General features: G+C 47.1%; 98 protein-coding genes (1 of these 98 running past the window's edge). 45 read left to right on the top strand and 53 right to left on the bottom strand.

The window, feature by feature from the left end:
- The 4 genes from LQ567_RS19925 to LQ567_RS19910 form a co-directional block, all read right to left on the bottom strand.
- On the bottom strand, positions 1-1,373 hold the 5' portion of the coding sequence (locus tag LQ567_RS19925) for a RagB/SusD family nutrient uptake outer membrane protein (RefSeq protein WP_231007475.1). Its footprint begins 400 nt before the window's first position; the window shows 1,373 of its 1,773 coding nt (coding positions 1-1,373); it begins with the start codon at positions 1,371-1,373; its stop codon lies off the left edge, out of view.
- A gap of 108 nt (positions 1,374-1,481) precedes the next feature.
- The gene (locus LQ567_RS19920) at positions 1,482-4,592 is read right to left on the bottom strand and encodes a SusC/RagA family TonB-linked outer membrane protein (RefSeq protein WP_231007474.1); all 3,111 of its coding nucleotides are present in this window, start codon (positions 4,590-4,592) and stop codon (positions 1,482-1,484) included.
- A gap of 36 nt (positions 4,593-4,628) precedes the next feature.
- The gene (locus LQ567_RS19915; protein WP_231007473.1) at positions 4,629-6,548 is read right to left on the bottom strand and encodes a RagB/SusD family nutrient uptake outer membrane protein; all 1,920 of its coding nucleotides are present in this window, start codon (positions 6,546-6,548) and stop codon (positions 4,629-4,631) included.
- A gap of 55 nt (positions 6,549-6,603) precedes the next feature.
- On the bottom strand, positions 6,604-9,753 hold the full coding sequence (locus tag LQ567_RS19910) for a SusC/RagA family TonB-linked outer membrane protein (protein ID WP_231007472.1): 3,150 nt from the start codon (positions 9,751-9,753) through the stop codon (positions 6,604-6,606).
- A gap of 506 nt (positions 9,754-10,259) precedes the next feature.
- On the opposite strand from LQ567_RS19910, the gene LQ567_RS19905 reads away from it, so the two are divergent.
- The 5 genes from LQ567_RS19905 (at position 10,260) to LQ567_RS19885 (ending at position 16,249) form a co-directional block, all read left to right on the top strand.
- Positions 10,260-10,691: a hypothetical protein gene (locus LQ567_RS19905; protein ID WP_231007471.1), complete on the top strand. Its 432-nt coding sequence runs from the start codon at positions 10,260-10,262 to the stop codon at positions 10,689-10,691.
- Positions 10,692-10,799: 108 nt separating this feature from the next.
- Positions 10,800-12,206, top strand: a complete 1,407-nt coding sequence (locus LQ567_RS19900) for a TolC family protein (RefSeq protein WP_231007470.1) — start codon at positions 10,800-10,802, stop codon at positions 12,204-12,206.
- 107 nt (positions 12,207-12,313) lie between these two features.
- Positions 12,314-13,270 carry an HlyD family secretion protein gene (locus LQ567_RS19895; RefSeq protein WP_231007468.1) on the top strand — a complete coding sequence of 319 codons (957 nt, stop codon included), beginning with the start codon at positions 12,314-12,316 and terminating at the stop codon, positions 13,268-13,270.
- A 7-nt stretch (positions 13,271-13,277) separates the two neighbouring features.
- Positions 13,278-14,465 carry an ABC transporter permease gene (locus tag LQ567_RS19890; protein ID WP_231007466.1) on the top strand — a complete coding sequence of 396 codons (1,188 nt, stop codon included), beginning with the start codon at positions 13,278-13,280 and terminating at the stop codon, positions 14,463-14,465.
- A 200-nt stretch (positions 14,466-14,665) separates the two neighbouring features.
- Complete coding sequence (locus tag LQ567_RS19885; protein ID WP_231007464.1) at positions 14,666-16,249, top strand: fibronectin type III domain-containing protein; 1,584 nt, start codon at positions 14,666-14,668, stop codon at positions 16,247-16,249.
- Positions 16,250-16,596: 347 nt separating this feature from the next.
- On the opposite strand, the gene LQ567_RS19880 is transcribed toward LQ567_RS19885, so the two are convergent.
- Positions 16,597-17,214: a Yip1 family protein gene (locus LQ567_RS19880; RefSeq protein ID WP_231007463.1), complete on the bottom strand. Its 618-nt coding sequence runs from the start codon at positions 17,212-17,214 to the stop codon at positions 16,597-16,599.
- 203 nt (positions 17,215-17,417) lie between these two features.
- On the opposite strand from LQ567_RS19880, the gene LQ567_RS19875 reads away from it, so the two are divergent.
- The 4 genes from LQ567_RS19875 (at position 17,418) to LQ567_RS19860 (ending at position 20,032) form a co-directional block, all read left to right on the top strand.
- Entirely contained in the window at positions 17,418-17,783 is a 366-nt protein-coding gene (locus LQ567_RS19875; RefSeq protein ID WP_231007461.1) for a hypothetical protein, read from the top strand.
- 18 nt (positions 17,784-17,801) lie between these two features.
- Entirely contained in the window at positions 17,802-18,668 is an 867-nt protein-coding gene (locus LQ567_RS19870) for a pirin family protein (protein ID WP_231007460.1), read from the top strand.
- Positions 18,669-18,737: 69 nt separating this feature from the next.
- Positions 18,738-19,631 carry a pirin family protein gene (locus tag LQ567_RS19865; RefSeq protein ID WP_231007458.1) on the top strand — a complete coding sequence of 298 codons (894 nt, stop codon included), beginning with the start codon at positions 18,738-18,740 and terminating at the stop codon, positions 19,629-19,631.
- 83 nt (positions 19,632-19,714) lie between these two features.
- A complete protein-coding gene (locus LQ567_RS19860; protein WP_231007456.1) occupies positions 19,715-20,032 on the top strand; it encodes a GNAT family N-acetyltransferase in 318 nt (105 codons plus the stop codon).
- A 66-nt stretch (positions 20,033-20,098) separates the two neighbouring features.
- Here LQ567_RS19860 and LQ567_RS19855 read toward each other — a convergent pair whose 3' ends face one another.
- The gene (locus LQ567_RS19855) at positions 20,099-21,316 is read right to left on the bottom strand and encodes a Fic family protein (RefSeq protein ID WP_231007455.1); all 1,218 of its coding nucleotides are present in this window, start codon (positions 21,314-21,316) and stop codon (positions 20,099-20,101) included.
- Between the two features lie 477 nt (positions 21,317-21,793).
- Positions 21,794-23,134 carry a signal recognition particle protein gene (gene ffh / locus LQ567_RS19850; RefSeq protein WP_231007453.1) on the bottom strand — a complete coding sequence of 447 codons (1,341 nt, stop codon included), beginning with the start codon at positions 23,132-23,134 and terminating at the stop codon, positions 21,794-21,796.
- A 225-nt stretch (positions 23,135-23,359) separates the two neighbouring features.
- On the opposite strand from ffh, the gene LQ567_RS19845 reads away from it, so the two are divergent.
- On the top strand, positions 23,360-23,737 hold the full coding sequence (locus tag LQ567_RS19845) for an START-like domain-containing protein (protein ID WP_231007452.1): 378 nt from the start codon (positions 23,360-23,362) through the stop codon (positions 23,735-23,737).
- Positions 23,738-23,780: 43 nt separating this feature from the next.
- Here LQ567_RS19845 and LQ567_RS19840 read toward each other — a convergent pair whose 3' ends face one another.
- Positions 23,781-24,389 (bottom strand): hypothetical protein, encoded by a 609-nt coding sequence (locus tag LQ567_RS19840; RefSeq protein ID WP_231007451.1) that lies wholly within the window; start codon positions 24,387-24,389, stop codon positions 23,781-23,783.
- Positions 24,390-24,507: 118 nt separating this feature from the next.
- Between LQ567_RS19840 and LQ567_RS19835 the strand changes: the two genes are divergently transcribed.
- The 12 genes from LQ567_RS19835 (at position 24,508) to LQ567_RS19780 (ending at position 38,816) form a co-directional block, all read left to right on the top strand.
- A complete protein-coding gene (locus LQ567_RS19835; RefSeq protein ID WP_231007450.1) occupies positions 24,508-26,298 on the top strand; it encodes an LptF/LptG family permease in 1,791 nt (596 codons plus the stop codon).
- A gap of 10 nt (positions 26,299-26,308) precedes the next feature.
- Complete coding sequence (locus LQ567_RS19830; RefSeq protein ID WP_231007449.1) at positions 26,309-27,310, top strand: cation diffusion facilitator family transporter; 1,002 nt, start codon at positions 26,309-26,311, stop codon at positions 27,308-27,310.
- 189 nt (positions 27,311-27,499) lie between these two features.
- Entirely contained in the window at positions 27,500-27,907 is a 408-nt protein-coding gene (locus tag LQ567_RS19825) for an RrF2 family transcriptional regulator (protein WP_231007448.1), read from the top strand.
- Between the two features lie 294 nt (positions 27,908-28,201).
- Positions 28,202-28,837: a peroxiredoxin gene (locus tag LQ567_RS19820; protein WP_231007447.1), complete on the top strand. Its 636-nt coding sequence runs from the start codon at positions 28,202-28,204 to the stop codon at positions 28,835-28,837.
- Positions 28,838-28,911: 74 nt separating this feature from the next.
- Positions 28,912-29,607 (top strand): phosphoadenylyl-sulfate reductase, encoded by a 696-nt coding sequence (locus LQ567_RS19815; protein ID WP_231007446.1) that lies wholly within the window; start codon positions 28,912-28,914, stop codon positions 29,605-29,607.
- Between the two features lie 85 nt (positions 29,608-29,692).
- Positions 29,693-30,601, top strand: coding sequence for a sulfate adenylyltransferase subunit CysD (gene cysD / locus LQ567_RS19810; RefSeq protein WP_231007445.1), 909 nt, complete (start codon positions 29,693-29,695; stop codon positions 30,599-30,601).
- Between the two features lie 28 nt (positions 30,602-30,629).
- Positions 30,630-31,871, top strand: coding sequence for a sulfate adenylyltransferase subunit 1 (locus LQ567_RS19805; protein ID WP_231007444.1), 1,242 nt, complete (start codon positions 30,630-30,632; stop codon positions 31,869-31,871).
- A gap of 78 nt (positions 31,872-31,949) precedes the next feature.
- Positions 31,950-32,825 (top strand): uroporphyrinogen-III C-methyltransferase, encoded by an 876-nt coding sequence (gene cobA, locus LQ567_RS19800; RefSeq protein WP_231007443.1) that lies wholly within the window; start codon positions 31,950-31,952, stop codon positions 32,823-32,825.
- Positions 32,815-34,509 (top strand): diflavin oxidoreductase, encoded by a 1,695-nt coding sequence (locus LQ567_RS19795; RefSeq protein ID WP_231007442.1) that lies wholly within the window; start codon positions 32,815-32,817, stop codon positions 34,507-34,509. Before cobA ends, LQ567_RS19795 begins: the two co-directional genes overlap by 11 nt.
- 67 nt (positions 34,510-34,576) lie before the next feature.
- Positions 34,577-36,247: an NADPH-dependent assimilatory sulfite reductase hemoprotein subunit gene (locus LQ567_RS19790; protein WP_231007441.1), complete on the top strand. Its 1,671-nt coding sequence runs from the start codon at positions 34,577-34,579 to the stop codon at positions 36,245-36,247.
- A gap of 132 nt (positions 36,248-36,379) precedes the next feature.
- The gene (epsC, locus tag LQ567_RS19785) at positions 36,380-37,222 is read left to right on the top strand and encodes a serine O-acetyltransferase EpsC (protein WP_231007440.1); all 843 of its coding nucleotides are present in this window, start codon (positions 36,380-36,382) and stop codon (positions 37,220-37,222) included.
- 4 nt (positions 37,223-37,226) lie between these two features.
- Positions 37,227-38,816, top strand: coding sequence for a TSUP family transporter (locus LQ567_RS19780; protein ID WP_231007439.1), 1,590 nt, complete (start codon positions 37,227-37,229; stop codon positions 38,814-38,816).
- A gap of 64 nt (positions 38,817-38,880) precedes the next feature.
- On the opposite strand, the gene LQ567_RS19775 is transcribed toward LQ567_RS19780, so the two are convergent.
- A complete protein-coding gene (locus LQ567_RS19775) occupies positions 38,881-39,288 on the bottom strand; it encodes a GldM family protein (RefSeq protein WP_231007438.1) in 408 nt (135 codons plus the stop codon).
- A gap of 924 nt (positions 39,289-40,212) precedes the next feature.
- Here LQ567_RS19775 and LQ567_RS19770 point away from each other — a divergent pair.
- From LQ567_RS19770 to LQ567_RS19740, 7 genes are all read left to right on the top strand, one after another.
- Positions 40,213-41,589: a TSUP family transporter gene (locus tag LQ567_RS19770; RefSeq protein ID WP_231007437.1), complete on the top strand. Its 1,377-nt coding sequence runs from the start codon at positions 40,213-40,215 to the stop codon at positions 41,587-41,589.
- A gap of 459 nt (positions 41,590-42,048) precedes the next feature.
- Positions 42,049-44,610 (top strand): TonB-dependent receptor, encoded by a 2,562-nt coding sequence (locus LQ567_RS19765; protein WP_231007436.1) that lies wholly within the window; start codon positions 42,049-42,051, stop codon positions 44,608-44,610.
- Positions 44,611-44,902: 292 nt separating this feature from the next.
- Positions 44,903-46,153, top strand: a complete 1,251-nt coding sequence (locus tag LQ567_RS19760) for a 6-bladed beta-propeller (protein WP_231007435.1) — start codon at positions 44,903-44,905, stop codon at positions 46,151-46,153.
- Positions 46,150-49,110, top strand: coding sequence for an outer membrane beta-barrel protein (locus LQ567_RS19755; protein WP_231007433.1), 2,961 nt, complete (start codon positions 46,150-46,152; stop codon positions 49,108-49,110). Before LQ567_RS19760 ends, LQ567_RS19755 begins: the two co-directional genes overlap by 4 nt.
- 305 nt (positions 49,111-49,415) lie before the next feature.
- Positions 49,416-50,639 (top strand): 6-bladed beta-propeller, encoded by a 1,224-nt coding sequence (locus tag LQ567_RS19750; protein ID WP_231007431.1) that lies wholly within the window; start codon positions 49,416-49,418, stop codon positions 50,637-50,639.
- A 3-nt stretch (positions 50,640-50,642) separates the two neighbouring features.
- Positions 50,643-53,465: a TonB-dependent receptor gene (locus LQ567_RS19745; RefSeq protein ID WP_231007430.1), complete on the top strand. Its 2,823-nt coding sequence runs from the start codon at positions 50,643-50,645 to the stop codon at positions 53,463-53,465.
- 193 nt (positions 53,466-53,658) lie between these two features.
- Positions 53,659-54,582, top strand: coding sequence for a lipid A-modifier LpxR family protein (locus LQ567_RS19740; RefSeq protein ID WP_231007428.1), 924 nt, complete (start codon positions 53,659-53,661; stop codon positions 54,580-54,582).
- 69 nt (positions 54,583-54,651) lie between these two features.
- Here LQ567_RS19740 and prfA read toward each other — a convergent pair whose 3' ends face one another.
- Positions 54,652-55,716 (bottom strand): peptide chain release factor 1, encoded by a 1,065-nt coding sequence (prfA, locus tag LQ567_RS19735; RefSeq protein WP_231007427.1) that lies wholly within the window; start codon positions 55,714-55,716, stop codon positions 54,652-54,654.
- A 131-nt stretch (positions 55,717-55,847) separates the two neighbouring features.
- Here prfA and LQ567_RS19730 point away from each other — a divergent pair, with 131 nt between their 5' ends.
- Complete coding sequence (locus LQ567_RS19730; protein WP_231007426.1) at positions 55,848-56,990, top strand: amidohydrolase family protein; 1,143 nt, start codon at positions 55,848-55,850, stop codon at positions 56,988-56,990.
- A 102-nt stretch (positions 56,991-57,092) separates the two neighbouring features.
- On the opposite strand, the gene LQ567_RS19725 is transcribed toward LQ567_RS19730, so the two are convergent.
- Together LQ567_RS19725 and recO are read right to left on the bottom strand one after the other, a co-directional pair.
- A complete protein-coding gene (locus LQ567_RS19725) occupies positions 57,093-57,482 on the bottom strand; it encodes a hypothetical protein (protein ID WP_231007425.1) in 390 nt (129 codons plus the stop codon).
- 160 nt (positions 57,483-57,642) lie between these two features.
- Positions 57,643-58,401 carry a DNA repair protein RecO gene (gene recO / locus LQ567_RS19720; protein ID WP_231007424.1) on the bottom strand — a complete coding sequence of 253 codons (759 nt, stop codon included), beginning with the start codon at positions 58,399-58,401 and terminating at the stop codon, positions 57,643-57,645.
- Between the two features lie 232 nt (positions 58,402-58,633).
- On the opposite strand from recO, the gene LQ567_RS19715 reads away from it, so the two are divergent.
- Positions 58,634-61,009: an efflux RND transporter permease subunit gene (locus LQ567_RS19715; RefSeq protein WP_231007423.1), complete on the top strand. Its 2,376-nt coding sequence runs from the start codon at positions 58,634-58,636 to the stop codon at positions 61,007-61,009.
- 27 nt (positions 61,010-61,036) lie between these two features.
- Here the strand turns inward: LQ567_RS19715 and LQ567_RS19710 are convergent, their stop codons facing one another.
- The 8 genes from LQ567_RS19710 to LQ567_RS19675 form a co-directional block, all read right to left on the bottom strand.
- Positions 61,037-61,270 carry a hypothetical protein gene (locus LQ567_RS19710; protein WP_231007422.1) on the bottom strand — a complete coding sequence of 78 codons (234 nt, stop codon included), beginning with the start codon at positions 61,268-61,270 and terminating at the stop codon, positions 61,037-61,039.
- 183 nt (positions 61,271-61,453) lie between these two features.
- Entirely contained in the window at positions 61,454-62,023 is a 570-nt protein-coding gene (locus tag LQ567_RS19705) for an OmpH family outer membrane protein (RefSeq protein ID WP_231007421.1), read from the bottom strand.
- 104 nt (positions 62,024-62,127) lie between these two features.
- Positions 62,128-62,640 carry an OmpH family outer membrane protein gene (locus LQ567_RS19700; RefSeq protein ID WP_231007420.1) on the bottom strand — a complete coding sequence of 171 codons (513 nt, stop codon included), beginning with the start codon at positions 62,638-62,640 and terminating at the stop codon, positions 62,128-62,130.
- Between the two features lie 51 nt (positions 62,641-62,691).
- Entirely contained in the window at positions 62,692-65,433 is a 2,742-nt protein-coding gene (locus tag LQ567_RS19695; RefSeq protein ID WP_231007419.1) for a BamA/OMP85 family outer membrane protein, read from the bottom strand.
- 240 nt (positions 65,434-65,673) lie between these two features.
- Positions 65,674-66,417: an isoprenyl transferase gene (locus LQ567_RS19690; RefSeq protein ID WP_231007417.1), complete on the bottom strand. Its 744-nt coding sequence runs from the start codon at positions 66,415-66,417 to the stop codon at positions 65,674-65,676.
- 88 nt (positions 66,418-66,505) lie between these two features.
- Entirely contained in the window at positions 66,506-67,513 is a 1,008-nt protein-coding gene (locus LQ567_RS19685) for an aspartate-semialdehyde dehydrogenase (RefSeq protein WP_231007415.1), read from the bottom strand.
- Positions 67,514-67,827: 314 nt separating this feature from the next.
- Complete coding sequence (locus LQ567_RS19680) at positions 67,828-68,133, bottom strand: hypothetical protein (RefSeq protein WP_231007413.1); 306 nt, start codon at positions 68,131-68,133, stop codon at positions 67,828-67,830.
- Positions 68,134-68,262: 129 nt separating this feature from the next.
- Entirely contained in the window at positions 68,263-69,195 is a 933-nt protein-coding gene (locus LQ567_RS19675) for a PfkB family carbohydrate kinase (protein ID WP_231007412.1), read from the bottom strand.
- A gap of 154 nt (positions 69,196-69,349) precedes the next feature.
- On the opposite strand from LQ567_RS19675, the gene LQ567_RS19670 reads away from it, so the two are divergent.
- Positions 69,350-69,934: a TetR/AcrR family transcriptional regulator gene (locus LQ567_RS19670; protein WP_231007411.1), complete on the top strand. Its 585-nt coding sequence runs from the start codon at positions 69,350-69,352 to the stop codon at positions 69,932-69,934.
- Between the two features lie 311 nt (positions 69,935-70,245).
- Here the strand turns inward: LQ567_RS19670 and LQ567_RS19665 are convergent, their stop codons facing one another.
- The 20 genes from LQ567_RS19665 to LQ567_RS19575 form a co-directional block, all read right to left on the bottom strand.
- Entirely contained in the window at positions 70,246-70,614 is a 369-nt protein-coding gene (locus LQ567_RS19665) for a 3-hydroxyacyl-ACP dehydratase (RefSeq protein WP_231007410.1), read from the bottom strand.
- A complete protein-coding gene (locus LQ567_RS19660; protein WP_231007409.1) occupies positions 70,601-71,233 on the bottom strand; it encodes a hypothetical protein in 633 nt (210 codons plus the stop codon). The genes LQ567_RS19665 and LQ567_RS19660 overlap by 14 nt, the downstream gene beginning before the upstream one ends.
- A complete protein-coding gene (locus LQ567_RS19655) occupies positions 71,211-71,837 on the bottom strand; it encodes a LolA family protein (protein WP_231007408.1) in 627 nt (208 codons plus the stop codon). The genes LQ567_RS19660 and LQ567_RS19655 overlap by 23 nt, the downstream gene beginning before the upstream one ends.
- A complete protein-coding gene (locus LQ567_RS19650) occupies positions 71,830-72,603 on the bottom strand; it encodes a polysaccharide deacetylase family protein (RefSeq protein ID WP_231007407.1) in 774 nt (257 codons plus the stop codon). The genes LQ567_RS19655 and LQ567_RS19650 overlap by 8 nt, the downstream gene beginning before the upstream one ends.
- A complete protein-coding gene (locus LQ567_RS19645) occupies positions 72,597-73,625 on the bottom strand; it encodes a beta-ketoacyl synthase N-terminal-like domain-containing protein (protein WP_231007406.1) in 1,029 nt (342 codons plus the stop codon). Before LQ567_RS19645 ends, LQ567_RS19650 begins: the two co-directional genes overlap by 7 nt.
- 11 nt (positions 73,626-73,636) lie before the next feature.
- The gene (locus tag LQ567_RS19640) at positions 73,637-74,851 is read right to left on the bottom strand and encodes a beta-ketoacyl-[acyl-carrier-protein] synthase family protein (protein ID WP_231007405.1); all 1,215 of its coding nucleotides are present in this window, start codon (positions 74,849-74,851) and stop codon (positions 73,637-73,639) included.
- Between the two features lie 97 nt (positions 74,852-74,948).
- A complete protein-coding gene (locus LQ567_RS19635) occupies positions 74,949-75,215 on the bottom strand; it encodes a phosphopantetheine-binding protein (RefSeq protein WP_231007403.1) in 267 nt (88 codons plus the stop codon).
- Complete coding sequence (locus tag LQ567_RS19630) at positions 75,205-75,819, bottom strand: hypothetical protein (RefSeq protein ID WP_231007401.1); 615 nt, start codon at positions 75,817-75,819, stop codon at positions 75,205-75,207. The genes LQ567_RS19635 and LQ567_RS19630 overlap by 11 nt, the downstream gene beginning before the upstream one ends.
- 20 nt (positions 75,820-75,839) lie before the next feature.
- Positions 75,840-77,111 carry an NAD(P)/FAD-dependent oxidoreductase gene (locus tag LQ567_RS19625; protein WP_231007399.1) on the bottom strand — a complete coding sequence of 424 codons (1,272 nt, stop codon included), beginning with the start codon at positions 77,109-77,111 and terminating at the stop codon, positions 75,840-75,842.
- A gap of 60 nt (positions 77,112-77,171) precedes the next feature.
- Entirely contained in the window at positions 77,172-78,254 is a 1,083-nt protein-coding gene (locus LQ567_RS19620; RefSeq protein WP_231007396.1) for an SAM-dependent methyltransferase, read from the bottom strand.
- Between the two features lie 77 nt (positions 78,255-78,331).
- Positions 78,332-79,468, bottom strand: a complete 1,137-nt coding sequence (locus tag LQ567_RS19615; RefSeq protein WP_231007394.1) for a beta-ketoacyl-[acyl-carrier-protein] synthase family protein — start codon at positions 79,466-79,468, stop codon at positions 78,332-78,334.
- A gap of 5 nt (positions 79,469-79,473) precedes the next feature.
- Positions 79,474-79,893, bottom strand: a complete 420-nt coding sequence (locus LQ567_RS19610; protein ID WP_231007392.1) for an acyl-CoA thioesterase — start codon at positions 79,891-79,893, stop codon at positions 79,474-79,476.
- Positions 79,893-80,537 (bottom strand): hypothetical protein, encoded by a 645-nt coding sequence (locus LQ567_RS19605; protein WP_231007389.1) that lies wholly within the window; start codon positions 80,535-80,537, stop codon positions 79,893-79,895. Before LQ567_RS19605 ends, LQ567_RS19610 begins: the two co-directional genes overlap by 1 nt.
- Before the next feature lie 30 nt (positions 80,538-80,567).
- A complete protein-coding gene (locus LQ567_RS19600) occupies positions 80,568-80,984 on the bottom strand; it encodes a 3-hydroxyacyl-ACP dehydratase (protein ID WP_231007388.1) in 417 nt (138 codons plus the stop codon).
- Positions 80,985-81,148: 164 nt separating this feature from the next.
- On the bottom strand, positions 81,149-82,039 hold the full coding sequence (locus LQ567_RS19595; RefSeq protein WP_231007386.1) for an LpxL/LpxP family acyltransferase: 891 nt from the start codon (positions 82,037-82,039) through the stop codon (positions 81,149-81,151).
- Positions 82,040-82,062: 23 nt separating this feature from the next.
- Positions 82,063-82,359: a type II toxin-antitoxin system RelE/ParE family toxin gene (locus tag LQ567_RS26325; protein ID WP_394800413.1), complete on the bottom strand. Its 297-nt coding sequence runs from the start codon at positions 82,357-82,359 to the stop codon at positions 82,063-82,065.
- Positions 82,341-82,511 carry a hypothetical protein gene (locus LQ567_RS19590; RefSeq protein WP_231007384.1) on the bottom strand — a complete coding sequence of 57 codons (171 nt, stop codon included), beginning with the start codon at positions 82,509-82,511 and terminating at the stop codon, positions 82,341-82,343. Before LQ567_RS19590 ends, LQ567_RS26325 begins: the two co-directional genes overlap by 19 nt.
- 165 nt (positions 82,512-82,676) lie before the next feature.
- On the bottom strand, positions 82,677-82,928 hold the full coding sequence (locus LQ567_RS19585; protein ID WP_231007382.1) for a phosphopantetheine-binding protein: 252 nt from the start codon (positions 82,926-82,928) through the stop codon (positions 82,677-82,679).
- Positions 82,929-82,946: 18 nt separating this feature from the next.
- Positions 82,947-84,164 (bottom strand): beta-ketoacyl-[acyl-carrier-protein] synthase family protein, encoded by a 1,218-nt coding sequence (locus LQ567_RS19580; RefSeq protein WP_231007380.1) that lies wholly within the window; start codon positions 84,162-84,164, stop codon positions 82,947-82,949.
- Positions 84,165-84,263: 99 nt separating this feature from the next.
- Positions 84,264-84,779, bottom strand: a complete 516-nt coding sequence (locus LQ567_RS19575; protein WP_231007378.1) for a DUF2911 domain-containing protein — start codon at positions 84,777-84,779, stop codon at positions 84,264-84,266.
- A gap of 398 nt (positions 84,780-85,177) precedes the next feature.
- On the opposite strand from LQ567_RS19575, the gene LQ567_RS19570 reads away from it, so the two are divergent.
- The 3 genes from LQ567_RS19570 (at position 85,178) to LQ567_RS19560 (ending at position 88,056) form a co-directional block, all read left to right on the top strand.
- On the top strand, positions 85,178-86,539 hold the full coding sequence (locus tag LQ567_RS19570; RefSeq protein WP_231007376.1) for a S8 family peptidase: 1,362 nt from the start codon (positions 85,178-85,180) through the stop codon (positions 86,537-86,539).
- Positions 86,540-86,784: 245 nt separating this feature from the next.
- Positions 86,785-87,750: an energy transducer TonB gene (locus LQ567_RS19565; RefSeq protein WP_231007375.1), complete on the top strand. Its 966-nt coding sequence runs from the start codon at positions 86,785-86,787 to the stop codon at positions 87,748-87,750.
- 123 nt (positions 87,751-87,873) lie between these two features.
- A complete protein-coding gene (locus LQ567_RS19560; RefSeq protein ID WP_231007372.1) occupies positions 87,874-88,056 on the top strand; it encodes a hypothetical protein in 183 nt (60 codons plus the stop codon).
- Between the two features lie 61 nt (positions 88,057-88,117).
- Here the strand turns inward: LQ567_RS19560 and LQ567_RS19555 are convergent, their stop codons facing one another.
- Together LQ567_RS19555 and LQ567_RS19550 are read right to left on the bottom strand one after the other, a co-directional pair.
- Positions 88,118-89,836, bottom strand: coding sequence for a M3 family oligoendopeptidase (locus LQ567_RS19555; protein ID WP_231007371.1), 1,719 nt, complete (start codon positions 89,834-89,836; stop codon positions 88,118-88,120).
- Positions 89,837-89,983: 147 nt separating this feature from the next.
- The gene (locus LQ567_RS19550; RefSeq protein WP_231007369.1) at positions 89,984-90,550 is read right to left on the bottom strand and encodes a DUF5606 family protein; all 567 of its coding nucleotides are present in this window, start codon (positions 90,548-90,550) and stop codon (positions 89,984-89,986) included.
- Positions 90,551-90,750: 200 nt separating this feature from the next.
- Between LQ567_RS19550 and LQ567_RS19545 the strand changes: the two genes are divergently transcribed.
- From LQ567_RS19545 to LQ567_RS19525, 5 genes are all read left to right on the top strand, one after another.
- Positions 90,751-93,645, top strand: coding sequence for a TonB-dependent receptor (locus tag LQ567_RS19545; protein WP_231007368.1), 2,895 nt, complete (start codon positions 90,751-90,753; stop codon positions 93,643-93,645).
- Positions 93,646-93,695: 50 nt separating this feature from the next.
- Entirely contained in the window at positions 93,696-94,271 is a 576-nt protein-coding gene (locus tag LQ567_RS19540; protein WP_231007366.1) for an RNA polymerase sigma factor, read from the top strand.
- Between the two features lie 89 nt (positions 94,272-94,360).
- Complete coding sequence (locus tag LQ567_RS19535) at positions 94,361-94,693, top strand: hypothetical protein (protein WP_231007364.1); 333 nt, start codon at positions 94,361-94,363, stop codon at positions 94,691-94,693.
- A gap of 4 nt (positions 94,694-94,697) precedes the next feature.
- Positions 94,698-95,183, top strand: coding sequence for a hypothetical protein (locus LQ567_RS19530; protein WP_231007362.1), 486 nt, complete (start codon positions 94,698-94,700; stop codon positions 95,181-95,183).
- Positions 95,184-95,266: 83 nt separating this feature from the next.
- Positions 95,267-95,650 carry a hypothetical protein gene (locus LQ567_RS19525; protein WP_231007360.1) on the top strand — a complete coding sequence of 128 codons (384 nt, stop codon included), beginning with the start codon at positions 95,267-95,269 and terminating at the stop codon, positions 95,648-95,650.
- A gap of 13 nt (positions 95,651-95,663) precedes the next feature.
- On the opposite strand, the gene LQ567_RS19520 is transcribed toward LQ567_RS19525, so the two are convergent.
- From LQ567_RS19520 to LQ567_RS19500, 5 genes are all read right to left on the bottom strand, one after another.
- Entirely contained in the window at positions 95,664-96,818 is a 1,155-nt protein-coding gene (locus tag LQ567_RS19520; RefSeq protein WP_231007358.1) for a hypothetical protein, read from the bottom strand.
- A gap of 219 nt (positions 96,819-97,037) precedes the next feature.
- Positions 97,038-97,838, bottom strand: coding sequence for an HAD family hydrolase (locus tag LQ567_RS19515; RefSeq protein ID WP_231007357.1), 801 nt, complete (start codon positions 97,836-97,838; stop codon positions 97,038-97,040).
- A 285-nt stretch (positions 97,839-98,123) separates the two neighbouring features.
- Entirely contained in the window at positions 98,124-100,163 is a 2,040-nt protein-coding gene (locus LQ567_RS19510) for a M13 family metallopeptidase (RefSeq protein WP_231007356.1), read from the bottom strand.
- Positions 100,164-100,916: 753 nt separating this feature from the next.
- Positions 100,917-103,535 (bottom strand): MGH1-like glycoside hydrolase domain-containing protein, encoded by a 2,619-nt coding sequence (locus LQ567_RS19505; protein WP_231007350.1) that lies wholly within the window; start codon positions 103,533-103,535, stop codon positions 100,917-100,919.
- Positions 103,536-103,625: 90 nt separating this feature from the next.
- Complete coding sequence (locus LQ567_RS19500) at positions 103,626-104,699, bottom strand: N-acetylmuramoyl-L-alanine amidase (protein WP_231007348.1); 1,074 nt, start codon at positions 104,697-104,699, stop codon at positions 103,626-103,628.
- A gap of 161 nt (positions 104,700-104,860) precedes the next feature.
- Here LQ567_RS19500 and gndA point away from each other — a divergent pair, with 161 nt between their 5' ends.
- From gndA to pgl, 4 genes are all read left to right on the top strand, one after another.
- Positions 104,861-106,279: an NADP-dependent phosphogluconate dehydrogenase gene (gene gndA / locus LQ567_RS19495; RefSeq protein WP_231007345.1), complete on the top strand. Its 1,419-nt coding sequence runs from the start codon at positions 104,861-104,863 to the stop codon at positions 106,277-106,279.
- Between the two features lie 383 nt (positions 106,280-106,662).
- Positions 106,663-107,052: a GxxExxY protein gene (locus LQ567_RS19490; protein ID WP_231007344.1), complete on the top strand. Its 390-nt coding sequence runs from the start codon at positions 106,663-106,665 to the stop codon at positions 107,050-107,052.
- A 297-nt stretch (positions 107,053-107,349) separates the two neighbouring features.
- Positions 107,350-108,888: a glucose-6-phosphate dehydrogenase gene (gene zwf, locus LQ567_RS19485; RefSeq protein WP_231007342.1), complete on the top strand. Its 1,539-nt coding sequence runs from the start codon at positions 107,350-107,352 to the stop codon at positions 108,886-108,888.
- Complete coding sequence (pgl, locus tag LQ567_RS19480; RefSeq protein ID WP_231007341.1) at positions 108,885-109,607, top strand: 6-phosphogluconolactonase; 723 nt, start codon at positions 108,885-108,887, stop codon at positions 109,605-109,607. Before zwf ends, pgl begins: the two co-directional genes overlap by 4 nt.
- A gap of 135 nt (positions 109,608-109,742) precedes the next feature.
- On the opposite strand, the gene LQ567_RS19475 is transcribed toward pgl, so the two are convergent.
- The 3 genes from LQ567_RS19475 to LQ567_RS19465 all read right to left on the bottom strand — a co-directional run bounded on the left by LQ567_RS19475 (position 109,743) and on the right by LQ567_RS19465 (position 110,895).
- Positions 109,743-110,072, bottom strand: coding sequence for a hypothetical protein (locus tag LQ567_RS19475; RefSeq protein WP_231007340.1), 330 nt, complete (start codon positions 110,070-110,072; stop codon positions 109,743-109,745).
- Entirely contained in the window at positions 110,073-110,291 is a 219-nt protein-coding gene (locus LQ567_RS19470) for a transposase (protein ID WP_231007339.1), read from the bottom strand.
- A gap of 253 nt (positions 110,292-110,544) precedes the next feature.
- Complete coding sequence (locus LQ567_RS19465) at positions 110,545-110,895, bottom strand: Rieske (2Fe-2S) protein (RefSeq protein WP_231007338.1); 351 nt, start codon at positions 110,893-110,895, stop codon at positions 110,545-110,547.
- 378 nt (positions 110,896-111,273) lie between these two features.
- Here LQ567_RS19465 and LQ567_RS19460 point away from each other — a divergent pair, with 378 nt between their 5' ends.
- The gene (locus tag LQ567_RS19460) at positions 111,274-111,720 is read left to right on the top strand and encodes a c-type cytochrome (protein ID WP_231007337.1); all 447 of its coding nucleotides are present in this window, start codon (positions 111,274-111,276) and stop codon (positions 111,718-111,720) included.
- A gap of 279 nt (positions 111,721-111,999) precedes the next feature.
- On the opposite strand, the gene hflX is transcribed toward LQ567_RS19460, so the two are convergent.
- From hflX to tsaE, 3 genes are all read right to left on the bottom strand, one after another.
- Entirely contained in the window at positions 112,000-113,187 is a 1,188-nt protein-coding gene (gene hflX / locus LQ567_RS19455; protein WP_231007336.1) for a GTPase HflX, read from the bottom strand.
- 222 nt (positions 113,188-113,409) lie between these two features.
- A complete protein-coding gene (locus LQ567_RS19450; protein ID WP_231007335.1) occupies positions 113,410-114,624 on the bottom strand; it encodes an alanine dehydrogenase in 1,215 nt (404 codons plus the stop codon).
- 75 nt (positions 114,625-114,699) lie between these two features.
- The gene (tsaE, locus tag LQ567_RS19445; RefSeq protein WP_231007334.1) at positions 114,700-115,125 is read right to left on the bottom strand and encodes a tRNA (adenosine(37)-N6)-threonylcarbamoyltransferase complex ATPase subunit type 1 TsaE; all 426 of its coding nucleotides are present in this window, start codon (positions 115,123-115,125) and stop codon (positions 114,700-114,702) included.
- Positions 115,126-115,343: the final 218 nt, after the last annotated feature.

Here is a 115,343-nt window from a genome sequence, read left to right as displayed (position 1 = left end):
TGGTAGGCCATTTCCGCAAAGTTCAGGTAAAGTTCCGCAAGCCGTAGCAACCGGATGGCGCCATCGGCATTAGAGCTTTGGCTTGATACTGAATTATTAAATTTCCGTTGATAATATCCTGTGCGCGTATACCGCCTGTCGGTTTCGGAAACGCTGTCGGCTCCCCCCATATAAGCAGCCACTTTTCTTCCGTTGGGCTGATTCAGGAACCGCACCGCGCCGTTGTAGTAGATAGATGCGTAAAACCGTGGATCCCTTCCTGCATAGGGATTATTAGGATCATAACCGGATGCAGGGTTCACCAGCGGTACCAGATGATCCGCGTCGCTATACCCAAGGATGGGAGGTTCGCCATTGGCCATTTCATACGCATCTACCAGGTCCTGGGTCGGACAGGGACCTGCTTTACTCATACCGGCGGTAGTAGGCATGCCCGCGTCCCGCCAAACGGCCAGCTGGCTGCCTTGCTGGAAGATCGTTTCTTTATCTACGGTTCTCTTATCATTGGAGCTGGTGATGAAATAATAGGCATAGGCATTTTGCGCAATAGTGGCTGCCGGCGTTACATCAAATAGTTTGTAGCCATTGGCCGTACATTGAAACAATGCCTCGGCAGTAATCGTTGCAGCCGCCTCAAGGGTAAATGTTCCATCATTCCACAGAGGGCTCATGGCATAGGTGATCGCCTGCGATTTTATAGCATACGGAATGGCGCGGGTCATGATTCCAAACTGGTTGTCATAGATGTTCCAGGAAAACCCAAACTGCGAGTCGGGAGCCGTAAGCGCCGAATCACAATCTGCCAGAATAAACTGCACCACCTCCCCGAATTTTGCCCTGCGATCCTGTGAGAAATCATGTTTGATCCCCAACGGCTCTTTAAAGATCGGCACCCCGCCATATCTTTTTATCAGCTGTAAATAATAGAGCGCACGTAAGGTATGGGCTTGTGCAATCCAGCCTTCCTTTTCCTCCTCCCGTGCGTAAATGACAGCCGTTTTTATATATTTCAAAAAAGTATTACACTGGTGTATTCCCTGAAAAAGAGTGGTCCAGGGGCTTCCGTCTGCCGAGTTACTGGCATAGGTCGAGGCGGTAAGTGCCCCCCGGTACCAGTTTATAAAATCCGATCCGCTGGTAATGTCATCCGCGTCCTGCGCCTCGTCTGTAAATGAGGCGCGGTTCATGGAGGGCGACGGGCAGTAACCATAACAAGAGTTGAGGTACCCCCGCACGCGGTTATAATCCGTAAAGGCATCTTCAACACCCGGTAACCGGCCGTCGGCAGTAAAATCCAATTGCTTGTTGCAGGCGTTCAGCAGCATCAGGCAGCCAAGCAACCAGCCGGCTTGCAGCAGTCCTTTACCAAACATATGCCTTCTTTTTTTACAGTCATTTGTTATCATCCGCTTTCTATTTAATTGCAACGATCTCATATCAAAAAATTTCAGATAAATAATCCAAACCGGAACTATCATTAATTAAAAGGTTACTTTAACGCCCATATTATATACGCGGTAAACCGGGAAGCCACTGAAACCGCCCCCTTCAGGTCCGTAATCATCTGACCGCATTTGATCCCAGGTTATTAAATTTTGACCGCTTACCAGCAAACGGATATGTTGCGCACCTATAAACCGCGCCGCCCGGGAGGGTAACACATAAGACAACTCGGCATTTTTCAAACGGAGGTAGGCTCGGTTTGTGGTATAATAGTCGCTTCCCTGATGACTGCTGCTGGCCGTTAACGAAAGCGCCGGGGCGGTAATCAGTTCCCCGTTCTGATAGCGTTCGGCCGTCCAGGCATTCCGGTGCAGGGAGCCGAACACGCCGTCGTTTGAAGTTTCATACACGCCCATTCCGTTTTCAATGGTCGTATACGTTCCGGTTCCCTGGAAGAGCAGGTTCAGTTCAAAAGACCTGAAGTTAACGGCACCGTTAAATGCATACATCGCACGGGGAATGGCTCCCGTACCAATCGGTGCCTGGTCTTTTTCATCAATAATGCCGTCATTATTCAAATCGATATACTTCAGATCGCCCAGCCGGGGTTTGCCTACGCGGTCATACGCCAGTTTATTTGCGGCCAGTTCCTCCGGCGTATTAAAGAACCCATTGCCGTTGCTGCGATCTACCAGGTATCCCCATAACTGGCCTACCGAAAATCCTTCCGTCCTTTTCCGGTACACATAATCCTCGGTTTGCGCGGCTTCATTGATGCTGATCACCTTATTGCTGGCATAGCTGTACATACCCCCGATAGAGAAACCCAGATCCGGGTTCAGCTGTTTCCGGAAACTGATGGAAACTTCATACCCCTTGTTTTCAAAGATCCCTTCGTTTAACTGGGGATATTCATTAAGCGGGAATCCCTGGTACGCCGGGATGGTACCGGTAGCTCCCACCACCATATTTTCCATCCGTTCATTGAAGATATCGGCATTGATGGTGATCATATTCAGCAATCCCAGGTCGATACCAACATTCTTTTTGGTAGATACTTCCGCCATGATATCGGGGTTGGCCATTTTATTTTCAGACACCAGCCATTGCAGGTACCCGATGGGGCCGCCCCTGGCCAGCCGGATATCATTCAGGTAGGCAAAGCGGCTTAAACCACTTTGATCATTACCCGCCTTTCCATAGGAAGCCCGTAACTTAAGCAAACTCAGCCATTGCTGATCTTCCAGGAACGATTCATTCGATACTACCCAAGCGGCAGATGCTGCGGGGAAGCCGGTAAACCGCTTATTTCTTGCATACTGTTCGGACCCGCCATATCCCCAATCAAATTTCACAAGGTACCGGTCGTTATACGCATAATCCAGCTCTAGACCGGCGCTAACCCGGTCATAAGGCAGGGCCCCGGTATTGCTGTTGTCATTTTTGATCAGGTTCTGATAAAACATATAGCCAAAGCTGCGCAGGCTATGTTTTCCAAAAGCACGTTCATACTTCAGGTTGGCCTTATAGGATAAGTGATAATAAAAAGAATGCGTTTTACCGTAAACAAGCGGGCTGTTGGCATTGGTACCCAGTTTGGAAAACGCCATGGTATCCAGGTTGGCTGACCGCGTGTAACGCTCATAATCCTGGGTGGTACTCATACTTCCCACGGCATTGGTTTGGTAGGCAAACAAACCATCTATGCTCAACCCCCTGGTTAAAAAGCCCAGGTCCACATCCACACCAAACTGCGAAGTAACATTTGTTACCGTGTGACGGTAATAACCGGAGCGGTTCAACATCCCATAAGTCGGGCTGCTGATATTGGTGGAAGCCACCACTTGTTCGCCGGGCGTGGTCACCGTTCCGGCTGTATTCTTTAACTCAGGCGTTAACGGACCGTAAAAGTTGGCAGGGAGTTGAAAGATACTGCTGTAGATAGTGGAATTGCCCGATCCGGCGGTGCGCTCGCGTTTTACATTACCGGCCAGGCGTACAAATGTTTTGATATACTTGTTAATGACCATATCTACATTGGTACGGTAGTTTACCCAAACATTGTTGGCATTGGGATCGTACTTTGGTTGGTCCGTATTAAAATATCCCCCCTGGTGCATCACATTGACATTTGAGTAAAACTGAACCCGGTCATTACCACCCGTAAGATTCACACTCCCCCGTTGCATATTGGCAAAATCTTTTACAAAATAGTTGTACCAATCTGTATTGGGGTAGTATACCGGGTCAGCGCCCGTGCGGTATTTTTCTATCTGCGCATCTGTAAACGGCAACTTTTTGCCATCATTTTGTGCGGCCTGATTCCGAAGCGTAGCATATTCCGCCGCGCTGATAAACGCCGGTTTGGTGGTCACTTGTTGTACCGCCTGATCAAAGGTGGTATGGATCTGAAGCGTACCCTTTACCCCTCTTTTTGTTTTGATCACCAATACCCCGTTGGCCCCCTGGATCCCATAAATAGCCTGGGTGGATGCATCTTTCAGCAGACTCACCGATTCGATTTCATTGGGTGAAATATACTCCAGGCTCTGGCTGGCATTGTAAGAAACCGGAATGCCGTCGATGACCACCAGCGGACCATTTTTCCGGATCGAGTTAAAACCTCTTGCATAAATATTTGTGGTAGCCCGGGATAATTCGGAGTAGGTTTCCATGGTGGTAAGCCCTGGCAGGCGCCCGGCAAGCGTTTGTGTAAAATTAGCAACAGGCGCCCGTTCCAGCACTTCACCGCTAACGGATGCAACCGCGCCGGAAACGTCCTTACGCAGCTGTTGAGCATATCCGAGCTGTACGGTTTCATATTCGTTATGCACATCGGGCTGCAGTTGAATGTTCAGCTCCCTGGATACATCCACCTCGAAGGTCTGCGATTTATAACCCGCCTTGCTTACCACAAACGAGCGGCTGTTGTCATTAACCGCCAAAAGGTATACCCCTGCATTGTTACTAAAAACACCGTTTTTACCATTTGAAGAACTAACGGATGCATCCGGCACCGGCCGGTTCCATTCATCAGTGATCGTGCCTTTTACCACGACCCCGGTTTGTTGCGCGGTTCCTTTCATCAACGGGCCACTCAAAAGAAACACCAGCAAAACAATGACTCTGTTAATCATTTTATAGTCCATGTAACTTCTTATTATAATTCTATTAAACTTTTTTTCTTACCAGCCACGATTTTGCCACACCTGCCCCGTATTACTCAGGAGTATGTTTGCTTCGTTAAGCGGGATGGGGAGCCAGAGAAATTTGTTTTCATAGCAGGCCCGGGGTGTAGGCCGTACCAACCGGCGGCCATAGGTATACGTACCATCAGCATTGCGTTTGATTTCAGCAGCGGTCAGCCATTTATCGGTTTTGGATAAGTCGCCTTCGGGACTTGTCCATCTGCGGATATCGAAATAACGGTTTTCCTCCATTGCCAGTTCCACCCGGCGCTCCTGGCGTACCCGCAAAATCAGTTGCTCTTTCGACAGTCCCAGGGGCAGATCGGGCATGCCTACCCTTCTGCGGATCTCATTCACCGCAGCATATGCCTCATCCAGATGCCCCGACTCTGCGGCTGCTTCTGCAAAATTGAGGATCACTTCTCCCAGGCGGAACAACTTCCAGTTGGCGCCGCCAACCGGGTTATTATTACTGCTGGTGGGATGCAAAAATTTACGTTCAAAATACCCCGTGCGGGTAGCCCTTCGCACAGCCGGGTCCAGACCGGTTTGCGGCTCACCCACATAAGTAGTAATGATACGGGTGCGCTGCACTTTCCCTCCCGGATAGTTTTCGGGCGACTCCTTTACTTCATCAAAATTCCAAAGACAATACCGTTTGGATCCGTTGTAATAGATCGACGCATAAAAGCGGGGGTCCCTGTTTGCATAGGGGTTCTGCGGGTTGTACGTTTTATTATCTAGATTATAGTTGGGTTGCAAATGCTGCTCGTCCAGATAAGGATTAGCCAGATCCAGGATCGGCTGTCCGTCTTTGGTTTCATATGCATCTACCAGTTCCTGTGTAGGACAGGTACCGGACTTGTAACCGTCCTGTGCACCAATGCCGTCAATATCCCATATGTTGCCCTGTCCGTCCCGGCTTTGATAAATGGTTTCTTTATCCACGGGTGTGGCGGAATAAGCCATGGTTTGTGTAAAGTACTCGTTATACAACGCAGCCTTCTCATTTTTATCGGGTCCGATAAACGCGATATCCGAAAGATAGGTTTGCGGCTGATTCACTTTATTATACAGTTCATAGCCCTGATCCCGCAGGTTTTGTAAGGATGCTTTATTGATCTGGTAAGCCTCCTCCCAATAATTTTTTCCGGCATTATTTAAAGGACTGGCGGCAAAAAGGATCATCTTTGATTTGATGGCCTCTGCCATCGCCTTTTGTACGCGCCCCCCTTCGCCGGAGATCGTAATGCGCCAGGGCAGATCCGGGATGGCGAGTGCCGAGTCGCAATCGGCTATAATAAACTTTACCACTTCATAGTAAGAAGCTTTTTTCAGCTTGGAGAAATCATCCTTGAAATGGTAAGGCGCGCTTTGTATAGGCAGCACCGCGCCAAACCATTTCAGCAATTCAGCATAATAATAAGCCCGCAACACATGGGCTTCAGCCTTCCAGCGGTTGCGGATCGATTCCTGTATCCCATCTACCGACTGAATACGGCTCAGGAAATAACTGCAGTTATAAATCATATTCCAGTAACGGGCATAATAATCGCCGTTACCGGCATCGGCACTTACATTCGTAGCCGGATGATTGGAAGCCGAAGCATTGCCACTATACATGCGCCCGGACGATAAGGTAGGTTCTGCTTCCGCATCGGTATCCCATGCTTCATCGCTCCAAACCACCGGTCCTCTGCACCAGAAATAATAGCGGGTACCCTTTGCCGGCATATTATTGTAGCAGGTATTCAGGTAAGCCGAGGCTTTTGCACTATCTGCAAAAACTTCATCCAATGTAATTTTTCCATCCGGAGCCGTATTCAACGCCTTGTTGCAGGAGAAAAATGCAACGGCAGTTATTGTTAGGAAAAACAAATACGGGATCCTGTTTAAAAATGTATTGCTCTGTTTCATGCTTTGATCATTTGTTTTTGTTAAACAACAAATTCTTTAAAACCATTTATGGGAATCAGAAAGTAATGTTGGCTCCAAAATTCAGCGTCTTGGTCACCGGGTATAACAAGGCATCCGGCACTTCAGGATCCTGATGATACATCCGCAGTTTATCCCAGGTAAAATAGTTATACGCACTTACATAAACCCTCAGGCTTTTTACCGTTAGTCTTTTCAGCAGGTCCGGTGGCAGGGTATAAGCAAGCTCTATATTCTTTAAACGGATGAAGGAGCGGTCCATAATAAAAAAATCGTTGGCCACATGGTTGGTGGTGCTTTGTGTGCTGAGTGCCGGGTAAGTGATCTTTTCGCCGTTGTTGTACCGGTCCGCGGTCCAGGCCGTTCTTTGATATCCGAAATACGTGCCCAGCTTAATATTCTCATATACCCCCTGTTCGCTATAGAACGCCGAAAACTTTCCTACACCCTGGAAGAACGGTGTAAATTCGATGCCCTTATACCGGAGCGAAAACATAAGACCGTAGGTAACCCGGGGCACACTGCTGGAATACCCGATAGGCGCCTGATCTTTGGCGTCAATTACACCGTCATTATTCAGGTCGATGTATTTAAGATACCCCACCCTTGGCGTACCGAATCCATATTTAATCCTCGACAGGTATTCATCCAGCTCCTGCTGGGAATTGAAATAGCCATTACCATTGCTATAGTCTACCCGGTATCCCCATTGCTGCCCCAGTGAATACCCTGTGGTCCGGTAGGGAAACGGATAAGAATCATCACGAATGGGCTCATCCATAAACTTTACTTCATTTTTATTGAACCCGTAGTTTCCTTTTATAAGTAATGAAAGGTCCTTTGTATAACTTTTGTTATAGGTTATTTCCAATTCATAGCCCCTATTATCCACCACACCCATATTTACTTTTGGCAGGTTGCCGATGGGCATCCCCTGCAGTACCGGCACCGATGACCGGGTAATCAGTATATCCGTGCGGTGGTCTGTAAAGTAGTCGAACGTAACGGTGAAGTTTCTGAACAATCCCAGCTCCACGCCATAGTTCCGCTTTGTAGCCGTTTCCCAGGTAATATCCGGGTTGCCCAACAGGCCGATATTCACCCGCTGGCCACGGCCCAGGCTTCCGAGCACACCGCCGCCCAGGGTAATATTATCCATGTAAAGAAACCGTGCCGAAGAAATACGGTCGTTACCTACTTTACCATAGGATGCCCTAAGCTTCAGATTGCTTACAACAGGAATCAGCGGTTTAAAGAACTTTTCATTACTGATCACCCAGCCGGCAGATGCAGCCGGGAAAAAACCAAACCGCTTTGCAGGTGAGAACTGCTCAGAACCGTTATAGCCCATATTAAATTCTGCCAGGTACCGGTTATCATATGCATAGGTAAAGCGGCCTGAAAATCCGATCACGTTAAATGGAATTTCACCGCTGGTCGATTCCCAGTTATCGCGTTGTGCCAACGCCATACCCGTTACAGCATGTTTGTCAAATGAGCGGCTATAGTTGATGGATCCCTGAAGATTGATATTATAGCGGGAATCAGCACCTCTCGTAATGCTCATCAGCTCTTCATCCGGCCGTTTTAATCCGTAAGATAGCTGGTCATTGTCCGGGTTTACGTCTGCCAGGTAAAGGCGTTGCGACTGCTTGCCCTGCATGGCCGTGGTTGCTTTTGAATCATAAGAAATCATTCCCTTTATGCTCAGCCCTTTTGTAACCGTACGGCTCAGATCCCAATCCATACCCAGGGAGGAATTTAAATTGGAGCGCACCTCTTTTCGAAAGCCCGCGCGGTTGATCACCTCGTAAGCGGAGCGGTCCAGGTAAACAGGATCCACCAGCTGGCCGGGGGCCACACCGAACCCTTCTATAGTAGTAGGTCCGGGGGTAATGGGCAGCACGGTTTGTGCCTGGTACATAATATCCCGCATCATCCAGCGGGTATCGCTGCCGGGGTAGATCCAGGCCGCAGGCATGTTTACTTTTTCGATATAGCTGCCAATGTTCAGGAATGCCTTCAGCGATTTCGTAACCTTATAATCCAGGTTAGCCCTGAAGCTGTAGCGGTCCATAAACGAAGAGGGATCATATCCCAGTTGCGATTTCGGCTCCGTTTTCAAATTGCCGCCCTGGTGTAAAAATGTGCCGTTCACAAAATAGCTGATCTTATTTGTGCCGCCGCTGGCGCTCAGGTTCACCCGCGACTGCGGTGTATAACGGGAGATCATCATCCGGTAATAGTCGTTATCCGGATACATATATTTAAGCACGCTTGCCTTCCGTTCATAGTCTGGATCCGCAGGATCAAGGCCCGCAAGCGGATTCATATATTTATCAATATCCTTTTGCGTATACGGCAGGGCGATGCCATCGTTGGCGGAGGCTTCATTTCTTAGTCTGAGGTAATCCACGGAATGTAAGCGCTCCGGCTCCCGGGTAAACGAGGTATAGCTTTGGTCGATGCTCGCATTATATTGCGTTTTACCTTCCACACCCCTGCGCGTGGTAATTAAGATCACACCATTGGCACCCCGCACACCAAACACGGCCGTAGAAGAGGCATCTTTCAGTACGGAAACAGAGGCCACTTCATTCGGATCCAATGTACGTATATTATCGCGGGGTACACCGTCAATAAGTATTAACGGGCTATTGGAATTGGTGGTTGCCATACCCCGCAGATACATGGTGGCATCATCACGACCGGGTTGCCCCCCGTCCTGTTGCACCACCGATAAACCGGCAAGGCGACCTGCCAGCGCATTGGCAAGACTGGCGGAAGAATTTTGCTTTAACTGCTCGGTGGTAACCGTAGATACAGCACCCGTTACAGTTACCTTTTTTTGGGCACCATAGGCAATCACCACCACATCATCCATACCGGTTACATTAGAAACCAGCTGCACTACGCCGTTACCCAACGCGGATGCAGCAATCGTTTGGTCCTGGTAGCCCACATGGGAAAACAAAAGGCGCGCCGTTTCTTTAGCCTTCAGTGAAAACGCCCCCTTTTCATTGGTAATAACACCCTGGGAACTTCCCGCTACACTTACGGATACGCCGGCAACAGGAAGCGCCGTTTCTGAATCCAGAACAACGCCCTTAACGGTTTGCTCGTTCTGCGCAAATGCCAGGTTCAGGCAAAACGAAAACACGATCACCAAATAACTTTTAAATCTCATAATTAAGTTATCCTTGTTTAAAAATTTGAATAAAAGATCCCCCTTCCCTTTAAAAAAGAGTTTTTCCGGGAGTCATAAAAAAAGAAGCCTACCCCGGTAATCAGCGATTGATTTCGGGACACTCGCTCACATCGAACAGGCTGGTGTTGGTAACAACTGCCAAATCAAGGGCAGCGTACAAATCACATAACGGTGAAAGAGGTTATGACCGCAAACAGTTTCATCTGATTGGTTTTAATGGGTTAAAAATGAAGTTTCATTTTGTTGAAATACATTTAGTTTGCAATGCAATCGTTTACGTTAACGAAAATCAGGAAACTTTCCGAAACAACCGTCCTGCACTCTCCTGATATGGTTCAGGTATATTTAAAACTTCAAAAATCATTAAACCTGCTTTAAAAAAAACGTACGACTGCAACCCGTCAAACGCTTTACAGCGGCTATTTTTGCCGGCGGATCGCGATCCAGTATTGTTAAACAGAAGAACATAATCTGCGGGTATCAGCATGAACAAGCGCACCGGAAAAGCCCCAACACAATCACAAAAACACACCGACCCTGCCTCCGGATACGGATCAAATGCATCTAAAATCTTGAAAGTTTATTTAAACATTTTTAAAGAGCCATCGTACTGTCCACCATCTTTTTTACATGCGTTCTTTTTTCTGCTGATCGCTATGCAGAAAAAAGAATCCGCGGATATCAGGATATCAGTGAAAACAATCTGCGGCCATCAGCAGGAAAGATCATTCAAGATCGCAGCGTATCGTATCGCAAAAAAGGTTACAGGTGCGGTTATAAAAGAGAATGCAACAGGCATGCAGCAAATCATAGAAAGCATCCGGCAAATGCAAAACCGCCAAAGGTCATTCATAAGACGTAGCCAAAACAGATCACCGAAACGAGATACGCAGCAATACACTTATTTGCGATCCTGAAAGAATTAAAAGTTGGCCGTCATCATTTTTCGGTACAAGATGGGGTAAAACACGGATTTAATATTATATTTAATGTAAATTCTATTTTCGTATAAAATATTTTTTATAATGAAAAATATGCTGCCTCTTCTCCTGCTTTTGCTGCTATTCCATAGCAATAGCCAGGCCCAGTCTGCACCAGGTTTCAGGGAGCTTTTAGATAGTGCGCTGGTGCGGGATGCAGACCTGAAAATGCAGCAGACCAAAAACAAAATCACCGGCCTGGATCAGCGTAAGCTCAAAGATGCGTTCCTGCCCACCCTGCAGGCAAGCGGTATGGCCGGCTACATGAATGCCACGGCCCACCTGATCTCCCCCGAGATCAACCTGCAGCCTTTTTTAGATATTCCCCAGCGCAAATACAATAATAACCTGAACATTTCCGGTTTTTCCGGTCTTGCAAAAGCCGATGCAAAAATGCTGTTGTATTCCGGCGGCAAGGTAAAATACCTGGGAAAAGCGCTGGACGAAAAAAAGCAGTCGGAAGCCGCCCTGCTCGAAAAATCACAGGATGAAGTGGTGACCATGATTTCCAGGGCCTATGATCAGCTGGCCCTCGTGCATCAATCGAAAAAAGTACTGGATGAAAGCAAAAAAAGACTGGACGCCAATAAGAAAACGGCCGACAAAGCGTTGGGATACGGACTGATCACCCCCTATGATCACAAAAAGATCGAACTGGCCCAGGCCACGCTGGATGCGAAAGTAGCCGAATACGAAGGCAAAAAAGAACTCCTGCTTACCCAGCTTGAGGTATTAACAGGAGTTGCCAAAGAACGGCTCCGTATGATTGAACCGGTGCTGACACCCATAACCCCTGCGGCGCCTCAAAAAACAATTGAAGACCGTGCCGAACTGCGGGCATTGGAACATGGCATCCGCGCAAGCGATTTTAAAGTAAAAGCGGAAAAAACCTGGTGGATCCCCAAGGTACAGCTGATGGCCTCCGCCTACTACCTGGGGCTTTATGGCAGTCACTGGAAGACTTCTGAGAATATCATTCCGCCCATTCCCAGCATCGGCTATGCCGGCCGTAAACTGGACTGGCACCCGGCCAGCCTGAATGTATTTCCCATCCTGAGGGCCGGCGTAGGGTTTCAATGGTCCATCTTCGATGGCAGGGAAGGGCAACGTGCTATTGAGCTGGCTATGGTAGACCGGGAACTGCTGCTGCACCAGAAAGAGGATGCCTTGCGCAAGCTCACACTCAACCAGGCCAATAACCAATCCGGCTATGATATTGCCAATGCACAGATCGCCTTAAAGCAAAAGCAAAAGGAACTGGCTCAAAATGCATTGGTTCAGGCCGAAAAGGAATTCCGGTATGGCATGGCCAAATCGATGCAGCTGGTGGAAGCCGAAAGCGACCTGGAAGCAGCAGAGCTGGAATATCAGAATGCCTTGTTCAACCAGCGCAGGGCCGCCATAGAACTGATGCGCTCGACCCAGGAGCTGGATGTAACAAAATTGTATTAAGAGCGCTCCCGGCCTACGCTGATAACTGATAGCAGACAGCTGATGACTGATAGCTAATAGCTGATAACTAATCACTGAATACGGATGACAAAAACTTCTTATAAAAAATGAGTATCAATCGTTACCTGGTATGGATCGGTCTGCTGATACTGACCGGATGTGGCAATAAAAAAGACAAACCCGCTCCTGTTGAGGGAAAGGTAAAAAAGGATGTGATCTCCTTTGCACCGAAAGTTACGGGCAGGATCCTGAAGATTTATGTAACCGAAGGGCAAACGGTAAAAAGGGGAGATACCCTGGCATTGCTGGATGTACCCGAAGTATCTGCTAAAATTGCCCAGGCCCAGGGGGCCGTTAGTGCCGCTACGGCGCAGGAACAAATGGCGCGGCACGGTGCTACGGCCGACCAGATGAAACAGCTGCAGGCTAAATACCGGGGGTTAAAGGAACAGTATGCTTTTGCACAGAAATCATTTGACCGGGCCACCAATATGTACAACGACAGCCTGATGTCGCCACAGGCCTATGATGAAGTTTATGCCAAATTACAGGGCGCCAAGGCACAATACGATGCAGTGGTGGCAGAAATGGATGATGTAAGGAAAGGCACACGTATTGAAAAAGTGGAAATGGCTTCCGGACAGGCTTCGCAGGCAAAGGGTGCTTTGCAGGAGGCCAATGTAGCCTATTCCGAACGTTATGTGATTGCTACCAACGACATGGAAATTGAAACCATCAGCCTGAATACCGGGGAACTGGCCACTGCGGGTTTTGCCTTATTCAACGGGTATATACCCGGCAGTACCTGGTTCCGGTTCACCATCCCGGAAAGCAGCATCGCTGCCTATAAAAAAGACCAGCAGGTGGAGGTACAGGTGGTGTATAATAAAGAATTAGTCAGCGGGTCCATTTTATACATCAAGCAGCTGACCCGCTATGCCGATATTACAACGGCCTATCCGGATTACCAGCTGCAGGATGCCGTTTATGAGATCAAGGTAAAGCCCACAGATACGGCGAAGGCCGGGAATGTATTGGTAAATGCAAATGTGTTGCTGAAATAATTTGTTTATGAAAGAGTTCCTGCGCCTGCTAAAACGAGAGTTTAAACTGTTTATCGGCAACTCCACCCTGCGGAGCGTGTTTTTTCTGGCCCCGGTTTTCTATGCCACCTTGCTGGGCTTTGTGTACAAAAGCGGCAAGGTGGAAAACACACCCGTTATTGTAATTGACAGGGACAACACCCCGCTATCGGCACAACTCACAGAAATGCTGGGCGATAATAAAAGCATTAAAGTGCTCCGCTTCCTGCAGGAGCCCGGCAATATAAAAGATGAAGTGATCAGGCACGATGCGGCCGCTGTAGTGATGATCCCAGCAAAATTTGAGGCGTCCATGCTTCAAAAAAAATACCCCGAAGTCAATATATACATCAACACGGGGAACATGATGACCGCCAATTTTGCAACCAAGGCCTTGCAGCTGACCATCGGTACCTTTTCCGCGGGAGCCGCAATGAAAGGGCTGCAGAAAATGGGCATGAATCCGGGCCGAGCCGCCACACAATACGAGCCTTTTAAAACCAACTACATTACGCTGTTTAACACCACCAGCAACTATCTTATTTTTATGTGGCCCGCCATGCTGGCCGTTGTATTACAGCAGGTCATTTTACTGGCCATGGCCGTAAGTTTTGCCGCCGAATTTCAACGGGGTTCTTTTACAAAAGAATATACCGCCATGCGGCGCTGGGCTTTTCCTACGATGCTTATCAAGGTCATTCCCATTTGGGTATTTTCCATTTTGATCGTTTGCGTTTATTACGTGATGCATATGATCTTCCGTGTTCCGCTTCCGGAAGGCATTTTCAACTTTATGCTCCTCTCCGCTGTTTTTGTAGGTTCCGCCTCCTTTCTCGGCGTGTTTATCAGCATCCTCATTCCCGATGCGTTAAAGGCCACCCAAATCCTGATGGTACTGGCCTCACCCGCCTTTATCATCAGCGGCTTTACCTGGCCCATGAGCGCTATGCCGGGCTTTGTACAGTTTATCGCCAATATCATCCCCTTAACGCCGTTTCTGCAGGCCTTTAAAATATTGCTGATCCAAAAGGGTTCAGCCCCCCTCATTGCGCCCTATATGAACCACCTGGTGCTGCTGCTGCTCGTATATGCCTTCCTTGGCTGGATAGCGTTAAAGATCAAGTTGTGGCAATTATTTAAAGTGCCCAAACAACCTACGGCAGCAGGCGCCGCCTGACCTGCAGTTGCATGCCGGTGCAAAAAATCACCGTCGCTGATCAAACGTTTGCATTGCAGCGATCCTCCCTGGCTACAGGCGCAGCTGCTGTTTACGATGGCAGTGCAACAGCAAAATAAGTTACATTTGATCCTTATCCGTATTGCAATTAATCCGGAGTGCCGGCATCATTCAACAAATGCCGGTTATAATGCACACACATGAGGAAGATACTGTTGTTATTTACACTATTATCAACGCTGGGGAGCGATGCGCAGGCACCGCTTGTCACGTCCAAACTCCGGTTACTAGGTACCCGCAGCTGGATCCGCGTAAACTGGGATGCCGATCATGCGGTAACGCAATACCGCCTGTACTGGTCACCCGGCAATAAACGTCCCGCCAAACCTGCGGCTACCCCGGAACCGGGCGTCAATCATTATTATATACAAAACCTGATACCCGGAGCCACCTATCATATCTGGCTGGAACGGATCACCGCAGGAGGCAGCAGCATTGCCCAAGGCACCGTAACCGCCCACAAAAAATGGGAACCGGACCCGGAGGAACGAAAGGAACTAACCACCAATCCCAGTTCCACCGCCGTGCCTGCAGGCATGCAGTTGTACTGGCAGGATGAGTTTAATGATGCACTGCTGAACCGGAGCAAATGGACCACCAACTATTTTTCATCGCTCAATTATTTAAACCAGGAATCGAAAGAAGAAATGCTCACGGGCCGGTTACCGCAGCCTGCTTACCGGCTGAACGGCAGCACCATCAACCTGTTTGTAAACGATTCACTACCCGCCAGACTGTATACTCCAAAGGGCAACCAGAAAATATCATCCATACAAACCTACGACTGGCAAACAAACGAAAACCTGCTGGACAATAGCCGCGGCGGTTACTTTGAGGTAAGGGTACGGCGGAGCAAATCAGGAGAACCCAAAGGCGTGAATACGGCATTCTGGTTCGACTCACCGGGGCCGGACCTCCGTTACTACCTGGAGCAGGAAACGGTGTTAAATGGTACCGAAGGCATCCGCCCGCCCGGGCAGGTTTTTGAAATCGATGTTTTTGAGCTGTTGAATGCGCAGTTTGTATTACATGGCCAGGTAGATAAAAAAGGTACGTTCGTGCACAACCTTGCCACGCATATTGCAAAGGGTTACCAGCACGAAAACAACTGGGTAACGCACGGCATGTTATGGACGCCCACCGGCATCAAACATTATATCAACGGTAACCTTATCGGTGCATACACAGATAAACATAAGATCTTTGCGCCCAATCATTTTATGAATGTATTCCTGGGTACTTATGGCTCCGGCGGCAACGTGAACATGGAAGTGGATTATATCCGTTATTACCAGTGGCCGCTGTATGGCGGCAACGAGCTGCCCAATCCGGGCTTTGAAGAGAACAGCAGTCACGCACCCTGGGAAGGTGATGCTACGCTTGCAGCCGGCGCGGGCCGGAAGGGAGGCAACGGGCTCCGGCTGATGCCCGGGCAAAAAGCCGAGCAGTACGTGTACCTGGATCACAGCCGGGCTTATACGCTGGAATATTGGTCGGCAGGCAGTGGTACGCTGAAAGCCACGGTTGAAAATGTAGCCCCGGTTACCGGCGATCTGTCTGCCGCTGCAAGTCAAACGGTCAAAAGCCGGCCGGCCTTTACCGCAACCAGGCTAAATTTTAAAACCGGATCCGAGCGGGATCATCACAAAAAAACCATCCGCATGGTCATTGAAAATACCGGAACCACCGCCGTTGTGCTGGATGATATTACCATAAAAAAATAGCGAGACTGCACACCGCCTGTTCATGATTGTTTCAGAAACAGGATCATACAGCGGGTACTGTAAATACCAAAGCTTATATCATAAGAAGGACCGGCCTGAGGTATTTTCAATCACCATGGAAAAACAGCAAGGAGCCGCATAAGCACAACTGCCGGGAGCGAAATCGGTTTGAAATATCCCTGCGTGCTTCCGCTGTAATATTGTTTTTGTGATATTTAAAAATATTATTGATTCCTTATTACAACTTTGTAATAATATTTCTGTGATATTTTTTCTTATTACAAAAACGGTATTACAAAAAACAGCAGCCGGTGCAACGGGTAATACAGCGGACCACTCCCGGCGCTTTATCTTACCTGTATCGACTGAAGGATATCCTTCGACATGGAAAGCCCCATTGTTGGCATTACCAGCGCGCTCATGATGATACCGATTACCACATAAACGGCGATCATCACCAGCAGGGATACAATAAAATAAGAGAGCTGTTTATCTTCCGGTGTCTTTTTCATTTTTGGCAATCCCAGATACAGCAGGTATAAACCGTAGAGACTGAAGAGCGCGCCAATAAAAGCAAGTGCCGGAAATACATTCAGCAAACCGCCCACCCAGGCAGGTGTGTAGGCATAGGCCACCAATTGCACAGAACGGCCCATATTTTTTTCCGAGGCAAAACTGGGCGCCAGTGCATCAATGACAAAAGCGCTGATAAAAACGCCCAGGATGCCCATGATCAATGCATTTGCCGCCTGGTAAATGCCCCAATTCACGCCTTTGATTCTGAAAAAACCAGCATCCATACCAATAAACCCATAACCAATAAAGGCAGCCACGGCAGCCAGTCCGGCCAGCGGCAATACATAACCGGTAATTACTTTTGCATTATCGGGCTGCTCCCCGTCAATAATGTCCCATTCTGCTTTAGGGGCCAGGATCATATTTTTTGCGCGGTTGATGACATTCATAATCAGATGTTTTTTAGTTTTTGAAATGGAGGGCTAAAGGTAGGCTTCCCTTATCAACAGGTTCATCGCCAAATATGGCGATACCCGTCATGCAGCTGTAAAATTCAATCATCTCCGGCAGCGATACTACGGAGGACTTAACCTGGTTTAAGTGCCGGCCGTTAATACAGTTGTAACTTTATACCAAAAGGAGTAAAATCAATATGAAAACAGAAATCTTGGGCATACACCTCAATGAACAGGCAGCAAACTTACTGAAGGCACAACCCAACAGTAACCTGGTTCAGGTGCTTACCGCCGAAGAAGCGGTGGAGAAATTTCAGCTGATCGATTTTGATGTGGTTGTGGCCCCCGAAGCATACCTGGATAACAAGGAGGAAGCTATGATCAAAAAGTTGCTTTCGCTGAAGGATCACGACAGCATGTGGATCACGTATGAAGCCGGCCGGGAGGCAGCGCTGGCCGCAGCGATCTCCGGGTTCTTCACAGAGCTGGAAACCGCTCCCAGGCATTCATTTTCCGTAACAGACAACGGACTCAAACCTAAATTGAACATTGAGATCTTATAAAACAAGGAGAAACATACAATGAAAAAAACGATCGGAAAAATCGTTCCCAAACCCGCACAGCCGCATATGGTAGGCGACGGGTTCCGGGTATATGGCTTTATTCCCGCAGCTGTTGACCGCAGAAACATGAGTCCCTTCCTGGTGCTGGATTTTAACCCCGAATACAATTTTGGACCTTCCGAAATTCCCCGGGGTGTAGGTGCACATCCGCATAAGGGCTTTGAAACGGTAACCATTGCCTACAAGGGCAGCGTTCAGCATGCAGACAGCAGTGATGGAGGCGGCATCATTGGCGAAGGCGATGTACAGTGGATGACCGCCGGTTCCGGTATCCTGCATAAGGAATTTCATGAAGAACAGTTTTCGAAGACCGGAGGTCCGTTTGAAATGGTGCAGCTTTGGGTAAACCTTCCCGCACGCAATAAAAATGTAGCGCCCCATTATCAGGCCATCGGAAAAGACCGGATGGGGAAATATACGATTCCCGGGGATGGGGGCATCGTAAACGTAATTGCCGGCAGTTTTAACGGTGTACAAGGACCCGCCAGCACTTATACGCCCGTTCACCTTTCGGATATTAAACTGAAAGCGGGAGGCGCGGTTAGCACACAGTTCCCCGAACATTTCAATACCGCCTTGCTGGTCATCAAAGGCAACATAACTGTAAACGGGCAGCAGGCCTCGGAGCACAGCTTCGTTCATTTTAAAAATGAAGGGGAAGAGATCACCATTGCGGCTGTGGAAGATGCGGTGGTATTGCTGTTGAGCGGGGAACCCATCCCCGAGCCCATTGCGGCTTACGGTCCGTTTGTAATGAACACCCAGGCAGAAATTTACGAAGCGATGGAAGACTTCCAGGCAGGGAAGTTTGGTACCCTGGATTAATTTTTAAACCGGTGCCACCAGGATAACGGATCGCATCGGTTTTCCTTTACTTTTATAAAAATATGCAACATGTCAAATATTGGAATGATCATCGAAGAACGGGCAGCCGATATCGGCAATTTCCTCGTAGGCCGCCTGTTGCCTTTCCGGCAGAAACGCATGGTGGGGCCCTTTATCTTTATTGATCATATGGGGCCGGCCAACCTGAAAGATTACCAGAACCTGGATGTGCCGCCGCATCCGCATATCGGGCTTTCTACCCTTACCTATCTTTTTGAAGGTGCCATTATGCACCGCGACAGCCTGGGGTCGGAGGTTGAAATTATGCCCGGTGCAGTAAACTGGATGACGGCCGGCAAAGGAGTGGTACATTCTGAACGGACGCCTGGCTACCTGCGCACAACCGATAAACAACTACATGGGTTACAGATATGGGTGGCGCTGCCCAAAGCACTGGAACAAAGCGAACCCTCCTTTACACATGTAGAAGCCGCTGCCATACCGGTATGGCAGCAGGATGGAGCGGTAATTAAACTGATTTCCGGCACCGCATTTGGCAAAACCTCTCCGGTACCGGTGCACAGTCCCCAGTATTTTATAAAGATCCAAACAGCTAAGGGCCAGGTATTGCATATCGGGAAGGATCTTTACGGGGAAAGCGGCCTCTACATCCTGGAAGGCAGTGTCATCAGCGAAGGCCATGCCTATGGTCCCAAACAGATCCTGATCGCCAAAGACAGCACACTCTGTTCGTTTGAAACTACAGACAATACCACGGTTTTTATATTTGGAGGCGAACCCTTTCCCGAAGAACGGTTTATTTACTGGAACTTTGTAAGCTCTGACAGGGAAGTGATCGAAAAAGCAAAGCAGGACTGGCTGGAGCAACGGTTTCCACCGGTACCCGGAGAAATGGAATTTGTGCCACTACCGGAACAATCCGGCCATCTGAAACAAAAATAATCAACCCTGTTTTAAAAAGCAGCCGCTGAAAAAGACCGGTATCAGCTGATCCCTTTTTAAAATCACACACTAATCATATCATTATGAAACCTGAATATACAGCCATCCCGCTTGTAAAAAATGATGCGGAAAAGCAATACCAGCTCACCATCGAGGGGCATACGGCATTTATCCAATTTAATGAAACTCCGCACCATATCAGCCTGGTACATACCGAAGTTCCACCAGAGCTGGAGGGCAAAGGAGCGGGAACGGCCATTGTAGAAAAAACCCTGGAAGCCATTGAGCAAAGCGGTAAAACACTGGTGCCGCTCTGCCCTTTCGTATTTGCCTATATCAAACGGCACCCGGACTGGAAACGCATTGTGGATCCTGGGTTTAAAGGGTTCGGCGAGGCATAGATTGATCTTGCATCATCGATTTCTTACCTGCCCTGCCTGTTTTATTAGGGCGGCATATCCGTCTTTTTATACCCTAACCAGGCGCATCAATGGTTCAAACGAATAAAGTGCAGGCTTACGTCCTGCCGCTTCCTGCTGCAAATAAAGCAATCCTTCATCCAATAGTTTTTTAATAAACGTTGATGCCGACTTTTCGGGGATTCCAGCTGTCCGGTAGAGGTTGGGCAACCTGAATTTGGGATAAGTAAAAATATAGTCCAATACCTGCATGCTCCATTTTGAAGCCAGTGTTCCTGAAACACGCAGTTTCATATCCTCATAGAGGCGGCTTATCTGCTCCGCAATTTCCAGGTTTTGCATAGCCTGTTCCTTTACTGCAGTTAAGAAAAAGGCACACCATTGTTCCCAGTTTCCGGTTTCGGATACTTCGCGCATCCTGTTTATATATGAGTCCTTATGTTCTTCCAGGTAACCACTAATATAAAAATGCGGCGCACTAATTAATCGCTGCTGCCATAAAAAAAGCGTGATCAACATTCTTCCTATTCTTCCATTCCCATCCTTGAAAGGGTGCAGCGCTTCAAACTCCAGATGCATGACTGCGGTTCTTATCAGAACCGGGTGCTTATCGCTTTTTAGATAAGCAAACAAGCGCTCCATACCGTCTTGCAATTTTTCAGGGCCAATCGGAACATAGGAGATCTGTCTTCCGGCTTTATCTCCAATAAAGTTTGGTTCTGTTTTGTACGCCCCGGGCGATTTTGAAGCACCCCTTCCAAAACTTAATAATTGCTGATGGATCTGTTTGATCAGGCTGTCGGAAATTTCATATCCGGCTTCCATACCTTTTTGCGCGTTCCGCAAGGAACGTTGATATAAAAGGGTTTCAACCACATCAGATCGAACATCTGCTTTATACGTATCCTCGTCATCATCTTCTTTCACATTGGCTTCGAATTCCATGATTTCATCAATGGTGCTGATCGTACCCTCCATACGGGAAGACAACACCGCCTCCTGATTCCGGAGGGGTGCCAACAATATTTCACTGTTATGAAGATTTTTCAACATCTGATCAAACCGCGCAAGCGCCTGTTCCGCTGCTAATAACTCATTTATAATTGGCTCATAATGAATTTTTTCAGGTGGAAACAGGTCTTCATGGTATAGCGTTGCATTTTGTAAGTTCATTGGATCAGATCTTAGTTGAGACAAAATTAAAGACAAATACTTTGTCCGCCAAAAAATGAAAAATATGGCGGACAAATGATAATAGAGGGCCATTTTGGCGGACAAACTTCTTTGTTCGTCAAAAAATGCGAAATATGGCGGACAAATAAGGTTGGGGGAGTAATTTGGCGGACAAAATTAATTGTCCGTCAAAAAGTCAATAAAATGGCGGACAAATAAAGTTGAAGGAATTTGCTGAAGCTAAAATACAATCGGTGTATAAAACCTTAACCGGTTAAAAATGAAAGCAGTAAGAATGCTTATCGGGTTTCCGGCATATAAAAAAAAGCAGCGAACCGCGCTGCCGTGTAATTATTAAACCGCATCCGGACGGACATACATTATGAATCGCAACGCACGACAGAGTGAGCAGTCAATCTTCAATGATCAGGCGTTCCGCGGGATCATTGCTGCAGATACGCGATGGTGCTACGGCGCTGCGATATTGTTGGGTACTGATAAAGCCATACCAGATCTGCGTATTCTGCGGCCTTAACAAAACCAGGTTAATTGCTAAAAGCCCAAAGGCTGCTAACCCGGCATCTTAAACTTACCCATGCCCGGCATCATACGGCCGAAAGCACCCATCTTGTTCATGTTCTTCATCATGTCGCGCATTTGCTCAAATTGCTTCATAAATGCGTTCACTTCCGAAATATCTTTGCCACTGCCCAGGGCAATACGCTTGCGGCGGCTGCCATTGATCAGATCCGGGTTGCTGCGTTCTTCAGGAGTCATCGAATCGATCATCGCTTCGATGCCTTTAAAGCTTTCATCGCTGATGTCCAGGTCCTTGATCTTGGCACCCACACCCGGGATCATTCCCAGCAGGTCCTTCATATTTCCCATCTTCTTGATCTGGTCCAGCTGGGTTTTAAAGTCGGCAAAATCGAATTTATTTTTCCGGATCTTACTCTCCAGCTTTTTCGCCTGCTCTTCATCAAACTGTTGCTGGGCACGCTCTACCAGCGTAGTGATATCTCCCATTCCCAGGATCCGCTGTGCCATCCGCTCGGGGTAAAACACGTCCAGCGCATCCATTTTTTCGCCATTGCTTACAAATTTGATCGGCTTATTTACCGTGTATTTGATCGACAATGCCGCACCACCTCTTGTATCTCCATCCAGTTTGGTAAGCACCACGCCGCTGAAATCGAGGCGCTCGTTAAACGCTTTCGCTGTATTTACGGCATCCTGCCCCGTCATGCTATCTACCACAAACAGGATCTCCTGCGGGTTGATCGCATTTTTGATATTGGATACCTCCGTCATCATAGCCTCATCAATCGCCAGACGGCCGGCCGTATCGATGATCACCACATTCTTATTCTTCGACCGTGCCGTTGCAACGGCATTTTGGGCAATGGATACGGCATCTTTATTTTCCGGTTCGATATGTACGTCTACCCCGATCTGTTCTCCCAGTACCCGCAATTGCTCCATCGCCGCCGGGCGGTAAATATCTGCGGCCACCAGCAGGGGCGACAATCCTTTTTTGCTTTTTAAAAAATTAGCCAGTTTACCGCTGAAGGTGGTTTTACCGCTACCTTGCAAACCTGCGATCAAAATAACTGCCGGGCTTCCTTTTGCATTAAAAACCGCTTCTTCACCGCCCATCAGTTCGGTAAGCTCATCCTTCACGATCTTAACCATCAACTGGCCGGGGCTGATGGCATTCAACACCTTCTCGCCCATGGCTTTATCCTTGATCTTGTCTGTAAACTCCTTGGCTATTTTATAGTTTACATCCGCATCTACCAGCGCGCGGCGGATTTCTTTTACGGTGGCAGCAACGTTCAGTTCTGTAATACGTGCCTGCCCTTTAAGATTTTTAAAGGCTGATTCTAATTTATCCTGTAGACTATTAAACATATTTTACCAAAGATTATTCACTGAAAAATGCCTGCAAATATACTATTTTAAAAAGCAGCAACCGCCAAAAACCATCAGAAAGCACGTTTCCCGGGTTTTAAGCTTAAAAACAGGGTTTATTAAGGAAAAAAACGGATCTGGCGGCACAAACTCAAAAAAAATTTTGAAAGTATGATAATTTTTATATTATTGTAGCTAATTGAATTAATAAACACACCCCGAGCGATGAGTAAACAGCTATACACCCTGGAGTACCCTGTACGTTGTTCTCCAACAATTTTGTTTGAATTTTTGGCCACTTCCAATGGGTTGGGTGAGTGGTTTGCAGAAAATGTGGATGAGCGCAACGGGCGTTTTTATTTCGGCTGGAACGGCTCTTATGAAGAGGCAGAGGTGCTGGAGCAGGAAGAAGAACGGCTGATCCGTTTTCACTGGGCCGGTTCTCCCAAAAATGAATATTTCGAATTCCGGATTGACAAATCAGAAATCACCAACCAAACTATTTTAGTGATTACAGACTTTGCCGAAAAACGAGACATTAAGGATCAAAGTCAGCTTTGGGATTACCAGGTTAAAGAATTGTTTCACCGCCTGGGTAATTAACCTTCGTGCAGCAACTACCGTATTGAACGAAAACACCGCTCCTTTAAAACAGCAGCTCTAAAAATTTCCGGAAGGCCGTTTGCCAGATCTCCGGTGCCTGCTCCAGTTGTACAATCGGGGCAAAGGAGGCTATTTTGACAAAAGCAGCCGACTGTTCCAGACCGGGCTGTTGTTGCAAGGTTGTTTCGTTAAAAGGCCGGTAACTATTTCCCTGCACATCGTGCTCCCACTCATTACCATAGTCACTTATATAAAGCGCCGCATCCCGGAATAATGCCGGTTGTGCCATCAGGCGGGGGGCAAACTGTGCTTTCCATTTTCCGGACAAATGCAAGGTGGTGCTCACCTGCTTTCCCCACCAGAACAGGCTCCGGATGGCAAAAATATGTTCCTGCCCAAAGTTGCGCGGATAATCCAGGATCAGGTAAGGCAGGCCGTTGTAGTTTTCTCCCCGCGAAATTTTCCCGGCGTTTGTAAACAGGTCGGCCGGCAAACGGTGCATATGTTCCTTAACAAAATCCAGCTGCCATTGGTGCAATGCCTCCAGCGAGCTTTTTATCTTATGTAAAACCGCATTCTTTGTTAAAATGATTTCAGGATCTGCAACAATGGCCCACTCCTCTGGAGAAAGGCTTAATTTTGTTTCTTCCATTATGTATACGTTATTTGCAAATTAAATGAATTGTGGTTGAAACGACAATAGACGGTGCATCCTTAAATGATGACCTGTTGAACCGGAACTATCAACCATAAACAGAAACCGGAAACAGTTGAAAAAGTTAGATAAACTGATTATAAAAGCATTTGTTGGTCCCTTTGTGGCCACTTTTTTTATTACCCTCTTTGTACTGGTAATGCAGTTTTTCTGGCTTTGGATCGATGATTTTGTGGGCAAGGGGCTGGATGCATTTACCATTCTGAAATTCATCTGGTACCAGAGTGCCGTACTGATTCCTCTGGCTCTCCCACTGGCGGTGCTGCTTTCTTCCCTGATGACTTTTGGAAACCTGGGAGAAAGCTTTGAGCTGGTTGCCATCAAATCCTCCGGTATTTCCCTGCTGCGCTTTATGCGGCCGCTGATGGGGGTAACTCTTGTGATCAGTTTCTGCGCGTTTCTTTTTGCCAACTACGTAATTCCGGTGGCGCAGTTGAAATCACGCACCATGCTGGCCGATATCGTACTGGCCAAACCGGCATTTGATATTAAAGAAGGAGTGTTCTACGATAAGCTGGACCGCTTTGCTATTAAAATCGGGAAAAAGGAAAAAGACGACAGCACGATCCGGGACCTGATCGTTTTTGAAAACAATTACGGTTCCCTGCAGGATAACTTCATTATTGCCAAAAATGGCACCATGAAGCCCTCCCCCGACAAGCGTTTCCTGGATATTGTTTTCAGGGACGGGTGGCGTTACCAGGAACGGGGCAACCGGACGGATTCTGCCACGGAATATATCCGCCTGGGTTTTAAAGAGTATAAAATGCAGCTGGACATCAGTGCCTTTAACTTTAAAGCATCCAGCGACAGTAACAACCGGAACAACGAGCGGGTATTGAGTATGCGGCAACTGGACAAGGCCCTGGATTCCATGACCAAATATACCGGTATGGAAGTAGAGCGTTACCAAAACAGCCTGGTAAATACGTTCAGCCTGCTGCAGTATCGCGACAGTGTTACCAAGGGTGTTACCATTCCCGACTCGGTATTGAATTTTAAGAAAAATAAGGACGCCTTTTTAGGCCTGGATTCCGTTACCGGCAAAGCAAAAGCCACGCTGGTACCGGTGCGTACGGACAGCATTTCAAAGAAAAAGGAAACCGCTCAGGCAGCACCTCCCGCAAAGAAACGTTTGAAGAACCGCAAAAAGAAGAAGCCCCTGCTTGCCGCCAGCGCTGCCAGGAAGGACAGTGCCCATGTAAAAACAGATACGGCGCAAAAAGCCATAGCTGCAAAAACCGATACGCTGAAAAAAGCAGCCGGCGACAGCGGAGCCACGAAAAAGGACACGGCCAAAAAGGCCATCAAACCACAGAAAAAAGTGGCCAATGTCTTTATGGCCTTTTTGCCCGACAGCGCATTGTCGAATATAACAGAACGGGCCAACGGCACCATTACGGTGGTAAAAGACAATGCCAATATGAACCTGAACAGCATTCAGGAACAGGAAAAGAATATCCGCCGCTATAAGATCGAATGGCATAAAAAAATTGTGCTGGCCCTTGCCTGTTTCCTGATGTTCATGATCGGAGCGCCACTGGGATCCATCATCCGCAAAGGCGGACTAGGTACACCGATGATTTTTGCCATAGCCTTTTTCCTGGTCTTTTATTTTTCATCCAATACCGGGGAAAAAATGGCCAAGGAAGGAAGTGTTACGCCGTTCTCCGGAATGTGGCTGTCTACTTTTATTCTAACCCCGATCGGTGCGTTCCTTACCTATAAGGCCATGCACGATTCAAATCTATTCAATAAAGAATTTTATCACCGTCTGAAACGTAAAGTACAGGGATATATCCGCGCCCGGAAAAACCGTGGCAACGCGAACCGGAAAACCGCATAATCGGATTACAATGACAACGCAAGGCTCCCGCCAGAACCTGAAGATCCAGAAATGGGTGGCTGCAGTATCATTACTGTTGCTCATCGTAAAATCGATCGCCTACTTTTCAACACATTCCGTAGCGGTTCTTACAGATGCCCTGGAAAGTATTGCCAATGTAGCGGCGGGCTTTATCGGGCTTTACAGTCTTTACCTGGCCGCCCAGCCCCGGGATGAAAACCATCCCTACGGCCATGGGAAAGCCGAATTCTTATCCGCCGCAGTAGAAGGTACGCTTATTGGAATTGCCGGGCTGGTAGTGCTTTACAAAGCCATCGACCAGTTGATACACCCGCAGCTATTGCACAAACTGGACCTGGGTATCATTCTGGTGGCGGCCACGGCTGTGGTCAATTATGCGCTGGGTAGTATCTGCATCGCCACCGGCAAAAAAAATCATTCCATTGCGCTGGAAGTCAGTGGCAGGCATCTTCAAACAGATACCTATTCCACTATTGCAGTGATCATCGGGCTGGTCCTTGTGTTTTTTACAAAGATCTTTTGGCTGGATTCGGTGGTAGCCATCCTCCTTACGATACTCTTGCTCCGCACTTCGTATACCATTCTCCGGCGCTCCATTGCTGGTATTATGGATGAAGCCGATCAGCAGTTATTGCGGCAGATGATTGCCCATATCAATAAAAACCGGCTTGAAAATTGGATCGATCTGCACAACTTCCGGGTGATTAAGTACGGGAGCGTATTGCATATCGACTGTCACTTAACCGTTCCCTGGTACCTGAATGTGGCAGAGGCACATCACGAAATTGACCAGCTGGCGGCACTGATCCGGAACGAATACGGAGAATCTATAGAATTCTTTGTGCACTCGGACGGATGCAAGCCTTTTCAGTGCCCGCTTTGCCGGAAACAAGATTGCCCGGTTCGAAAAGCCCCGTTTGAAAAAACGATTCCCTGGACCCTGAATAACGTGCTTCAAAACCAGCGGCACCAGTTAAAGGCAAAGGGCTAAACCGGCGTTTGGAACAAAGCAGGTAGCCTTCCGTTGGAAAAGGCATTTGCCGAAACGCCTTAAATAATGCCAGCAAACGCCGGAAGCAGCACGGCCGGGTTTAAAAATAAATACGGCAACAGCACTGAACCCGGTACCTTTTCAACCAATTGTTCCTTAACTTTATAACCGAACATTTGTTATCTATATATGCTCACAAAAAAATCACAATATGCCTTTAAGGCGCTGGGTTACCTGGCTGATAAACAGCAGGATGGCCCGGTGCTGATTTCCGAGATTTCAAAAAAGAAACGGATCCCGTTAAAATTCCTGGAGAATATCCTGCTGGAGCTTCGCAAAGCTGGTATCCTGGAAAGCAAAAAGGGAAAAGGTGGTGGTTACTTCTTTAAAAAAGACCCGGCTGATGTAAAAATGGCCACGGTGATCCGGCTGATCGACGGGCCCATCTCCATGTTGCCTTGTGTGAGCCTTTACTTTTATGAACGCTGTAAAAACTGCGACGAAAAACACTGCGGGCTGCACGATGTGATGCGGCAGGTGCGGGACGTAACGCTTGAAGTGCTGGAGAGCCGAACCCTGGCTGATCTCAAAGACTAACGACTGTTTGCCGGGCTCAGGCAGGCTGTTAAAAGCTCATAGCATTACCAAATCCAGATCAACTAAACGGATCTTTACCAACGCCGGCGTACACAGGGAATTTTATGCAACCGGACATCCTGAATCGTCATAAAACCCATAACCTGTAGTTATTACCCATTCGTTTTTCTTATTTCACCTTTTTTTTACACTTCCGTTCAAATATTTTGTCGTACCTTGCAAACCACCCTATTAGTCTACTCGATTAGTAGGTTTATAAAAGAGCTATTTTGTCACTAAAAACTGTTTAAAATTATGTCATTAAGATTAGGAGATACTGCCCCGGATTTTACCGCGCAGTCTACAGAAGGAGAAATCAAATTTCACGAATACCTGGGTGATTCCTGGGGGGTTCTGTTTTCTCACCCGGCTGATTATACCCCCGTTTGTACTACTGAACTGGGAAAAACAGCTTTATTGAAAGGCGAATTTGAAAAACGTGGTGTAAAAGCACTGGCGGTGAGTGTTGACCCGCTGGATTCGCACCTGGGCTGGAAGAACGACATCAATGAAACACAAAATTGCTCTGTTGATTTTCCGATCCTCGCAGATCCCGATAAAAATATTGCCACCCTTTATGACATGATCCACCCCAATGCTTCTGAAAAGGCAACCGTGCGTTCCCTGTTCATCATCGGGCCCGATAAAAAAGTAAAACTGATCATCACTTACCCCGCTTCAACCGGCCGTAATTTTCAGGAAGTACTGCGGGTGATCGATTCCCTGCAACTGACCGCAAACCACAGCGTGGCTACTCCGGCAGACTGGAAACATGGTGAAGATGTGATCGTGGTTCCTTCCATCAGCACAGCAGATGCCATCCAGAAATTTCCCAAAGGTGTAAAAGAGGTAAAACCTTACCTGCGTTATACACCTCAACCGAATATTTAATTTTTAGTTTATCATTTATGGTTTATAGTTCATTCCGGCTATAAACCATAAACGATAGACCATAAACAACAACCGTGTTTACAGAAGAACAGATACAGGAAATAGAGAACGCCTCAACGGCAGATGCGTTAAAACTGGTAACGGCACAGTTTCCGGAAGAAACCGTTTTTTCCACCTCACTGGGCCAGGAAGACCAGGTATTAACGGAAATGATCGCATCCGTAAAGCTTCCGGTGCGGATCTTTACGCTGGATACCGGGCGCCTGTTTTATGAACATTACGATTTGTTGGAAAAAACCAATGCCCGTTATAAAATCAACATAGACGTTTATTTTCCCGAAGCGCCGGATGTGGAAGCTTATGTGAAAGCAAACGGGGTTAATGGATTCTACGAATCGGTTGAAAACCGGAAAGCATGTTGTTTCATACGGAAAGTAAAGCCCCTCAATCGTGCACTGACTGGAGCCAAAGTATGGATCACCGGGCTGAGAAGCGAACAATCGGATAACCGGAAAGATATGAAAATGATCGAATGGGATGCCGACCGCGGTCTTTACAAATTCAATCCGCTCATTCACTGGAGCTACGATGAAATGATGGATTACATCCGGCAAAAGAACGTACCTTATAATCCGCTGCACGATAAAGGATTTATCAGTATCGGCTGTGCCCCCTGTACCCGGGCTATTGAGCCTGGTGAGGATCCCAGGGCCGGCAGATGGTGGTGGGAGGTTTCGCATAAAGAGTGCGGGCTTCATGTACACCAATAACGGGATCCCTATAAGCGCCAACCCTGAGAAAACCATTTTGATTGTTAAAAAAAATCCGCAAAGCGGATCTGTATAAAAAGAACGTATGGGTGAGTACACATTAGATTACCTCGAGCAGCTTGAGGCTGAAAGTATTTATATTTTCAGGGAGGTTGCCGCACAATTTGAAAAACCGGCCCTGCTTTTCAGCGGCGGTAAAGATTCTATTACGCTGGTACAACTGGCAAAAAAAGCATTTGCGCCCGGAAAGATCCCCTTTCCGCTGGTACATATCGATACCGGCCACAACTTTCCGGAAGCGCTCGCCTATCGCGATGCCCTGGCAAAAGAAGTAGGCGCAGAATTGATCGTACGCAAAGTAGAAGACACGATTAAACAAAAACACCTTACGGAACCCAAGGGTAAATTTGCCAGCCGCAACTGGCTGCAGATCCACACCCTGCTGGATACCATTGAAGAATTTAAGTTCGATGCCTGTATCGGAGGTGCCCGGCGTGATGAAGAAAAGGCCCGTGCAAAAGAGCGCATCTTTTCTGTAAGAGACGAGTTTGGTCAATGGGAGCCCAAACTGCAGCGCCCGGAATTATGGAACATTTATAACGGCCGCATCCACAAAGGCGAAAACGTACGGGTATTTCCTATCAGCAACTGGACGGAGCTGGATGTATGGAACTACATCAAAAAAGAGGAAATTCCCCTGCCTTCTATCTACTTTGCACATGAACGCGAAGTACTGGAACATGAAGGACAGCTGATCGCCGTTTCCGATTACATCACGATCGATGAAACCGACGTAATCTCTACCAAAAGAGTACGCTACCGCACCGTGGGCGATATGACCTGCACCGCGGCTGTGGAATCCAGCGCCACAACACTGGATGAGGTAGTGAATGAAATCATGGCCACCCGTATTTCCGAAAGAGGCGAAACCCGGATTGACGATAAAGTAACCGAAGCCGCAATGGAAGACCGTAAGAAAGGCGGATACTTTTAAATTCTAAATCTGAAAATCTAAATTCTAAATGGATATCTTAAGATTCATAACCGCCGGTAGTGTAGACGATGGCAAAAGCACATTGATCGGCCGGTTATTGTATGACAGCAAAAGCATTCTTGTAGACCAGCTGGAAGCGCTGGAAAAACAATCGAAAAATAAAAATGCCGATGGCATCGACCTCGCATTGCTCACCGATGGCTTAAGAGCTGAGAGAGAACAGGGGATCACCATTGATGTGGCCTATCGCTATTTCTCTACTCCAAAACGGAAATTCATCATTGCCGATGCTCCGGGCCATGTGCAGTATACCCGTAACATGATCACAGGCGCGTCCAACTCCAGCCTGATCATCATCCTGATTGATGCGCGTGCCGGCGTTATCGAACAAACCCGCCGCCACTCTATCATCGCGTCCCTGCTCAAAATGCCGCACGTGGTGGTAGCCATCAATAAAATGGACCTGGTTGATTTTTCGGAAGAACGGTTCAACGAAATCAAAGCCGATTATGAAAAAGTAGCGGCACAACTGAAGCTCGAAAACGTTACCTATGTTCCGATTTCGGCACTCCTGGGCGATAATATCGTAGACCATTCCGAAACAATGTCCTGGTATACCGGCCCTTCATTGCTGGAATTCCTGGAAGCCGTTGAAGTGGCTTCGGATATCAACCACACCGATCCCCGTTTCCAGGTTCAATATGTGATCCGTCCGCAAACGGCCGAACTGCATGACTACCGGGGTTATGCCGGGCAAATCATCAGTGGTGTATACAAGGTGGGCGACAAGATAAAGGTCCTTCCCGCGGGGATCGATACCTCCATTACAAAGATTGAAGTGGGTGGTAAAGAAGTGAACGAGGCATTTGCTCCCCAGGCTGCGGTATTGCATATTGCAGATGATATTGATATCAGCCGCGGCGATACCTTCGCCCGTGCCGACAATCTTCCGAAGGTGGGCAACGAGATCGAAGTGGTACTTTGCTGGCTCGACAATAAACCCCTTATACAGGGCAATAAATATTTTCTTCAGCACAAAGGCCGTTTACTCAAAACCATTGTAAGGGAAGTAGCTTACAAACTCGACGTAAATACCCTGGAACGCATCCCGGCCGAAGATGGCGTAAAGCTCAACGAAGTAGTGCACGCAACCATCAAAACCGCAGCTCCGTTGGTATACGATGATTTTGCAACATTGAGCGACTACGGCAATGCCATCCTGGTAGATGAAACCAGCAACAGCACCGTAGCGGCCGTTCTATTAAATTAATTCAAACGATGCCCGGTATACCGGCGCATCGTTACAACCATTAAGTCTACATTTTAAGTAGATTATAAAAAACAGCAGATGCTTCTTCAACATACATCACCCGTAAAAAAGCAGTCACCCAAGGGTACCGGTAAGGTGATCCTTGCCGGCGCGGGACCCGGAGATCCGGACCTGATCACCGTAAAGGCGGCCGATGCTTTGCGGAAAGCAGACGTAGTGCTTGCCGACCGCCTGGTGAGCGATGTGATCCTGCACCGTTATGTGGCGCCTGCAGCCGAGATCGTATATGTAGGAAAAGAATGCAGCAAAAAGCGTTCGGTATCGCAACGCACCATTAATGAATTACTGGTGCATTATGCCTTACAGGGAAAGCTGGTAGTGCGGCTCAAAGGCGGCGACGCTTCCATTTTTTCCAATATCCTGGATGAGCTGCAAACCCTTACACAACATGCCATTTCATACGAGATCATTCCGGGGGTAACCGCCGCACTGGGAGCGGCCGCTTATTCGGGAATGCCGCTAACGGCCAGGGGCTATGCCACAGCAGTGCGGTTCCTCACCTATTATAAATCGGACGTGGTTACGGATGCCTACTGGCAGGAGCTGGCCGCTACAGAGGATACCCTGGTATTTTATATGTCGTCCGGTACGCTGGACCAGGTGGTGCAAAAGCTAACGCAGTTTGGCATCGCCGAAGAAAAACAGCTGGCCGTTATCGAACAGGCTACCACCTGTTTTCAGCAGGTACATACCTGCAGCCTTTACGATTACGCCACCGCGCTGAAAGGCACGCCACTAGCCTCCCCCAGCCTGGTGGTTGTGGGTAAGGTAGTAGCGCTGCACCAGCAGTTCCGGTGGCTGGAAAACAGCAACAGCCGGCAACTATACTTCAACCCGGTTACCGAAGAAATGATCAATGTTCATCAACAAAATAATTTAAAACATGCTATCTGACGCAAAATTGAGAGCCATCAAAAGTCTCACCCCTACACTTTCGCGGGACGAACTGCTTTGGGCAAGCGGCTATTTTGCCGGTCTTGCGCAAGGTATCGCCGGCGGACAGGAGACCGCCGTTGCCGCCCCGGCCGCAGTAAAAAAAATATCGCTGGTATATGGAACTGAAACAGGGAATGCCAAAAAGCTGGCCACGCAACTGGCGGGTATCGCCAAAAAGAAAGGCATTACGGTAAAACTTACCGGACTGGATCAATACCGTTTTACAGACCTGCCCAAAGAAGAGTACTTCTTTGTGGTGATCAGCACACAGGGTGAAGGTGAACCACCCCTGCTGGCCAAAAAATTCTATGATCATATTCATGAAAACCAGCTCAACCTCGGCAAGCTCAAATTTGGAGTGCTGGCGCTGGGCGACAGTTCTTACCCCGAGTTTTGTAAAACAGGAGAAGATGTAGATGCCCGCCTGGAGGCTCTGGGCGCGCACCGCGTATTGCCGTTGAAGAAATGTGATGTTGAATATGAAGAAGACGCATTGCACTGGCTGGATAATGTAGCCGCAGCCCTGCAGTCAACCACAAGTGCGCCTGCTGCTCCGGCTGCCGCTGCCCCCAAATCCGTTGGAAAAAAATATTACATGGGCAAGGTGATCACCAATATCAACCTCAATGACCGAGGCTCGAACAAGCAAACCTTTCACATTGAGATCACTACCGATGAGCCCATCGATTACCTGCCGGGCGATGCGCTGGGCATTGTGCCTTCCAATAAACAAAGCATGATCAATAAGATCATCGGCATTACCGGCATTGATCCGGAAAAAGAGATCCAGACAGAGAAGGTAACGGCACCGGTACGTGACCTGCTGAGCCAGCACCTGAATATTTGTTACCTGCTCAAATCAACCGTTAAGAAATTTGCAGAGCTCACCAACCAACAGATACCGGACACCAGGATGAGCCTTTACGATCTGCTGCGCATTTACCCGGTAAAAGATGCCGCGCAGTTTGAGGAAGTGATTAAGATACTTACGGCACAATCACCGCGCCTTTATTCCATCTCCTCCGCGCCAAATGCACACGGAGAAAACGAGATCCATATCACCGTGTCCAAAAACCAGTTCACTGTAGAAGATGAAGAGCGTTATGGCGTTTGCAGTGAATTCCTTTCGGACCTGGATGAAGGGCACGAAATTGAATTTTATATTCAAAAAGCAAAACACTTTAAACTGCCGGAAGAAACCAGCGATATCATTATGATTGGTCCCGGTACCGGCGTGGCCCCCTTCCGTTCGTTTCTTGCAGAACGCGATGCAACAGGAGCCAGCGGCCGGAACTGGCTGTTTTTTGGCGAACAACATTTTGTAACCGACTTTTTATACCAGACGGAAATTCAAAACTACCTGGAAACAGGTGTATTGAACAACCTGGACCTTGCCTTTTCAAGAGATACGGATCAGAAGATTTATGTGCAGCACCGGGTAAAGGAAAAAGGCGCGGAGCTCCTGGAATGGCTGAACAGTGGTGCACACCTGTACATCTGCGGGGCGAAAGATCCCATGTGTAAGGATGTGGAAGATACTTTTGTAGCGCTGCTTAAAGAAAAAGGAACATCAGAAGAGGAAGCGCGGAATTACCTCGTTCAACTGGAAGAAGAAGGAAGGTATTCAAAGGATGTATATTAATCAACAGCAAATGGATCAGGGTTCATAACCGAACCTGAACTTCAAACATGAAACTTGAAACGACAATATGAGCGAGAAAAATAATTTATCAGGAACGGAGAAGATCAAAGTTGCCAGCCAGGGCCTGCGTGGAACGCTAAAGGAAAGCCTCAAGGATGCACACACCGGCGCCATACGGGAAGACGACCAGGCATTGGTAAAGTTTCACGGCATGTATATGCAGGACGACCGTGACCGCCGTGAGGAACGGAGCCGCAAAAAACTGGAGCCGCTGTTTTCCTTTATGATCCGCCTGCGGCTGCCCGGTGGGTTTATCACTTCCGACCAGTGGATCGGGCTGCATCATGTGGCCGGAAAATATTCCACGGGCACCATCAAAATCACCACCCGGCAAACCATCCAGCTGCACGGTATTTTAAAATCGCATACCAAACCAACGATCAGTGCGTTTAATACGATGCACCTGGATTCCATAGCGGCCTGCGGCGATGTAAACCGGAATGTAACCTGCGCGTCTCATCCAAAAGAATCACCGTTACACGAAGAGATCTACCAGTTTGCCCGCGAGATCAGCGCGTATCACTTGCCCAAAACACGGGGCTATTATGAAGTGTGGATGGATGCTGAAAAATTAGTAGAAACCACCGAAGAAGATCCGTTATACCAGGACCGTTACCTGCCCCGGAAATTTAAGATCGGCATCGCCATCCCACCCAATAACGATGTGGATGTGTTTATCAACGACCTGGGCCTTATTGCCATTATTGAAGATGGTGTTTTAAAAGGATACAATTTTGCCGCCGGAGGTGGCCTGGGCTCCACACATGGTAATGCAAACACCTACGCACGCCTGGGAAGCATGCTGGGTTACCTGCCTAAAGAACAGGCCATGAAAGCCATCTACGAAGTGATTACCGTACAGCGCGATTTCGGAAACCGCAGCGACCGTAAACAGTCACGTTTGAAATATACCATTGATAAAATGGGAGTGGATGCCTACCGCGCTGAAGTGGAAAAGCGTTGTGGCTTTTCTTTTGAACCGGCCCGTCCCTACGCATTCACCAGTCGCAAAGATGCTTACGGCTGGTCGCAAAACCACGAAGGAAAATGGTATTACACGCTGTTTGTTGAAAATGGCCGGGTGGTAGATGAAAACAACTATCCGTTAAAAACCGGTTTATTAAAAATAGCTGAAACAGGAAAAGCAAACTTCCGTTTCACCTGTAATCAGAATCTCATCCTGAGTGATATTGCAGACGCAGACAAAGCGGTTATCCAGCAACTGCTGGAAGAGCACCAAATCATCAAAAGTACAGATAGTGCCAGCCCCATGCGGCGAAACTCCATGGCTTGTGTGGCGCTGAACACCTGTGCACTGGCGATGGCAGAGGCACAACGATACCTGCCTACCCTCATCAGTAAAATAGAACCGCTGCTGCAAAAGCACCAGTTAGCAGATGAAGACATTATTGTACGCATGACCGGTTGTCCGAATGGTTGCGGACGCTCTCCCAACGCAGAGATCGGATTTGTGGGCACTTCACTTGGAAAATACAATCTTCATATCGGAGGTGACCGTCTGGGTGAACGCCTGAATACAAAATATAAAGACAGTTTGGACGAAACCGCTATTTTAGAAACCCTGGATGGCCTGTTTGACGTTTATGTAAAAGAGCGGAATGCAGGTGAAACCTTTGGTGATTTTTCCCAGCGCAAATGGATCGGTGACAGCCACTAAGGTACAGAAGAAGCGGGTTGTTGCCAGATACATATCCTACAAAGAATACGGTTAATGCGCACAGCATCAGATGCTTTAAATTGCATTATAAAACTGATCCAGCGTTTCCGGTGACCAACTTAAATAACAACAATGAACGAGAACGATTTTTTGATCCTGTTGCAACGGCATAATAAAAAGCATGCAGGGAATCTGCCTGATAAAGTGTTAAGCCACCAGTTTGTGGACGATATTTTCGGTTTCTTATTCGTGCCGCAGACCGGTGTGAACCAGAAGGAAAGCGACCTGGAAAAAGGCTGGTATTCACTCAAAAGCCACCTTACCACTTTGATTTACGATGTGGTAAGCGATGGTGCAGAGGCCCAGGCACTTTCCGATACTTTTTTCGCGGGCTTACCCGGTCTTTATGAAACGCTGCAAAAAGATGCTTCTTTTTTTGTGGCCAATGATCCGGCCGCTTTAAATAAAGAGGAAGTATTGCATGCCTACCCCGGGTTTTATGCCATCGCCGTATACCGTATTTCCAATACCTTGTGGAAACTGGGGATCCGCGTACTGCCCCGCATTTTTACCGAATATGCACACAGTAAAACCGGCATCGACATTCACCCCGGCGCTACTATCGGAGCTTCGTTCTTTATTGATCACGGAACCGGTGTGGTTATTGGAGAAACAGCCGTTATCGGAGAAAAGGTAAAAATCTACCAGGGTGTAACCATCGGTGCCCTGAATTCCGCCAAGGTAAAAAAAGATCAAAAAAGACACCCTACTATAGAGGACAATGTCATCCTGTATTCAGGCGCTACGATTCTTGGCGGCGACACCGTGATCGGCAAAGACAGTGTGATCGGCGGCAACGCCTGGATCACGTTTAGTGTACCCCCTTCTTCATTGGTATACCACAAAAGTGAAGTGGTAGAAAAAGAACATTTCTCCCACCAGCATTCGGTGAACGCCATCCTGAAAAAAAAGTAACTGCATGAAGGAACAGCAAGCGGCTCATCCAAACGCAACAGCGGAAACATCCAATACGCTTTTCCCGGTTTTTTTAAAACTGGAGGCGCTGCAACTGCTCATTATTGGCGGTGGAAAAGTTGCGCTGGAAAAGCTGGGAGCCGTACTGGCCAATTCTCCCGCCACCCGCATCCACCTGGTGGCAACGGCGATTGCGCCAGAGGTAAAAGAACTGGCGGAAACCCATCCCGCTATGCGGCTTAGTGAACGGCCTTATACCATCGAAGACATCCGGGAATGCAGCTTGATCATTGCCGCCGTAAATGATCTTGAAACAGCCGTTCAGATAAAAGCCGATGCCGCAAAAGAAGAAAAGCTGGTAAACATTGCAGACAAACCGGCCCTCTGCGATTTTTACCTGGGTTCCGTGGTAAAAAAAGGGCACCTGAAAATTGCCATTTCCACAAACGGCAAATCACCCACCATCGCCAAACGCCTGCGGGAAACCTTTACTGCGGCCATACCCGATGAAATGAACGACCTGCTCGACAACATGCAACAGATACGCGACCAGCTTTCCGGCAACCTCGACCATAAGGTAAAAGTGCTCAACAACATTACGAAGGATCTTGCGGTGAACGGTGTAAGCAGCGACGCCGCTTTTAATATTGACAATCCCGCTGAAAACGAAGTGGTAGACAGTTCCGCGCTCGTTGCCAATGCCACCCGGCGCAGCACACCCTACCTTATCGGTATCGGTTTGTTCCTGGTACTGGCCCTGGCCATTTATACCATCTATATTTTTGGGGTCAGCGATTCCATCCTCCATTTTTTGAATAAGGATCATCATATGTTTTACTGGATGCTCCTGGTGGGTTTCCTGGCTGAGATCGTAGCCGGGTCCATGGGCATGGGTTACGGAGTGATCTGTACCACCATCCTGCTGATGCTGAATGTGGCGCCCCCCATCGTAAGCGCCAGTATCCACTCGGCAGAGTCCTTTACTACTGCAGCCGGCAGTATCAGTCATTATAAGCTGGGCAATGTCAATAAGAAGCTCACCAAGGCGCTGGCGATACCCGCCGTTATTGGTGCCATCGTTGGGGCGCTGGCCTTATCCTACCTGGGTGAAAAAGATGCCAAGCTCATGAAGCCCTTTATTGCCGCTTACACCCTGTACCTGGGTGTGCGGATCCTGATGAACACGTTCAACCGGAAAAAAGGACAACCCGCTGTTAAAAAGGCAAAACAGAAAAAAACAAATATTACCGCTTTAGGATTAGCCGGAGGGTTTATTGATTCCTTTGGCGGTGGCGGATGGGGGCCCCTGGTAACCGGAACCTTTATCAAAAACGGCCGGACACCCCGCTATGTAGTGGGCAGTTCAACCGTGGCCAAATGCATCCTTACCATTACCAGTGCCATCACCTTTGTATTTACGCTGGGTATTCAGCACTGGAACATTGTAGCCGGTCTGCTCATCGGTGGCATCATTACCGCACCGTTTTCTGCCATGCTTACTGCAAAGCTTCCCACTAAAAAGATGTTTGCCGTTGTAGGGGTACTGGTGATTATCATGAGTTTGATCACCATTTACAGGGCGGTATTTTTGTAGCACCTAATGCTAAAAAATATAGAAACAAAGCCCTGAATAACCGGGCTTGTGATAGAGAAAGCAATTACTTGTCAACGCCAATCGTCATACCCGTAGCCATGGATCTCTCACCTTTACCGAATACATTAATACATTCAATTGAAATCACATCTCCGGCTTTCAGCTTACTGATCATTTTTACATTCTTTTTTGTAACCCGGTTTCCTAAAATGGTCTTTCTAAAAAAAGTTCCGCTATTATCGGAAATGAATATTTTGAATGCCGTTACTTTATATGCCGAGTCCGATATATTGATCTCAAACCCGCCATTTAAAACTACAGCTTTAAAATTGCAATAAGAGCACGGTTCAAAATGATTTATCATAGGGTCAGTATTTATATCTCCTCGGCAATAGATTTCCGTATGTTTGCCAGAAGTTGCACATTGACAAAAAAACAAAAGCAGTGTAAAAAGTGAGATATATTGCCTCATTCTAAATCATTTAATAGTCCCATTAGTAACTTTTTCTCAGCCGCGAGGAATACGCGATAAGCTAACATTGCCTGTTATACTTCATGCCCACAACTACTTTTATATAATTTCCTCATTTAGATACAGGTAAATGACGCTGGTTTTAATCTTAAGTTAGATCTGCCCGTCAGATCATTCTTATAGTCGTCAATTCACTCATTTCCCAATCTCAACCATTACTGCAAAGAATCGATCAAACTACATAACCGTTGTATCATTTACGATAGACCTTTTTTATCCTTTATCAGGTTTAAAAAACCACCCTTTCTTAACGGAATTATGCTCTAAAAATCCGCAGGAATGAACAAAAAATCATGTAAACTGCTATTCCCCCAAAAAGCCATAACCAATCTTAGAATTCTTTTTCATCTTGCAAATAGTTAAGCACATAATGATCAATTTTTCCTATCAGCATCTGGTCATTTCCGCCCATCAGTTTCTACCCTGAACAGACAGGAAGGCGCTTTTCTTCAGCAAAACTTCCTGTGCCCCATCCAATTTGCCCCGGTAAATTTAAGCTATTGTTACAGATAACGCCACTTACAGCTACGCTGCAACATTCCATTTCATATGAGAACGGTAAATACCATACAAACAAGGTCCTGCGGGCATCCGGACCTTACTATAAACCCTTCAATTAGCATATCATCTCTCAATATTCGCTTTAAACCTCCCACAAGGCAGCGCCAGATTAAATACCCTACTTTTTTGATAGACTAATAAAATCCCCTACTTTTGCTGCTCAACCCGGTTAAGAATGAAACAATTTCAGATGGCCACACAACGCATTACTGGTTTTGGAAGGTATATCACGGTACCTGGCATCCCTGCGTTGGGAAATGTTCCCTGTTTAACCATTCCGTCTGCTAAACAACCGACAAACAAATGAATGCGCAGCAAACCATTTCCAAAAAAAAGATAACAGCAGCTCCTGTATCAACGGCTGGGGCCGTACAACAGCGGCTGCTTATTATTGGTGGCGGAGCAGCGGCACTGGGGCAGCTCCAACTGGTGCTGGCGGCAGGTATCCAAACCGGGATCACATTGGTAAGCAGGGAATTGCTGCCTGAGATAAAAGAGCTGGCCGGCAACTACGGCCTCCGGTTACTGGAACGGGCATATACAGTAGCGGATCTTGAGGATACCGACCTCATCATTATTGCAACAGATGATCCTGCGCAATCCGGGCACATCCACTCCGATATACACCGGGCGGGCATCGGGGTAACCATTGCGGTAAAACCGGAGCACCATCACCGGTATGCAAACGTACTTGTAAAAGAGCCAAACAGGAATACCATCCTTCCGGATATCTTTACCGGCCAGCAACAACCGTCCCTGTACCCGTTAGCTTCCGGCACGGCCGGAAAAGGCCCGGCAAAAGAATTCTCCTATGCAAAGATCGCATCCCGGGCCCTGCTTATTTTTGCGGTGATGCTGATCGGGCATTTTCTATTTTCCTATCTTCCTTATGCTACTATCCGCGAAGGCGCCGTACAGCTTTACCGCAGCTTTGATCAAACATTCTTGATTATGCTCCTTGCAGGTTTTGTAGCGCAGCTCGTGGATGGCGCGCTGGGCATGGGCTACGGCGTTACCAGTGCCACCATTTTATTATCGGCCGGTGTAAATCCCGCAGCCATCAGCGGCAGTATTCACACAGCTGAAATGTTTGCCAGCGGGGCCTCCGGCTATAGTCATTACCGGTTTGGCAATGTGAATAAAAAACTGTTCAGGACCCTGCTCATCCCCGGTGTGGTAGGTGCCATACTGGGCGCGGTGTTGCTGGTTTATCTCGGCGAAAAATACAGCACATTTATACGCCCGCTGCTGGCCTGCTATACGCTTTTCCTCGGTATCAAGATACTGTCCAATGCATTCCGCAACCAGATCCGCAAGAAAAAATACAAACACTATCGCGCACTTGCAGGAGCAGGTGGTTTCTTCGATTCCTTCGGCGGAGGCGGCTGGGGGCCCATTGTTACCACTACCTTAATCACCAAAGGACGCAGTCCGAAATATGTGATCGGTTCAGTAAGCCTCACGGAGTTTTTTGTAACCCTTTCGAGCGCCTTCACTTTTTTTATATTCCTGGGGGTGAGCCACTGGCAAACCATACTGGGGCTGATCATCGGCGGACTGATCGCCGCACCGGTAGCTGCAAAGCTGGCCGGCAAGCTGCCCCGGAAGACCGCCTTTATACTACTTGGTATACTGGTGGTGATCTGGAGCGTTAAAATACTGGCGGGCGTATTCCGGTAAACATTTGCGGGAATATGGCCACTGAGACAGAGATACACAGCAATTTTTACCACTTTCTATGGCACCCGCAAATAACAGAAGTATCGGTACTATCGAGGCTATGTAGCCGTTAAGACATCGCTACACCGGCTCTCAGCACTTCTGTGCCTCCGTGGCATGCCAGGAGCTACATAAACCTTAGTGCTTCTGCGGCAATACCGGAACCTGCAACAGACGTTCTAAAAAAAATATTACCCTACTTTTTTGGTAGACTAATAATTTCTGTTATTTTTGCCGCCTGAAAATATTTACATGGATACCTTATCACTCTTTTTGTTGAGACACTCCAAAACGTACTGCTGCCCGGCAGCGGGCTCCCGATGTTGTTGTTGAACACCATCCTGATCCATTTTCTCTTTTTTTAACTTTTTTCTCTACAAAATTAGTAGACTAATAAATCGATATATAATGCGCTTTTACATGACTTCATTTAAATTTATTCTTACAGGAGCCGTGATCCTTTTCTCCTTATCGCTGAAAGCACAGCTGGCAGGCCGGGTGATCAACGAGCTTAACGAAGGCATTCCCAATGCCAGCATCCAGGTAAAGGGCAGGGACATCGGAACCACGGCCGATCATAACGGAGTTTTTACCCTGCAGGATATCCCGAAGATCCCATTTACCATTACGGCATCTTCGGTAAACTACGACCCAAAAAATATTGTTGTCAGAAACACTAGCGACTCATTGATCATAAAGCTGGCCGTTACGTATCATTTAGATACAATTGTGGTTACATCCCGCAGAAGAAATGAACTGCTGCAGGAAGTGCCCATTGCCATTTCGGTGATCGGTGGTACCAAGATTGCCGAAGCCGGGGCCTTTAACGTAAACCGGATTAAGGAGATGATTCCCTCACTGCAGTTGTACACGTCCAACCCCCGCAACACCGGGGTGAACATCAGGGGTATCGGATCTCCGTTTGGTTTGACCAACGACGGACTGGACCCGGGTGTTGGATATTATATTGACGGGGTTTATTATGCACGCCCTGCTGCTGCCGTACTCGATTTTATGGATGTAGAACGCATTGAAGTACTGCGCGGACCACAGGGAACTTTATTTGGAAAAAATACGGCTGCGGGAGCCATCAATATCATTTCAAAGAAACCGAGCTTCCATCCGGGAGGTACACTGGAAACCAGTTTTGGTAATCTTGGCTATATCCAGGCAAAAGCATCGATTACCGGTCCTATTACCCGGCACCTTGCAGGAAGGTTGTCCTTCTCCGGAACCCAGCGCAACGGGTTGCTTTACAATGAACGTACCCAGCAGCACGTAAACGATGTCAATAACCTGGGCGTAAGAGGACAGTTGTTGTACAATGTTTCCGACAATACATCGGTTACCTTAAGCGGGGACATTACCTCCCAGAAACCGATTGGATATGCACAGGTAGTGGCCGGTGTGGTAAAAACAGAACGGCCGGCCTACCGGCAGTTTGATGCGATCATCGCCGATTTAAATTACCAGCTTCCCTCCACCAATCCCTTTGACCGGATCATTGATCATGACACTCCCTGGAAATCGAACAATGAGCTGGGCGGTGCATCGCTGAATATCGACAGCAAGATTGGGCCCGGAACATTAACCTCCACCACCGCATGGCGCTACTGGAAATGGGATCCCTCCAACGACCGGGATTTTACCGGACTGGAAGCACTTTCCAAATCGCAGAACCCGGCAGAGCATAAGAACTTTTCCCAGGAACTCCGGTATGCCGGATCGCTCAACGATCGCCTGAGCGGTGTGGTAGGTTTATTCTTTATTGACCAGGATATAAAAATTCATGGAACGGAAGAATCCGGCAAAGACCAGTGGCGGTTTTCACAAAGCTCTACAAGCAATCTCTGGAAAACACCCGGCCTGTTGGATGGTTATGGGATCCGTACCGAATCTTCTATCAAATCCCTAAGCGCAGCCGCATTTGCCAATGTGGATTGGGAATTTATCGACCACTTTCACTTCCTGCCGGGTATCCGTTTAAATTATGACGAGAAAAAAGCGGTGTACGACCGGAAAACATATGGCGGACTGCAAACAGATGATGCCGCTTTAATTGCCTTAAAAAACTCCGTATATGCCAGCCAGTTTTATGAGTCTAACGCAGCAGAGCGCAATTTCACCTACCAGTTCACCCTGGCATATAAACCCTCCAAACGCCTGAATACATTTGCTACGTATGCTACCAGCTTTAAACCGGTGGGGGTAAACGTTGCAGGAATTCCAACGGTTGACGGCAAGCCCGCCACCAACCTGGCAGTGATCCGGCCCGAGTATACCAAGCATGTGGAACTGGGCGTAAAAGCAAACCCTACCAACGATATAACATTAAACCTTACGCTTCACAACTCTGATATCAAAGACTACCAGACAAATGTGCAAAGTGCCGAGTTGGGGGTAAACCGCGGATATATTGCCAACGCCGATAAAGTGAATGTAAAAGGTGTAGAGTTCGACGGAAGTATTCGCGTAAACCAGCATTTTAATTTCAACGGATCAGTAGCCTATACAGATGGGAAGTATGTAAAATTCACCAACGCCCCCCTTCCATTGGAAGAAACCGGTCATACGGAGAACGGCGTACAGGTAGCATTTAAGGATGTTTCAAACAGTCCGCTGCCCGGCATTTCAAAATGGGCCGGCTCCCTGGGTGGTGAATACAGCACTCCTGCAGCGCCCTTTGGAAAAGCCGGACAGTTCTTTGTAGCCCTGGATGGTTTTTACCGCTCCTCGTTCTCATCCAGTGCTTCTCCCTCCAAATACCTGAATATCGACGGCTACACACTGGTAAACGGCCGTATCGGCTACCGGGTGCAAAAGGGATTAACCGCTTATGCATGGGCCCGCAATATTTTTGATAAAAATTATTACGAACAACTGCTGGCTGCGGGCGGAAATGCCGGTCACTATGCCGCAGTACTTGGCGACCAGCGCACATATGGTATTACTTTAAGCTTTACGTTCAACGGAAAGAACTAAATATCCTCAGGCGTACTGAACCTTACTCATCCAATCCGGTGTAACAACCGGGTATACAGAGCAATCAAAAAATGCCCTGCTGTTTTCACAGCGGGGTTTCTTTTGTAATAAGCCGGCCCCGCTCCATTTTTCCGAAAAGGTTCAAATACGAGCATATTTATAAAGGTGTATCGGACTTTGCAGGCATCTTTTTTACAGGTATAAAATAATATGAACACACGTTAAACTCTGCGGGATTTCATTGGTCTAAGATGCGTATTTTTGACAATTATCGCTTTTGACACAATTGACAATGAAAAAACTAATGTTTGTTTGCTGGGCCGTTTGGCTTTGCACATCTGTTGGCGCCCAGGCAAAAACATTGTACCTTGATCCGAGTAAGACCATCGGGGCTCCGGCCTCCCGGGTATTTGAGGAAGTAACATTTATTCCGCTCGAAACAACCCGGAAAAGTACGTTTGGTGCCATCAAACAATTAGTGGTTACAGACTCGCTGTTCATTGTACTCGACGGAGATACCAATGCACTGTATTTTTTTGACCGCCGTGGAAAATTTCTGCACAAATACCGCATCAAGCGTTATAAGATCCGCGATATTCAACTGGACCGGTCGAAAAATGCGTTGCTGATCTTCAGTCTCAATAAAAATTTTAATATTCCCTCCGTTCAGGTACAGGAATACCTGGAATCAGACACCCAAAAAGATATTTCGCGGTTTGCAAAAGCCACCTGGTTTTATCTTGATAATGTAACTGCCGCCAAAACCGAAGATCTTAAGAACTTCCGGTATGCCTTTACCAACCCGGTACGTTTTGACAAAGACAAATTTGCCGCCAGCTTTATCAAAGCCAAAAGAACGGCCCGGGACACGCTCGACTACCAGTTAAAGATCATCGATCAATCAGCCGTATTACAGAACTATTTTCCTTACAATAAAAAAACCGAATCGGTTTATTATTACTCCGGCGCCTCCCAGTGCAGCATCATTCCCACACAAAATGACTCCGTATTGTTTGTGACCCGCCCTTTTCAATACGAGATCTATACCCTTACTCCTTCTGCCATTACAGAAAGTTATAAGCTGATGCTGCCCATGGACAATGCCGTTCCTGCCTCCTTCTTTAATGCTGACTTTTCCAGTCGCGGCGAAATGGACACCTATAAAATGGAACATCCCTCCTATGCACACAAAATTGAGAATGTGATCCGTTTTAAAAACCTGATGTTCTTTGACCTGAACCTGTTCAAGGGCTATAACCGCTACCTGTTCGATAACAAGACCAACCTGATCTACGACTACAATAAAATCTCTTCCGATAGCAGCAGCTACTTTTTACCGGTTTCAGGGGTTATAAAAAGTTTTGACGAAGCACATATTTACCTCTCTCTTTCCGCAAAGAGCATGTTTAATGCAAAAAAATCGTCAGAATACAGAAATCCTCAATATGACGATGTACTGACCCGCTTTTTTGCCACACGAAAAGAAACAGACAACCCCGTATTGATCCAGTTAAAACCCAAAGAAGACTTAACGACAAAATGAAGCGACCCATTCTGATTATCCTGCTGCTCCTGCCCATTTTGTCATTTGCACAGACCAGCGGCAGCGTAAAAGGGCTTGTTGCGGACTCCGTGCATGATTACGGCCTGCAGTCTGCAACGGTTACCGTATATAAAAAGACAGATTCAACCCTTGTTAATTACCAGGTGACCAATAACCAGGGAGAGTTTAATATCGGAGAGTTGCCTTTCCGTACACCACTCCTTGTTTCCATTACATACTCCGGGTACAATGATTTTTCAAAAGAGGTATACCTGGATTCCCTAAAAAAAGATTTTGACTTCAAAAAAATAGGACTTTCCAGGGACACTTCCCGGCAGATGGAGGAAGTGGTGGTAAAATCGGTGGTCCCCGTACGCATGAACGGAGATACCCTGGAAATAAACCCGGATGCTTTTAAACTGGATTCTTCTGCGGTAGTGGAAGACATGTTGCTGCGTGTACCCGGTGTAACCATGTGGAGCGATGGCACCATTACGGTAAACGGTAAAAAGATCAGTAATGTATTTGTAGACGGCAAGCCCTTTTTTGGAGGCGGGCCCGAAATTGCTACCCAGAACCTACCCAAAACCGCTATTGAAAAGATACAGGTATACCAGGAAAAAGACTATAGCAAACAGGAGCTCACCAATACCGAAATGGACTCCACCTTTACCATGAATATCAAAATGAAGCCGGAAAAAAGGAAAGGCTTCTTTGGAAAGGTCGGTGCAGGGCTGGGCACAGATGATCATTATGAAGGCGACCTGACCATGCAGGGTTATAATAAAAAAACAAAACTGGCAATTGCCGGTAATCTTAATAATACCAATAAAACCATTCAGAATGTACGGGAGGCGATTGAAAATAACACCTTCCGCTCCTATAACCGCAGGAACTTCGGCGCGCCGAACGCCAATGCGGCGGGGCTCAATACCGTGCATTATTTTGGTGCTTATCTACAGCATAATTTTGACGAAAGCACCAATTCCCGGTTTAATAACTCCATTGACGGCGAATATAATTTAAGAGATTCCAAAAATAACCAGCTCACCAACAGTACCACTATTCAGAACCTTACCGATTATACGCTTACCAATATTACCGAACGGCGCAGCAACGGAAGTTCTCTGAACCAGTCGGTAGACGCCGGTTATGAAAACAGGAAGCAGGCAACTGCTTTTTCAACAAAGGCCAATTATACCTGGAACAATTCCCAGTCTTCGAACGAAGGACTCACCACCGCCTATCGTAACGACACGCAGATGGCCAGCCAGCGCCGTAACAGTACGGCCGCTACTTCACATTCTAACAGTTTTAACCTGAACGGCTATTTCAATAACAACGACTATGACGAAGGCATCAATAAAAAAAGTTTCTCGACCAACTTTTCTGTAACCTCCAATAACAGCGAAAGCAACAGTACCCAGATCAGCCGGTTTGAATCGTTCCTTGACAGCATCTATACACAAAATACCGACCGGAAATATCACAATGAAAACTCCAACTTTACCACCAATATCGGGTTAAATTATAACGGTCTTCGCTCCCTGTTGTTTGGTAATTACAATTTCTGGAACATCAATATCGGCTTGCGGAATAATTTCCGCTACAACAAATCGGACCTGAATGCTGATGTATTGGAGCTGGACAGCGTTACCAATACCTACCGGATCAATGAGGCGCTTACCAATGTCAATTCCGTTGTCAATATCGAAGACCGGCCGGGCATCAGTTTCTTCAAAACCATCAGCAGGGTACTTTCAGACCGGCATTATAAAAGCATTTCTTTCCGTACAGACCTGCAAAACCAATTCCTTTACCAGCGAAATACGTCTACCCTCAGTTACCGGAACCTGGAGCGTTCATTCCATTTCTTTACGCCCGCTTCATCCATTTACTATAATTACAACCGGTTTAATAAGTACAACCTGAATATCGGCGTTACGCACAGCAGCTCTGCCAACGCGCCTACCATCGACCAGTTGTACCCCATCGTTGATAACATCAACAAGTATAATATTGTGGTGGGCAATCCCGATCTGAAATCACCCCTGAGCAACAATTTTAATTTTAATGCCAACTATAATACCCAACGGTTTAACGAAAAAACTACGTATACCGTAGGCCTGAACCTGGGATACAACACCTTTAAAAATGGTATTTCCGATAGCAGTATCTTTGGTAACAACGGTTCCCGCACCTCCTATTTGCTGAACATTAACGGGCGACGCTCATTTAACGGTAATTTAAATGCCAGCGCCTCTTTCCGCATCAACAATAAGAATATGATGCAGGTACGGTACAACGGCAGCATGGGTGGCTCACACGCCCCGCAATATATAAAAACGCCGGCAGACCAGGTAGCCCAGTTGATCTATACCCAAACCCGGAGCCAGAATCATGGATTTAATCTTTTCTACAGCCTTACCGACCTTTTCAATATTTCGCTGGGAGAAAACATTACCTCTAACAACAGCCAGCAGATCGGTACCGGCAAAGCAGCACTGAAGGCAACCACCTACGGAACCACGGCCCGCTTTACACTGCTGGTGCCTAAAAATTTTACGTTAAGCAGCAATGTCAATTACCTGAACAATATCTCCGCCAAAGACCAGTCGGAAAAAGCCACCATATGGAACGCTTATGCTACCTGGCGCTTTATGAAAATGAAACAGGCCGAGGTGAAACTGTCTGTATTCGACATTCTCCGGCAGAACAGGAATATTTCGAACTTTGCCAATGACAACAATACCACCGGAACTACGATCACCAACGGGATCCAGCAGTTTTACATGCTCACCCTTTCCTACTTTCCCCGGCAGTTTGGCGGAAGAGCCAGCAAATCCGGACGCTCCGGAGGACGCCGCAGCGAGGCCGGTGAACAACGGCAGCGCCCGCAACAGCAATACCGCCAGCAAGGCGGCGGAGGCATGCAGCGAAGGGGCGGAAGGAATTAAATTTCCATATCACCAAACATCCAACTTACGCAGCGTGATATAAACGGGTATGAAACACAGCGGTCAATATGGCGCTACTACCCTTTTGTGTTGTCAGATGGATGACTACCTGCCGGCATCGTTGTTTGCAGCAATCGAATCACAACTGTTAACCCGCCAACAAAAGCAGCACAGGAACCAGTGATTCCGAAGGCCGGTCACGGCTTTTGACCCCAGCCTTTTTTTACCGGCGTAGAAGTCGGATGCAAGCTTTCCCAAAATATTAACAGTTAACCCATTAAATTTGAAAAACTAAATTCAAACGCTTGAGACACTGTTTACTGCTGCCTTTACTGCTTTGCTTATGTTACCAGATCGAGGCACAACCTCAGAAAATATATTTAAATCCAAAATCACCGGCCACAGAGAACCAGTCGCACTTTGTAGACAGTCTGCGTTTCCTGACACTGGAAGCCAAAGACGGAATCATCATCGGGCAATGGGACAACCTGGAAATTACTGCTTCCTATTTTTTAATTACCCAATACACGAACAGTGCTATATTTCTTTATGACAGACAGGGGCGTTTTGTAAAAAAGATCAGTTACAAAAAGCTGGGAGACGATTTTTATCCGCGCTACGATAAAAAAACAGAAGAGCTGTCTTTTTATGGAGCCAACAAAAATTATTCGCTTACCCCCAAGGACCGGATCAAAATTGAACTCAATTTCAGCAACCGGCGGAACCGGAAATATTATAAAAAATATATTATCGATTTAAAGGACCCCAAGCTGGAATTGAAAAAAACTGTTCCCACAGAATATGACGTCAATAATATGGCCCCCTTGTATGGCGATTATTATTATCGTTCAAAAGTAGCCACCAGCAAGCTTTATAAAGACAGCACAGGATACGAACTGAAAGTTTACAGGAACGGAAAGCTGGTAAAACAGTACTTTCCCTATAACCAGATCAATGCGCCAAAATACCTGTATGATGAAGGCTACATAGCGGCCTTTGAATCCCAGGATACCGGCACCAGGTTTATCACAAGGCCTTACTGTGATACCATTTATAAGATAACCCGTGACAGCTTATATCCTGCTTTTCAAATGGTGATGCCATTAGAAAACGCACTGCCCTCCAGTTTTTTTAACACCCCTTTTAAGAACAAGGCCGAATGGGATAATTTCCGCCAAAACAACAACTGGATGTTCCGCCAGATCTATCAATTTATAGAAACGCCGGCCTATTATTTTTTTATAGCAGGATTTCTGTACAATTCCGGGGTGTATATGTACGACCGGAAAAGGCAGATCGCTTATCAGAATTCCAAAATCAAAGCAGACAGCACTACTTTTAATATAAATGTTTTATCGGGTTATAATATGCTGCATAAAGACCGTGTTTTTTATAAGCTTTTATCACCGGATGCGATCCGTGAATCGTATAAACCGGTTACCGGTAAAACGCCCCCCGAAGCTATCGACGCCATTATCAACAAAAAATCAAACGCAGCGGTCATTGCTGTGTTTACATTGAAAAACTAACACATGAGGCTGATCCTTATCACTACTTTCCTGCTGCTGACCGGCATGGCCGCAATTGGTCAAACCGGTAAAATAACGGGGCTGGTTACTGACTCTGTGAGCCATACACCGCTGGAGTCTGCCACGGTAACTGTTTTCCGGAAAGACTCCGGCATGGTATCTTATAAACTCACCGATAAGAACGGAAATTATTTGCTTGAAAACCTGCCCGTCTCCGATACGCTGTTGCTGGATATCAGTTATGTTGGATACCGCAGCTACCGGCAACCATTGCAACTCAGCCGTTCCAAAACAGATACGATCAATGCATCACTTGCCATCGGTTTTGATGAAAAAGATAATGTTACCGTAACGGCTATGATCCCCGTAAAAATGGAGGGTGATACGCTGGTCATTAACCCCGCAGCATTTAAAATGAAACCGGACGCCGTTGCAGAAGAATTACTAACCCAGGTACCGGGGGTAGTGGTTTGGTCGGATGGGTCCATTACCGTAAACGGAAGACAGGTAAAGAATCTGCTGGTAGACGGAAAACAGTTTATGGGTTCATCCGATCCAAAAATCGCTACTCAAAACCTGCCCAAAACCGCCATCGATAAAATTCAATTGTACCAGGAGTATGACCGGTCCAAGATCGGGCAACAGAAAACGGCGCAGGACTCGGTGCTTACCATGAATATTAAATTAAAAGAAGAAAGCAAAAAAGGGTATTTCGGCAAACTGACAGCCGGCTATGGTACCGGCGACCATTACGAGGGAAACCTCTCTTACCAGGTATATGATAAAAAAAGAAGCCTGGGCATCGGAGGGGGTATCAATAACATCAATAAAAATATCGGGAACCTGCAGGAGCTGTTCCAGAATAGTACCTACAGGACGTATAATCCCAACCTGGATTACGTGGGGCAATTCGGCTCCAACGGATTGAACCGGAACCATTCAATAGGGGCCGTGTATACACAGGACTTAAATAAGATCAGTAACTCCCGGCAAAATAACCGCATTACGTTTAACTATAATCAATCCGGAACGAACGCCTATATCACCAATTTAAATTTACAGAACCGTACAGCGCTGGATAACCCCCAGTTTATTAAAGATGAAGGCGTTCAAAACAACTCCGGAAATAAACATATTTTTGGAGTAGATTATTCGAAAACAAGCAGCTATAATGACCGGCTGCAGGTAAACGGAAATGCTGAGCTGAACCAGGACCACGGTAACTCCAAACAATTTACAGAAGTAAAAGACCCTAAGGGTGTGCTGCAAAGTACCAATAATGTACAAACCGTTTCTTCGGGCCGGTCAAACAAGGAAAGCCTGAGTTTTATCTATGGAAAATCCGACTGGGAGTACCCACTCCGGAATATCAATTTCAATATAGATGGTAACCATTACGGTTCGGCAACCGAAAGAGATGTTACCAGCCGCTTTCAATCCCTCACCGAAGCCGGAAAAGACACCGCTTATAACCGCCATTATAAAAATGACAACGACGGACTGAACATTACAGGAACCATTGATTACGGAGGCTTTAAACGGCTGTTGCTGGGCCGGTATAATCTTTGGGGCATTGATCTCAAATTATCCCAATGGTTCAACTATAATAAACAGGTAAATAATTCCCTTGTTTCAGATTTCGACAGCACGACACAGCAGCTGGTTGTTAACAACCGGCTTACCAATTCCAATACCAAAGAGTTACTGGAATACACCCCTTACCTCTCGGCCACCAAAAGTTTTAATAAATGGAACGAGCAAATGTCCCGGTGGATCAATATCAGCGCCAGCATTTTTGATGACCTGAAGGCCGAAAAAAATCATTCATCAATTGCAGAGCGGAATCTCAACCGGTCGTTCCAGTTCCTCCGGTATGAAGGGAATATTAATTACAGTTATTCCAAGCGAAATAAATACCGGTCTTATTCGAACCTGAGCTACAAGAAAAATTTTGAGTTTGCATCCATCGATCAGCTGTATACGATCACCGATGATATTAATGCCTATACCATACGATATGGTAATCCATATCTTAAGAACCGGATCAACCATATGCTGTCCATGTATGCCAGCTTCAATACCGAAAATCAAAAATCGCCTTATTCTTTTAACGGAGACCTCAATGGTGGTTACCGGAAAACCCTGGACCCGGTAACGGACAGTATCATCAACGACAATTCCGGAAAACGGTTCTATTATTACACCAACGCGGATAAAAGCTTTAATACCAATTTTAATTACCACATCAATATCTCCCGCAAACTGGGAAAAAGCACATTGCAATTAATGTACAACGGGTCGCAGAACTATTCGGTATTACCCAATTATATAGACGGCGTGTACACCAATAGCCGGAACAATTCCGTAAGCAATAACTTCAACCTGCAATTCTCGCTGCGGTCCATACTGGTGCTGACCGTTGGTGAATCCTTTCAAAGTTACAAATCGAAGCAAACTGCCAATGGGCTCTCTTCCTTCAGAAATACCGGGTCTACTACAAAGTTTGGAGCCACGCTGAATTTACCGAAAAGCTTTACATTCAGCAGCACGTTTAACATTACCGATAACAGCGGGCTGGAGAAAACCATGCTCTTATGGAATGCTTTTGCCACCTACCGGTTCATGAAGCAGCAGGCGGAGTGTAAATTTTCTGCAATGGATATTTTAAAACGCTATCAAAACATCAGCAATAATGTAAACATTGATGGTACCACTACCCGTATCACCAACGGTTTACAACAGTACTTCCTGCTTACTTTTTCGTATTACCCACGAAAATTTGGCAAAAAGGAATTGAAACAAAAGAAAGCCGAGCAGGTGTGGTAACCGACCGCAGGAGCCGGAAACACCGGAATACCTATGCACATCGATTTAGGTTGTTGAGACAAGAGGGACGTTTTTCCGTAGTCTGAGCTTACAATCAGCCGGAGCAGGAGCTGCCATTCCTGTAAAAATCTGCCGCAGCGTTCTGTTAAATGAAAAACTGTGTATATATTTGATTTGTTTATTCGATCACATAATGGCCTGCTTACTCAGAACGGCGTTTCTAATTTTTATTATCCTTTTTTCCGTACCGGCAACTGCGCAAACCCAGCGCCAGGTTACCATTATTTCCGAAAATGACGGGTATATTTCCGTTAATAATGACGGCTATTATACCAATGGGTTAAAGTTCTCCTACCAGTGGAGGCGTGTGCCTGCCGAAACGCGCCGCGAAAAAATCAATACTTTTCAACTGGGCCAGCTGATTTACACTTCGCAGTTTGCGGGTGAAGCTGCCCTCGACCGGCCGATTACCGGCTACCTGTATGCCGATTTTCATCAATCCGTTTTTAATAAAAAGCAAGACCTGCTGAAATGGGGCGTCGGTTTTGGCCTGATCGGTCCACCGGCTTTCGGAAAGGAAATGCAGGAGCGGGTGCACCAGGTAATGCAGATCTATAAACCTAAGAACTGGGACAAACAATTACGTGCCGACTGGGGGTTGATTGCAGACGCTTCCTGGTCGCCACAGCTTAAAAAAGACCGCAACAGTTCTTTGCTGGAAATGAAGCCGCTGCTTTCGGTAACAGCAGGCAATTTCTTTACCCATGCCACGCTGGGATCTGCCTTCTTACTGGGCAGGTCCAATCTTAATAACGCTACGGTATTTTGGGATCATCATAAAGGAACCACGAAGGCCGACCGGGAATATTTTGCATACGTATTTCCTGCTGTTTCCTTTAAAGCCTATGATGCCACGGTACAGGGAGGATTATTTAAAAAAGGCCCCGAGCCTATTGAAGGCCGGCTGAATCCGGTGTTTTTCCAGACCCGCATGGGTGTTATGTATTCCGGCAATAAACTGTCCCTTGGGGCAGCAGCCGTTTACGAAAGTAAACAATCGCTTACACAAGGTTCCAGTCAGTGGTACGGCAGTTTACAGGTTGGGTTTATGTGGTAAGTGGTAAAATCCAAAATCTAAACCTCAAACTCTAAATCCCAAATGTCAGGTCTCCAATGCTGATGGGGCTTATTCCTGCTTAGCCAGTTTTTCGGAGTTTTCAGCAAACTGCAGCTGGTCAATAAATTCCTGGATCTCCCCATTCATAAATGCATCCAGGTTATAAGACGTAAGATTGATGCGGTGGTCTGTAACCCTTCCCTGCGGATAGTTATAGGTACGGATCTTGGCGCTCCGGTCTCCGGAACTCACCAGGCTTTTCCGGTGCCGGGAGATTTCTTCTTCCTGTTTACGCACCTGCTCTTCATAGAGTTTGGTACGCAGCATCTGCATGGCTTTTTCCCGGTTGCCCAGCTGGGTACGCTCCGTTTGGCAGATCACCACGGTACCGGTGGGAAGATGCGTTAGCATTACTTTGGTTTCCACCTTATTTACGTTCTGTCCGCCAGCCCCGCCGCTTCGGGCGGTTTCCATCTTCACATCGCTTTCCCGCAATTCAAAATCAATTTCCTCGGCTTCCGGCATTACCGCCACCGTTGCGGCAGAAGTATGTACCCGTCCCTGTGTTTCCGTATCGGGAACCCGCTGTACCCGGTGCACGCCGCTTTCAAATTTGAGGGTACCATACACATCATCACCGGTTACCTCCAGTTGTACCTCCTTATATCCGCCCACTGTTCCTTCGCTTTCGCTGAGTACCGCCGTTTTAAATCCATGCCTTTCGCAATATTTTATATACATCCGCAACAGGTCGCCCGCAAAAAGGCTGGCTTCATCCCCACCCGTACCGGCACGTATTTCCATAATTACGTCTTTTTCATCCTGCGGATCCTTTGGAATTAACAACTGACGGATATTTGCCTCCATTTGCTCCTTCCGGTCTTCCAGGCCCGTTACTTCCTCTTTTGCCAGCTCCCGCAGCTCCTCATCATCTCCGTTCAACGCTTCTTTGTTAAACTCCAGGTCGTCCAGCAGTTTTTTATAATCAGTATATGCGGTAACAATCTTTTCCAGGCTCCGGTACTCTTTACTGGTTGCTGCAAACTTTTTATTATTTCCCACAATTTCCGGGTTCGTAAGCGCAATGCCCAGCTGGTCGTACTTTGCCTTTATGGCTTCCAGTTTATCTAACATCAAAAATTTATTTTAGATCAAGGGCGCAAAGGTAAACAGATTTGAGGATTCAGATTCGAGAATTGAGCATTCAGATCCCAGATTTGAGATTTGCGACGCAGTAAATACCGCCGGGTATCTATCTTTGAACCATGTACAGAAAGATAAAACCGGCGCAATTATTTGATGGATACCAGTTGTTTGAAGATAAAGTACTCGTTTTAAGCGATACAGGCACCGTTATCGACATTATCGAAGCGGGGGATGCCGGTGAAGAGGTACAGGTGCTGGAAGGCATACTCAGCCCGGGTTTTATCAACTGCCACTGCCATCTGGAGCTCAGTCATATGAAAGGCATCATCGACGAACACACAGGGTTATTAAAATTTGTAAATCAGATTGTTAGCCAAAGATATGCCCAGCCCGAAACCATTCCCGCCGCTATTGAAAAAGCGGAAGCGGAAATGGTGCGCAACGGCATTGTGGCGGTGGGTGATATCTGTAATACCACCGATACCCTTTTTCAAAAAGAGAAGGGTATCCTGTATTATCACAATTTCGTGGAGGTGATCGGCTTTGAGCCGGCACAGGCACAACAGCATTTCGACACTTATAAAACCATTTATAATGCGTATTGTGAACGGTTTCCTCCGAAGCAGGTATCCTTAACCCCCCATGCTCCGTATTCGGTAGCCACACCCTTATGGAAACTGCTGGCCGCATTTCCCGGCAATGGCTTATTAAGCATCCATAACCAGGAAACTGAAGACGAAACCGAATGGTTCGTGAACGGTACCGGAGGTTTTAAGGCCCTGTATGAGCGGCTCCAGTTAAAAGAAGCACCCGTTGTTCCCCAGGGAAGGACTAGTATTCAAACCTATGGTGAGTACCTGCCGCAGAAGCAGCAGCTGCTATTCATCCACAATGTATTTACCACATTAGAAGATATCCGGTATGCGCAGGGCCGTTTCCCGGAAGCGTCCTGGTGTCTTTGTGCCAACGCCAATTATTATATTACCAACCGGCTACCGGATATCCCTATGTTGCAGGAAACGGGCGTACGGCTGGTACTGGGTACAGATAGCCTCGCTTCTAATTATAGCCTGAGCATCTGGGACGAGATCCTCCGCATCCAAAAACATTACCCGCAGATACCGGTGGAAAAAATGCTGTCCTGGGCAACCATCAACGGTGCCAAAGCCCTGCAGATCCAGAACCGTTACGGAAGCTTTGAAAAAGGCAAAGAACCGGGCGTTATCCAGATCCTGGATCATACCATCAACCGGCTTTATTAGCCTTATCAAAAAAGGGATATCTGCCTTTTGCAATGCGGTCAAAAACGCAGGCTCATCGGGATACCGGAACACAGGTCCGGCAAGTCCAGGCCTGCTTTTACCTTACCGGATATTCCCGATCGAGTTCTTTACCGTATCATGCCTTGTTTTCAAAGCGGAGACTTTTATGGCAACGGTTTTCCGGTCCAGTACCACTACTGTGTTCCCTTCAGCAAACACACGGCCGGCCAGTCTGGATGAAATATCGGTTTCATAAATGCCATCTCCATCCAGGTCTGCCAGCACCACGGCAAGCTCACCGCGGTTGCTGCGCACCGTATTATTGTTCTGAGCGGCGGCGGCCTGCGGCGCATTTTCATCCACAACTGCCATACGGGTATAGTTGCTCCTTGATGCATTTTGGTTAAATGCCCTGGTTTCCTGGCCCCAGGTGCTGCTCAAGATAAAAAGCCCGGCTACCAGGCCTGCCATATTTTTGATCGGCTGTGTCATAACCATTGTTTTTAGTTGTTCAAGAAATATACCTTCAGATCAACCGGCTGCGTTTTTTGTTACCCGGGTGACGTTACTTATTACTGCCGCAATACACCAATGGCCGTACCGTATCGGATGGGCTGCTTCAATCAACAGGAGGATAGGAGCTGCGAACCGGTCAGCTTAAAATAGCCCGGAGTACCGGCAGGGTCCGCATGCGGCCAAATTCCGGAAGGTGAAGAGAGTAATAGATCTCCATAAGATCCAGGACACGGTTGCGTTTTAGGGAAGAGATGCGGATGCTTTTCAATTCTGCAGGAAGTCTTGCCTGCAACAGTTCCGTAATGAGCAAGGTGGCCTCCCTATCTGCATAATAATGATGTTCGGGAGGTGTTTCCCTGAATTCCCCGCTTTGCAGGTCCAGCAAAAGATGCGGTGAGGTCATCAGTGCTGCCGGAGGTATGCCCGGCGAAAAGCCCAGGATACTACACAGGTGTACGGCAAAAAAAACCGGAAAATTTGCCGTAACCGTTGCATCTGCCTCATCGAGCGCCAGCAGGCTGTCTTCCAGGAACCCAAACAGGTCTTCATTGGCCTCGGGTTGCCGGAGTGTTTTATGCAGCAGTTCAATCATAAACAACGCCACCCCGTTTTTTATCACATCGCTGAACAGTTGCCGGTAGATGCGGGAAAATTTAAATTCCCGTACCCGGTTCAATGTTTTTAATTCATTGTGATAAACCACCATGTCCAGAAGTGCTGCCGGTTGAAAGAACACCGCTTTATTACCGCTTCTTTTTCCCCCGGACCGCACGCCATTGATGAGGTAGGATTGCAGGCCCAGTTTATCGGTGTAGAGGGTAGCAATGACGCTCGTTTCGCCATATTTAGCGGTTTTCAGTACAATGCCCTTTGTTTTATGTAGAATATCTGCCAAAATTTGTACGCATCATTTTACCCGCGTGCAAGGTAGGTTTTTTTGTAAATAACGGGTATTTACCGCTCATTGGTTAGTTTTGCAGTACATGAGAACGAATCAACAGCGCATTATCTTTTCAAATTCCGGCACCGCCGTATACCTTTTGGCCTTTTTTGATTGATAAACGGCATCCTGTGAACGCCCTGTTTTTTGTTTCTTTGCAACTCATTTTTAAAGTATATCAACATTTATGTGGAAGCAATCCGGCCGCTTTATTCTTAAATACAGGTTCCTATTGTTATGTGTACTGGCAGTTATTACGGCCTTTTCCGGCTTTTGGGCCAGTAAGGTGGGATTGAGTTACGAGTTTTCAAAGGCCATACCCACCAATCATCCTGTAAACATTGCCTACCAGGAGTTTAAGAAAAAATATGGGGAGGATGGCAACCTGCTGGTAGTGGGCATCCAGACACCGGAATTATTTTCTGAAAAAACGTTCAATGCGTATCTCCAGCTTCAGACCGGTTTAAAAAAGGTTCCGGGTGTAGAAGATGTGATCAGCGTACCTACCGCCATTAACCTGGTAAAGGATTCAGCCACCGAAAAACTGGTTGTAAAAAAAATATTCCCCGATGGCCCGTTAACCCAGGCGGGGATCGACACCGGCGCCGCGGTTTTTAAACGCCTGCCCTTTTACCAGGGCTTATTATACAACCCTGCAACCCACGCCTACCTGATGGGATTGCGGATGAACAAACAGGTGATCAACTCGGCAAAACGGGATGCGGCCATTGCGGCTGTAAAGGCACAAACAGCCGTTTTTATGCAAAGTACCGGCATTGATGTAAAACTAAGCGGATTGCCCTATATCCGCACCGTACTGGCTGCCCGTATTGCCCACGAAATGCAGTACTTCCTGGTAGCCTCCCTCCTGTTATCGGCAATCATCCTGCTGCTCTTCTTCCGTTCCTTCAGTTCCATGTTGCTTTCGCTTTCCGTGGTTATCATCGGCGTATTATTCAGCCTGGGCACCATGCATCTGCTGGGCTACAGCATTACCCTTTTAACGGCCCTGATACCACCCCTGATCGTTGTGATTGGTATTCCCAACTGTATTTATTTTCTCAATAAGTTCCACACCAGCTGGAATAAGCTTACAGAAGGACTCAGCGATGAGGAAATCCGCAGCCGCAAAAACGAACTGAAAAGAAAGGCGATCGAAAACATGGTGGCCAAAATGGGCATCGTAACCTTGTTTTGCAACCTGGCGGCAGCGGTTGGCTTCGCCGTATTTGCGCTTACAAAAAGTGAAATCCTGCAGGAGTTTGGTGTGGTGGCCGGTATCAACATTATGCTGCTTTTCTTTATTTCACTGGTGCTGATCCCCGCGGTATTGAGTTTTCTGCCGGTACCAAAATCAAAACATACCCGTTACCTGTTCAATCCCCGGCTCAACCGCTGGCTGCAGCGCCTGGAACGCTGGTCCATTAATCACCGGAAGCTGGTATATGCGGTAACAGTAATAGTAATCGGGCTTACAGCCATTGGTATTTTCAAGTTGAAAAGCAATGCCCATATGGTAGATGATGTTCCCCATAATGATAAAATATATACCGACCTGAAATTCTTTGAATCCAATTTCAAAGGCGTGATGCCCCTGGAGATACTGGTGGATACAAAGAAAAAATTTGGTGTTACCCGCAACTTTAACAACCTGGTGCGGATCGACTCGCTGGCCCAGTACCTGGCATCCAAACCCGAAATCGCCCGTCCGCTAAGCATTACAGAAGGACTGAAGTTTGCCAAACAGGCGTTCTATGAGGGAGATCCGGTGAACTATTCCATGCCCTCAGAATTTGATCTTCCAGGGCTTGCGCAATACCTGAATATGGGCCGGGATTCCGGTGCCACGCAGGCATCTTCGTTCACCAAGCTGCTTTCCAGCTTTATGGATAGTACCCGTCAGGAGGCCCGCATTAGTGTGAATATGGCCGACGTAGGATCGCATCGCTTACCCGAATTAATGAACGATATCCAAACGCGCATTAACCAGTTATTTCCCAAAGAGGATTACGAGGTGAAATTAACGGGCACTTCCATCACCTTCCTTGCAGGCGGGCAATTCATTATCGACGGACTTAAAGAAAGCATTTTATGGGCCTTCCTGCTGATTGCCCTTTGCATGCTCTACCTGTTTAAATCCCTGCGCATTCTTGTTTGCTCGCTGATCCCCAATGTAATTCCGCTGGTGATCACCGCAGGCATCATGGGTTGGGCCGGGGTTCCGTTAAAACCCAGCACGGTGCTGATCTTTAGCGTGGCTCTTGGAATTGCAATTGATATCACCATCCGCTTCCTGGTCAACTATAAACAGGAACTTCCCCGCTACAATGGAGATGTGGCCGCTACCGTGGTGCAAACCATTCACAGCACGGGTATCAGTATCCTGTATACTTCGATGGTACTGATTGCCGGTTTTGTTATTTTCTGTTTCAGCAATTTCGGCGGCACCCAGGCCCTGGGATGGCTTACTTCACTTACGCTGGTTACCGCTACGTTTACCAACCTGATCTTACTTCCGGCATTGCTGATCAGCTTTTCAAAGAAAAAAGAAAGCGGTAAATAGGGCGATCCAGGACCTTCCGGGTGAACCTTACGCGACCAGCCACCCCTTATAATCAAAAATTTTGTAATCAGATAACTTGATTACAGATTGTTTGATGACAATTTTTGTACGCACCAGTTCCGGTTTTAATGGTGTGAAGGCAAGCTTCACCGGTGTTCCTTGAAGACGGGAAACCGAGCTGCCAGGATATATGCTGAAATAGCCGCAGCCATCGGGCGGCATGAAGCTTAAGTATAAACACCTGCCTGTCTTCAACTGCATTGCACACTGCCGTTTGAGATTGCAGCTTCCGGAAACCGGATATTTATTTTAGCTGTAGTCATCAACCGGCTGGTAACGACCATTGAGCCATTCCGCTTTTGAAATCTCCTTTGGAAAATACTCCAAATAAAAAAGCGACGCTGGTAAACCAGCATCGCTTTATATAATAATTTTTATACGCTCTTATTTCTTTGGTGCCGGGGTGGTACCACCTGCAGCAGGTGCTGCTCCACCAGCTGCCGGAGCCTGGTTTACTTTAATTCCCAGTTTTTGTGCAACCGGTAAAGACAGGTTATCCGCCTGAGGTGCGTCAAAAATCACCTCATCATGCAACACATACGTATATCCTTTTTCCTTTGCATAAGCACGTACCGCGTCGGTTACTTTCTTAAACAGCGGCTGAAAAAGTTCGGCCTGTTTTCCCTGGATCATTTGCTGGGCATACTGTTGCCAGTTAGCCGCCTGCATTTGTAACTGACCCAGTTTTTCTTCTGCCATTTTCTTGATAGACGCTGAAGTTTTAGGATCTTTTATCAGGGAATCCTTTTCTTTAATCTCTTCGCTGAGTCTTGTATATTCTCCGCCAACTGAATCCTGAGCCCATTTTTCCAGCTTTTGCTGAGTGGCCTGAGCTTCGGGCAATGCGCCTACCAGCCCTTGTATATCAACGTAACCGATTTTTTGAGCGGAAGCTGTAGTTGCACCCATCACAACCATTCCCAATGCCAGGGCAAGAAATTTTATTCGTTTCATTTAATTTTTTTTGTTTGTCCGCTCCCGCTGAAGCAGGGCCGGACGGTTTTTAAGTTTATTGTTTTTTTTATGTCTGAATTGTTTCAGAAGTGTTGACGGATTGTTTATTTTACCGAAAGTAATTTCAATACTTCATCACTTTTGTCCAATTTCGGGTCGGCAAATATAATGGATTTCCCCTCACTTTTATCCAAAACCAGGTCATATCCCTTTTCGATCACCAGCTTTTGAACCGCCCGGTTTACCTTCTCCTGCAGGGGGTTCATCAGCTCCTGTCGCTTTTTAAACAGATCTCCTTCAAAACCAAAGCGTTTCTTTTGAAGATCACGCAGTTCCCGCTCTTTTTTAAAAAGATCATCTTCTTTTTTTCTCCGGGCATCAGCGCTTAACATGCTTTGCTGGGAATCGTACTCATCGTATGCTTTATCTAAAACCTCCTGTTTCAGGTCGATTTCTTTTTGCCAGGTGGCCGCTGTATTGCTAACGGCTGTCTGTACCTGCTTGTACTCCGGCATTTTATCAAATATATAACGGGTATCGATGATGATATACTTTTGAGCCATGGCAGCAGATGCTGTAAAGAACAGGCCCAGGGCCAGCGCAACGAGTTGTTTCATATACAAATTGGTTTTTCTATACTTACTAGATGCAAAATGCAGCGAAAAGGTTTACTCAGGCTCAAATCCGAGCATAAAGGTAAACTTGCCGGCATTTTTCAAGCCCTGCCCCGGCACCAACCGGTCAAGACCGATACCATAATCAAACCCAAGCAGTCCGAACATTGGCAGGTAAAAACGCATACCTAAGCCCACACTGCGGCGCAGTTTGAATGGATTGTATTCCTTATAATCGTGCCAGCCGTTGGCTGCTTCAAAGAAGGCAAGCCCATAAATGGTACTTCCCGGGTTGGTTACCAGCGGGTAACGCAGTTCTGCCTGGTATTTGTTAAAAATAATGAACATGTTACGGGTATCGCCACCGCTGCCGTTATCCGGGTTTACGGTAGGATCCGAGCTGTTGTAAACAGGATAACCCCGCTGGGCGATGATATCAAAACCAGTTAAAGAATAGGTATTACTCATACCGGCATCTCCCAGCTGGAAGCGTTCGAACGGAGAGTAATTCAGGTTTTTGTTATACCGGCCCATAAAACCGTATTTGGCGGCCAGCTTCAGTACAAACTGACGGTTCTTATCTTCTCCCTTGGGACGTCCCAACGGCACATACCATTGTGCGCCAAAACGCCATTTGTGATATTCCACATTTTTATACTGGGCAGAATCGGCCATCGCCACCGAAGATTTGAAAGCAGAGTACGGCGGTGTAGCCTGAACACTGGCGGTGATTTCGCTACCGCTTCTGGGGAATATCGGATCTGATACCGACGAACGGCTCAGGCTCAATTTGAAGCTCAGGTTATTGGATACCCCGTCATTAAAGGGAAGCCCGTACTGGTATCCCATTTTCCGCACTTTATACCGGGTATAGGCCACGGTATAACCAATGGTGAAGTAGTCATCCGGCCATTTCAATACCTTACCCAATCCTACGCTGATCCCGTTTACGGTCAGCGAAGTATCTCTTGAGAACCGGTATCCGCCGGTGCTGTAAGGATCATAGAAAGAGGCGTTATATTTTGTGTTATTATAACCCAAGGTCAGCGAGGTCCGTTTTTTACCTCCCAGCCAGGGCTCGGTAAAGGAGAAGTTGTAAGACCGGTACACCCTTCCGTTTGACTGTACGCGCAGGCTCAGCTTCTGGCCATCACCTACCGGCAACGGATCCCAGGCTTCTTTTTTCCAGATATTCCGGATCGAAAAATTGTTAAAAGTAACCCCCAATGTTCCGGTAAGACCAATACCACCGCCCCATCCGGCCGAAAGTTCCAGCTGGTCTGAAGATTTCTCTTTCAGCTTCCAGTTGATATCCACCGTTCCGTCTGCCTGGTTCGGAACCGGCTGCGGGTTGATGGATTCCTGCTCAAAGTAGTTCAGCGTATTCAGCTCGCGTATAGAACGCATCAGGTCCGTACGGCTGAACAGCTCTCCCGGTATGGTGCGCAGTTCCCGGCGTACCACATGATCCTTGGTGCGCTCGTTCCCCATGATCACCACATTTTTGATCCGTGCGATGGGTCCTTCCTGGATACGGATCTCATGATCAATGGTATCGTTATAAATCTTTGTTTCTACCGGCGTTACATTAAAAAACAGGTATCCTTCATCGTTATAAAGCGTGGTAATATCATATACATCCTGGCTGGGTTCCAGGCCCAGCTTTTTATTTAATACGGTGGCATCATAAATATCGCCTTTGTTAATGCCCAGGATGCTGTTCAATACCGTATCGGAGAATTTTGAGTTTCCCTTCCAGGTAACATCCCCAAAGTAGTATTTATGCCCTTCATTTACCTTCAGGTCCACATACATCTGGTTATTCTGGATCACCTGCGTATCTGCAATGATCTGGGCATCACGGTATCCTTTGGAGTTAAAATATTTAATTACTTTTTCTTTGTCCTCCGCATATTTCTTATTGTTGAATTTAGAGGAGCTGAAGAATTTGAACCGGAAATACGGGTCCAGTACTTTTAAGGTTTTGGTTCCGGTAAGAAAGCCGTAATCGCCCATGTATTCATTAAAGCTGTATACCTGGCGGGCACCGTAGGGGCTTACATATTTAGAAGGATACAGCGACATCCGGGTGCGCTCCTTGGTGCCCTTCATCTGTTTTTTTAGCTTCAGGGCGTCCACGCTCTCATTACCAAAGAAATTCACCTCATCGATCTTCACTTTTTTGCCTTTATTGATCTTGATCGTCAGGAACGTAGAGTTGGGGTAAACCGGATCTTTTGATTCATCCAGGTTCGTGATGATATCATAGTAGCCTTTATCTTCAAAATAGGTTTTTACCACCTGGTAAATATTCTGGCGAACGCTTTCCGACAGGATGCGCTGCTTTACAAGGCCAATTTTTTTGGTCAGTTCCTCGATCTCGGTTTTCTTAACGCCTTCAAATTTAAAATTTCCGAGCCGGGGGCGCTCGGTAACTGCAATTTCAATACGCACTTTTTCATTATCCACATGGGTCACATACACTTTAACATCTGCAAAAAGCTGTTGTTTCCACAGATTGTGAATGGCCCGCGAAAAAATATCCGATCCCGGGTACATGAACTGCTGTCCTTTCTGGATGCCGGAAACGGATAACACGATGGAAGAGTCGAGGTTGGTAGCTCCTTTTATCTTTATATCGGAAATTACATACTCCCGGGGAGTGGTGGCATTCAAAAATTCCTGCAACCTCGGGTCAACCGAGGTTACGGGTGTAGTGTCTACCTGGGCAAGGGTATGATTTACCGCAAAAGAAAATATGGATAAAATACAAACTTTGTATATAAAAAAACGCATATAAGGGTTAATGTATTACGGTAATCAATTTTTTTTGCAAAGCAGGAAGCCCTTAAAATTCCTTGCCCTGTTACCATCTGTCGCTTTTTCTCCGGCAAAAAGCAGGCAAATGACGGCCTGGCATCCAACACACTTCATTCCCATTGCGGCGGCAAATTAACGGTAAAATTTGGAAACTGTATGTTAAAAAGAGCCAGTATTTGCCGTATGGGACGGTTTTCGCAAACAAACAGGAAGCAATTACGTTATTTGCGCCGATGTTTTCCCGAATCTTCGTTCCCGGCTCTGGTAATCAACAATGGCCGCATAGAGGTTCTCTTTCCGGAAATCGGGCCAGCGCACATCGGTAAAATAGAGCTCGGCATATGCCAGCTGATACAGTAAAAAATTACTGATCCGGTACTCCCCGCTGGTGCGGATCATGAGCTCCGGATCCGGAAACGCCCGGGTACATAGGTATTGCTGCAATACTTCCTGGGTGATCGCATCCACATCCAGCTGCCCGTTCTGCACATCGCGGGCCACCTGTTTTACGGCATTCAGCAGCTCCCAGCGCCCGCTGTAGCTAAGCGCCATGATCAGGTTTAAACCGGTGTTTTGAGCGGTCATTTCCAGCGCTTCGTTCAATTCCTTACGGGCGTTATCCGGCATCATGCTCATATCGCCGATCACGTGCAGGCGTATTTTATTCCGGTGCAACACTTCGGCCTCCTTGCGGATGGTAGACACCAGTAGTTCCATCAACCCCACTACTTCATATTCCGGCCGGTCCCAGTTCTCTGTACTGAACGCATATAAGGTGAGGTATTCGATGCCCAGCTCCGCGGCTCCTTCAACAATATTCCGAACGCTTTCCACCCCGTGGTAATGGCCAAAAAGCCGGTCCTGCCCCTGTTCCTGTGCCCAGCGTCCGTTGCCATCCATAATAATGGCAATATGACGCGGCAGGCGATTTTTATCTATTTGCTGTGCTAAATCTGACATAGAAGCTGCAAAGTAACGAAGAATCGTTCATAGTAGATGGGGCATCGTTCATAGGAGTTCCTATAAACGATGACCCATCAGCCATTATTTATATAAGATTATTCGCTGCCAGGTATTCTGCAATCTGAACTGCATTGGTGGCAGCTCCTTTGCGTAAGTTATCGCTTACTACCCAAAGGTTCAGGGCATTGGGCTGCGATTCATCCCTGCGGATACGTCCTACAAAAACCTCGTCTTTTTCATGCGCATCCATCGGCATGGGGTAATGCTGGTTGGCCAAATCGTCGGTTACCACAACACCCGGCGCTGTTTCCAGTAAATGACGTACTTCTGCCAGGTCAAAATCATTCTCAAACTCAATATTCACCGCTTCACTGTGCCCGCCCATTACCGGAATACGCACTGTAGTGGCCGTTACCCGGATGGCATCATCACGCATGATCTTTTTAGTTTCATTGACCATTTTCATTTCTTCCTTTGTATAGCCGTTATCCAGGAATACATCAATTTGCGGGATCACATTCAGATCGATGGGATATTTATAGGCCATTTCGTAGCCTTCTTCTTTTCCGGCCACTTCTTTCAGCCGTTCGCCTTTCAGCTGGCTTACGGCCTTAACACCGGTTCCGGTAACGCTTTGATAGGTAGAAACCACGATGCGTTTTGCATTATATGCTTTGTGCAGCGGTGCCAGGGCCACCACCATTTGTATTGTAGAACAGTTGGGATTTGCAATGATCTTATCGTTGCTGGTAAGCACATCCGCATTGATCTCCGGTACCACCAGTGGCACTTTAGGGTCCATGCGCCATGCAGAAGAGTTATCTACCACCGTAATGCCGGCAGCCGCAAATTTTGGAGCCCATTCCGTAGATGTTCCGCCGCCTGCTGAAAACAGGGCTACATTGGGTTTGGCAGCAATAGCTGCTTCCATGCCCACCACTTTATATTTGGTACCCTTAAATTCTACTTCCTTTCCCACGCTTCTTTCTGAAGCAACGGGAATCAGTTCCGATACGGGAAAATTTCTTTCGGCCAGGACCTGTAACATTTTGGTGCCTACCAGGCCAGTGGCACCAACTACGGCTACTCTCATTGTTGTTTTTACTGTTTATCGTTAAAAAAAAACCTTCCGCTTTGCGGAAGGTCTGTTAAAAATTTATGTTGACACACAAAAACCACTGACCTTCCTAAGGACTCTTTTTGGTAAACTTTGTATGCTTCTTTATCATCATCGGACGGCAAAGGTATAAGGGAAATATATAACTGGCAAAATTAATTTCTTCCGTATGGGCCGGGCCTGTTATCCCGCTTGCCGGGTATAACATCGTTTCCCGTCCGATACCGCCGGATACCTGTGCACCATGACCGTTGCCAGGAAATGAGGAAATGCCTCGTGGTCAGCCGGGCTTACCGGGCTTTTACAGGTATAACGCCTGATTTTTTATTAAAAAACGGCATTTTGTTGGTCAGTAACCACATGATGGTAAATGTGGGGATGATATCTGTACCCGGTAATATTTCTTCCATAAAATTAAAAACCCCGCCAAACATACCCCGGGTGCCTCCAAAGGTTTTGGCCAGTATTATGGCGGAAACGGGCGCCCAGATCACATCCGCAAACTCACCTACACCCGGTATGGTAAAGGAAAGGCACCCGATAATATCCATAAGGATACAAAACAACAGGGATGGAGATTTTTTTGTAGCTGTCATCTTTTTTTATTTATAGATTACAAACAGCCCGCCAAACGTTGTATCCGGCCCCGTCATTCACCGATTTTTTGGGATGGTTGGCCTGATGCCAGGCACCAGGCTAACCCAGATCTGTAGTTTTCAAAAATCTTACAGGTCGATGCCCAGCTCCGTTTCAAAGCTGGTAAGCTCCCTGAATAACTGAATCCGGCTGTTTAACTCTTCGGCGGTCAGTTCCTTCAAACGGGTATTACCGAATTTTTCTACGCAGAAGCTTGCCATGGCCGAACCTACAATGATGGCTTTTTTCATGTTATTGAAGCTGATATCGCCGGTTTTTGCCAGATAACCAATAAATCCACCGGCAAAAGTATCGCCCGCACCGGTTGGATCAAATACGTCTTCCAGTGGAAACGCCGGTGCAAAAAACACTTTATCTTCATAAAACAGCAGGGCTCCGTTCTCGCCTTTTTTAATGATCAGGTATTTCGGGCCCATTTCCCGGATCTTTTTCGCCGCTTTTACCAGGGAATACTGGTGTGTAAGCTCGCGGGCCTCCGAATCATTCACCATTAACAGATCTACCCGTTTCAGCGCCTCCTCAAGATCCGGCATTGCGGTTTCCATCCAGAAGTTCATGGTGTCCAGCACGATCAGTTTGGGCTTTTGCTTAAGCTGGTCAATCACACTGATCTGCAGTTTTGGCATCAGGTTTCCCAGCATCAGGAATTCGGCACCCTGGTAGCTGTCCGGAACCCTGGGATCAAAATCTTCCAGCACATTCAGGTCCGTTACCAGCGTATCACGGGTGTTCATATCTTCATGATAAAGGCCTTTCCAGAAAAAAGACTTTTTGTTGGCTACTTTTTCCACCCCGTCCAGCTGTACCCCTCTGGCTTTCAGCGATTCCAGCTCCTCCTCCGGGAAATCGTACCCGATAATGGAGATCTGCTGAACCGGTTTTACAAAGTAGCTGGCTGCATAGGCCGCATAAGTGGCAGAACCGCCCACAATTTTATTTGCTTTTCCAAAAGGGGTTTCAATAGCATCAAAGGCCATAGTGCCCACTGTAATCACAGACATGAATGTTGTTTTTGTTTTAAAATACGGCGGCAAAGTTACTACTTATTCGTCTGAAGTTTAATGTTTCACACCCAGGTTTTGCAGGTTTCGCTTCCCCGGTGGCATTTATAAAATAACTTGTCTATATTTTGGATAAAAAGCATAGTTTTGAAACATGGCCACCACAACACGTAAACGATCATCCAAAAAAGAAGAAATTCTTAAAACAGCTGCGCGGATGTTCCGGGAAAAAGGATATGCCGGTACTTCCATGCGTGACCTTGCCGAAAAAATAGGCATCGAAGCTGCCAGTCTTTACAATCATATCCACTCCAAAAGTGAGATCCTGGAAGAGATCATTTTTTCGATCGCGCGTGACTGCCGGGAACAGCTCGACAATATGGATCCTGCGGGTACTTCGCTGCAAAAGATCGAATCCCTGATCCGTTTTCATACCAAAATGATGATCGATCATTTTGAATCCTATTCCGTAATGGTGAGCGAATGGATGCACCTGGATGAAGAAAAACTGGGCGAATTTGTAAGTGAACGCCGCCGGTATGTAAAAAAAATCGAATCCATTGTGCAGCAGGGCATCGATAATAAGGAGTTCAAACCAGTGCTTCCTTATGTAGTGGTGCTGAATATCCTGTCTTCTGTTCGTGGCCTGGAATTCTGGCAGAAAAGTGCCAAAACCCACAGTGCGGAAATCATGGAAGAAAATATGGTGCAGCACCTGATCGGGGGACTGAAACTCTGACCGGGTTTATCTTTCAATTATCGCAATGCCGCAAATTCGCTGATAGCATCCCTCACGTTTAATCATCTGCGCGTCTGCGGCAATTTTAATATACTGCTGCGGTCGAAATGCCGGCAGAAAGCACTAACACCCATAGTGCGGAAATCATCGAAGAAAATAGGGTACAGCACCTGATCGGTGGACTGAAACGCTGACCGGGTTTATCTTTCAATCAACTATAGCAATGCCGCAGATTCACTGATTACCCCCGCAATTCAATCATCTGCGCAGCTGTGGCAAACCGATCTGAAAAAACTCAGGAACTCCGTCTATTAAACAATCAACAGGTTGGCACTCATCTTAAAAAACGTGGCTTCGGTACTTTTCAATACGGCAACAATTGCCACTCTATCTTCGCTGGGTTCTTTATAATCGATCGTTACCTGTAGTTCCGGTGTTTTCCCCGGATCTACCATCGATAAAAATTTACATTGCGCCGCATCATTCAGGAACAGTTTTTTACCCGTTGCCTCTTCAGTAAGCTCCTTTACGATCTGCATCATGCAAACGCCCGGCAACACCGGTTGCCCCGGAAAATGGCCGTTAAAGATGGGATGCGCCGTATTCAGGCTGATAGCTGCAGCTACCGTGCCCATATTATTTTCAAAGGCGGTTACCGTGTACAAATCATTCTTCAGCATGGTCGTATATCCTTTTTAAATCGATGGTAAAATTAAAGTTCGTATGCCGGATGTTAAGGCTTTCCGGTATTCCATCCTTCAAAATGCCCCTGGTAGCTTCCAGCACTTTCCGCTTCCGGCTTCCGCGCTCCATCCGGATCAGCTGCCCGCACCGGTCGTCTGTAATATAATAATATACATCCGCACCCACATAAAATGCATGATAGCGTTCTGCTCCCTTTTGAAAAACCGATGAAACGGTGGTGGTATCCACCATATCCATTAGCAGCAGCTCAAAGTCTTTGCGAAGGGTTTTCCGCACCGCCTCCTTATCCATTTTGGGAATGATGCTGTGCACGATAAATCCGTTGTTATGGGAAAATTCAAAATCAAAAAAACTAAACCCGGCCTCGTTGGTAAAAACAATACGGGTGGAACTGTCGGGCATCTCCTTAATGAGTAACAGCCCGCTCAGATGATTGCCGGCCACATCTACGGATGCCTGGTACAATGCCCGCTGTATATGAGGTTTGAACGCGGCAATACAGGCGCTGGTACCTTCTGCGCGTTGCAATTTTTTATAAACGGCCGGCGCACAGCTGCCCAGCAGCCATAAACTAACGAATAGTAAACAGCGCATCTGAAAGGACGGTATTTAATTGTTGACCGGAATAATTGATGGTTGTTTGATCGCCCCGGTTATCTACCATTTGCACCTGGCTTACCAGGAAGTTTGTTTTTTGCAGGACCACTTTTACCGACTTAAAAAGTGTTTTCATTTCTTTGGTTACAGGGGTCATATCAGCCAGATAGCTGTTCCCGTTCTCCAGCAGTTTTACCGAAAAATTAGGATTGTCAAAAACGGTTCCCCTGGCACAATCCATCATCAGCTGGTTAGCCTGCTGAAACATCTTGCTGGAACCGGCAGACATCTTACTGGTCTTCTGCCCGTCCTTAATGCTTACTTTACTGCCATTGATAACCATCAGGTACTGGTATGGGGAAGTATACTCCATCCGTACCTGGCTGCTCTTTTTAAAGTAGAATTTTCCCTTTGAGGTTACCTTCTCAGAAAGCATGCTCAGCGTTTTTACCTGGGTAAAATCGCTGGCAATACTGTTTATTTGCTTTGCTGCTGCTGCAAACCGTGCTTTTACCGCCCCCTCATTGCCTACCGGCTTATATTGGGCAAAACCGGGAGCTGTCATAACACCCAGCAACAGCATAAAAAAAAGTTTACGCATAGGGCTGCAAATTTATCAATTTATCAAGGGATACAATCTCATATCCCTGTTCTTTAACAAATGTTAAAAACGTTGGAAGTATATGTACTGTTGCGTGACTGGTGTCATGAAACAAAAAAACCGCACCCGGCTTCAGCTCTTTCTTCACTTTTTGCAGTAATTTATCCTCGTCTCTGATCATCGTGTCCAGTGAGCGCACATTCCAGCCGATGGCGGTATACCCCATTGCCTGGGTGGCTTTGCGTACATTGGGATTGGTAACTCCATAAGGTGGCCGGAACCATTTCATTTGTCTTCCGGTTATATGATGCACCAGGGCCTGCATTTGTTGCAACTCGGCCATCATTCTTTTAGAACCGTGCATATCAAACCAAAAATCGTGGTAATAGGAGTGGTTTCCCACAATATGGCCCTCTGCAAGGATCTGCTTCAGCAGCTCTTCGTGTTCGGCAGCGCGGTAACCAATGCAAAAAAAGGTAGCCGGAACCTGCCGCTCTTTTAAGATGGCGAGTACTTCCGGGGTATATTTTTCCAGGGGACCATCGTCAAAACTGATCGCCACCTTTTTGTTATCCGTTATGCCCTTGCAGATCACCGGCATATAGAAGTTGGATCCGATATAAAAGCTCCCATAAAAAAGCAGGAGCGTATATACCACCACCAATATAAAAAACCCATACCAGGGCCATCCCTGCTGTAAATAAAGGTATGTAAGCAAGGCCAGCAGCAGCAGAAAGCCGATCGTGGTATTTCTGAAATTTAACATGCCGACAATAAGTAAAGCGAGGGATATAACTGCTTATAGTTATTGAAGACCAGCACTCTTTTGGGTGCGGCAAGAGCTGCGGCACCCGGCACTTTACCCGTACTCACAATCATTGCGGCCATCCAAAGTGCAAAGGCGGCGGATGTAGGATATTCTCCGCAAAATTGTTTATATGTTATAGCAGGGATGGCATTCAATACCGATTGCTTTAATGCTTCATAAACGCCGTCATAGCGCGCATCGCCGTTCGCTCCGGTAATCACCAGATCGATAGAACCGGCCGGAGCCTCGTGTCTTTTTAAAAAATCTTCTACTAATGTGGCCGCCGGAACCTTGGGTTTATACCAGTTTTGAAAGGCATCCAGCTTTGCAAGGCATCCTGCTTCCCGGTTGCTGTTGAGCAGGAAAAAAGCGGCCCCTTCGCCCGCCATGGTACCTTTTTCAGGATCTCCGATCAGGTTTGCGGTATCACCGTCTTTTTTATACAGATCAAACCGGCTTAAGATGGCATGACTTTTTTCTATGATCTCATCTACGCCACCTACCAGCGCCGTTTGGGCCTCCCCTTCTCCAATCAATCCGATGGCATCCGTTAAAGCGGCTTCAAAAGAAGAACCGCGGTGCACATACGTATTATTATAATGATGGCATTTCAGCATCAGGGCAATCTGGGCGCCCACGGTATTATGGGTAGACTGAATAAAAGCGGTAGGCGATAACAGTTCTTCCTTAAACTCCACCATGCGGGTAAGGAACTGATCGGTATCGGCCAGGCAACCATAAGCTGTACCGGTGGTAATCGCATCGGGCATGGTTACGTTTGCCTGCTGAAGACATTCCATGGCTGCTGCGGCGCCCATTTTGATGATGCGGCTCATCCGCCGGATCAGCTTCGAATCAATATATTTTGAGTAATCCGGCTCCTTACAGGTCAGCCGGTCGCCCCGGTATTGTGCAGGGCTTTCCAGCAGTTCGCTAAATGAACCCTGCGGAGATACGGCATATGCAGATTGAATGTACAAGCGATTAAATATTACAGATGATTGAAAGCAGTTCTTGAAAATACCAGCGAACTGCAGTTACCCCCAAATCCAAAGGAATTGGATAATACATGATCGATCTTCTTTTTCTCCAGGACGGTGGTTACAGAAAACGGCAGGTCTTTCATAGGCGTTTGCAGCCGCAGACTGGGAAACACGAGGCCTTCCCGGATAGCCAGTACCGCGTATACCGCTTCAATGGCACCGCTGGCACCCAATGTATGACCGGTAAAGGATTTGGTAGAACTCATGGGCGGATAATTCCCCTCAAATAACGTGGCAATGGCTGTGCCTTCGGCGATATCATTGTTTTGGGTTCCGGTTCCATGAAGATTGATATAGCTGATAGCTGCCGGGGAGAGGCCGCTTTTTTTAAGGGCGCCTTTCATTGCCAGTAGTGAGCCCGTACCTGTAGGCGAAGAGGCCGTTTGGTGATAGGCATCATTGGCATTGCACCACCCGCTGAGGGCGCAGAAAGGCTTTTTGTGCAATGTGGCGGCCACCGCCTCAGACATCAATACCACGTACCCCGCACCTTCACCAAGGTTAAGCCCCCTGCGATTTTCATCAAAAGGCTGACAGTATTCCTGGTCCAGGATCATTAACGTGTTAAACCCGTTTAAGGTAAACCGGGTCAATGCATCGGTGCCACCGGCTATCACCACATCCAGCAATCCCTGCCGGATCATTCGTGCACCTAAAAAGATGCTGTTGGCAGAAGAAGAACAGGCCGTACTGATGGTAGTTACAAAATCGTTAATGCCCAACGCATCCGCCACTACTTCCGTTACGGCTCCGCATTCATGGTTTACCACCATTTTCAGATCACCGCTACCGGCATCCTCCAAAAAGCCCGGAAAGAAATCTTCGGTTTTATCCATACCCCCTACCGAATTGGCGGAAATAAAGCCAGTGCGCCATTTTGAATATTCGATATCCGCATCGGCAATCGCTTCCTTAGCGGCTACGGCACTTAACAAGGCCGTACGGCTGATGGTATCCGGCAATCCTGCCCTTGCGGCCAGCGCTTCATTGGAGAGTGAAACTTCGGCTACCGGCAGCGTATCTTTATGCACCGATTGCAGCCGCTGCATAGCCTGCATCCCGGCCCGGCCCGAAACCAGCGCATCCAGATTCTCGGCAACATTATTCCCGATTGCTGAGATAACGCCGACCCCTCCTATATAAACCGTTTGTTCCTTTGACATGTTGGATATTAAATGGTGAGAACTTGGTAGATCGTGAAAAGCTGACCGTAAGCAATTCAGCATTTATTGCCGATTTACCATTGACGATTCACCTTATCTACGAAGCCGAATGTTCCAGGATATAATCCGCCATCGTATCAATGGAGCGAAATACGTCCTGGCCTTCTTCCGCGTTCTTTAATTTGATATTGTACTCCTGCTGCAGCAGTACAATCAGTTCCAGCGCATCAATAGAGTCCAGTCCTAACCCTTCCACAAACAGCGGATCATGATCCCCGATATCTTCGGGCTTCTTGTCTTCCAGTTTTAACTGCTTAATGATTTGCTCCTTTAAGCGTTGTATCAGTTCTTGCTTATTTTCCATAATCTTTATTATAAATACTCCGCAGGTTTTCCGCGGTAAAATGGTGCCCCGTTGCGGATGGCGCCTGCTCCACCAGGAAGAGACACGCCTCGGGCCGTTCGTCCACTACGTCGATCCACCCGCAAATGCATACTTTCAAAAGGTTCCGCTGCATCAGGTCCGCTACGTACCAATGCATCCAATCGGCATCAAAGGTTTCTGAAATAAAAAAGGCATTTTCCCCTTTGAATTTATACCGGATGCTGATTTCCCCGATCACAATATTGGGCAGTGTGTACACAAACAGCGCCGGACTCGGATACGCTTTTGAAGCTTCCAGGTACTGCACATCGGCTTCTATACTGGCGTTCCGGTTGCTGAGCACCATCCCGGTGTCTTCCGGCCGCCACTGCTCCAGATCGGTACGCTGCTTTAACAACACATCCGCCGCAATGGTTCCTGTTTTGCTGAGCAGGTCCATTTTATAAAAGCGGGGATACAGTACTTCAAGCGCCTCGTAGGCGGCATTTAAGAACGCGCTCCCGGTTTCAGTGCTTCTGAAAACAACGGATGCATCTTTTACAACGCTCCCTTCCCTTACAATTACTGCCGATGTAATCTGCATACTGGCTTTCACGCAACCTGCTACGCTTTGTCTTTAAATCCGTTGTTAATATATTCGATACTGTCCCGGAGCCGGATGGTTTTAGCCAGTTTGTGCAATGCCGTATCATGCTCTTTTACATATGGATTGTCAGTATCCCAAACGTATCCGGCCAATACCGAGCAGATCATTTTTTTGATCTCGGGGTTCTGATCGTTTGCAAAGAAGATCGTATGCAGTGTGGTATCGTACCAGCCCATCACATAGCTTCTAAAGGTGTTTACCCCCTGCATCATCACTTCTGTATATTCTTTATCCCAGTCAACCGATTCTCCTTTTAAATGACGTACAACCAGTTTCCCAGCAATCTGGCTCGAAACCGTAGCCAGGGTTACTCCGGAAGAAAACACCGGATCCAGGAATTCGGTCACATTGCCGGTTAATACAAAGCCATTTCCATAGAACTTTTCGGTAGTGCTGGACCAGGATTGCAGGATCTTGGGCTCCCATAAAAACTCCACGTCCTTCATCCGTTCGGCTATATACGGCTCATCGGCAATCACCGCCCGCATCTGCTCTTCGGGCGTGCCGGTATATTTTTCAAAAAAGGCGGGGTCTCCTACAAATCCTACAGAGGTAACACCGGTAGCAAAGGGAATCACCCATACCCATACATCGGGTTTATGTACAATTACGGTAATACGGTCTGGTTCATCATCCATCTGGCGGTTTACATCTTTAATATGCACAAACAGTGCTTTCCGCGGAGCCAGGTTCGATGGTTTATCCAGGCCAAACAAACGGGGAATCACCCGTCCATAGCCGCTTCCGTCAATGATAAATTTTGCCTCGATCTGTTTTTCATTACCGGCGTTATCGGTAACGGTGGTAACAGACGATCCATCTTCATTGAACTGGATGGCGGTAACGGTGGTTTCGTATTCAATGGGCACGCCCTGTGCTTCCAGTCCATCTGCCAGCGCCTGGTCAAAGTCGGCACGGGTTACCTGGTAAGCATGATCCCAGCCGTCGGTAAACTGATCAGAAAAAGAATAATCACAAACCACACCGTTGCGTACAAACTTAGCACCCGTTTTCCGCTGAAAGCCCATTTTCAACACACTTTCCAGCAATCCTGCTTCTTCCAGCGCTTCCATACAACGCGGCAACAGGCTTTCCCCGATAACAAAGCGCGGGAATTTCATTTTCTCCACCACCCGAACCTTGTATCCTGCTTTATTTACAATGGCTCCGGCCACGGTTCCTGCGGGCCCTGCGCCAATTACCAGTACATCTGTTTGTTCCCTTTGCATATTTTCAATTCTGATTTAAAGTTTCTATTTGTTATGATGGCCTTCCTTCAGCAATCAAAGTTAGCCCTTCTTTTTACATTTCAGTAAGGTATGGCTGAGCCCGATGCCCTCTATCTGCTCCACGATCTCAAAGCCTGCTTTTTCCACGCATTTTTTAAACACCCTGGAGTCATACATCTGGCTGTTACCGTTGGCGATAGCGGTAAAATAAATGGACAGCTGCTGAATACAGAATGCCGAAGTTTCGAAGCGCTGGTTATCCCAGAATGCCTCCAGGATATAAATACTTCCATCATCATTCAATGCGGCACCGCACCGTTTCATAATGGACACGATCTCCTCTTCCGAAAAACAATCCAGGAACTGGCTCATCCAAACCGCATCATATCCGGCGGGAAATACCACGGATTCATCCAGCACATTGGCCGGATAGAAGTCAACCCGGTCGCTTAATCCCAGATCTTCAATATTCTTTTTTGCCATGGCCGCCTGCCCGGGCAGATCCACGATGGTAATGGCTACCTCCTTATCAAATTTGGTGGATGCCAGCGCCCATTTGCCGGTATTGCCACCTATTTCCAGCAATTTCTTAATATGATTTTCCGGCTTATAAATATGTTTTAAAACCGCGGGGAACGCGATATCTGAAAAGAAATGATCGTATTCAAACCAGCTTTTTTGTTGTTGCGGGTTTAATTGTGAAAGGCCTTCGTATACGGTAGACCAGTTGCCCAGCTCGGGCAGCCCGGCCGGTTTTCCGGTTTCAATGGCTTCTTCAAGATGGTACATTCCTTTATAACAAATGTCCTGTACAAAATTCATGTTCACATTGGTAAGCGGATCGTGCAGGATGAAATAACCGGTTTTTGTCAATGCAAATTTCTCATCTTCCGTATATTTTACCAGGTGCATTCCCAAACCGGCCTCCAGCAATACCCGTACGGCGTATTCGGAAAGACCTACTTTTTCACAAATATCTTTTAACGCGATTCCCTTGCTACGTGTTTCTTCGATTACTTTTAATATCTGTTTATCTCTTAACACACGCGCTACCTGAAATACAATTGGCCCATGGGCAATGATCTGCGCCATGTGTTTTCCCTCCATCGCTGAATAATGTTCTCCTTTGTAGAAATCTATCATTATTTAAGTTTAAAAAAATTTATTGTTCGGATCCGGGTTATCGTTTCCGCATCCCTGCAATCTCAGGCAGTTCCTTATCAGTCCTGCGTTTTTTGAACCACAATGGCAGCATTGCAACCGCCAAAACCGGATGCTGTTTTCAGGAACGCATGTGCCGGCGTTTTAGTAAGCTTGCTGCAAACATGAATGGGCTCCACAGTGCCGGGGGTTTCAAATCCCATAGTGGGAATGATGACCTGGTTACTCAGCGACTCAATACCGATAACGGTTTCCAGCAGGCCCGCTGCGCCCAGGGTATGCCCGTAGTAGCCTTTCAGACTGTTTACGGGAACCGATTGCAATCCGGCAAGGTTGATCGCCCGGCTTTCCATATCGTCGTTATAAACGGTAGCCGTTCCGTGGGCGGAGATAAAGTCGATTGCTGCGGCATCCGTTCCCGCTTCTTTCATGGCGCGATCGATTGCCATAAACAGTTCCTCCCCCGTCCGGGAAGGTCCGGAGATATGATTGGCATCATTGCTTACCCCGCCGCCGCTTATAACGATCGGGTTTGCTGCAGCAGGCGGTTGGGTAGAAAGGACAACCGTAGCTGCTGCCTCCCCCAGGTTAATTCCGTTTCGATCGGCATCAAACGGCTTACAAAGCACGTCGCTCACCGCGTGAAACGATTGAAATCCCGAAAGGATAAAGCGGGTGATCAGGTCCGCACCGGCCACCACCACCGTTTTGTATTTGCCGGCCTCCAGCATCCGCCTGGCCGTAATAATGGCCAGGGTTCCGGAGATACAGGCGTGGGAAACGATCACCGGCCGGTTTACAAATCCAAAATGCGCCGAAAGTTTTTGGGCAGAAACGGTTAAAGCCACTTCGTTTTTTAGTGCACGGGTAACCGGCTGTTGTTCCAGCTGCCCGATATTACCCTTGGTGGTAGAAAGGATCCATGCAGTGTCCGGATCGGACGGATCGATCTCCGCCTGCCGGATTGCATCCTCCATAGAGGCGACTGTAAGCGCCTCAAAAGGAGTAAAGGCAGCCGGGGCTTGCTGAAAAAATGCTGGATCCATCAGTGCGGCACAAAAAGGTACCGGGCTTCGGGCGGCATCATTGTGTACCGTTACCGCCGTTTTACCCGCACACAGCGCTTCCATGTTTTCTTTTGCTGTATTTCCCAGGGGGGAAACAATATTCCGGGATAAAACGAACACCTTCTTCATTCCCTTTACTTCACAAATTTTTGCTTCCACTCCTGAAAAAACGGAGGGTTGTTCAATAAAAGGGTTTGCGTATCCTTGTCCAGAAAAACCTGCGTCGTGCGGCCGGTTGCCACCAGGGACCGGTCGGACCCTTTGTATAAATTAAACCGGAAATTGATCTTGGCCGCTTCGCAGGGCTCGTAAATGGTTTCTACCACTACGGTGTCGCCAAATTTCAATGATTTTTTATAATTGCATTCTGCGTGAACGATCGGAACCACTACATTTTCCTTAAAAAAATCAAGATAACCGATACCATATTTTTTTCCGAAGGCCTCCCTGCCATCTTCAAAATAGCGGATGTAATGACCGTGCCAGACAATACCCAGCGGATCGGCCTCGTTAAAACGGATGAGGACTTCGGTTGTATCTTTAAGTTCCTTCATTATTTCGATTTCCACGCAGCGTATTTACTGTTTTTGATGTTGTCGATGACTTTTTTGAACCCGGTAGCCCAATAATTCCGGAAGCTGAAACCCATGCCCACCGAACCTTCTACGCGTTCTGTCAGCAATATTTTCTTGGAACGGATATCAAAAAGGGTTACCCAAACCGATAATTCTTTTTTGGGTTTACTCATTCCGTCTACCACAAACAAGAGCCCGGTACCTTTTTTATCACCGGTGTTAAAGCCTTTTATGAGGGTAGTGATATCGCTTTCCTTTAACAGGTTATAATCCTCAGAGCTGGAGGAAAGCAGGGTTTCCGGGTCCCGTTTCTGATTGCGTTTTGAAACAAAGCTCAGGTCGCTGTTCATTTCATCTTTGCGGAAGGCACCGGCGATGTCGTACTTTTTAGCTTCATTCACCATCAGGTCGTTAATGCCGTCAAACTGGCGGGCCACAATATCATCGGCCTTTGCGGCAGCATCCCCGATCAGTTTTGCTTTTGTAAAATCAATCCCAAAATAATAGATCGGTGTTTCCTTATTGGTTAATACTTCATTCAGGGTTTGGGCCTGGCTGTTTAAACCGGCCATTGCAGTACATGCAAAAAGCAATAACAATATTTTGGTTGAGATCTTTTTCATGATTGTGTTGTTTTAAGTTGTTGAAAAATTTTATCCGGCAACAAATATGCGCATTTCGCAGGAAGCGATCACATCGCCATTTATAGCGATGCTGCCATCCACAATAGTAGCATTGAATACCTGGTTCTTAATATGAATAGACGTTTCCAGCACTTCCCCGATGGCAGGCAGACGGTTTATCTTTAACTGCTGTACCGCTCCAATAAAGCCTACGGGAACGGGTTTGTTTTCCTGTTTACAGATATAGCCGATACGGGCTGCCGCCGTTTGAGCAATATTTTCCACCAGTCCGGGCTCTTTTAAATACCCGTCCGCCACCAGGATATTATCTTCCGTTACGGTAAACTGCGTTGCAGCTCCGCTGTCATCCGAACGCTCCAGCGATTGAATCATCACAAAAGGTGGCCGTTGCGGGATATAGGGCAAAATGTCCGTAGCAATACTCATACTCTAATAAACAGTTGGCATTTTTCAAGGCCAACGCGCTAAAATTACAGAATCTTTGGTTTGCAACAGGAGTTTTTCTCCCGGTTGTTATTTGTATGGGATCAATCGTCATTCCGGGTTCATGAAAGGGAAAATACAGCCGTGGCAGCGAAAATACCGGCTGTTTATGACGGGGTTTCATCCCAAAACGGGTAATAGTTATACCATTGATCGGGATAACGCTTTACTTTTCCGGTCATTTGCTCCACAAAATCGGCCAGGATGGCCTCCGGGCCGGCTTTTTCGGGATGATGGCGGTATACGGTGGCCGGGGTTGCAAAAAAATGATAATGTTTGTGCGATTCCTTCAATGCAAACACAAATGAAACGGGCACCGGCAGTTTTGATGCGATGGTGAAGGGGCCTGCGGGAAACCGGGCCGGAGCGCCGAGAAAAGAAGTGCTTAATGTTTTATTGCCTTCCAAAAACCGGTCGGAGTGCATGCAAACCAGCTCATTGTTGTTCAGCGCTTCCATGATCTCGTACATATGCGCTATATTATCCCGGATGACGATGATCCGTGCATTGCGCTCGCCGGTAACCCCATCCAGGTATTCCTTTATTTGCTGGTGCTCCCCGTCATACATTACAATATTGATCCGCGTATTCAGCCGTTTAAGGAGATGGCCGGCAATTTCCCAGTTGCCGATATGAGCGCTTAGCAGCAAGCCGCCTTTCCCGGCTGCTACCATTTCCCGCAGGTGTTCTTCTCCATCAAAGTCGAAAGAGAACCGGTTGCGGATGCCGCTCATCATAACGATGCGGTCTATAAGGGCCTGCCCAAACCAGCAATAATTGCGGTAACGGAGCCGGATGGCCTTGAAGCCGGAATACCCCAACCGCTTGTGCAGGTAATATTTTATAGCCCGGTTGGCCCGGGTGCTGAATAAAAAATAGTAAAAGGCTACAAACCGCAGCAGGAAATAGGCCGGCGCCGGGCCTCCTGCCTTCAGCAGACCGATAAAGATGCTATAGCCCAGTTTATTTCCCTTGGAGCTTCCGTCCCAGTTTGCCATTGAATCGGATTGTATTTGTGCTGCTAGATAAGCATTTTAAACGAAACAATGTCGCAGATGACAATTTCGCTTGTATGATTTAAGTATGCAATTACGTATTTCTTTTTATAAGAAACACACCGATAATTCAGATCCGCCCACCGATTATAACTACAGGGCTTATGAACCACCCTTTTATCTGCAAGTTTTTCAACAAAGGAGAAAATATCGTTAACAAATTTTTTGGCAGTCTGGGGCAGTCCTTTAGATTCAATAAAATAGGCTATTTCCGCAATCGTAGTGGCCGCAGTCTCTAAAATCCTTACTTCTCTTTTGACCACTTGTCAATCAGTTTATGAGCCAGTTTTCTTCCTTCTACCAGTGAAAGTTTTTTTGCAGAAGCCGTTTTTTGGGCAGCCAAAAGCTCCAGCTTCTCAAACTTTTTTTCTTCAATAACAACAAACTTTTTTTTATCGATGATCAAGGTACCCATAATGCGTCCTTTTCGTAAAAATAACCATTTTTTGAACAAGCCTAAAATCTCCAGAAAGGTTTTATTTCTGAGTTAACATGCCGACCCCTGCACAGGTGTGCAAGCGAGCGTGGCAACAAAGCTGCCCTTTGTACCGCGGCCGGTGTCAAAAAATAAAACAAAGCGTTAGGCCGCCTCTTTTTTCTGAATCTGTGCGTGTATATAGTTATAGAAGTCGTTGAAGGTGACCAGCGGTAGAAAATCGCCGGGTTGCACCTTAAAATGAAAGTTACTTTCCAGGGCCACCACCAGATCAATATAATCCAGGCTGTCCAGGTCCAATACCTCTTTGAGACTTGCCTCCGGCGTTATCAGATCCGCATCGGCCTCGAATTCATCTACCAAAAATGCATTGGTCGTATTTATTATTTTCTCCATGCTTAGCATTAGCTCAAATTACCACTTTTTTACAATGAGGGTAGAGTTGGTTCCCCCAAACCCGAATGAATTGGACAAAAATACATCTATATTTTTATTCGTTGTATTTTTTACAATATTTAGGGCTGCGGTATCTGCATCCGGGTTTTCAAAATTGATATTGGGTGCCATAAATCCGTGTTCCATCATAATGCTGGAGTACACAATTTCGCTGGCTCCTGCCATCCAGCATTCGTGGCCGGTCATTGATTTTGTGGAACTTACCGGTGTATTACAACCCTGGAACACCTCCGCAAGGGCTTTGGCCTCGCTGGCGTCGCCGGCGGGGGTGCTGGTAGCGTGGGCGTTGATGTAATCAATAACACCGGGATCCACCCCGGCATCGTTCAGTGCCATCCGCAGCGATTTTGCAGGTCCTGCCACCGTAGGATTGGAAATATGCTCCCCGTTGGAAGAAAATCCGTAACCGATCACCTCCCCCAGTATGGTAGCGCCTCTTTTTTGTGCAGACTCCAGGCTTTCCAGGATCACCGTGGCCGCGCCGCCGCTGGGAATGAGGCCATCGCGGTCTTTGTCGAAAGGCCGGGATGCCTTTTCAGGTGCCTCTTCCTTTACCGAGAAGGCACCCAGCGCATCGAAGGTACCCATAGACAGGTGGTTGATCTCCTGCGCACCACCGGTAACCACACAATCCTGCAACCCCATTTTTATAAGGATGTAGGCCAACCCAATGGCGTGTGAACCACTGGCACAGGCGGCGCTTACCGTTAAATTGATGCCTTTTAATTTAAAAATGGTAGCCAGGTTCATGGTTACCGTAGAATTCAGTGTTTGAAATACCGCAGCCGATCCTACCAGCATGGTATCTTTTTTTTCGCGGATCAGGTCGGTGGATTCGATGACGGCCTTTGCGGAGCTGTCGTTTCCATAAAGAATGCCCGGCTCTAACCGCGCCAGGTCTTCCTCGGAAAGACCCGCTTCCTGCAATGCCTCAATGGTAGCCATATAGGCATATTCACCCTCCTCCGGAAGCATGATGCGGGAACGCCGGTCCAGCAATCCTTTTAATGAAGGACGCTCTACAAAACCGGTCAGGGCAGACCGGTATCCAAATGCTTTGCGAACGGGATCGAATATGATCCCCGACTTCCCCTGGTACAAGGAATCTTTTACTTCTGCAAGGTTCTTGCCAATGCAGGAGTAAATTCCACGACCTGTTATCACCACTCTGTTCATTCGTGCAAATTTAACGGGAAAATACATTTATGCAGGTCACTAAAAAGGGTTACACCCAAACGGGCTAACCCTCTAGTATGATCGTTTATGAACCGTACGTTATTTTACAGTAAACCCGGCCTCATGATCGCCCCATAAAAGGGAAACCTGGCCATTGTCGCCAATCGTATAGGTCAATGCCTCCGCAAATTTTTCGGGCTTTTTACTCTTTACCGTAACCCGCAGGGCATCATCTGCCTCATTGTATTCGGTTCCCCACTGATCCCATTTTTTACTGAAGATAAAGGTCCAGTCGCCATTTCCGGTTAATACGTGCAACCCGTATTTGCCGGCAGGCAATGGTTTCCCGTTAATGGTTGCATCTTTGCTCAATTCAAAAAGCGTGGTTTTATTGGCTCCGGCACGCCATACTTTTCCGTCTGTAGGTTCCACATCTTTACCGATGGTACGTCCTTTTACAGATGGCTGACTGTAATTGATGGAAACGGTTACACCCGATTTGACCGTTTTTGAAACCGATGCCGGTGGACTGGCCGGTTTTTTCTTTTCACCATTCTGGGCAGATACGCCGATAACCAGGCAGATGCCCGCTAAAAAAAATAATAGTTTTTTCATATAACCCTTTTTTAAAATTTGCATAAACAAGCGTGCCGATCCTCAGTCTTCTTATGTTCTTTTACTGTGTTTAGTGGGGTCTTGCGAACCCGGAACATAGATTTAGGGGGCGAATATCCGGTACTGCATTGCCTCAAAGCCGCCACCATCACGACCGCCTGATAAAGATAACGAAAATCAACTCCATTGTATAAAAAAAGCAGCCGCTCCGTTTTCTTCTATCAACAACAAACCGCCGACGGTTTATAAGCGCCCCTTTAGCAAGCATTGGCCCCAAAATTTAAATGACACTGCCGCGGAACAATTTTATAAATGTCATATTTTGTTAATACTTTCGCACTGATCCGGGAGTATTTCCCCAATGCTCCGGCCCTTTATAAACTTTTAAACTCTAAACCATGATGATCAGAGAATCATTCAAACTCACCGTGGGTTTATGCCTCGGTTTGTGCCTGTACAGTTGTCAAAAAAACGAAGTAAATTCCGGTGATCCATTGTCCTCATCCGCTGCAAGCACCCCCCGGCGCCTTACCGCATCCGGCTTAGCCGAAGATTATGTGCCCGGCCAACTGCTGGTGAAGTTCAAAGACGGAACACCCGCCCAAAATAAGGCGGCAATTTTTACGAAACTTAAAGGAAAACAAAAAGGGAAAGCCCATCCAAAATCCATCCCCGGCTTTGAAGATGCCGGTGAGGTTGACCTCATTGAAACCGCATCGGATCCGCTTGCTGCCATTGATGCGGTAAAGAATGCCCCGGAGATCGATTTTATTGAACCCAATTATATTTACCACACGGCAGATGTACCGAATGATCCTTATTACACCGATGCGCAATGGAATATGCAGGCCGGCGGATACGGATGCCAGGCCAGCACCGCCTGGAATAATCATAAAACAGGTGCAGGCAATGTGTACGTTGGTGTAATTGATCAGGGATATATGTATCAGCACGACGACCTGAAGCACAATGCGGGCGTTAACCCCGGCGAAATTCCGGGCAATGGGATCGATGATGATAACAATGGTTATATCGACGATGTGTACGGCTGGAACTTTTACAATAACAACGCCACGGTATATACCGGAGGCGATTTCCACGGCACCCATGTTGCAGGCATCATCGGGGCCGAGGGCGGCAATGGTATCGGCGTGGCAGGCGTGGTTTGGAATGTAAAACTTCTTGGTGCAAAATTTATTGAAGGCAATACCGGCACAGCGTTTAGTGCGGCCCTGGCTATCGACTATTTTATTGCCTTAAAGACCAGGCAAAAACTGAATATTGTGGCCATCTGCTGTTCCTGGGAAGGCAATGTAAGTTCCAAAAACCTGGAAGCGGCTGTTCGAAGAGCCGGCAAGGCGGGAATCCTTATTGTTGCTGCCGCCGGCAACAGCGCCAGCAATAATGACAAAACCGCTGTGTATCCGGCCAACTATAAAACCGAAAATGTAATTGCCGTTGCATCTATCGGCCGGAATGGCAATCTTTCCTATTTCTCAAATTATGGTGCAAAGACGGTTGATATTGCCGCACCGGGCGAATCGATCGTTTCCACCTACCTGAACAATAGCTATGCGGCATTGAGCGGTACGTCTATGGCCGCTCCGCATGTGGCAGGTGCAGCAGCGCTCTATGCCGCTGCGCATCCCGGCGCCAGCATGAAAGAAATAAGAGCGGCGATTATCAACGCCGCGATTCCCACGCCCTCACTGTCCGGCAAATGCATTACGGGAGGCCGGTTGGATATTAGTAAGTTTTAAACGGAAGCTTTAATTGCTTAAAAAGGCTGTAGCAAAATCTTCACTTTTGCTACAGCCTTTTTATTGCCCCTTAAGCTACTGTCCTGTTGCGTTTTTGTAAAACACAAACCGTCCGGAATATTTCAGGGCAGCATGGCCTGTATTTTTTTAAAGATCTTTGTAACCATTGTCCGTCCGTATGTAGAATGTTTTATATTTGATATACGAATCAAAACGTTTCACAACTTATTTCAAACACGTTCGGTATGAAAACCATCCTTCCTGCTTTTTTGATGCTGATGCTGTCGCTTTCCGCAAATGGCCAGATCAAACGGTACACCTATTATTTTGACGCCAGCCTGGCTCCCGCTCAAAAAGAAAAGGCCTTTATATACGGCAAGGGCGTAAAACAGGACTCGGCGGTATGGGTCGATTTTTTTTTAATACCCAATGACCAAAAAATATTTTCCGCCTCCTATACCGATTCTTCTTTAAATATATTGCATGGGAAAAGCATCGATTACCACAAGAATGGCCGCGTTCAGCTGGTAAAGCGTTATAGATACAATGTACAGGATGGACTTACACAAAAATGGGACGACAGAGGCCGACAGACCGACTCCATACTGTACACCGGCGGAGCCGCTGTTTTTAAAAAGCAATTCCGGTATTTTAAAGAAAATACCGTCCTCAATGAGATCATTACAGACAGCATCCTAAATACTCTTGAGGATATCAGCTACGACACAACCGGCCGAAAAATCCGGGCAGTTATTTTCTCCGGAAATACCGGGGTCGAAAAGATCTATCATCCCGATGGTACCGTTACCAACGGCGACAGCCTTTACACCCGGGAAGACAAAGATGCCAGCTTTCCTGGTGGCCCAAAAGCCTGGGCCTCTTATCTCACCCGGACGCTGGATGGCTCCCGTCCTGTGCGGGCTGGTGCTCCCGAGGGCCAATATAAAGTCGTTGTTCAATTTATTGTCAACAAAGATGGAACCCTGCTGGATATAAAAGCGCTGAGTACCAACGGCTATGGTATGGAAGACGAAGCCCTTCGCGTGATCCGGAATTCAGGGAAATGGAATCCCGCCATGCAATATGGCCGGTTGGTTAAAGCCTACCGCAGGCAGCCCATTACATTTTCCATCTCCAAGGGTACATTAACTTCGGATAGAAATATCTTACAGCCGTCCAGGCGATCTTCCCAGGCGCCTTCAATCTGGTAAGACACTCAGCGAGCACATCGTTTTATAGCTCTTTTAACAGCTCGGGGTATTGGAGGTGTTAAACTTTTTTTGTTGTTTTTATTCCAATAACTGTATCCGCTTTATTGATTAAAACAATGTTCTATGAAAGCTTTTAAAACAGTTATTGGGGCTGCGCTGTTTGCGCTGTTCCTTTCAGGCTTTGCTTCCTGCACTGTAAGTGCCTATTCCCGCGCTCCGCGGCACCGTGTATGGGTGCCCGGCCATTGGTCGCCCGGCTACCATGGTTATAAACACTGGACCCGGGGCCATTATGAATACCGTTAAACAGAAGATAAAAAAGCGCCTTCTGCAGAAGGCGCTTTTTTATCTTCAAGACGATTATTATTTACAGGCTGTCCAGTTCGCCTTTTACAAACTCCATCAATCCTTTGATGTGGTCGGGAGATAGATCAAATCTTAATCCTGCCGCTTCAAAAAGCTGGGGCAATGGGCGGGTTCCGCCCAGGCTTAGCGCCTGTATATAGTGATCCAGGGCTTGTGTTTTGTCTTTTTTATATTGTTGCCAGAGGCCGATCGCACCCAGTTGAGCAATACCGTATTCGATATAGTAAAAAGGCACTTCATATAAATGCAGCTGTCGCTGCCAGTTGAAGTTCCGGTAATCTTCAAGTCCGCTGGTATCCAGTGTTTGCGGCGTAAAGGAGGCCAGTATGGTTTGCCATGCAGCCAGCCGCTCTTCACGGGTATGTGTGGGATGCTCGTAGATCCAGTGCTGGAACTGATCGATCGTTGCAATCCAGGGGAAGATGGTCAATACCCGCTCCAGTTGCTGCTCGTGCGCCCGTTTCAGTTCTCCGGGAGTTTTAAAAAATTCGGTCCAGTGTTCCATGCTGAACAATTCCATACTCATGCTGGCCACTTCAGCGATCTCGGTCGGGTATTCTTTAAAAGCCGATAATTTCAGCGGGTGCGTTAAAAAAGAATGAATGGCATGACCGCCTTCATGTACCATCGTGGTTACATCGTCCATGGTGCCGGCTGCATTCATAAATATAAAAGGAGCGCCGGTTTCCGCCAGGGGACAGTTGTATCCGCCCGGAGCTTTTCCTTTACGGCTTTCCAGGTCGAGCCGGCCCATTTCATTCATCTTCCGTAAACAATCTCCAAAAAAGGGATTCAGCTCATTAAAACAATGGATGGCTTTTTCCACCAGCTCACTGCCGGTATTAAAGGGACGCAGGGGCTCGGTACCCGCAGGTTCCGCATCAATATCCCAGGGCCGCAGCACATCCAGGCCCAGCTTTTCTTTTTTCTGCTGATAGATCTTATCCACCAGTGGCAATACATGTTGCTTCACCGCTTCGTGAAACTGGAAGCAGTTCTCCTTGCTGTAATCAAACCGGCCCAGTTCGGCAAACCGGTAATCCCGGTAATTTTCAAACCCCGCATTCAGTGCTACCTGGTGGCGCTTTTTTAAAAGTGCATCAAAAAGATCATCCAGGGCGTCCTTATCCTGCAGGCGCCGGTCACCGATCTTGCGGTATACACTTTCCCGCAACGCCCGGTCCGGACTTTCCAGGAATTTGGCTGCCTGTTGCAGCGTGTATTCCTGGTCGTTTACGGTAACGGTCATTTTTCCCGCAATGGCACCAAACTGCTGTGCCTCTACGGCCAGCTCCGATTGTAAGGGGATATTTTCTTCCCGGAACAGCTCAATGTTTTTCTTCACATTCCGGAGGTATGTAAAGTACTCCGGCGCGGTGAGCTCATTTGAAAGCGGGCTTTCAATCAGCTTCCGGTTCAGCTGGTCTGCATAGGGCTGCATTTTAGGTTGAATCTCTGTCATAAAAAAGGTAAAGGATTCCGCCAGTGCCGTGTCTGTCGTATCACGGGTCATATTGATCTGGCGCCAGCAGGCCTCCTCACTTACCACGGCCTCCAGTTCACTGATATCCTGCAACCACTGATCCAGGGCTTCTTGGTCTGCTAATTCCCGTCCCGCCAGGTCTTTAAAATACGGCTCCAACGTTGACCATTCTGTTATTTTAAAGTTTGCCGGTAAAAATTGTCTGTGTAAGGGTTGAATATTTGCGTCTAATTTCATGTTGATCATTTTTCAATTGCGCTGTTCAGGATAGCTGGGCAGCAAAAGCTACCCGGAGCAGCAATATACTTTATAAAATGCAAACCTCATAAAACAATACGCCCCCGCTACAGCGGGGGCGGTAGTTATTATAAAATGCGGTGCTGATTAATCTTCTTTCTTTTTAGCAGCCTTTTTTGCAGCAGCCTTCTTGGCCGGTGCTTTTTTTACGGGCTCTCCCTCTGTTGCGGCGGCTTCCTGGGTCTTCGCTGCTGATTTTTTGGCCGGTGCCGGGGTTTCTTTCACTTCCGGTGCCGGAGTTTCTTCTTCGGCAGCCGCTTCTTCTTCAGCTTCGGTTAACTTTACTTCAATGTTGTTCTTTTGCAGGAGATCAAACCACTTTACGATCTTCTTCATATCAGAGGTATATACCCGGTCAAAATCCATATCAGGATATACTTTCTGAAAATACGCCTTGATCGCCTTATCATCTTTTACGTCTGGCAACGCCGTGCCATCAGCCTTCATGGCATTGAACACCTCCGCCAGGTTTACATTATCCCGGATCGTATAAATTTCAATGCTTTCCAGGTGTGAAAACTGGTGAATGCGGGAAGACGCAAATTTGGTTGTTTTGTCGTTCAGGGAGCGAACAATGGCTCCGTCATTTTTACTGCTGATCAGCTCAAATAAGCCCGATAATCCACTAACTGCAACTAACTTATTATACTCCATGGTCATTTTTTAAGAGCCGCAAGATAAATGACTTTTTTTAAGAATATGCCTAAATACGCTTATTTATACGATTCTTTTCCTGCATAAAAGAAAAAAGCAGTATACAAGTCATTATTTATCAATATTTTTAGTGTATATCCGGGACCCTAACCGAAAGTTTGAACCTTTTTCATCGTCCAATGAGCTTTATACCCTTTTTTATGAAGCATATCGCACTATTATTTGTACTTGTGATAACAGGAATTGCTACGAACGGGCAATCGATAAGAGGCACTTTGATGGACCCTGTGGAGGGGTCTACCGTAAGCGGGGCCACCGTTCAACTGCAAAATGCGGCCGATTCATCTATAAAAGCATCGGCTCTTTCAGATAAAGAAGGGAAGTTCAGTTTTGTCAATCTCAGCCTTGGCGCCTATATCTTAAAGGCCACCTCCATTGGCTTTGAAACCCTCGAAAAAGAAATTACACTTTCAGACACCCTGCGGGATGCAGATCTGGGGGATGTATATATTCCCAAAAAAACCACTACCCTGGAAGGTGTGGTTATTGTAGCTTCTGCGCCTGCCGTAACTCAAAAGGGGGATACTACCCAATTCAGCGCCAGCCAGTACAAAACCAATCCGGATGCCACGGTTGAAGATCTTATAAAGAAAATGCCGGGGATTACGGTAGACCGCAGCGGGAGCGTAACGGCCCAGGGCGAAGCCGTAAAAAAGGTAACGGTTGATGGTAAAGACTTTTTTGGTGATGATGCGACGATGGCACTGCGAAACCTTCCTTCCGAAGTGGTGGATAAAATACAGGTTTTTGACCGGTTGAGCGATCAGGCTCAGCTGACCGGTTTTGACGATGGGAATTCCCAGAAGTCCATTAACATCGTTACAAAATCCGGCATCCGGAACGGCCAGTTCGGGCGTATTTATGCAGGGTATGGCACAGATAGCCGGTATACGGCCGGCGGTAACACAAGCTTGTTTAATGGTAGCCGGCGGATCTCCATCGTGGGGAATTTTAATAATATCAACCAGCAAAACTTTGCCCAGCAGGATCTGCTGGGTGTTACCTCAAGCGGCGGACGCGGCGGTGGAAGAGGCGGCGGCGGGGGTGGCGGTTACCGCGGAGGTGGAAACGGGGGTGATTTTATGGTTGGCCTTACACCCGGTATCAGTAAAACAAATGCCTTTGGCGTGAACTACGGCGATAAATGGGGCAAAAAAATTGATGTAGCTGCCAGTTATTTCTTCAACAACCAATATTCTACCAATGAATCTGAAACCAATACACAATACCTGACCAACTCCAGGTTTGTAAACAGTAAAAATTTTAATACGGCAAATAACAATAACCATCGCTTTAATATGCGCCTGGAGTATAAGATCGATTCCAGCAACTCCATTTATTTTATACCCAGCCTGAGCTTCCAGAATAACAGTTCTAATACGCAATCAGAAACACATACCTACCTCCAACCAGACGGGGGAAGCGTTGACTCTCTGAATAATGCAAACGGATATTCCAGTTCCAACCGGAACGGGTTCAACATCAACAATAACCTGATGTACCGCCACTCCTTTGCCAAACCGGGCAGGACCTTCTCCATCGGCCTCCAAACCTCGCACAGCAAGAACGACGGTACGTCTTTCAATTATAATATGCTGAACTATTATGATTCCGGAACCCGCCTGGACTCACTCGTAAACCAGTTCCGCGATAATAATACGAACGGCAGCCAGTACCGGGCCCGAGCCACCTACACTGAACCAGCAGGCAAACAAGGAATGTTCCAGTTTGAATACAGCTACCAGGTACAAAAAAACAAAGCGGATCAGGAAACCTTCGACTACGACGGAAACGGATATAATGATTTTAACCAGCTTCAATCCAACAAATTTGATAATACAATAAAAACCAATACCGGGGAAGTGGATTATCGGTTGGGCAAAAGCAGGGATAACCAGTTTTCTGTAGGTGTGAATTTTGAAAACACCTTGTTGCAAAGCATGCGGACATATCCTACCACCTCAACCGTGAATCAAACCTTTAACACGATCCTGCCCAATCTCCGTTGGATGAAAAAGATCGGAAGATTCAGCAATATACGGGTGTTCTACCGCATGCGAAACGACTTTCCCAGCATCAACCAGTTGCAGGATGTAGTGGACGCCAGTAATGCACTAAGCATCAGCAGCGGTAATCCGGAGTTGAAGCAAACCACAACCAACTGGGGATCTGCAAGATATTCTTATACAAATACCCGCAACAACCAGAGCTTTTTTCTGAACGTATTCGGACAACTGTCCAATAATTATATTACTACCGCCACCTATTTCCCGATGCAGGACTCTGTTATCAACGGGGTTGAGGTCAAGAAAGGCGCCCAGTTCAGCAAACCGGTAAATATGAACGGATACAAAAATCTCAACACCTTCTTAACATACAGCCTGCCTCTGAAACCTATAAAATCGAACCTGAACATCAACACCGGGTATACCTACCAGGAAGCGCCCGGCATGATCGATTACCAAAGCACCCGTACAACCAACCAGGGCATTTCTGCCGGTTTGGTATTGGGTAGCAATATCAGCGAATATGTGGATTTCAGTTTATCCTATAATACACAGTTCAACAATACCACCAGCACTGATCAGCGCACTACAGCCAACCGCTATGTTACCCAAACAGGGGGTTTCTTTGCAAACCTTCTTTCGAAGAGCGGCTGGTTCCTGCAAAATGACCTTTCTTACCAGAATTATTCCGGCCTCACGGCTGGCATGAACCAGTCGTTCTGGTTGTGGAACGCAGGTATCGGTAAAAAATTCCTGAAAAAACAGGCGGGTGAACTGAAGCTTTCCGTTTTTGACCTCCTGAATCAAAATCAGAGCATTTCCAGGACAGTAAATGCCAATTATATTACTGATGCCCGTAACATGGTATTGCGCCAATATTTTATGCTCACCTTTACCTACAGCCTGCGCAATTTTGGCAAGGGTAAGACACCGGCCCGTGAGGAAGGCGGCGAGCACAGAAGAGAATGGCAGGGAGGCCCTCCCGGTATGATGCGTGGTGGCGGACGGCCCGGCGGTCCAATGTTTTAACGGGTACTATCCTTTTTTTTTGTAATATCGCCGAATTAACCGGTATTACATTGCTGAACGAAGAAATATTAGTACAGGAATTAAAGCAGGGCAATGAAGCCGCGTTTAAGCAGGTAGTTGACAACTACCAGAATATGGTCTACAATACCTGTTTGGCCATCGTAAAAAGCGAGGAAGACGCAGAAGACATTTCCCAGGATGTATTTGTACAGGTTTTCCAGTCGATCCATTCGTTTAAAGGAGAATCTAAACTATCTACCTGGATCTACCGGATCGCTACCACCAAATCGCTGGACTTTGAACGCAAAAAAAAGCGTAAAAAAAGATTTGGTTTTGTACGCAGCATTTTTGGCGACGATAGCGAGGTAGTGGTAAACCCTCCGGATTTTCAACATCCCGGTATTGTACTGGATAAAAAAGAAAATGCGTCCATTTTGTTCAAAGCCATTGATCAGCTTCCTGAAAATCAGCGTATTGCATTTATATTAAATAAGGTTGAAGGGTTGAGTTACCAGGAAGTAAGCGAGGTATTGGAAACCTCTGTATCTTCCATCGAATCCCTGTTACACCGGGCCAAAAACAATCTCAGAAAGATCCTGGAGAAAGACTATAAGCCCCGGGCGTAAAAGAAAAGCTGAAAAATGACGTCAAATACCATTAATAAGATATATTTAGATATTATAGCAATCATGAAACACTTTAAACCCGTTTTGGAATGAAAGAGCAAGATCATATCGACTCCATCCTCAACAGCCTGGACGGCATTCAACGGGCCGAAGCCCGGCCATTTATGCATACCCGGGTGATGGCCCGTTTAAGGGAGGAATCCAGTTTCTGGACCAGGGCCGGCAGTGTGATAGCAAAGCCGGCGGTTGCCGTTTGCTGTCTTGTAACCATCCTGACCTTAAACATTTATCTGATTGTTGACGGTAATAACAAGCAACAGCAACAGGCAGAAACCGTAACCACCGCAGGAACCGAATCGGATATCCTGCAAAACGAGAATTTTATCCTGGCGTCCAACACCAGCTATGATTTTAACAAATAGAGGAATGAACAATACGGAACGAAACAGAACCCTTATTTTTATCATCGCCTTGCTGCTGATTACCAATCTGGCATTGCTGGCATATACCTTTATCTCCTCGAAGAAGCGCCCTTTTGATAAAGAACGGGAAGGTTTTACCGGTGCGCTGAAAAATGAAGTAGGATTTTCCGATAGCCAGCTAGAACAGTTCAAACAACTAAAAGAAAAGCATTGGACCAGCGCCAAGATCGATATGGAGCAGATCCGCAAAATCAAACAACGATTATTTGATCTTACCAAACAGCCGGTTGTTGCGGATAGTACGATTGCCCGGCTGGCCGATTCGATTGCCATACTGCAAAAGGGGGCTGAAATAAAAGCTTTTTATCATTTTAAAGCTACCCGTGCGATCTGCACTCCTGAACAGCAACCAAAATATGATTCCCTTATGACAAAGATCATCCGGCAGGGAAGAAACGGCCGCCCGGTTCCTCCGGCTCCGAATAAATAAAAAATTAAACCAGCTTGCAACTTTATTATGGGCAAGAAGCCTCTTATACTATATAATGGCATCAAATCACATAATTTTGTAACATGAGAAGCAGATTTATTCTGGTTTTAGGACTGTTTTTAACGCTGAGTACTTCCCTCTTTGCACAGAAGGAAAGTGTTAGCGATAAAGTGAGTTCGGTCTTAACAAAATTTGATGCAGCCATAAAACCAGACAAGACAAAAAGAAGCAGTATAGAAACCATCTTTACCGATTTTTATACGGCACAGGACAAATTGCGCGACAATATCCAGGGTTCGTCAACGCTGGCACAGGGGCTGCAGCAGGATTACCAGAGTGTACGTAAACAAAATGAGGATCTTTTCACAGAACGGGACAACCAGCTGAAAAAAACGCTGACGGCCGACGAATATAAAAAGTGGAAAGAGGAAATTGAACCTGCATTGCGTAAAAGCGGAAAAAAATAAACCGCACCCATCCCTAATTTACTGAAAAAAGATAGAGCTTATCCGTGTGCGGAAGGGTATCATGATCCTGTACCACCGCTACCTTATGCCCGTCATCGGACCACACCACCGAGTGGATCTCCTTTTTTGCCAAGGGTAACTGCAGTTTTGTAAAATCAGCGATCCTTAGGATAAATACCTGCTCATTATTTGTATAAAACAGGAAACGGCCTTCCGGACTCAGCCAGGCCTTGCTAAACTCCATATCCAACGGCTTCTTTGAAAGGACGTTTCCCGATTGATACGTAACTATAAAGCTGGTATCCTCCGCCATCAGATGGTTATCATCCAGGTACACCAGCTGATCACCCGGTAACAGGGCAAACTTTGCATCGAGATTACTGTAATGCCGGATGCCGAAATTGTGCAGGGTATCCTGTCCCCGCATTAACAAATGGGAATACTCGTTGGCGAGCCCGGGTGCAGAGTCCTGCGGACTATACACCGTAAACGCATAGTGACTGCCCGAACCATATACATCCCCCATCAGATCATACAGCCGGTGCCGGATGCGGGCGCCATACAACAGCTCGGTTTTCTTGGTAAGTAAATTATAGCGGTGCAACGAAATACCAGCGGCATAAGGGCCGTTTACAGCGTCTCCCGTTTTATAGATGATGCTTGCAGAATCCGTAAATACGGGGTCCATTAAAAATCCCCGCGTAGTGGTAACTGCATCGATCACTTTTTTTGTCTGAAATTCAAAAATGCGGATCCCGTTCCCTTTCAGCGATTCCGCTACAACCCTTGCGCCGTTGAGCGGTTTTTCCTGGTGGGCATATACTACCCGCCGGCTGTTGGGCGAAAACCGGGGTGCCCAGCCGTAATCCAGCAGCAGCAGGCGACGGCTCTTCAGGTCATAGTGTGCAATAACCGGGTCCAGCAACCGGCTGGTATCCTTTCCATAGCTAACCAGGTTTTCCGTGCCAGCAGGCACTGCAGTTGCAGTTCCGGCCTCTTTACTCCGGAGCCGTTTTACAAATACCAGCTCATCACCCTGTTTATTCATGGAAACACCCTGGAGGATATGTCCCTCCTGGAACCATTCCAGCTGAAGTTGCGCTTTTGGTGGTTGCGCTACAATACCGGTAACAAAAAAAAGTAAGAAGAGCGTTGTAATTCCTTTCATCAATACTGAGTCCGTTTATTTGCAATCGCATTAAAAATACATCTACTATAAGACGCAGACCAGGCGCATTTGTTGTGCCGGGTGATTTTTTTTAATGTTTTATTAGCAAATAGGACCTCCCGGGAAACGGGTATCACTCAGTTTTCGCGGTATGCACAGCAATGATTTTCCGCCCGCCGGCCCTGGGAGCTATGCCCGGCGCGCCAAGTGTACTAACGTTTATTGCTGCGGTTCCAATACCAGGCTATCGCAAATAGCGCGCACCACGCCTTCTTCGTTATTATTAAAACTGGTCATAAAATTAGCAGCGGCAATAATTCCGGGATGCGCATTTTTCATGGCATAACTGTATTTGGCCACCTGCATCATTTCCAGATCGTTCAGATAGTCGCCAAAAACCATGGTTTCATCGTAACCCACACCCAGCGCCTGTTGCACCAGCTTAACGCCCACCCCTTTATTGGCATTAAAGGCGGTAAAATCCAGCCAGCGCTCGCCCGCTACGGCTACTTTATACGCCGTTTCATAGTGTTTAAAATGCGGATAGCTGTTGGTTTCTGCATCAACCAGGTCGCATAAGGATACTTTCAGGATCGGTTCGGTAACCTTTGTAAGATCCGCTACCAGTTCATAATGCTGGTAATATTGCAGCGCCTGTTTCAGCAGGGATTCTTCCTTATTTTCCATATAGGCCTTGTCCTTACCGCAAAGCACGGGGTAAACCTGGTTTAAGGTACGGGCCTTTTCAACAAATGCCGTTACCGCTTCCGGATCCAGCATTTCTACCAGCAATTCTTCACCCTGGTAGGTAACATAACTGCCATTGTCCGACAAAAAATAAGTATGGTCTTTTATGGGCTCAAAAAGCGCCAGCAGATTGTGATGTGGCCGCCCGCTTGCAATGCCCAGCACAATATTTTGCTGTACCAGTTGTTTTTCAAATTCCCAAAATCCTGCGGGAAGTTCCTTTTTATCATTTAATAAAGACCCATCCAGGTCTGTAACAATAAGTTTGATCATAAAGTGCCGCAAAGGTAATGTCCCTGCAGGGAATGTGAAAATTTGAAAATATGTAAATGGTGGCTCGTTCCGGCTCCTTCATCTCACTCCTGTAAAAGATGTATGAGATCCGGGAGGTGGGCATCTCCAAGCAGAACAGAATTCAACCCGAAACGTTAAACCTTAAACCTGGAACCGCTCCCCTTCGGGAATATAAGCAGAGATACCGCTGCTCAGCCAACTGCATCCCTACCCTGCTTCCCTCTTTTTTTTGCCATTTCATATTCCTCCCAGAGAGGGAGGCGGTTACCACATCCGGATCCGGTCCCCGGGCTTTTTGTACAGTTTATCGCCTTCCTGTACATCAAACGCTTTATACCAGGCATCCATATTCACCAGCGGACCGATGGTCCGGTAAGGTCCGGGAGAATGCGGGTCGGTTAAAATAAACTGGGCCGCGGTCTCCGGAAGAATATTTCCTCTCCACACCTGTGCCCAGGCAAGGAAAAAGCGCTGGTCGGGCGTAAAGCCATCGATCTTTTTGCCAGACTGGCCTTGTTTGGTCATTTTGAAGGCTTCATAGGCCACGTTCATCCCGCCCAGGTCTCCGATATTTTCACCCAATGTAAGCTTTCCATTCACATGGATGGTATCCAGCACGGTATAGCCGTCAAACTGCCTTGCAAGCGCATCTGCCTTGGCATCAAATTTTTTCCGGTCTTCCTCCGTCCACCAGTTCCGGAGTGTACCGTCTGCATCATATTTGCTTCCGTTATCATCAAAACCGTGCGACATCTCATGACCGATCACAGCCCCGATACCGCCATAATTCACGGCATCATCCGCATTCGGATCAAAGAACGGGAACTGTAAAATACCTGCCGGGAAAACGATCTCGTTCAGCGTAGCGTTGTAGTAGGCATTTACGGTGGGCGGCGTCATTCCCCACCGCTCACGGTCTACCGGTTTACCCAGGCGGCTGATCATAAAATGATAGCCCCAGTTGTTTACATTCCGGATATTTTGAAAAAAATGATTGCGGTCGATGACCAGGCCATCATAGGTTTCCCATTTATCAGGATACCCGATCTTGGGCCGGAAGGCCGCCAGCTTTGCCAACGCTTTTTCTTTTGTAGCCGCGCCCATCCAGTCCAACCCTTTGATGCGGATCTCAAATGCCTTCCGAAGATTGGCCACCAGCTCCTCCATCCTCGCTTTTGCCGCCGGTTTAAAATACTCTTTTACATACAACTGTCCCAGCAATTCGCCGATGTTCCCATCGGTTAAGGAAGACATACGCTGCCAGCGGGGCGTTTGAATTTTTTGTCCGGTTAATGCCTGTGTAAACGCAAAATTGGCATTTACGAACGGCATACTTAAATAAGGCGCCGCTCCTTTGAGCAGGTTCCATTTAAGGTATATTTTCCAGTCGTTCAACGGGGTGGTCTTCAGCAATTCCGCCACTGACGTAAAAAATGCCGGGTTATTAACCAGGATACTGTCCTGCCCCTTTATCTCCAGTTCAGACAGGATCTCTTTCCAGTTCATTCCCGGGGTGGTCTTTGACAGGTCATCCAGGAAAAACTTGTTATACGTTTTGTAGGCATCACGCATTTCAACCCGGCTTAATTGTGCTGTGGCCAGTTGTTTTTCGATATTAAAAATAGTGGCCGCATTTGCCCGGGCTGCTTCAGCAGGTGTACCCACCAGTTCAAAAAGCGTTGTAATATATTTTGCATACGCGTCGCGGATCTGTACCGACCGCTGATCATCTTTTAAATAATTATCCCGGTCGGGAAGCGAGGTACCCCCCTGGCTAAGTTGCGGGATCATTACCTCCACATTTTTACGGTCTTGCCCCACAAAAAAACCATACAGCGGAGCAGCAACGCCGGTGGCGCGGAGCTTGTTTATTTTCTGAAGTAGTTCCGGCAGTGTTTGTATGGCATCCACAGCAGCCAGATCACCTTTTAAAGGCATATAGCCTTGTTTTTCGATGGCCAGGCTATCCATACCCGCAGCATAAAAATCGCCCACCCGTTTTTCCACCGAACCGGCCGGCGCATTGGTATTGGCCCGTGCCTTTTCCAGGATCGATTTTACGGCGTTGATATTAAAATCGCGCAGCATATTGAAGCTTCCCCAACGGGTTTCCTTAGCCGGCACAGGATTGTTTTTTACCCAGGTGCCGCTGGCATATTCGTAAAAATCGTTACCGGGTTTTACGGACCGGTCCATATTGGCCGGATCAATAAACTTTTGCTGTTTTTGTGCCTGTACCGGAAAGGCGCCCAGTAAAAGTGCTGCTCCGGCGCCCCATATACCCGCTTTTAAAAATATTTTCATTTTATGTAATCAATTAGGGCATGAAAATAAATATATTTTAATTCACAACGCATTACCTATTCAAAATTTTCAAATAAGCGCCACCCGACGTGATAAAGGAAATCCCCCTCCCCATCAGCAATGTGCATTTTTATGGGCATAACGGGTTCAAAACTCCGTTTTTAGGTGGATAACCCCGTTTTTTTTGTGCATTGAATTGTTCACAACAACTGCAAAACAACCGGCCCCAAAATTTGGAATCGGGCATTTGCGGATCGTATCTTCAAATTGCAATTGACGAAGCGATTAATTTTATTAGACGATTTTGTCAAACGCGCAACGACAGTTTTTTGAAATCGGGTATGTTTAATGTCGCTTTTTGTCTAACAGCAATGGCGGATGAAACCGGGGTTAAGCAGCCAGTAAACAGGAAACGTCTTCGCTTAATAAAGCAAGGACGGGGCACTTACTCAAAGGCCAAACAGCCGAAATACCGCAAGGTGTTGGAGCGTTGGGCGTGAGGGAAGCGCAAACACCCGCCCGGAATTTTAAGCAAAACAGCGGAAGCCTTGCCGGTTGCCGGAAATCAGTCGTTTTAGCTGTGTGGTCTGTAAAAGGAATGCACAACTGTAACAAAGTTTCTCTGACAGCAACAATGCAGAAGCTATTAAAAAAGCATCGGGTTAGTAAGTGATGAGCCGGGAAACCGGTTTTGAACAGAAGCACGATGCTTTTTTTATGTACACCTGTCAGATTTCTTGAAACCTAACAGGTTTATTCCTTATCCGCCAGTTCGCTGATCAGTTCCGCCACCAATGCCGACCAGCCGGTTTGGTGACTGGCACCCAGCCCACGGCCTGAATCCCCGTTAAAATACTCGTAAAACAGGATGAGATCCTGGTTTTCCGGCAGGTTGAAGAACCAGTTGTATTCTCCATAAATCGGCCGGCCGCCATTTGTATCTTTTTGAAACAGGCTGATCACCCGCTTGGATAGCTCCGTTGAGATATTGAACAGGTTCATCATATTGCCCGATCCTGTTGGATATTCCATCAGGAACGAATCATGGTAAAATTTGCCCAGTCTCCGGATCGACTGAATGATGATAAAGTTAATGGGGATCCATACCGGTCCGCGCCAGTTGGAATTACCGCCAAACATATCAGAGGTAGAGTCGCCCGGGTCATACCGGATGGAATGCACTTCCCCGTTAATGGTCACAGAATAGGGATGCAATTCATGATATTTCGACAAGGCCCGGATGCCACCATCGGATAAGAACTCGCTTTCATCCAGCAGGCGCGTCAGCAAGGCCTTCAGCCGGTCGCGTTGTACCAGCGACATCAGCATTTCTTCGCCATCTCCTTTTTCTTCGTTGGGCCAGAACAGGTCGTTCTTCAGCCGGTAGTTTTTATACCAGTTAAACCGCTTCTTAAAATCGGGCAGTTTATCAAAAATATCCTTGCTCATAATGTTCACTGCATACAGCGAGGTCAATCCTACAATGGACCGGATCTTAAGCGGCTGGGGCGGCGCATCCCGTATACACAGTACATCATAAAAGAACTGGTCTTCCTCATTCCATAATACATGATCATTCAATGCCTCTGCGATCAATACAAAGTGTTCAAAGAATTTGGTCACCATGTCTTCAAAAGAAGGATCCACCACAGCGATCTCTAAAGCAATATCCATCATATTCAGGGCATAGATCCCCATCCAGCTGGTACCGTCTGCCTGCTCCAGCTGCATTTCGCCTTTATCATGATAGCTGCGGTTAAATACCCCGATATTATCCAGCCCCAGGAAGCCTCCTTCGAAGATATTATCCCCCTTCAGGTCTTTCCGGTTGATCCACCAGGTAAAATTGATCGTGAGCTTATTGAATACTTTTTTCAGGAAATCGATATCCCCCTTTCCTTTTGTCTTCTTTTCAATTTCATAGATCTCCATCGCCGCCCAGGCCTGCACCGGCGGGTTTACATCACTGAAATTCCATTCATAGGAAGGCAGCTGACCATCCGGTTTCATAAACCATTCCCGCATCAGCAACAGCAGCTGGTTCTTTGCAAATACCGGGTCTACCACTGCCATAGAAATGCACTGGAACGACTGATCCCAGGCGGCATACCAGGGATACTCCCATTTATCCGGCATGGAAATAATATCCTGGTTCTTCAGGTGCGTCCATTCGCTGTTACGCCCTGTAAGCCGGGATGGCACAATGGGTGTAATGCCATCAGACACACTTAGCCAGCGCTCCACATCGTAATGATAATACTGCTTACTCCACAACAGCCCTGCCAGTGCCTGGCGCTGTATCCGTGCTACATTGGGGTTAATGCCTTTGGGCAATATGGCTTCATAAAAGGCATCGGCCTCTTTTCTGCGCTTATCAAACAATTGCAGGAACTGATCGCCAAACGGGTTCTCCGTGGGTTGATTGGTGAGCCGGCAATAGATAGAAATGGTTTCACCAGCCTTGACCGTGCGCTCAAATACCGGTGCAAAGCGTGTTCCATGCTTCCGGTTACGCAAGAGGTCGGTATTCTTTCCCTCAATGATGGCATCATGAAATGCATCTTTTACAAAAATGCTGTTGTTCGGTCGCCCGAAGAGCTTTTCAAAATTGGTTTCATTGTCGGTAAACAATGCATCATCGGCTCCCTGGAAATAAAAATAATAATCCCCGATGCGGTTGTGCTTCGCCAGCACGGTATGATCGTTTACCCAGGCAATATCCGGAACGGCTGTATTGGATCCGTGCGCCCACCGGTTATAAAACCAGAGCAGCGGCAACACGGTAATGGGCGCCGCTTCGCTGTAAAGATTGGTGATATTGATGCGTATCGCCATATCGGTACTGCTTTCCTTTGCATAGGTAACATGTACGTCGAAATATTTGCGGTTGTTGAAGATACCGGTATCCAGGATCTCGTACTCCGTTTGATTTTTATCCCGCATCCGGTTCTGCTCCCGGAGCTGCTCGTACGGAAAGGCTTCCTGCGGATACTTGTACAGGTATTCCATGTAATAATGGGTAGGCAGGTTATCTAGGTAGAAATACAATTCTTTTACATCTTCTCCATGATTGCCTTCATGGTTTCCCAAACCAAACAGGCGCTCCTTTAACATGTTATCCTGTCCGTTCCAAAGGGCTACCGCAAAACAGAGGTTTTGAAAATAATCCGAAATGCCGGCCAGGCCGTCTTCGCCCCATAAATAAGCACGGCTGTTTGCATGATCGAATGGAAAATAATTCCAGGTATCGCCATTCTGACTATAATCTTCCCGTACCGTGCCCCACTGGCGTTCGCTTATATAGGGTCCCCATTGCTCCAGCGGGATCTGTTTCTTTGCATTTTCCGTAAGACGTTTATGTTCTTTTGTCATCAACTTTTACTTTAACTAAAAACCTCCATACTGTTTAGATATGGAGGCTACAAAAATATCTTTTTTAAAATTAAGGGGATTTCCGGTGAATCAGTACTTCCGGTACACGTTGTACAAAACTTTTTTATCGTAATCTGTTAACATGGGTGAGCTGTCGTTCTGTATAAAGTGCAGCTTAAACGACTGAATCGCGGAAGCCGGAGTAGTAATATCGTACCCGATCACCCGCAGAGCCAGCAGCGCATTGAAATCCGCAGGTGGTTCTGCCAGGTTGGTAGAATCGTACCAATAGCCAAAGCCTGCATCGGCCAGCCGTTTCCAGGGAAAATATTTACTGGGGTCATTTTTGCGTACCGGCGCAATATCCGAGTGCCCGATAAAATTGGACTGAGGAATGCCGAATTTGTCCCTCAGGTAACCCAGCAGTTTGATGAGGGAGCTGATCTGTGCATCTGAAAACGGCTCTGTTCCGTTATTGTCTATTTCAATGCCGATACTGCAGGAGTTCATATCGGTAATGGATCCCCATTTGCTTCTTCCGGCATGCCAGGCGCGCATGTACTCATTCAGCATCTGGTAAGTAATCCCATCCCGGCCTACCACAAAATGGGCACTTACACTGGTACGGGAAATGGAAAAGGTGAACAAGGTTTGCTCGGCACTGGTTTGTGCGGTATGATGCAGGATCACATAATTGGGTTTCCGGGCATCAAAGTTTACCGTCGTATACCATTGCGAATTTACCGCCGGGTTTTTTGGATTGGGCACTACGGCCATTTCCTTAAACAGGTTTTCCGTTATTTTATAATAACTGGGTTTTGCGGCAACGCGCTGGATGCTATCCGTAATATTTCTGTAAAAAGCCGGGGAGCGGTAGCCAGCCGATGTGTTGGCCGCAGTATTATCCGTTTCCGGTTCTTCCCTGCGCTCTACTTTGGTATTAACCACCGGCCGTTCTTCCGGGGGCTTCCTTGTAGTGATCTGCTCGGGCTTGGTAAAAGTGGTCTGATTGGGGTTGCGGTTGTTATCCGGATTAGCAGGTTTCTGATTAGCGGGCGGCGATGTCCGGGACAACACATTCCTTCGGGCAGGTTGCGAAGTGCCACAGGCATACAGCACCACCATCAACAATGCCATTCTAAATAATGCTTTGCTGCTCAACATTTCTGATCGTTTCGTTCAATGAATCTAAATAATAAAGCCGTTTCCTTGCGTGAAAGTAACGAAAATCATCGTAAAACGACCGATCGTTGTTAAAATAGTGCATTCGAACAAATTATTTTATGATTTTGTTAATGCAGTATTACCTTTAGAAAAAAAAGTTTATGGCTGCAAGATTTGGTATGGTTGGATTGGGAACAATGGGTCGGAACCTGGTATTAAACATTGCGGATCATGGGTTTGAAGTTTGCGGTTACGACCGTGATGAAAACCAGCGGAAGATCACCGAAGAAGCAGGAAAAGGCAAACCGGTTTCCACGGCAGCTTCATCTGCCGAGCTGGTTGCAAAGCTGGAAACACCCCGTATCATTATGTTACTGGTGCCGGCCGGGAAGATCGTAGATGCCGTGATCGGCGAACTGGTGCCGCAATTGCAGAAAGGCGATATCCTGATCGATGGCGGTAACTCGCATTTTATAGACACCGAACGAAGATACCAGGAGCTGCAAAACTCCGGGATCCATTTCATAGGGATGGGCGTTTCCGGTGGCGAAGACGGAGCCCGTTTTGGTCCCAGTATGATGCCGGGTGGCAACAAAGAAAGCTATGAACTGGTAAAAGATATACTGGAAGCCATTGCCGCCAAAGCGGAGGGCGAGCCTTGTGTAGCTTATATGGGACATACCGCTGCCGGGCATTATGTAAAGATGGTGCACAATGGCATTGAATATGCCGTTATGCAAATGATCAGCGAAGTATACGGGTTGCTGAAGAATGAAGGCATGACGAATGCGCAGTTTGCCGACCTGTTTGAGGAATGGAACCGGGGAGAGCTGCAATCCTTCCTGATCGAGATCACCGCGGTGATCTTCCGGGAAAAAGATCCTGAAACCGGCAAAGACCTCATCGACCTGATCCTGGATAAAGCCAAACAAAAAGGAACGGGCTTGTGGACCTCCGAAAGTTCACTGGAACTCAATGTACCCCTGCCCACCATTGATATTGCCGTTTCCATGCGCTACCTGTCGGCACTAAAAGATGAACGCACGGCTTTTTCAAAGCTCTACGATCACCAGAACCAAAAAACCGGCACCAACCTGGAGGCCCTTAAAAACATTTGCCGCGATGCACTGCATTTTTCGTTTATGCTGGCGTATGCACAGGGACTGGAACTGCTACAGGTAGCATCTGCCAATTACAATTACGAGATCGATATCAAGACCGTGGTAAAAGTTTGGAGAGGCGGCTGTATCATCCGCTCGGTGTTGCTGAAGGATCTGTTCAACGCCTATGAAAAAGAGCCGGACCTAACCAATATCATCGGATCTACCCAGTTTTCCGGTGTATTGAAAGAAAAGCGTAAGGCGATCGTGCAGTTCCTCAAAACCGCCATGGACGCGGGCGTGGCGGCTTCGTCTATTTCTTCGATACTGAACTATTTTGATGCCTATACCACAGAGCGCCTGCCCGCCAACCTGATACAGGCGCAGCGGGATCTGTTTGGGGCGCATACCTATGAACGCATTGACAAACCAGGAAGTTTCCATACGGACTGGCCGTATACACCGGCAGAAGCAAAGTAGTGTTGTTGCCACGGAGGCACTAAGGCGCTAAGAAACACGAAGATTTCTATGGTCTGATAACTCCTTTGTGCATCTTTGTGACTTGGAGTCCTAGTGGCTCTTTTAGCGGTTACGCCACGAAGGCACTAAGGCCCCAAGAAACACGAAGATTTTTAAACCCTTATACCCTCTTTGTGCATCTTCGTGTCTTCGAGTCTTTGTGGTTCTTTCAGCAGTTACGCCACGAAGGCACTAAAGCACGAAGAATCACGAAGATTTCTAGGGTCTAATAACCCCTTTGTGCACCTTTGTGACTTGGAGTCCTAGTGGCACCGGTACTCTCCTTTGTAGCACCGGCTTCTTTTCTTAACTTTAGCCTATTAACAAACCTAAAAAACACCAAAATGAACAGCAGTTTTAATGCCTACCGGGAAACCCTGGCCAAGCAGGTAGTGGATGCCGCTTATACCATTCATTATAAACTGGGACCTGGTTTATTGGAATCCGTTTATCAAACCTGTTTTTGTTATGAGCTTTCCAAAAGAGACATACAATTCCTCCAGCAAAAGAAAGTCTCCATAACGTATGATGATATTGAATTCCCCGAAGGACTACGATTAGATATCCTGGTCGACGATTTGATCATCATAGAACTAAAAGCACAGGAAAATTATCATCCGGTTTGGGAAGCGCAGTTATTGAGCTATCTTAAGCTTTCCGGTAAGCATTTGGGATTTATTATTAATTTTTCTGTCCCCCTGATCAAAAACGGGATTAAGAGAATGGTGCTTTAATGGGCTGAACCACGAAGGCACTAAGGCAGTAAGAAACACGAAGGTTTTTAAAGCTGTACTACTACTTTGTGCATCTTCGTGTCTTCGAATCTTTGTGGTTCCATAGCGGTTACGCCACGAAGGCCTTAAGGCGCTAAGAAACACGAAGATTTCTATGGTCTGATAACCCCTTTGTGCATCTTCGGGTCTTAGAGTCTTAGTGGCATTTCTTAGTGTCACTATTGCATCTTTTAAACATTCCTTTACGTAACTTAGTGCCTTCGCGTCTTTGTGACGTTAAAACATTAAACCGTTTATATGAGCTTTAAACAAACACCCGCCAATATTGTGATTTTCGGCGGCTTTGGAGACCTTTCCTGGAGAAAACTGATCCCTGCATTTTACAATCTTTTTATCTATGGCTATATGCCGGAAGACTTTGCCATCTATGCCGTGCATTACCAGGGCATGCCCGAAGATTCTTTCGAAAAGCATATGCTGGAGGGCGTAAATAATTTCTCCAGAAGCGGGAAGGCCAAACCGGAACAGTGGAATCAATTCATTAAAAAGCTTTATTTCTTCCAGGGCGATTTTACACTGGATGATACCTATACCCGGTTGAAGACTATTTTGAATAAGAATGATAAAGACTGGAAGAAACGGGCCACCCGCCTGTTCTATTATTCCGTAGCACCTACGTTTATTGATCCCATCTCCAAATCCATTTCCAAATACAAGCTGGCCCCGCAACCCAACAAGGACCGCATTGTGGTGGAAAAACCCTTTGGTACAGACCTTGCATCCGCCAGGGCGCTGAACAAACTGCTCAAAGACAATTTTGAAGAAAATCAGATCTACCGCATCGACCATTACCTGGGCAAGGAAGTGGTGCAAAACCTGCTGGCCTTCCGTTTTGCCAATTATATTTTTGAACCGCTGTGGAACCGGAACTTTATCGAAAACATACAGATCAGCGTAACCGAGCAGGTAAGCGTGGGTACGCGCGGCAGCTATTACGATAAAAGTGGCGCCCTGCGCGATATGATCCAGAACCACCTGATGCAATTGCTTTCCGTAGTGGGTATGGATTGTCCGAAAGGCAATGATGCAGAAGCCATCCGCAATGAAAAAGTAAAAGTACTTAAGAGCGTGCGTCCTTTTACGCCGGCCACCATCGCTTCGGATGTGGTGCGGGCGCAATATACCACTGGTGAAATTGACGGACAACACCAGCAGGGCTATCTCCAGGAAACCAGCATCACCAAAGGATCTGCCACGGAAACTTATGTGGCGGCCAAGCTGTATATCGACAATGATCGCTGGAAAGGCGTTCCCTTTTACCTGCGCACGGGTAAGTGTCTGCAGAAACAATCCTCCCTCATAGTGATCACCTTTAAAGACTCTCCTTTTAAAATATTTAAGGATGATGTAATGCCCAACCAGCTCATCATCAGCATACAGCCGGAACAGGAGATCACGCTGTTATTTGAAGGAAAAGTACCCGGGCCTGTGATGAAACTGAAGCCCGTTGAAATGGACTTCACCTATTATGAATCCTTTACCGAACAACCACCGGAGGCTTATGAAACCTTGTTGCTGGATGCATTGGAAGGTGATGCCACCCAGTTTATGCGGGCAGACCAGGTAGAAACGGCATGGAGCATCGTAATGCCCATTTTGCAGGAATGGGAAAAGAATGGCAAAACCGGGCTGGAAAAATACCCGGCCGGTAGCTGGGGACCAAGGAAAGCCGAACAGCTCATCAAAAAAGATGGCTTTCAGTGGGTGCTGCTGCCTCCTCCAAACGGCAGAGACCGCTATATTTGCAAAGAACGCAGAAAAGAAATCAAATCATGAGCAACCCGATTCAACTTATTTGGAAAGATAAAGAAGCCTTAAGCCTTGCTGCTGCCTATCATTTTGTGAGTGCCGCAGCAAAAAGCATTGCCGCCAATGGCCGTTTTACCGTAGCCTTTTCCGGCGGCAGTACGCCCAAAAGACTGTTTGAAATACTGGCCACGCCGGCCTTTAGCAATAATATCGACTGGAAGAACGTATTCATTTTCTGGAGTGATGAACGTTTTGTGCCCCATACCAGCGATGAAAGTAATTATAAAATGAGCCGGACAGCTTTGCTGGATCATATCCGCATTCCCCGGAAAAATGTTTTTGCCACCCCTACCAAAGGAGAACCCGCAGCCTGCGCTTCGGAATATGAAGCCAGTGTAAAAGCAATCCTTGGTAAAAGCGCCCAATTTGATTTAACCTTACTGGGTATGGGCGATGACGGGCATACCGCCTCGCTGTTTCCCGGAACCACCATCTTAACGGAAACAAAACGGCTGGTTAAGGAAGTGTGGGTAGCAAGCAAGCAAACCTGGCGCATCAGTTTTACTTATACCCTTATCAATAAAAGCAAGGAAGTAATGCTGCTGGTGGGTGATGCCAACAAGTACCCGATCCTGAAAAAGATCTTTGCAAAGAACGCCAAATATCTTTACCCGGTACAAGGCGTAGCTCCTCAAAAAGGACAAACCATCTGGATGCTGGATGAGGCAGCGGTTACAGGGAAATGATCGCTGAGGCTAAATATCTTTTCTAATTTTAGCAACCAATAATGATGCGTGCAAAAAAATGTTTGATTTTGTTATTGTGCCAGGTATGCCCTTTCTTGCGCAGGTCTCCCGACCTGTGCATAAACGTTACTTCACTCACCTATTTACAAGATCCAGCAAGCCTTTTAGATTGGTGTAATAATCGGTAGCGCTACTATATTTCCAATCCTGCGGTTCAAAAACAAAACCTGCTCTTACAGGATTTTGGTGTAGATAGTTTAACCGTTGTCCGTATTTCTGTTCTGAACCCAGGAGTACGGGGCGGTTTTCATGCTGCCAGAGCTGAAAGCGATAGTTGCATTTATTTTCGCTTCCATTCTTTTCAAAAATATCCAGCATCCAGCTTCTGCGACTTTCCCGCTCGTTATTAATAATTGCATCAATGATCTTTATGGCAGTAAAGCTCTTGATATTCTTTAACACCATTCATGCATTTCTGTCCCTGAAAGAACAAATCATATGAAAATGATTGGGCATAAGCACCCAAGCGTAAATCATCAGCCCCTGATGTTGCTGACAAAACCGGAAACTGTTTAAAAGGATATCCCGGTAAATATCTCTTGTAAATACGTCTACCCAATCTACCACAGAGGCCGTTACAAAATAGTACCCGTCTTTATCTGTATATTTATAACGATCGCTCATTCTTTTTCATAAGTTGTATTATAAATATACTAAAATAATCACATATTTAATCGGCGAAAAACAACCAAGTAACAGGTCCGCACAGGTCAGAGACCTGCGCGAGATATGGCTAAATAAGGCAGTGTGTAATTGTTTTGTATGATGCCGGTGCTGTAAAGTGTCAAAATATAAGAAGCTCTAAGGATTTACACCATGCTTCGTCGCCGCTCCTTTGCGCCGCTGCGCGAAATACACCCCATATAACCGGTAGCAACTAAAATCCAAACCAGTTATCCCTTTCAATACCCACATACCAGCCATCCTCCCGTTCTTCCACCGGATAGGTTTTTAAAAAGTAGCCTTCACCAGTGGTGTTGCGGCCTGTTTCCAGATTGAATTTGTAGCGGTGTACCGGGCAAACAATATCTCCCTGTACGTTTACATAGCCCCCGGCCAGCGGCGCAGCCGCATGCGGACATTTGGCGGCACAGGCAAAAAGCTTTTCATGAAACCGCGCAATGCATAAATGCCTGCCGCCGATCTTTATTTCTGCCAGGTTCTCTTCATTAAAATTCAATTCATTCGGATGCAGGGCAAGCAGGTGCCACTCCAGCTTTTTGTTCATTGTTCAGATGATTTCAATATCAAAAATCAGCAATTTTTCCTTTCAGCGAATATTCCGGCGCCTTTACCTCTTGTATTATTTATAATAGCAAAGAATATTGCAACAAAACTGTGTCAAAAAAATTTGTACCACTTTTTCTTGCTAAAAAAAAAACTGCTACAAAACTAAGTGCCTTTCTGCTATCGGTATGTTGCATTCCGGCCTGGCTCATTTTACAACACCGGAATTTACTCCGGGAGACAGCGCTCGCTACGGAATGGTGCGTGCCATAGGCACGCCCCCCGGACCAGACCAGAGGCCCGCATCAGAAAGGGATGCACCAGCAACAACACTATTGCCGATGCATCAGCGTTTATTACTAATTTTAAAATAAAAAGGGTGGCATCAAAAAGCAGCAACATTGTTAACAGACGCAGGCGGAAAAAGCAGACCGTTTTAGCAGGTGTTCTGTTATTTACTATTTTGTGGATGTCCGCCTGCAGCAACGAGCCAAAACAAGTCCCCCCAAAAACCTTTGATTATATAAAACCGATACCGGGCCCAAGCGAACATGTTCCACCCGAAATAGCCAGCAAGGGCCAGGTTTTAGTGGGTTATTCCGATTGCTATAGTTGTCATAAGGAAGATAAGCGATCCGTTGGACCGGCGTTTAAAGACATAGCAAAACGATACCCCGTAAATGAAGCATATAGGGATTACCTCTCAAAAAAAATAATCAGTGGAGGAAGTGGTAGCTGGGGAGCGGCTGTAATGATACCTCACCCGAAACTTTCGCTCGAAAATGCAAAAGCAATGGTCAGCTATATTTTGTCGCTGCGGCAGTAATTAAGCCTAATAGCTTTTATACAAGACTGGGAACAGAGTGGCAAATGCCGGAGGCATGGGTTATAAGGCTAAGTAATAACACTGCACAAGCCGCAGGCTTATGCCAGGGTGGTAATAAAAAACTACTTTCCCCTCGGTGCACGTTTTGTGCAGGTATGGTTATTTCCGGGGACTGTGCGACTAGGGAGACAGAGAGTAAGGTTCTGTTTTCTCTATGGCTACACCTTACTAAACTGCTGGAAGGCCGCATACATTGCAGCACAACACTGAACCTCTTTTTTAAAAAAACATCGTTTTATACGGGTATCGTACCTGGTACAGTTCTTTTACTTTGTTTAAGATGGTGGCGCGCAGTCCTTCCACATTCCGCCGTTCGGTTGCAGCAACAAACACGGCATTGCCTCCAGTTTCATGATTCCAGCGGTCGTACAGGTCCTGCAGGATCTCCTTTTTGGTATCTTCACCCAGCCACTCGTCAAAGGTCTGCTGCTCATACAGATCCATTTTATTAAACACGGTAATCATGGGCTTGTCAAACGCCTTCAGCTCCTGAAGCGTTTTGTTCACCACCGCCATCTGGTCTTCATACTGCGGGTGCGATATATCGATTACATGAATCAGTATATCGGCCTCGCGTACCTCATCCAGCGTACTTTTAAAACTTTCGATGAGGTGGTGGGGCAGCTTGCGGATGAACCCTACAGTATCGCTTAACAGGAAGGGCGTATTTTCAAAAACCACTTTGCTGGTGGTCGTATCCAGGGTTGCAAAAAGTTTATTTTCGGCAAACACATCCCGTTTGCTCAGCAGGTTCATAATGGTGCTCTTGCCCACATTGGTGTAGCCTACCAGCGCCACGCGGATAAACTCCCCGCGGTTCTTTCGCTGGGTGGCCGATTGTTTGTCTATTTCTTTTAATCGGTTCCGCAGTAAGGAGATCTTTTCCCGAACGATACGCCGGTCGGTTTCAATTTCCGTTTCCCCCGGTCCGCGCGTACCAATGCCGCCCCCCAGGCGTTCCAGGTGTTTCCACATCCCGCGCAACCGGGGCAGTATGTATTGGTACTGGGCCAGCTCCACCTGGGCCTTGGCTTCGGCAGTTTTGGCCCTGCGGGCAAAAATATCAAGGATGAGGTCCGACCGGTCGATGGTCTTTACCCCGATGGCTGTTGTAATATTATTGATCTGGGCTCCGGAAAGCTCGTCATCAAAAATGACCAGGTTTACCTGGTGGGCGATGGCATACTGGCGTATTTCCTCCAGTTTTCCTTTTCCTACAAACGTGCGGGTATCCGGGTGCTGCAATTTCTGGATGAACCGTTTCTTTGTTTCCGCACCGGCGGTTTCGGCCAAAAACGCCAGCTCATCCAGGTATTCTACCACCTGTTGCTCCGTTTGGTCCTTGGTTACCACTCCAACGATCACCGCCGTTTCCGTTCCCTGTATGATGTTCTTTTTATCAAGCATGAAGGGGCAAAGTTACAAAGGCTTGGGCAGATGACATAAATTAAAGACTGCGCAAATTAGGCTCACAGAATGTACAGATTCTTTTGGGGTATAATAAATGCGCTCACGGATTGCGCAGATTTTCACAGAAGGCTTTAACGGTCATCCGCTGGTCCCCAGAATCCTTAAAAACAAGCGATCCTATTATTCTGGCGACCATCTGTTTAATCTGTGAGAAAAGAACTACCGCTGGCTGGCAATGAGCAGGTTCAGATCGGTATACCGCAGATCAAACCGCTGACTTAAATAAAAATTGGTGAGGTAGCCTTTAAAGAGATAAATACCGTTCCGCAAATGGAGCTGGTGCCAAACCAGCCGCTCAATACCGCCTTCATCGCCGGCTTCCACCAAAAGGGGCGCCAGCACATTGCTGATGGCCTGAGAAGCGGTACGGGCAAATCCGGAGGGAATATTGGGTACACAATAATGAATGACCCCGTATTTAATAAAGATGGGACTTTCATGGGAAGTTACTTCCGAGGTTTCAAAACAGCCGCCCCGGTCGATGGTAGCATCAATGACCACAGAGCCCTGACGCATACCGCTCACCATTTCCTCCGTAACCACCAGCGGACTACGGCCCGATTCATTGGCCAGCGCTCCCACCGCCACCTCGCAGGTCTTCAGCTGCTTGGCCAGCAGCTTGGGTTCCAGCACGGAGGTCCACAAACGATGCCCGATGGCATTTTCCAGTCGCTTTAAACGGGATATATTACTGTCGAACAACTTTACAGATGCTCCCATGGCCAGCGCCGCCCGGGCGGCGTATTCGCCTACAATACCGGCACCGATAATGACCACCTTTGTAGGTGCAATACCGGTAATCCCTCCCAGCAATACACCCTTTCCATGATTGGCGGACCCCAGGTACTGGGCGGCAATCAGCATTACGGCGCTGCCCGCAATTTCACTCATACTGCGCACAATGGGATAGGAATCGCTGTCGTCCTTGAGGTTTTCAAAGGAAAGCGCGGTTACTTTTTTCTGCATCATGGCATGCAACACTTCCCGGCGCAGCACGGAAAGGTGCAGCGGCGAGATAATGATCTGGTTGTATTGCAGCAACGGCAGATCTTCTTCCACCACCGGGGCACTTTTTACCAGGATGGGCGCTTTAAAAACATCTTCCCTCGAATAAACGATTTTGGCCCCGGCCTCGCTGTATTCCGCATCCCTGAAATGTGCCGCATCCCCGGCATTGTGCTCCACCATCACCGAATGGCCATTGGCAATCAGCACAGCCACCGCATCGGGCGTCAGCGATACCCGGTTTTCCTGAAAAGCAATCTCCTTGGGTATGCCAATGGTCATGCCCCCGCCCTTTACACGTATATCCAATGTTTCCTCCTGCGTTTCATAACTGAAGGAGGTGCTCACGATGGTTTTTATCTTACTCATAAAAGAAGCGGCCGGAGAAAATGACTTTTAGCAAAAGGTTTAAGTTGTATGATATGGTTTGAGCCGTAAAATTACTTATTTTTTTAGTATCTCTATTTCCCGCCGCTCTTCGTCGAGCACGCTTAAGGATACGTAGAGGGTACCCTCCGGGAAAAGCTCGGGCGCTTTTTCCGGCCATTCTACAAAACAATGATGACCGCTATACAGACAATCTTCCACGCCTGCCCGAACGGCCTCCTCCTCATCCTGTAACCGGTACAGGTCTATATGATAAACCGAAGCGGGTTTCCCGTTATCCGTGAACCGGTATTCGTTAATGATGGAAAAAGTAGGACTGCTAACCACATCCTCTACCTGCAGTATCTGGCAGATGGTATAGATCAGCGTGGTTTTTCCTGCGCCCATTTGCCCGTAAAATGCAATGTTTTTTTTATCACCGGCCGCTTGCAGCAACCATTCGGCAACCGGTATGATCTCGTTGAGCGAAAACACTTTTTTCATGCTGCAAAGATAAGACGGCGGTTCGATTTGTACGATGTCATAGGTTCCGGACAGGGCAGATGTGTAAAGATCAGGGATAAACTCGTTTCCTTATCCGTTTGGTTACAATTGCCCAGTAACGCAAGATGGCCCCACAAATGATGCTTTATAGGCCGCAGATTCGCTGATTAAAGAATAAGGCCAAGCCATCTGCGCATCTGCGGCGAAAAACACTTTGC

The sequence above is a fragment of the Niabella pedocola genome, assembly GCF_021044425.1.
GTDB classification, from domain to species: domain Bacteria; phylum Bacteroidota; class Bacteroidia; order Chitinophagales; family Chitinophagaceae; genus Niabella; species Niabella pedocola.
This window is presented reverse-complemented; position numbering and strand designations above follow the sequence as displayed.

Excerpts from the sequence above, each read along its gene's own strand:
- LQ567_RS19510 (WP_231007356.1), bottom strand. The coding sequence starts at position 100,163 with ATGAAAATATTTTTAAAAGCGGGTATATGGGGCGCCGGAGCAGCACTT.
- LQ567_RS19470 (WP_231007339.1), bottom strand. The coding sequence starts at position 110,291 with ATGAGCGATCGTTATAAATATACAGATAAAGACGGGTACTATTTTGTA.
- LQ567_RS19740 (WP_231007428.1), top strand. The coding sequence starts at position 53,659 with ATGGCCTGCTTACTCAGAACGGCGTTTCTAATTTTTATTATCCTTTTT.
- LQ567_RS19820 (WP_231007447.1), top strand. The coding sequence starts at position 28,202 with ATGTCATTAAGATTAGGAGATACTGCCCCGGATTTTACCGCGCAGTCT.
- LQ567_RS19615 (WP_231007394.1), bottom strand. The coding sequence starts at position 79,468 with ATGAAGAAGGTGTTCGTTTTATCCCGGAATATTGTTTCCCCCCTGGGA.
- LQ567_RS19660 (WP_231007409.1), bottom strand. The coding sequence starts at position 71,233 with ATGCGCTGTTTACTATTCGTTAGTTTATGGCTGCTGGGCAGCTGTGCG.
- LQ567_RS19515 (WP_231007357.1), bottom strand. The coding sequence starts at position 97,838 with ATGATCAAACTTATTGTTACAGACCTGGATGGGTCTTTATTAAATGAT.
- prfA (WP_231007427.1), bottom strand. The coding sequence starts at position 55,716 with ATGTTAGATAAACTGGAAGCCATAAAGGCAAAGTACGACCAGCTGGGC.
- LQ567_RS19685 (WP_231007415.1), bottom strand. The coding sequence starts at position 67,513 with ATGAGAGTAGCCGTAGTTGGTGCCACTGGCCTGGTAGGCACCAAAATG.
- LQ567_RS19795 (WP_231007442.1), top strand. The coding sequence starts at position 32,815 with ATGCTATCTGACGCAAAATTGAGAGCCATCAAAAGTCTCACCCCTACA.
- LQ567_RS19865 (WP_231007458.1), top strand. The coding sequence starts at position 18,738 with ATGTCAAATATTGGAATGATCATCGAAGAACGGGCAGCCGATATCGGC.
- LQ567_RS19705 (WP_231007421.1), bottom strand. The coding sequence starts at position 62,023 with ATGAAACGAATAAAATTTCTTGCCCTGGCATTGGGAATGGTTGTGATG.
- LQ567_RS19525 (WP_231007360.1), top strand. The coding sequence starts at position 95,267 with ATGAGAAGCAGATTTATTCTGGTTTTAGGACTGTTTTTAACGCTGAGT.
- hflX (WP_231007336.1), bottom strand. The coding sequence starts at position 113,187 with ATGCTTGATAAAAAGAACATCATACAGGGAACGGAAACGGCGGTGATC.
- LQ567_RS19475 (WP_231007340.1), bottom strand. The coding sequence starts at position 110,072 with ATGGTGTTAAAGAATATCAAGAGCTTTACTGCCATAAAGATCATTGAT.
- ffh (WP_231007453.1), bottom strand. The coding sequence starts at position 23,134 with ATGTTTAATAGTCTACAGGATAAATTAGAATCAGCCTTTAAAAATCTT.
- LQ567_RS19520 (WP_231007358.1), bottom strand. The coding sequence starts at position 96,818 with ATGAAAGGAATTACAACGCTCTTCTTACTTTTTTTTGTTACCGGTATT.
- zwf (WP_231007342.1), top strand. The coding sequence starts at position 107,350 with ATGAGCTTTAAACAAACACCCGCCAATATTGTGATTTTCGGCGGCTTT.
- LQ567_RS19625 (WP_231007399.1), bottom strand. The coding sequence starts at position 77,111 with ATGCAAAGGGAACAAACAGATGTACTGGTAATTGGCGCAGGGCCCGCA.
- LQ567_RS19860 (WP_231007456.1), top strand. The coding sequence starts at position 19,715 with ATGAAACCTGAATATACAGCCATCCCGCTTGTAAAAAATGATGCGGAA.
- LQ567_RS19830 (WP_231007449.1), top strand. The coding sequence starts at position 26,309 with ATGACAACGCAAGGCTCCCGCCAGAACCTGAAGATCCAGAAATGGGTG.
- LQ567_RS19840 (WP_231007451.1), bottom strand. The coding sequence starts at position 24,389 with ATGGAAGAAACAAAATTAAGCCTTTCTCCAGAGGAGTGGGCCATTGTT.
- LQ567_RS19555 (WP_231007371.1), bottom strand. The coding sequence starts at position 89,836 with ATGAAATTAGACGCAAATATTCAACCCTTACACAGACAATTTTTACCG.
- pgl (WP_231007341.1), top strand. The coding sequence starts at position 108,885 with ATGAGCAACCCGATTCAACTTATTTGGAAAGATAAAGAAGCCTTAAGC.
- LQ567_RS19900 (WP_231007470.1), top strand. The coding sequence starts at position 10,800 with ATGAAAAATATGCTGCCTCTTCTCCTGCTTTTGCTGCTATTCCATAGC.
- LQ567_RS19710 (WP_231007422.1), bottom strand. The coding sequence starts at position 61,270 with ATGCAGTTGAAGACAGGCAGGTGTTTATACTTAAGCTTCATGCCGCCC.
- cobA (WP_231007443.1), top strand. The coding sequence starts at position 31,950 with ATGCTTCTTCAACATACATCACCCGTAAAAAAGCAGTCACCCAAGGGT.
- LQ567_RS19855 (WP_231007455.1), bottom strand. The coding sequence starts at position 21,316 with ATGGCCCTCTATTATCATTTGTCCGCCATATTTTTCATTTTTTGGCGG.
- LQ567_RS19880 (WP_231007463.1), bottom strand. The coding sequence starts at position 17,214 with ATGAATGTCATCAACCGCGCAAAAAATATGATCCTGGCCCCTAAAGCA.
- LQ567_RS19670 (WP_231007411.1), top strand. The coding sequence starts at position 69,350 with ATGGCCACCACAACACGTAAACGATCATCCAAAAAAGAAGAAATTCTT.
- LQ567_RS19890 (WP_231007466.1), top strand. The coding sequence starts at position 13,278 with ATGAAAGAGTTCCTGCGCCTGCTAAAACGAGAGTTTAAACTGTTTATC.
- LQ567_RS19675 (WP_231007412.1), bottom strand. The coding sequence starts at position 69,195 with ATGTCTGTGATTACAGTGGGCACTATGGCCTTTGATGCTATTGAAACC.
- LQ567_RS19875 (WP_231007461.1), top strand. The coding sequence starts at position 17,418 with ATGAAAACAGAAATCTTGGGCATACACCTCAATGAACAGGCAGCAAAC.
- LQ567_RS19535 (WP_231007364.1), top strand. The coding sequence starts at position 94,361 with ATGAAAGAGCAAGATCATATCGACTCCATCCTCAACAGCCTGGACGGC.
- LQ567_RS19760 (WP_231007435.1), top strand. The coding sequence starts at position 44,903 with ATGAAAAAACTAATGTTTGTTTGCTGGGCCGTTTGGCTTTGCACATCT.
- LQ567_RS19580 (WP_231007380.1), bottom strand. The coding sequence starts at position 84,164 with ATGAACAGAGTGGTGATAACAGGTCGTGGAATTTACTCCTGCATTGGC.
- LQ567_RS19590 (WP_231007384.1), bottom strand. The coding sequence starts at position 82,511 with ATGGGTACCTTGATCATCGATAAAAAAAAGTTTGTTGTTATTGAAGAA.
- LQ567_RS19595 (WP_231007386.1), bottom strand. The coding sequence starts at position 82,039 with ATGGCAAACTGGGACGGAAGCTCCAAGGGAAATAAACTGGGCTATAGC.
- LQ567_RS19790 (WP_231007441.1), top strand. The coding sequence starts at position 34,577 with ATGAGCGAGAAAAATAATTTATCAGGAACGGAGAAGATCAAAGTTGCC.
- LQ567_RS19825 (WP_231007448.1), top strand. The coding sequence starts at position 27,500 with ATGCTCACAAAAAAATCACAATATGCCTTTAAGGCGCTGGGTTACCTG.
- LQ567_RS19570 (WP_231007376.1), top strand. The coding sequence starts at position 85,178 with ATGATGATCAGAGAATCATTCAAACTCACCGTGGGTTTATGCCTCGGT.
- LQ567_RS19920 (WP_231007474.1), bottom strand. The coding sequence starts at position 4,592 with ATGGACTATAAAATGATTAACAGAGTCATTGTTTTGCTGGTGTTTCTT.
- LQ567_RS19680 (WP_231007413.1), bottom strand. The coding sequence starts at position 68,133 with ATGACAGCTACAAAAAAATCTCCATCCCTGTTGTTTTGTATCCTTATG.
- LQ567_RS19700 (WP_231007420.1), bottom strand. The coding sequence starts at position 62,640 with ATGAAACAACTCGTTGCGCTGGCCCTGGGCCTGTTCTTTACAGCATCT.
- LQ567_RS19690 (WP_231007417.1), bottom strand. The coding sequence starts at position 66,417 with ATGTCAGATTTAGCACAGCAAATAGATAAAAATCGCCTGCCGCGTCAT.
- LQ567_RS19550 (WP_231007369.1), bottom strand. The coding sequence starts at position 90,550 with ATGGAGTATAATAAGTTAGTTGCAGTTAGTGGATTATCGGGCTTATTT.
- LQ567_RS19725 (WP_231007425.1), bottom strand. The coding sequence starts at position 57,482 with ATGACACAGCCGATCAAAAATATGGCAGGCCTGGTAGCCGGGCTTTTT.
- LQ567_RS19755 (WP_231007433.1), top strand. The coding sequence starts at position 46,150 with ATGAAGCGACCCATTCTGATTATCCTGCTGCTCCTGCCCATTTTGTCA.
- LQ567_RS19620 (WP_231007396.1), bottom strand. The coding sequence starts at position 78,254 with ATGATAGATTTCTACAAAGGAGAACATTATTCAGCGATGGAGGGAAAA.
- epsC (WP_231007440.1), top strand. The coding sequence starts at position 36,380 with ATGAACGAGAACGATTTTTTGATCCTGTTGCAACGGCATAATAAAAAG.
- LQ567_RS19610 (WP_231007392.1), bottom strand. The coding sequence starts at position 79,893 with ATGAAGGAACTTAAAGATACAACCGAAGTCCTCATCCGTTTTAACGAG.
- LQ567_RS19715 (WP_231007423.1), top strand. The coding sequence starts at position 58,634 with ATGTGGAAGCAATCCGGCCGCTTTATTCTTAAATACAGGTTCCTATTG.
- LQ567_RS19695 (WP_231007419.1), bottom strand. The coding sequence starts at position 65,433 with ATGCGTTTTTTTATATACAAAGTTTGTATTTTATCCATATTTTCTTTT.
- LQ567_RS19905 (WP_231007471.1), top strand. The coding sequence starts at position 10,260 with ATGAACAAGCGCACCGGAAAAGCCCCAACACAATCACAAAAACACACC.
- LQ567_RS19530 (WP_231007362.1), top strand. The coding sequence starts at position 94,698 with ATGAACAATACGGAACGAAACAGAACCCTTATTTTTATCATCGCCTTG.
- LQ567_RS19910 (WP_231007472.1), bottom strand. The coding sequence starts at position 9,753 with ATGAGATTTAAAAGTTATTTGGTGATCGTGTTTTCGTTTTGCCTGAAC.
- LQ567_RS19805 (WP_231007444.1), top strand. The coding sequence starts at position 30,630 with ATGGATATCTTAAGATTCATAACCGCCGGTAGTGTAGACGATGGCAAA.
- LQ567_RS19915 (WP_231007473.1), bottom strand. The coding sequence starts at position 6,548 with ATGAAACAGAGCAATACATTTTTAAACAGGATCCCGTATTTGTTTTTC.
- LQ567_RS19895 (WP_231007468.1), top strand. The coding sequence starts at position 12,314 with ATGAGTATCAATCGTTACCTGGTATGGATCGGTCTGCTGATACTGACC.
- LQ567_RS19560 (WP_231007372.1), top strand. The coding sequence starts at position 87,874 with ATGAAAGCTTTTAAAACAGTTATTGGGGCTGCGCTGTTTGCGCTGTTC.
- LQ567_RS19585 (WP_231007382.1), bottom strand. The coding sequence starts at position 82,928 with ATGGAGAAAATAATAAATACGACCAATGCATTTTTGGTAGATGAATTC.
- LQ567_RS19870 (WP_231007460.1), top strand. The coding sequence starts at position 17,802 with ATGAAAAAAACGATCGGAAAAATCGTTCCCAAACCCGCACAGCCGCAT.
- LQ567_RS19635 (WP_231007403.1), bottom strand. The coding sequence starts at position 75,215 with ATGGAAAATAAGCAAGAACTGATACAACGCTTAAAGGAGCAAATCATT.
- LQ567_RS19505 (WP_231007350.1), bottom strand. The coding sequence starts at position 103,535 with ATGACAAAAGAACATAAACGTCTTACGGAAAATGCAAAGAAACAGATC.
- LQ567_RS19500 (WP_231007348.1), bottom strand. The coding sequence starts at position 104,699 with ATGTTGAGCAGCAAAGCATTATTTAGAATGGCATTGTTGATGGTGGTG.
- LQ567_RS19745 (WP_231007430.1), top strand. The coding sequence starts at position 50,643 with ATGAGGCTGATCCTTATCACTACTTTCCTGCTGCTGACCGGCATGGCC.
- LQ567_RS19845 (WP_231007452.1), top strand. The coding sequence starts at position 23,360 with ATGAGTAAACAGCTATACACCCTGGAGTACCCTGTACGTTGTTCTCCA.
- gndA (WP_231007345.1), top strand. The coding sequence starts at position 104,861 with ATGGCTGCAAGATTTGGTATGGTTGGATTGGGAACAATGGGTCGGAAC.
- LQ567_RS19630 (WP_231007401.1), bottom strand. The coding sequence starts at position 75,819 with ATGCAGATTACATCGGCAGTAATTGTAAGGGAAGGGAGCGTTGTAAAA.
- LQ567_RS19780 (WP_231007439.1), top strand. The coding sequence starts at position 37,227 with ATGAAGGAACAGCAAGCGGCTCATCCAAACGCAACAGCGGAAACATCC.
- LQ567_RS19490 (WP_231007344.1), top strand. The coding sequence starts at position 106,663 with ATGAACAGCAGTTTTAATGCCTACCGGGAAACCCTGGCCAAGCAGGTA.
- LQ567_RS19575 (WP_231007378.1), bottom strand. The coding sequence starts at position 84,779 with ATGAAAAAACTATTATTTTTTTTAGCGGGCATCTGCCTGGTTATCGGC.
- tsaE (WP_231007334.1), bottom strand. The coding sequence starts at position 115,125 with ATGAAAAAAGTGTTTTCGCTCAACGAGATCATACCGGTTGCCGAATGG.
- cysD (WP_231007445.1), top strand. The coding sequence starts at position 29,693 with ATGGGTGAGTACACATTAGATTACCTCGAGCAGCTTGAGGCTGAAAGT.
- LQ567_RS19465 (WP_231007338.1), bottom strand. The coding sequence starts at position 110,895 with ATGAACAAAAAGCTGGAGTGGCACCTGCTTGCCCTGCATCCGAATGAA.
- LQ567_RS19565 (WP_231007375.1), top strand. The coding sequence starts at position 86,785 with ATGAAAACCATCCTTCCTGCTTTTTTGATGCTGATGCTGTCGCTTTCC.
- LQ567_RS19730 (WP_231007426.1), top strand. The coding sequence starts at position 55,848 with ATGTACAGAAAGATAAAACCGGCGCAATTATTTGATGGATACCAGTTG.
- LQ567_RS19885 (WP_231007464.1), top strand. The coding sequence starts at position 14,666 with ATGAGGAAGATACTGTTGTTATTTACACTATTATCAACGCTGGGGAGC.
- LQ567_RS19665 (WP_231007410.1), bottom strand. The coding sequence starts at position 70,614 with ATGCTGAAGAATGATTTGTACACGGTAACCGCCTTTGAAAATAATATG.
- LQ567_RS19640 (WP_231007405.1), bottom strand. The coding sequence starts at position 74,851 with ATGTCAAAGGAACAAACGGTTTATATAGGAGGGGTCGGCGTTATCTCA.
- LQ567_RS19655 (WP_231007408.1), bottom strand. The coding sequence starts at position 71,837 with ATGCGTAAACTTTTTTTTATGCTGTTGCTGGGTGTTATGACAGCTCCC.
- LQ567_RS19600 (WP_231007388.1), bottom strand. The coding sequence starts at position 80,984 with ATGAGTATTGCTACGGACATTTTGCCCTATATCCCGCAACGGCCACCT.
- LQ567_RS19605 (WP_231007389.1), bottom strand. The coding sequence starts at position 80,537 with ATGAAAAAGATCTCAACCAAAATATTGTTATTGCTTTTTGCATGTACT.
- LQ567_RS19765 (WP_231007436.1), top strand. The coding sequence starts at position 42,049 with ATGACTTCATTTAAATTTATTCTTACAGGAGCCGTGATCCTTTTCTCC.
- LQ567_RS19775 (WP_231007438.1), bottom strand. The coding sequence starts at position 39,288 with ATGAGGCAATATATCTCACTTTTTACACTGCTTTTGTTTTTTTGTCAA.
- LQ567_RS19545 (WP_231007368.1), top strand. The coding sequence starts at position 90,751 with ATGAAGCATATCGCACTATTATTTGTACTTGTGATAACAGGAATTGCT.
- LQ567_RS19770 (WP_231007437.1), top strand. The coding sequence starts at position 40,213 with ATGAATGCGCAGCAAACCATTTCCAAAAAAAAGATAACAGCAGCTCCT.
- LQ567_RS19650 (WP_231007407.1), bottom strand. The coding sequence starts at position 72,603 with ATGTTAAATTTCAGAAATACCACGATCGGCTTTCTGCTGCTGCTGGCC.
- LQ567_RS19450 (WP_231007335.1), bottom strand. The coding sequence starts at position 114,624 with ATGAGTAAGATAAAAACCATCGTGAGCACCTCCTTCAGTTATGAAACG.